General features: G+C 72.7%; 80 protein-coding genes. 18 read left to right on the top strand and 62 right to left on the bottom strand.

Annotated features, from left to right (window positions below; genetic code table 11):
• Window positions 1-146: 146 nt before the first annotated feature.
• Complete coding sequence (locus ACFZB9_RS33105; RefSeq protein ID WP_391453399.1) at window positions 147-1055, bottom strand: sulfurtransferase; 909 nt, start codon at window positions 1053-1055, stop codon at window positions 147-149.
• A 178-nt stretch (window positions 1056-1233) separates the two neighbouring features.
• Between ACFZB9_RS33105 and ACFZB9_RS33100 the strand changes: the two genes are divergently transcribed.
• Window positions 1234-2010, top strand: a complete 777-nt coding sequence (locus ACFZB9_RS33100; protein ID WP_391453397.1) for a VOC family protein — start codon at window positions 1234-1236, stop codon at window positions 2008-2010.
• Window positions 2011-2014: 4 nt separating this feature from the next.
• Here the strand turns inward: ACFZB9_RS33100 and ACFZB9_RS33095 are convergent, their stop codons facing one another.
• The 4 genes from ACFZB9_RS33095 to ACFZB9_RS33080 all read right to left on the bottom strand — a co-directional run bounded on the left by ACFZB9_RS33095 (window position 2015) and on the right by ACFZB9_RS33080 (window position 7518).
• The gene (locus ACFZB9_RS33095) at window positions 2015-2665 is read right to left on the bottom strand and encodes a thymidine kinase (RefSeq protein WP_391453395.1); all 651 of its coding nucleotides are present in this window, start codon (window positions 2663-2665) and stop codon (window positions 2015-2017) included.
• An 82-nt stretch (window positions 2666-2747) separates the two neighbouring features.
• Entirely contained in the window at window positions 2748-3935 is a 1188-nt protein-coding gene (locus ACFZB9_RS33090) for an alkaline phosphatase family protein (protein ID WP_391453393.1), read from the bottom strand.
• 10 nt (window positions 3936-3945) lie between these two features.
• Window positions 3946-4533 (bottom strand): DUF5998 family protein, encoded by a 588-nt coding sequence (locus ACFZB9_RS33085; protein WP_391453391.1) that lies wholly within the window; start codon window positions 4531-4533, stop codon window positions 3946-3948.
• A 105-nt stretch (window positions 4534-4638) separates the two neighbouring features.
• Window positions 4639-7518 carry a GNAT family N-acetyltransferase gene (locus ACFZB9_RS33080; protein ID WP_391453389.1) on the bottom strand — a complete coding sequence of 960 codons (2880 nt, stop codon included), beginning with the start codon at window positions 7516-7518 and terminating at the stop codon, window positions 4639-4641.
• Window positions 7519-7767: 249 nt separating this feature from the next.
• On the opposite strand from ACFZB9_RS33080, the gene ACFZB9_RS33075 reads away from it, so the two are divergent.
• A complete protein-coding gene (locus tag ACFZB9_RS33075) occupies window positions 7768-8049 on the top strand; it encodes an HPr family phosphocarrier protein (protein ID WP_391453388.1) in 282 nt (93 codons plus the stop codon).
• A 178-nt stretch (window positions 8050-8227) separates the two neighbouring features.
• A complete protein-coding gene (locus tag ACFZB9_RS33070) occupies window positions 8228-8980 on the top strand; it encodes an SAM-dependent methyltransferase (RefSeq protein ID WP_391453386.1) in 753 nt (250 codons plus the stop codon).
• 24 nt (window positions 8981-9004) lie between these two features.
• Here the strand turns inward: ACFZB9_RS33070 and ACFZB9_RS33065 are convergent, their stop codons facing one another.
• The 3 genes from ACFZB9_RS33065 to ACFZB9_RS33055 form a co-directional block, all read right to left on the bottom strand.
• Complete coding sequence (locus ACFZB9_RS33065; RefSeq protein WP_391453384.1) at window positions 9005-10198, bottom strand: RtcB family protein; 1194 nt, start codon at window positions 10196-10198, stop codon at window positions 9005-9007.
• 356 nt (window positions 10199-10554) lie between these two features.
• Window positions 10555-11943 carry a M16 family metallopeptidase gene (locus ACFZB9_RS33060; protein ID WP_391453382.1) on the bottom strand — a complete coding sequence of 463 codons (1389 nt, stop codon included), beginning with the start codon at window positions 11941-11943 and terminating at the stop codon, window positions 10555-10557.
• The gene (locus ACFZB9_RS33055; RefSeq protein WP_391453380.1) at window positions 11940-13319 is read right to left on the bottom strand and encodes a M16 family metallopeptidase; all 1380 of its coding nucleotides are present in this window, start codon (window positions 13317-13319) and stop codon (window positions 11940-11942) included. The genes ACFZB9_RS33060 and ACFZB9_RS33055 overlap by 4 nt, the downstream gene beginning before the upstream one ends.
• Window positions 13320-13604: 285 nt before the next feature.
• Here ACFZB9_RS33055 and ACFZB9_RS33050 point away from each other — a divergent pair, with 285 nt between their 5' ends.
• The 3 genes from ACFZB9_RS33050 (at window position 13605) to ACFZB9_RS33040 (ending at window position 18343) form a co-directional block, all read left to right on the top strand.
• A complete protein-coding gene (locus tag ACFZB9_RS33050) occupies window positions 13605-16052 on the top strand; it encodes a DNA topoisomerase (ATP-hydrolyzing) subunit A (protein ID WP_391453379.1) in 2448 nt (815 codons plus the stop codon).
• 53 nt (window positions 16053-16105) lie between these two features.
• Window positions 16106-17029, top strand: coding sequence for a sucrase ferredoxin (locus ACFZB9_RS33045; protein WP_391453377.1), 924 nt, complete (start codon window positions 16106-16108; stop codon window positions 17027-17029).
• A gap of 234 nt (window positions 17030-17263) precedes the next feature.
• Window positions 17264-18343 carry a C40 family peptidase gene (locus ACFZB9_RS33040; RefSeq protein ID WP_391453376.1) on the top strand — a complete coding sequence of 360 codons (1080 nt, stop codon included), beginning with the start codon at window positions 17264-17266 and terminating at the stop codon, window positions 18341-18343.
• A gap of 88 nt (window positions 18344-18431) precedes the next feature.
• Here ACFZB9_RS33040 and ACFZB9_RS33035 read toward each other — a convergent pair whose 3' ends face one another.
• From ACFZB9_RS33035 to ACFZB9_RS33010, 6 genes are all read right to left on the bottom strand, one after another.
• On the bottom strand, window positions 18432-20069 hold the full coding sequence (locus ACFZB9_RS33035) for a cation acetate symporter (protein ID WP_391453374.1): 1638 nt from the start codon (window positions 20067-20069) through the stop codon (window positions 18432-18434).
• Window positions 20066-20572 (bottom strand): DUF485 domain-containing protein, encoded by a 507-nt coding sequence (locus ACFZB9_RS33030; RefSeq protein ID WP_391453373.1) that lies wholly within the window; start codon window positions 20570-20572, stop codon window positions 20066-20068. Before ACFZB9_RS33030 ends, ACFZB9_RS33035 begins: the two co-directional genes overlap by 4 nt.
• A gap of 183 nt (window positions 20573-20755) precedes the next feature.
• Window positions 20756-21415, bottom strand: a complete 660-nt coding sequence (locus ACFZB9_RS33025; RefSeq protein WP_391453407.1) for a response regulator — start codon at window positions 21413-21415, stop codon at window positions 20756-20758.
• A gap of 168 nt (window positions 21416-21583) precedes the next feature.
• Window positions 21584-22750 (bottom strand): sensor histidine kinase, encoded by a 1167-nt coding sequence (locus ACFZB9_RS33020; RefSeq protein WP_391453371.1) that lies wholly within the window; start codon window positions 22748-22750, stop codon window positions 21584-21586.
• A gap of 33 nt (window positions 22751-22783) precedes the next feature.
• The gene (locus ACFZB9_RS33015; protein ID WP_391453369.1) at window positions 22784-23269 is read right to left on the bottom strand and encodes a DUF1453 domain-containing protein; all 486 of its coding nucleotides are present in this window, start codon (window positions 23267-23269) and stop codon (window positions 22784-22786) included.
• Between the two features lie 143 nt (window positions 23270-23412).
• Window positions 23413-25524 carry a type IIA DNA topoisomerase subunit B gene (locus tag ACFZB9_RS33010; RefSeq protein ID WP_391453367.1) on the bottom strand — a complete coding sequence of 704 codons (2112 nt, stop codon included), beginning with the start codon at window positions 25522-25524 and terminating at the stop codon, window positions 23413-23415.
• A gap of 501 nt (window positions 25525-26025) precedes the next feature.
• Here ACFZB9_RS33010 and ACFZB9_RS33005 point away from each other — a divergent pair.
• On the top strand, window positions 26026-26256 hold the full coding sequence (locus ACFZB9_RS33005; RefSeq protein WP_327066977.1) for a hypothetical protein: 231 nt from the start codon (window positions 26026-26028) through the stop codon (window positions 26254-26256).
• A gap of 240 nt (window positions 26257-26496) precedes the next feature.
• Here ACFZB9_RS33005 and ACFZB9_RS33000 read toward each other — a convergent pair whose 3' ends face one another.
• From ACFZB9_RS33000 to ACFZB9_RS32970, 7 genes are all read right to left on the bottom strand, one after another.
• Window positions 26497-27378 (bottom strand): S1 family peptidase, encoded by an 882-nt coding sequence (locus tag ACFZB9_RS33000; RefSeq protein WP_391453365.1) that lies wholly within the window; start codon window positions 27376-27378, stop codon window positions 26497-26499.
• 237 nt (window positions 27379-27615) lie between these two features.
• On the bottom strand, window positions 27616-29238 hold the full coding sequence (locus tag ACFZB9_RS32995; RefSeq protein ID WP_391453363.1) for an RNA polymerase sigma factor: 1623 nt from the start codon (window positions 29236-29238) through the stop codon (window positions 27616-27618).
• A gap of 432 nt (window positions 29239-29670) precedes the next feature.
• Entirely contained in the window at window positions 29671-30603 is a 933-nt protein-coding gene (locus ACFZB9_RS32990) for a FadR/GntR family transcriptional regulator (RefSeq protein WP_391453362.1), read from the bottom strand.
• Between the two features lie 233 nt (window positions 30604-30836).
• Entirely contained in the window at window positions 30837-31574 is a 738-nt protein-coding gene (locus ACFZB9_RS32985; protein ID WP_391453361.1) for a hypothetical protein, read from the bottom strand.
• 4 nt (window positions 31575-31578) lie between these two features.
• Window positions 31579-32913 (bottom strand): ATP-binding cassette domain-containing protein, encoded by a 1335-nt coding sequence (locus ACFZB9_RS32980; protein ID WP_391453359.1) that lies wholly within the window; start codon window positions 32911-32913, stop codon window positions 31579-31581.
• Between the two features lie 224 nt (window positions 32914-33137).
• Window positions 33138-33881 carry an NUDIX domain-containing protein gene (locus ACFZB9_RS32975; protein WP_391453357.1) on the bottom strand — a complete coding sequence of 248 codons (744 nt, stop codon included), beginning with the start codon at window positions 33879-33881 and terminating at the stop codon, window positions 33138-33140.
• Window positions 33882-34025: 144 nt separating this feature from the next.
• On the bottom strand, window positions 34026-35981 hold the full coding sequence (locus ACFZB9_RS32970) for a glycogen debranching N-terminal domain-containing protein (protein WP_391453406.1): 1956 nt from the start codon (window positions 35979-35981) through the stop codon (window positions 34026-34028).
• Window positions 35982-36683: 702 nt separating this feature from the next.
• On the opposite strand from ACFZB9_RS32970, the gene ACFZB9_RS32965 reads away from it, so the two are divergent.
• Complete coding sequence (locus tag ACFZB9_RS32965) at window positions 36684-37997, top strand: alpha/beta fold hydrolase (protein ID WP_391453355.1); 1314 nt, start codon at window positions 36684-36686, stop codon at window positions 37995-37997.
• Window positions 37998-38523: 526 nt separating this feature from the next.
• On the opposite strand, the gene ACFZB9_RS32960 is transcribed toward ACFZB9_RS32965, so the two are convergent.
• Complete coding sequence (locus tag ACFZB9_RS32960; RefSeq protein ID WP_391453354.1) at window positions 38524-40152, bottom strand: DUF4192 family protein; 1629 nt, start codon at window positions 40150-40152, stop codon at window positions 38524-38526.
• A gap of 182 nt (window positions 40153-40334) precedes the next feature.
• Here ACFZB9_RS32960 and ACFZB9_RS32955 point away from each other — a divergent pair, with 182 nt between their 5' ends.
• On the top strand, window positions 40335-42551 hold the full coding sequence (locus ACFZB9_RS32955) for a RecQ family ATP-dependent DNA helicase (protein ID WP_391453352.1): 2217 nt from the start codon (window positions 40335-40337) through the stop codon (window positions 42549-42551).
• 236 nt (window positions 42552-42787) lie between these two features.
• Entirely contained in the window at window positions 42788-43438 is a 651-nt protein-coding gene (locus ACFZB9_RS32950) for a hypothetical protein (RefSeq protein WP_391453351.1), read from the top strand.
• Between the two features lie 34 nt (window positions 43439-43472).
• On the opposite strand, the gene ACFZB9_RS32945 is transcribed toward ACFZB9_RS32950, so the two are convergent.
• From ACFZB9_RS32945 to ACFZB9_RS32935, 3 genes are all read right to left on the bottom strand, one after another.
• The gene (locus ACFZB9_RS32945; RefSeq protein ID WP_391453349.1) at window positions 43473-43988 is read right to left on the bottom strand and encodes a hypothetical protein; all 516 of its coding nucleotides are present in this window, start codon (window positions 43986-43988) and stop codon (window positions 43473-43475) included.
• Window positions 43989-44279: 291 nt separating this feature from the next.
• Window positions 44280-44963: a ribonuclease HII gene (locus ACFZB9_RS32940; protein WP_391453347.1), complete on the bottom strand. Its 684-nt coding sequence runs from the start codon at window positions 44961-44963 to the stop codon at window positions 44280-44282.
• Between the two features lie 96 nt (window positions 44964-45059).
• Window positions 45060-45659 carry a TetR/AcrR family transcriptional regulator gene (locus tag ACFZB9_RS32935; protein ID WP_391453346.1) on the bottom strand — a complete coding sequence of 200 codons (600 nt, stop codon included), beginning with the start codon at window positions 45657-45659 and terminating at the stop codon, window positions 45060-45062.
• A gap of 240 nt (window positions 45660-45899) precedes the next feature.
• Between ACFZB9_RS32935 and ACFZB9_RS32930 the strand changes: the two genes are divergently transcribed.
• Window positions 45900-47444: an MFS transporter gene (locus tag ACFZB9_RS32930; protein ID WP_391453345.1), complete on the top strand. Its 1545-nt coding sequence runs from the start codon at window positions 45900-45902 to the stop codon at window positions 47442-47444.
• A 168-nt stretch (window positions 47445-47612) separates the two neighbouring features.
• On the opposite strand, the gene ACFZB9_RS32925 is transcribed toward ACFZB9_RS32930, so the two are convergent.
• The 11 genes from ACFZB9_RS32925 to nrdR all read right to left on the bottom strand — a co-directional run bounded on the left by ACFZB9_RS32925 (window position 47613) and on the right by nrdR (window position 61195).
• Window positions 47613-48569: a carbohydrate ABC transporter permease gene (locus tag ACFZB9_RS32925; RefSeq protein WP_391453343.1), complete on the bottom strand. Its 957-nt coding sequence runs from the start codon at window positions 48567-48569 to the stop codon at window positions 47613-47615.
• Window positions 48566-49573, bottom strand: a complete 1008-nt coding sequence (locus ACFZB9_RS32920; RefSeq protein WP_391453341.1) for a carbohydrate ABC transporter permease — start codon at window positions 49571-49573, stop codon at window positions 48566-48568. Before ACFZB9_RS32920 ends, ACFZB9_RS32925 begins: the two co-directional genes overlap by 4 nt.
• Before the next feature lie 130 nt (window positions 49574-49703).
• Window positions 49704-51083: an ABC transporter substrate-binding protein gene (locus ACFZB9_RS32915; protein WP_391453340.1), complete on the bottom strand. Its 1380-nt coding sequence runs from the start codon at window positions 51081-51083 to the stop codon at window positions 49704-49706.
• Between the two features lie 361 nt (window positions 51084-51444).
• Entirely contained in the window at window positions 51445-52653 is a 1209-nt protein-coding gene (locus tag ACFZB9_RS32910; protein ID WP_391453338.1) for a cytochrome P450, read from the bottom strand.
• Window positions 52650-53909: a cytochrome P450 gene (locus ACFZB9_RS32905; RefSeq protein ID WP_391453336.1), complete on the bottom strand. Its 1260-nt coding sequence runs from the start codon at window positions 53907-53909 to the stop codon at window positions 52650-52652. Before ACFZB9_RS32905 ends, ACFZB9_RS32910 begins: the two co-directional genes overlap by 4 nt.
• A complete protein-coding gene (locus tag ACFZB9_RS32900) occupies window positions 53906-54565 on the bottom strand; it encodes an ATP/GTP-binding protein (protein WP_391453334.1) in 660 nt (219 codons plus the stop codon). Before ACFZB9_RS32900 ends, ACFZB9_RS32905 begins: the two co-directional genes overlap by 4 nt.
• Window positions 54546-54914, bottom strand: coding sequence for a DUF742 domain-containing protein (locus ACFZB9_RS32895; RefSeq protein ID WP_327066999.1), 369 nt, complete (start codon window positions 54912-54914; stop codon window positions 54546-54548). Before ACFZB9_RS32895 ends, ACFZB9_RS32900 begins: the two co-directional genes overlap by 20 nt.
• Entirely contained in the window at window positions 54911-55330 is a 420-nt protein-coding gene (locus tag ACFZB9_RS32890; RefSeq protein ID WP_391453332.1) for a roadblock/LC7 domain-containing protein, read from the bottom strand. The genes ACFZB9_RS32895 and ACFZB9_RS32890 overlap by 4 nt, the downstream gene beginning before the upstream one ends.
• Entirely contained in the window at window positions 55330-57108 is a 1779-nt protein-coding gene (locus ACFZB9_RS32885) for a sensor histidine kinase (RefSeq protein ID WP_391453330.1), read from the bottom strand. The genes ACFZB9_RS32890 and ACFZB9_RS32885 overlap by 1 nt, the downstream gene beginning before the upstream one ends.
• Before the next feature lie 460 nt (window positions 57109-57568).
• Complete coding sequence (locus tag ACFZB9_RS32880) at window positions 57569-60490, bottom strand: vitamin B12-dependent ribonucleotide reductase (protein ID WP_391453329.1); 2922 nt, start codon at window positions 60488-60490, stop codon at window positions 57569-57571.
• Between the two features lie 204 nt (window positions 60491-60694).
• Entirely contained in the window at window positions 60695-61195 is a 501-nt protein-coding gene (gene nrdR, locus ACFZB9_RS32875; RefSeq protein WP_391453327.1) for a transcriptional regulator NrdR, read from the bottom strand.
• A gap of 742 nt (window positions 61196-61937) precedes the next feature.
• Here nrdR and lexA point away from each other — a divergent pair.
• Window positions 61938-62645 (top strand): transcriptional repressor LexA, encoded by a 708-nt coding sequence (gene lexA / locus ACFZB9_RS32870; RefSeq protein ID WP_391453404.1) that lies wholly within the window; start codon window positions 61938-61940, stop codon window positions 62643-62645.
• 62 nt (window positions 62646-62707) lie between these two features.
• On the opposite strand, the gene ACFZB9_RS32865 is transcribed toward lexA, so the two are convergent.
• Genes ACFZB9_RS32865 through ACFZB9_RS32845 form a run of 5 tightly spaced genes read right to left on the bottom strand, consistent with a single transcriptional unit; the run spans window position 62708 to window position 70474 of the window.
• Complete coding sequence (locus ACFZB9_RS32865; protein WP_391453325.1) at window positions 62708-64795, bottom strand: ATP-dependent DNA helicase; 2088 nt, start codon at window positions 64793-64795, stop codon at window positions 62708-62710.
• Window positions 64796-64808: 13 nt separating this feature from the next.
• Window positions 64809-66638: an IucA/IucC family protein gene (locus ACFZB9_RS32860; protein WP_391453324.1), complete on the bottom strand. Its 1830-nt coding sequence runs from the start codon at window positions 66636-66638 to the stop codon at window positions 64809-64811.
• Window positions 66616-67983 (bottom strand): lysine N(6)-hydroxylase/L-ornithine N(5)-oxygenase family protein, encoded by a 1368-nt coding sequence (locus ACFZB9_RS32855; protein ID WP_391453322.1) that lies wholly within the window; start codon window positions 67981-67983, stop codon window positions 66616-66618. Before ACFZB9_RS32855 ends, ACFZB9_RS32860 begins: the two co-directional genes overlap by 23 nt.
• Complete coding sequence (locus ACFZB9_RS32850) at window positions 67983-68588, bottom strand: GNAT family N-acetyltransferase (protein WP_391453320.1); 606 nt, start codon at window positions 68586-68588, stop codon at window positions 67983-67985. Before ACFZB9_RS32850 ends, ACFZB9_RS32855 begins: the two co-directional genes overlap by 1 nt.
• On the bottom strand, window positions 68585-70474 hold the full coding sequence (locus tag ACFZB9_RS32845) for an IucA/IucC family protein (RefSeq protein ID WP_391453318.1): 1890 nt from the start codon (window positions 70472-70474) through the stop codon (window positions 68585-68587). Before ACFZB9_RS32845 ends, ACFZB9_RS32850 begins: the two co-directional genes overlap by 4 nt.
• A gap of 160 nt (window positions 70475-70634) precedes the next feature.
• On the opposite strand from ACFZB9_RS32845, the gene ACFZB9_RS32840 reads away from it, so the two are divergent.
• Window positions 70635-71804 (top strand): trypsin-like serine peptidase, encoded by a 1170-nt coding sequence (locus ACFZB9_RS32840; RefSeq protein ID WP_391453317.1) that lies wholly within the window; start codon window positions 70635-70637, stop codon window positions 71802-71804.
• The gene (locus ACFZB9_RS32835; protein WP_391453315.1) at window positions 71804-73018 is read left to right on the top strand and encodes a trypsin-like serine peptidase; all 1215 of its coding nucleotides are present in this window, start codon (window positions 71804-71806) and stop codon (window positions 73016-73018) included. Before ACFZB9_RS32840 ends, ACFZB9_RS32835 begins: the two co-directional genes overlap by 1 nt.
• A gap of 62 nt (window positions 73019-73080) precedes the next feature.
• Here ACFZB9_RS32835 and hflX read toward each other — a convergent pair whose 3' ends face one another.
• The 5 genes from hflX to miaA all read right to left on the bottom strand — a co-directional run bounded on the left by hflX (window position 73081) and on the right by miaA (window position 80116).
• Entirely contained in the window at window positions 73081-74598 is a 1518-nt protein-coding gene (hflX, locus tag ACFZB9_RS32830; protein ID WP_391453313.1) for a GTPase HflX, read from the bottom strand.
• 47 nt (window positions 74599-74645) lie between these two features.
• Window positions 74646-77084, bottom strand: coding sequence for a RelA/SpoT family protein (locus ACFZB9_RS32825; RefSeq protein ID WP_391453312.1), 2439 nt, complete (start codon window positions 77082-77084; stop codon window positions 74646-74648).
• 169 nt (window positions 77085-77253) lie between these two features.
• Window positions 77254-78156: a diaminopimelate epimerase gene (dapF, locus tag ACFZB9_RS32820; protein ID WP_391453311.1), complete on the bottom strand. Its 903-nt coding sequence runs from the start codon at window positions 78154-78156 to the stop codon at window positions 77254-77256.
• Window positions 78157-78269: 113 nt separating this feature from the next.
• Entirely contained in the window at window positions 78270-78929 is a 660-nt protein-coding gene (locus tag ACFZB9_RS32815; RefSeq protein ID WP_391453309.1) for a hypothetical protein, read from the bottom strand.
• Window positions 78930-79180: 251 nt separating this feature from the next.
• Window positions 79181-80116 carry a tRNA (adenosine(37)-N6)-dimethylallyltransferase MiaA gene (miaA, locus tag ACFZB9_RS32810; protein WP_391453308.1) on the bottom strand — a complete coding sequence of 312 codons (936 nt, stop codon included), beginning with the start codon at window positions 80114-80116 and terminating at the stop codon, window positions 79181-79183.
• Between the two features lie 169 nt (window positions 80117-80285).
• On the opposite strand from miaA, the gene ACFZB9_RS32805 reads away from it, so the two are divergent.
• The gene (locus ACFZB9_RS32805) at window positions 80286-81068 is read left to right on the top strand and encodes an Rv0909 family putative TA system antitoxin (RefSeq protein ID WP_391453306.1); all 783 of its coding nucleotides are present in this window, start codon (window positions 80286-80288) and stop codon (window positions 81066-81068) included.
• A gap of 89 nt (window positions 81069-81157) precedes the next feature.
• On the opposite strand, the gene ACFZB9_RS32800 is transcribed toward ACFZB9_RS32805, so the two are convergent.
• Window positions 81158-81856, bottom strand: a complete 699-nt coding sequence (locus ACFZB9_RS32800; RefSeq protein ID WP_391453304.1) for a class III extradiol dioxygenase subunit B-like domain-containing protein — start codon at window positions 81854-81856, stop codon at window positions 81158-81160.
• Window positions 81857-81904: 48 nt separating this feature from the next.
• Window positions 81905-83398 carry a tRNA (N6-isopentenyl adenosine(37)-C2)-methylthiotransferase MiaB gene (gene miaB, locus ACFZB9_RS32795; RefSeq protein WP_391453303.1) on the bottom strand — a complete coding sequence of 498 codons (1494 nt, stop codon included), beginning with the start codon at window positions 83396-83398 and terminating at the stop codon, window positions 81905-81907.
• A 103-nt stretch (window positions 83399-83501) separates the two neighbouring features.
• Between miaB and ACFZB9_RS32790 the strand changes: the two genes are divergently transcribed.
• Window positions 83502-84491, top strand: a complete 990-nt coding sequence (locus tag ACFZB9_RS32790) for a TAXI family TRAP transporter solute-binding subunit (RefSeq protein WP_391453402.1) — start codon at window positions 83502-83504, stop codon at window positions 84489-84491.
• Between the two features lie 8 nt (window positions 84492-84499).
• On the opposite strand, the gene ACFZB9_RS32785 is transcribed toward ACFZB9_RS32790, so the two are convergent.
• Window positions 84500-85933, bottom strand: coding sequence for a sensor histidine kinase (locus ACFZB9_RS32785; protein WP_391453301.1), 1434 nt, complete (start codon window positions 85931-85933; stop codon window positions 84500-84502).
• Between the two features lie 2 nt (window positions 85934-85935).
• A complete protein-coding gene (locus ACFZB9_RS32780) occupies window positions 85936-86769 on the bottom strand; it encodes a response regulator transcription factor (RefSeq protein ID WP_391453300.1) in 834 nt (277 codons plus the stop codon).
• A gap of 684 nt (window positions 86770-87453) precedes the next feature.
• Here ACFZB9_RS32780 and ACFZB9_RS32775 point away from each other — a divergent pair.
• Complete coding sequence (locus tag ACFZB9_RS32775) at window positions 87454-89145, top strand: FAD-dependent monooxygenase (RefSeq protein WP_391453298.1); 1692 nt, start codon at window positions 87454-87456, stop codon at window positions 89143-89145.
• 92 nt (window positions 89146-89237) lie between these two features.
• Here the strand turns inward: ACFZB9_RS32775 and recX are convergent, their stop codons facing one another.
• From recX to ACFZB9_RS32755, 4 genes are all read right to left on the bottom strand, one after another.
• Window positions 89238-90188, bottom strand: a complete 951-nt coding sequence (gene recX, locus ACFZB9_RS32770) for a recombination regulator RecX (RefSeq protein ID WP_391453297.1) — start codon at window positions 90186-90188, stop codon at window positions 89238-89240.
• Between the two features lie 7 nt (window positions 90189-90195).
• Complete coding sequence (gene recA, locus ACFZB9_RS32765; RefSeq protein ID WP_391453295.1) at window positions 90196-91320, bottom strand: recombinase RecA; 1125 nt, start codon at window positions 91318-91320, stop codon at window positions 90196-90198.
• A gap of 228 nt (window positions 91321-91548) precedes the next feature.
• Window positions 91549-91743, bottom strand: coding sequence for a DUF3046 domain-containing protein (locus ACFZB9_RS32760; RefSeq protein ID WP_391453293.1), 195 nt, complete (start codon window positions 91741-91743; stop codon window positions 91549-91551).
• 58 nt (window positions 91744-91801) lie between these two features.
• Window positions 91802-93358, bottom strand: a complete 1557-nt coding sequence (locus tag ACFZB9_RS32755) for a S8 family serine peptidase (protein ID WP_391453291.1) — start codon at window positions 93356-93358, stop codon at window positions 91802-91804.
• A gap of 201 nt (window positions 93359-93559) precedes the next feature.
• Here ACFZB9_RS32755 and ACFZB9_RS32750 point away from each other — a divergent pair, with 201 nt between their 5' ends.
• Complete coding sequence (locus ACFZB9_RS32750) at window positions 93560-98296, top strand: DEAD/DEAH box helicase (RefSeq protein ID WP_391453289.1); 4737 nt, start codon at window positions 93560-93562, stop codon at window positions 98294-98296.
• A gap of 306 nt (window positions 98297-98602) precedes the next feature.
• Here the strand turns inward: ACFZB9_RS32750 and ACFZB9_RS32745 are convergent, their stop codons facing one another.
• The 8 genes from ACFZB9_RS32745 to ACFZB9_RS32710 form a co-directional block, all read right to left on the bottom strand.
• Window positions 98603-98971 (bottom strand): helix-turn-helix domain-containing protein, encoded by a 369-nt coding sequence (locus tag ACFZB9_RS32745; protein WP_184937956.1) that lies wholly within the window; start codon window positions 98969-98971, stop codon window positions 98603-98605.
• Window positions 98972-99166: 195 nt separating this feature from the next.
• Window positions 99167-99679, bottom strand: coding sequence for a CinA family protein (locus tag ACFZB9_RS32740; protein ID WP_391453287.1), 513 nt, complete (start codon window positions 99677-99679; stop codon window positions 99167-99169).
• Complete coding sequence (pgsA, locus tag ACFZB9_RS32735; protein WP_391453285.1) at window positions 99676-100314, bottom strand: CDP-diacylglycerol--glycerol-3-phosphate 3-phosphatidyltransferase; 639 nt, start codon at window positions 100312-100314, stop codon at window positions 99676-99678. Before pgsA ends, ACFZB9_RS32740 begins: the two co-directional genes overlap by 4 nt.
• A complete protein-coding gene (gene rimO / locus ACFZB9_RS32730) occupies window positions 100311-101804 on the bottom strand; it encodes a 30S ribosomal protein S12 methylthiotransferase RimO (protein ID WP_391453283.1) in 1494 nt (497 codons plus the stop codon). The genes pgsA and rimO overlap by 4 nt, the downstream gene beginning before the upstream one ends.
• An 86-nt stretch (window positions 101805-101890) precedes the next feature.
• The gene (locus tag ACFZB9_RS32725) at window positions 101891-102781 is read right to left on the bottom strand and encodes a helix-turn-helix domain-containing protein (RefSeq protein ID WP_391453281.1); all 891 of its coding nucleotides are present in this window, start codon (window positions 102779-102781) and stop codon (window positions 101891-101893) included.
• 148 nt (window positions 102782-102929) lie between these two features.
• Window positions 102930-105731 carry a DNA translocase FtsK gene (locus ACFZB9_RS32720; RefSeq protein WP_391453279.1) on the bottom strand — a complete coding sequence of 934 codons (2802 nt, stop codon included), beginning with the start codon at window positions 105729-105731 and terminating at the stop codon, window positions 102930-102932.
• A 140-nt stretch (window positions 105732-105871) separates the two neighbouring features.
• Window positions 105872-106516: a response regulator gene (locus ACFZB9_RS32715; RefSeq protein WP_391453277.1), complete on the bottom strand. Its 645-nt coding sequence runs from the start codon at window positions 106514-106516 to the stop codon at window positions 105872-105874.
• 259 nt (window positions 106517-106775) lie between these two features.
• Window positions 106776-110514, bottom strand: a 3739-nt coding sequence (locus ACFZB9_RS32710) for a HAMP domain-containing protein (RefSeq protein ID WP_391453275.1), incomplete at its 5' end; no start/stop codon positions are given.

The following is a 110514-nucleotide window of genomic DNA, read 5'->3' as shown; positions in this document are numbered from 1 at the left end:
GGGGGGGCGGCGGGGCGGGGGGCACCCGGCGCCGGGGGGTCTCCCTCGGTTTGCGGCCCGGGGGGGGTGGTTGGGGGGGGGGGGGGGGGGGGGCGGGGGGGGGGGCCCCCCCGGGGGGGGGGGCCCCCCCGCCGCCTGACGGCGTCTCAGCCCCGCTCGGCCCCGGTCGCCACCGGGCGCCGCGGGTCGTTGGACCACTCGCTCCACGAGCCCGGGTAGAGCGCCGCCTGGTACCCCGCGACCTCGAGCGCGAGCGCCTGGTGCGCCGCCGTCACCCCCGAACCGCAGTACACCCCGACCTGCTTCCCTGCGGCCCGCTGCCCGTCGGCACCGAGCGCGCGGAAGCGCTCCACCAGCTCGGCGGCGGGCCGGAACCGCCCGTCAGCGGCGTTGTTCTCGAAGGTCGGCGCGCTGACCGCGCCGGGGATGTGCCCGGCCTGTGGGTCCAGCGGCTCCGTCTCGCCGCGGTACCGCTCGCCGGCCCGGGCGTCCAGCAGCAGGCCGGTCCTGGCCAGCTCCGCGGCCCGGTCCGCGTCCAGCGTGGGCAGCCGGCCCGGGTTCGGTGTGAAGTCGCCCGCAGCGGGCTCGGGCACCTCGGTGCTCTCCGGCTGCCCGGCCGCGCGCCAGGCCGCGAAGCCGCCGTCCAGCACCCGGACCTCCGGGTGCCCCGCCCAGCGCAGCACCCACCAGGCACGGGCGGCCGAGGTGGCCGGTCCCCCGTCGTAGACCACCACCGGACGCGCCGCCGACACCCCGGCAGACCGCAGCGCGGCGCCGAGCGCGGCCGGATCGGGCAGCGGGTGGCGCCCGCCGGCCCCGGGCGGCGCGGCCAGCACCTCGTCCAGGTCCACGAAGACGGCGCCGGGCAGGTGTCCGGCCGCGTACTCGGCGGCGCCGACCGAACCGCCCACTCCGGTGGCGCGACCCGCGCCGGCGGTGGGCGCCGTGAGCTGCCAACGGATGTCCAGCAGCACCGGCACTCGCTCGCCGGACAGTTCCTTCGCCAGTTCGTCAACCGTGATCAGCGGGGATTTCACCGCGGAATTCTTCTCCATGGGCGTCATTCTGACGCCTCGTTCACGCCTTTGGCGGTCGCCCGGTGGCGTTCCGTGCTCCTTTGTGCGCTCTTTGCCATGATTTCCGCGCCGTCGCCCGGTCTGTCGCCCGACCAGGTGGGAGCATCTGGCTGGGGCCCGAGCCGCCGGGCCGGGCGCCCCCGCGAGGAGGTCTGGAATGACGGCGCTGAAGGTCAGGATCGCCCACGGCACGCCCTGCTGGGTGAGCCTGTTGGTCCACGATCTGGAGCGGGCCGAGGCGTTCTACGGTCCACTGCTGGGCTGGAGCTTCACTCCGGGCCCCACCGAGCTGGGCGGCTATGTGCGGGCCACTCTGAACGGGGCCAAGGTGGCCGGGATCGGCGTGGCGCCCGCCCACTCGGCCCTGCCCACCGAGTGGACCACGTACTTCGCGGTGGACAACGCCGACCAGGCCGCGGCGCGGGTGCGCGAGTGCGGCGGCACGGTGGCGGTCGGCCCGCTCCGTTCCGGGCAGGCCGGACGCCTGGCCGTGGCCGCCGACCTGTCGGGCGCCTTCTTCGGCCTGTGGGAGGGCCAGGAGCACCTGGGCTGGGAGGTGGTCGGCGAGCCGGGCGCGCCGGTCTGGAACGAGCTGGTCACCAAGGACGAGCCGCTGGCCGCCGCCTTCTACGGCTCGGTCTTCGGCCGCGCGGTGGTCGAGGCGGACCCTTCGGCGGTGGCCCGCGGCGAGGAGGACGCCACCCTGCAGGTGGAGGGCCACCGGGTGGCCGGGATCAAGCAGACCACCGACCTGCGCGACGGTCCGCCGCGCTGGCGGATCTACTTCGCGGTCGAGGACCTCGACCTGACGGTGCGCCGGTGCCTGGAGCTGGGCGGCGCGCTGCTGGTGGCCGCGCACGACACCCCGTACGGGCGGGTGGCCAGGCTGGCCGACCCGGAGGGCGGACGGTTCTCGGTGGTCAGGCTGCCCTGACCGGTCAGCCGCGCTCGAACGGGAGCACGTCCGGCGACAGGGCGGCCGCCCTGGCCGTGGCGGCGGTGAGCCGGCGGCGGTGGTGACGGCGGCAGAGCACCTCGTAGCCGACCTCGTGCTCGCTCACCGTGACATCGCCGACCACCACCTGCGGTCCCTCCACCACCATCACCCCGCCGACCGTGCGCGCGTTGTGGGTGGCCCGGGCCCCGCACCAGCAGAGCGCCTCGACCTGGAGGATCTCCACCCGGTCGGCCAGCTCGATGAGCCGCTGGGAGCCGGGGAAGAGCCGGGTGCGGAAGTCGGTGGTGATGCCGAAGGTGAAGACGTCGATGCCCAACTCGTCCACCACCCGGGCCAACTGGTCGACCTGCTCGGCGGCGTAGAAGTTGGCCTCGTCGCAGATCAGGTAGTCGACCTTGCCGCCGGCCGAGAGCAGTTGCACCACGTAGTGCTGGAAGTCGAAGCCGTCGGTCACCTCGACCGCCTCGGCGCGCAGCCCGAGCCGGCTGGAGATGGTGGAGGCGCCCGCCCGGTCGTGCCGGGCGAAGATGATGCCCTGCCGGCCGCGGGCGGCGTGATTGTGGTTCATCTGCAGCGCCAGGGTGGACTTGCCGCAGTCCATCGTGCCGGAGAAGAACACCAGGTCAGCCATGGGTGGTGCGCGGGCCTTTCATCAGACTGATAGTCGGTCGGTCCACCGGCGGGGCGGTGGACCGGGTCGGGCCGAGGAGCGGTCAGGGGCGGACTTCGAGCAGCGGGACGAGCTGTTCGACCGGGGTCATCGACCCGTGCAGCCCGATCATCGCGGACTCCCCCGGCTCGCGGCGGGAGGCGACCACCGCGACGTCGTCCCGGGCGGCGGCGACCACGTCGCCGATCCGGTGGTACACCCGGTCGTCCACCGCCGGGCCGAACCAGCCGGCCTCGATCGCCTGGTCGCGGGTGGCCACCCACATCCGGTCGCCGAGCACCTCGGACCAGACCGTGTGCACGTCGGCGGCCGCGCCGGGCACCGCGTAGACGTGCCGGGCCCGGCCCTCGCCGCCGAGCAGGGCCACGCCCGCGCTCAGCTCCCAGTCGTCGTCGAAGTCGATCCGGCCCTCGGGGGCGATGTCGATCATGCCGTGGTCCGCCGTGACGTACAGCGCCGAGCGCGGCGGCAGTTGCTCGGCCAGCCGCTGAGCCAGCCGGTCGACGGTGTTGAGCATCATCCGCCACTCGTCCGAGTCCACCCCGTAGCGGTGGCCCATGCCGTCCAGCTCGCTGACGTAGGTATAGACCAACGCACGGTCAGCGGCGGCCAGTTGACGGGCCGACAGGTCCATCCGCTCCTCGCCCGTGGTGCGGCCGAGGAACTCGCCGCCCGAGAGCGCCACCTGGGTCAGCGGGGTCTGCGCGAACAGCGGCGAGGAGACCTGACTGGCCGCCACCCCCGCCTCCTGCACCCGCTGGAAGACCGTCGGGTAGGGCTGCCAGCCGCGCGGATCCACCGGCGGCTGCCAACGCAGCTGGTTCATCAGCTCGTTGCGGCCGGGGACGGCCACCGTGTAACCGGCCAGGCCGTGCAGGCCCGGCGGCAGCCCGGTGCCGACCGAGGCCAGGGAGGTCGCGGTGGTGGACGGGAAACCGGCGGTGAGCGGACGGCCCGAGCCACCCAGCGAACCGCCCAGCAGCGAGTGCAGGAAGGGGGCGTACTCGGGATGGCGGCGGATCAGCTCCCACCCGAGGCCGTCCACCAGGAAGACGCAGACCCGGTCGGCCTGGGCGATCGGCAGCGTGCTGGTGAAGCCGGGCACGCCCATGTTCGCCGCCACCGAGGGCAGCAGGTCGCTGAGCGAACCGCTGCCGTATCCCGGGGCGGGCGCGTCGGCGGGGTCGAGCAGCTGGAAGTCGTCGTGGTCGTGCGCCGCGAGGTAGGACATCACGCGGGCCTCAGGCCCTGCTGATGGTGGCCTCGGACAGCGCCCGGGCGAAGGCCAGCGCCTGGGCCACCGTCTCCGGGCCGTCCCCCGCCTCGCTGACCCGCAGCGACAGGTCGTCCGCGGTGGCCGAGCCGGTGTAGCCGTGGTCCGCCTCGCAGTTCGGATCCGAGCAGCCGGCCGGCTCCAGGTCGATCCGCTGCACCGCACCCCACCCGATGGTCAGCACCACCTCGCGCGGGAGCTGGCCCGGCGTGTACGTCTCGGGGTTGGCCACCATCCGGCTCAGCACCACCGAGCCGATCCGGTCCACCCGCACGCACTCGGTGGAGGTGGTCGCGTACGGCACCGGGCTGGTGGCATCCGCGGCCTGCTCGTCGGTGTGGCTCACCACGAACCTGGTGGCCGTCAGCACCAGCACGGTGACGTGCCGACGGACCTCGTTGGCGTCGAAGGTGGTCTCCTGGTGGACCAGGTAGGAGCTGATCGGCTCGGGGCCCACCGCGGACTCCACGGCCTCGGACACCAGCGCGGGGTAGTAACCGCTGCGCTCGATCGCCGAGCGCAGGTCCTGCGTGGTGGTGGTACCGGTCTTCGCCATAACTCCATCCTGGCATGCCCCGCCGACGCGACGGGCTGGACTGCGCCGTACATCCACGCGAACCGGCCACCCGGCCACCGCGCGCACGGGCGCAACCCAGGAAGGCTACAGGGTGCTCATGGCGCGCGGGCCCAGATCGCTGCGGACCGGCAGCGGCGCGAGCCGGACCTGGGCCGCCAGCACCGCCAGGCCGTGCGGCGCCACCACCACCGGCTCGAAGTCCACCGCAGCCACCTCCGGCAGGTCGTCGACCAGCTGGGAGACCCGCAACAGCAGCTCCTCCAGCGCGCCGGTGTCCACCGGGTCGGCACCACGCCAGCCGAACAGCAGCGGAGCCGCCCGCACCTCGCGCACCAGCGCGGCCACCTCCAGGTCGGTGGCGGGCACGAGCCGGTGCGCCAGGTCACCGAGCAGCTCGGCCGGCGCACCGGCCAGCCCGAAGGAGAGGATCGCGCCCACCGCCGGGTCCACCGTGGCGCCGATCACCGTGTCCACCCCGCGTGCGGCCATCTTCTGCACCACCAGATCGGCCCGCGCCGCACCACCGAGCAGCTCGGTCACCTCGCGGTGCGCGCGGCGCAGCCCCTCCTCGTCCGTCAGGTCGAGCCGCACTCCGCCCAGGTCCGGGCGGTGGCGCAGGTGGGCGGCGGTGGCCTTGAGGGCCACGGGGTACCCGAGTGCGGTGGCCGCCGCCACCGCACTCTGCTCGTCCGGGGCGGGCAGCGCCCGCTGCACCTCGATGCCGTAGTGCCCGAGCAACTCGGCGGCCTGCGGCTCGGACAGGACGAACCTCGCGCCACCGGGCTGGGTGCGGGCGGCCTGCCCGATCGGGGAGTCCAGCGCCCGCTCGACCAGGCTCCGGGCGGCCGCGGCGTCGATCCCCTCCAGCTCGGGCACCCGGGCGGTCTGCTCGGCGGTCTCGGCGGTGCGCCGCCACTCGCCGTAGCGGACGGCGTGAGCCAGCGCCCGCACGGCACGCTCGGGCGCGGGGTAGGCGGGGACGGGGTACTCCCCCGCACTCAGCACGGCCGGCAGGTCGGTCAGCGCGAGGTGGGTGAGCAGCAGCGGCTTGCCCAGCACCCGGGCCATCGCCGCCGCGGCCAGCAGTCCCTCGCCGATCGCCGGGTCGGTGGCGGGCAGCGACGGCTCCTCACCGATCGCGATGCTCGGGCTGACGATCGGCGGGATCGCCACCGCGATCACCGCGTCCACCCCGGGGTCGCGCAACGCGGTCTCCAGCGCCACCCGGAAGTTCTCGCCGGTGGCGCCGGTGGTCAGGTCCACCGGCGCGCGCGGGCGCAGGCCCGCGCTCAGGCAGGCGTCGTGGGTGAGCAGGCCGAGCGAGTCCGAGTTGCCCACCACCGCGACCCGGTCGCCGGCCGGCAGCGGCTGGCGGGCCAACAGCTCACCGGTGTCGAAGAGTTCGGTGATGGTCTCGACCCGGACCACGCCCGCCTGCTGGAACAGCGCGTCCACAGTGGCGTCGCGCAGCGAGGTGGCGACGGTCGGCACCGCGTGCCCGGGCGGCAGGCTGCCGGTGTGCCGGGCGCCTTTGACCACCACGATCGGCTTGGCGCCGGCCAGCCGCCGGGCGATCCGGGTGAACTTGCGCGGGTTGCCGAAGGACTCCAGGTAGAGCAGCACCACGTCGGTGGCCGGGTCCTCCTCCCAGTACTGCAGCAGGTCGTTGCCGGAGACGTCGGCGCGGTTGCCGACCGAGACGAAGGAGGAGACGCCGAGCCCGCGCCGGTGCGCCCCCTCCAGCAGGGCCACTCCGATCGCGCCGGACTGGCAGAAGATCCCGAACCGCCCCGCCGCGGGCAGCGCTGGGGCCAGCGAGGCGTTCAGCGGGTGCTCGGGGTTGGTGCTCAGCAGGCCGAAGGCGTTCGGGCCGATCACCCGCATGCCGGCTGCCCGGGCCTGGCGGACCAGCGCGCGCTGCCGTTCTCGGCCGGCGGGCCCGGTCTCGGCGTAGCCGGCGGTCACCACCACCAGGCCGCGCACACCGTGCGCACCGCACTCGGCGACCACCTCGGGCACCGAGTCGACCGGCACCGCGATCACGGCCAGGTCCACCGGGCCCGGGATCTCCAGCACCGATCGGTACACCGGCACGCCCTCCAGCTCGGTGCCGGGCGGGGCGGCCCGGTTCACCGCGTACAGCGGCCCGTCGAAGCCACCGAGCAGCGCACGCAGCAGGGCCCGCCCGGCCGACTGCTCGGTGCGCGACACCCCGATCACCGCGACCGAGCGCGGCGTCAACAACCGCTGCACCGAGCGGGCCTCGGCGCGGTGCTCGCGCCCGCGCATCACCGCCAGCGAGGCGGCGGTGGGCTCCAGCTCGAACTCCAGGTGGACCACGCCGTCGGCGAAGCTTCGCTTCTGGGTGTAGCCGGCGTCCGTGAAGACCTTGGTCATCTTCCGGTTCTCCGGCAGCACCTCGGCGACGAACCGGCGGATCCCGCGCTCCTGGGCGACCGCCGCGATGTGCTCCAGCAGCGCGGAGGCCACACCGCGGCCCTGGTGCGCGTCCTGCACCAGGAAGGCCACCTCCGCATCGGTGCCCTCCCGGCTGGGACGGCCCACGGCGTCGATCCGGTCGTAACGGACCGTGGCGATGAACCGGTCGCGCACCACCACGGCCAGCGCCACCCGGTCGACGAAGTCGTGGTGGGTGAAACGCCGGACGTCCTTGGCGGAGAGCCGGGGGTAGGGCGCGAAGAACCGGAAGTACTTCGACTGGTCGGAGACCTGGGAGTAGAACTCCACCAGGCGTTCGGCGTCCCCGGGGACGATCGGGCGGATCCGGGCGGTGCCGCCGTCGCGCAGCAGGATGTCGGCCTCCCAGTGCTGCGGGTAGCCGGGCTCGGCCAGCGTAGCCGGAGAGTTCTGCGGCGCAGCCGGGGAGTCATGCCGCGCAGCCGGAGACTTCTGCGGCGCAGCCGGGGAGTCCTGCGGAGCCTTGGGATCCTGAGGGTCGTCCACAGCCGCCAGGCTATCCGGCAGCGAGCCGGATGGCGCCCGGCATGCGCGCCCGTCAGGGTGGGGGCCGTCGGGGCAGGTCCGGGGTGGCGGGCGCGGGACGGTGGGCGGGGGCTGGTGGGCCGGGGGCGGCATGGGAGCACACGCCCCGGTTTGCGAACCCGTCACCGCTCGGAGCCACCTTCGCTTCACCCATGCCAGAATGGTCTAGACAACATGTCTGTAAGCAGCACCATCTGAAAGGCACGTCACATGGCTGAGCGCCGCGTCACCATCGGTTGGCCCGAGGGCCTGCACGCCCGTCCCGCCTCGGCCTTCGTCCGGGCGGCCGCCGCCGTGGGCGTGCCCGTCACCATCGCCAAGGCCGCCGGTGGCAACCCGGTCAACGCCGCCTCCATGCTCGGCCTGCTGGCGCTCGGCGCCGAGGGCGGCGAGGAGGTCGTGCTGGCCTCCGACGCCCCCGACGCGGACGCCGCGCTGGACCGCCTGGCCAAGATGGTCCAGGAGGGCCTGGACGAGCTGCCCGCGGCCTGAGCCGAGAGCGCCTCGCGCACTCCCCACGCTCCGAAGGGGCGCCCCGATCGCCGTGGGGCGCCCCTTCGGCCTGCCCGGCGACCACCGCGGGGCACCTGCCCGGGCGAGCCGGCCGCCCGGAGCCGGCGATCCGGCCGAACCCCGTGCGGATCGGGCCCGCAGCTGCCAGGCTGAACCGGTGGACCGCCAGGAACTCACCCGCCTCGCCCATGCCCATCACCCCATCGCCGCCCCGCTCGCCGACGAGAGCGTGGCCGCACTGCTGCGCCGGGCCCTGCGCCGCGGTGACGAGCGGGTCCTGGAGCTCGGCTGCGGCCAGGGCGCCTGGCTGCTGCGCGCACTGGCCGCCCACCCGGACCTGACCGCCGACGGCGTCGACCCCGACCCCGAGGCCCTGACCCAGGCCCGCACGACCGCGGAGCACCTCGGCGTGATCCGCCGCCTGGGCCTGCACCACCAGCCGCCCGCCGAGTTCAGCGCACCCCGCCCCTACGATCTGGTGCTCTGCCTCGGCACCGGCGAGGCCTTCGGCGGACTGCTGCCCACCCTCGCCGCCGCCGACCGCCACCTCGCCCCCGGCGGCACCCTGCTGCTCGGCGAGGGCTACTGGCAGCGCCCACCCGACCAGGCGGCCCTGACCGGCCTCGGCGCCGCCTCGGCCGACTTCGACTTCGACGACCTGCCCACCCTGGTCGACCGGATCACCACCGCCGGCTGGGCCCCGGTCCACGCCCACACCAGCACCCGCGACGAACTCGACGACTACGAGTGGTCCCGCACCGGCACCCTCACCGAGTGGGCCCTGGACCACCCCACCCACCCCGAGGCCCCCCGCACCCACCACCTCGCCGCCGAACACCGCACCAACTGGCTGACCGGCTACCGCGACGCCATCGGCTTCATCACCCTCCTGCTCCGCCGGGCAGACTGACCAGCCGTCACGACCGGTGCACGGTCAGCCCTTCACGCAGACGACCTGCTTGAGGTGGGCGACCACCTCGACCAGGTCCCGCTGCTGCTCCATCACCTTCTCGATGGACTTGTACGCGCCCGGGATCTCGTCCACCACGCCGCTGTCCTTGCGGCACTCCACGCCCTGGGTCTGCTCGACCAGATCCCGCGTCGTGAACCGCTTCTTGGCAGCCGTCCGGCTCATCTTGCGACCCGCGCCGTGCGAAGCGGAGTTGAACGAGGCGGAGTTGCCCAGACCGCGGACGATGTACGAACCGGTGCCCATCGAGCCCGGGATGATCCCGTAGTCGCCGGAGCCGGCCCGGATCGCGCCCTTCCGGGTGACCAGCAGGTCGACGCCGTCGTAGCGCTCCTCGGCCACGTAGTTGTGATGGCAGCTGATCACCGGCTCGAAGGCGACCTTGGCGCGACGGAACTCCGCCCTGAGCACGTCCTGGAAGAGCGCCATCATCAGCGCCCGGTTGCGCTTGGCGTAGTCCTGCGCCCAGAAGAGGTCCTGCCGGTAGGCGTTCATCTGCGGGGTGTCCGCGATGAAGACCGCCAGGTCCCGGTCGACGATGCCCTGGTTGTGCGGGAGCGACCGGGCCACGGTCATGTGGTGCTCCGCCAGCTCCTTGCCGATGTTGCGGGACCCGGAGTGCAGCATCAGCCAGACCGAACCGGAGGCGTCGACGCACACCTCCACGAAGTGGTTGCCCGCTCCCAGCGTCCCCATCTGCTGCATCGCCCGCTCGCGCCGCCACTTCACCTCCGGCGCCACGCCCTCGAACCGGTCCCAGAAGTCGTCCCAGCCCGCCGTCGGGAAGCCGTGCAGCTTGCCCGGGTCGACCGGCTCGTTGTGCAGGCCCCGCCCGACCGGGATCGCCTGCTCGATCTTCGAGCGCAGCCGGCTGAGGTCGTCGGGCAAGTCGCGGGTGGTGAGCGAGGTCTTGACCGCGCTCATCCCGCAGCCGATGTCCACGCCGACCGCGGCCGGGCAGACCGCGCCGTTCATCGCGATGACGGAGCCGACGGTGGCGCCCTTGCCCAGATGGACGTCCGGCATCACGGCCAGGCCGTGCAGCCAGGGCAGGGTGGAGATGTTGCGCAGCTGCTGCATGGCCGCGCCTTCGACGGTGGCCGGGTCGGCCCACATCCGGATGGGGACCCGCGCGCCGGGTACCTCGGTGTACGACATGGTGAAACTGACCCCCAAAGGTCGACAAGATCAAGGGTAGAACCGCCACGCGAAGCGTCCGGCGTGGCTCGGGAAGACTCGGGAAGGCTCAGCAGAGCCCGGGATGGCGCGGCAGGCGCGGCATCGCGCTCAGGCGGTGCGGCGACGCGAGACGCAGGCAGACGGCCTCGGGGAGCGTCGGGCGTCGTGACGCCTGGCTGGTTGCTCGACCCGCATGGTGACCGCCTCCTCTCCGTCCGCTCAGGTGCCGCGCGGTGCGACGGAGCTATCAACCCACAGTCCGGGAGGCCGGCGCAACGCAATAACGCGAGGGCCTGGCGGGTGCGCCCGCCAGGCCCTCTGATCAGCCGTCAGCCTCAGTTGGCGACCACGGTGACCTCACCGATGCCGAGCTCCTTGACCTGGTCGGCGATCACCGAGGCGTCCCCGACCAGCACGGTGACCAGCCGCTCGGGCGGGAACGCCGCCACCACGGCGGCGGTGGCGGCCGCCGTGTCGAGCTCGGCCAGCTGCCGGTAGATCTCGGCCTGGAAGTCGTCGGCCAGGTACTGCTCGACCTGGTCGGCCAGGGTGGCGGCCACCGATCCGGCCGTCTCGTACTTCAGCGGCGCGACGCCGACCAGGAACTGCACGGCCTCCTCGCGCTCGCCGTCGGTCAGGCCCTCCGAGGCCAGGGTGCGCAGGATGGTCCAGGTGTCGGCCAGCGCGGGGGCGGTGGAGGCGGTGTCCACCGAACCGCTGATCGCCAGCAGCGCGCGCCCGGAGCCCTCGGCGTTGGAGCGCAGCGGCTGGGCGAAGGCCCGCACGCCGTAGGTGTAGCCCTTCTCCTCGCGCAGCACCCGGTCGAGCCGGGAGGTCAGGGTGCCGCCCAGGCAGTAGGCGCCCAGGGTCTGCGCGGCCCAGCTGGGGTCGTGGCGGTCCGGCCCGATCCGGCCGATCAGCACCTGGGTCTGCACCGAGCCCGGCCGGTCGACGACGATCACCCGGCCGGCGTCGTCGGCACTGACGGCGGCGGCCTTGCTGGGGGCGGTCCGCTCGCCGGTCCAGCGGCCCAGGGTGGACTCCAGCAGTGCCGGCAGGTCGACACCGGTGAGGTCGCCGACGATCACCAGGGTGGCGGTGGACGGGCGGATGTGCTCGGCGTAGAAGCCCTGGACGGCCGCGCGGTCGATCTGCTTGACGGTCTCGGCGGTGCCCGAGCGCGGCCGGGAGAGCCGGTCCGCGGCGTCGAACAGCTCGGCGTAGAGCGCCTTGGCGGCGCGCCGGGCCGGGTTGGCCTGCTCGTGGACGATCTCGTCCAGCCGGTTGGCGACCAGGCGCTCGATCTCGTCGGCGGGCAGCGCGGGCGCCCGCAGCGCGTCGGCCAGCAGGGTCAGACCGCGCTCCAGGCGGGAGGCGGGGACCTCCAGGGCGACCCGGATGCACGGGTGGTCGGCGTGCGCGTCCAGGGTCGCGCCGGCCCGCTCCAGTTCGGCGGCGAACTCCTCGGCGGTGAGCGTGTCGGTGCCCTCGCTCAGCGCCCGGGCCAGGATGGTGGCGACGCCGTCCAGGCCGTCCGGTTCGGCGGCGAGGGGGGCGTCGAGCAGCACCTCGACGGCGACCAGCTGCTGACCGGGACGGTCGCAGTGCAGCACCGTCAGGCCGTTGGCCAGCGCGGCGCGCTCGGGCGCGGGGAAGGCCCAGGGGGTGGGCGTGCCCGGCTGCGGCTGTGGGTGGAACGTCATGGTGGGAACGAAGGCGGTCATGCGGCGTCCTCCTCGTCTGCGCCGTCGGCGGCGTCGTCGTCAGCGGTGGCGGGGAGCGGCTCGTAGACCAGGACCGCCCGGTTGTCGGGGCGCAGCCGCGCCGCGGCGACCGCCTGGACCTCCTCGGCGGTGACCTCCAGCACCCGGCCCAGGGCGCCGTTGACCAGGTTGGGGTCGCCGAAGAGCACGGCGTAGCGGCACAGCTCGTCGGCGCGCCCGGCGACGGTGGTGAGCCGGTCCAGCCACTCGCGCTCGATCTGGGCCTGCGCCCGCTCCAGCTCCTCCGCGGTGGGGCCCTCGGCGGCGAACCGGGCCAGCTCCTCGTCCACGGCCAGTTCGATCTGCTCGACCGTCGCCTCGCCGGAGGTCTTCACGTCCAGCCAGCCGAGCGAGGGGGCGCCGGTCAGCCGCAGCAGGCCGAAGCCGGCCGAGACGGCGGTGCGGTCGCGGCGGACCAGCCGGTTGTAGAGGCGGCTGGACTCGCCGGAGCCGAGCACGGTCAGCGCCAGGTCGGCGGCGTCGGCCTCGCGGGTGCCGTCGTGCGGCAGCCGGTAGGCGGCCATCAGCGCGCGGGAGGGGACCTCCTCCTCGACCAGCTCGCGGATCTCCTCGCCGATGGTGTCGGGCAGCGTGCCGTCCCGCGGCGGCTGCTTGCCGTCGTGGGCCGGGATGCTGCCGAAGTACTTCTCCACCCAGGCGATGGTCTGCTCGACGTCGATGTCGCCGACCACCGAGAGCACCGCGTTGTTGGGCGCGTAGTAGGTGCGGAAGAACGTGCGGGCGTCCTCCAGCGTGGCGGCGTCCAGGTCGGCCATCGAGCCGATCGGGGTGTGGTGGTAGGGGTGCCCGTCGGGGAAGGAGAGCGCGGTGAGCTTCTCGAAGGCGGTGCCGTACGGGACGTTGTCGTACCGCTGGCGGCGCTCGTTCTTGACCACGTCGCGCTGGTTCTCCATCGACGCGTCGTCGAGGGCGGCCAGCAGCGAGCCCATCCGGTCGGCCTCCAGCCAGAGGGCGAGCTCCAGCTGGTGGGTGGGCATGGTCTCGAAGTAGTTGGTGCGCTCGAAGCTGGTGGTGCCGTTGAGGGAACCACCGGCGCCCTGGACCAGCTCGAAGTGCCCGTTGTTGGAGACGTTGGCGGAGCCCTGGAACATCAGGTGCTCGAACAGGTGGGCCAGACCGGTGCGGCCCTTCACCTCGTGCCGGGAGCCGACGTCGTACCAGAGGCACACCGCGGCCACCGGGGTCAGGTGGTCCTCGGAGAGCACCACCCGCAGACCGTTGGCCAGCCGGTGCTCCGTGATGGCGAAGCCTTGACTTCCTGAACTGGCTTGACTAGCTGAACTGGCTCCGTGGGAGGCGGGGGCCGGGTTGGCCATGCGCTCGGATCCTTCCCGTCAGGTTGGGGTCGGGGGGAACGTCGGGTCGTGCGGTCCCCATTGTGGTGTAACGCGCAGGGCGCCGGGATGTGTCCGCGCAGGCGGCCCGTTCGCCACCGGCGGAAGCCGCCCGGTTCGCCCCGGGTCCGCGGAAACGACCGCCGAGGCCACCGCCGGGGTGGCCGTTGGCCGGGGCTGTCGGTGCGAGGGTCCACAATGGGGAGCGCCGTACCCTCCGGTGACGACATGTGAAGCAGCTGACAGACGCAAGGGAGCCCCGCCGCGATGGCCCGCCGCAGTTCGCCGACCCCGCCGCCCGGAGACTTCGAGGAGCGGATCCTCGACGTCGATGTCGTGGACGAGATGCAGGGTTCCTTCCTTGAGTACGCCTACTCGGTGATCTACTCGCGCGCCCTTCCGGACGCGCGGGACGGTCTCAAGCCGGTACACCGGCGCATCCTCTACCAGGCCAACGAGATGGGCCTGCGCCCCGAGCGCTCGCACGTGAAGTGCGCCCGCGTGGTCGGCGAGGTGATGGGCCGGCTGCACCCGCACGGGGACGCCTCGATCTATGACTCGATCGTCCGGATGGCCCAGCCGTTCTCGATGCGGGTGCCGCTGATCGACGGGCACGGCAACTTCGGCTCGCTGGGCAACGACGACCCGCCGGCCGCGATGCGCTACACCGAGTCGCGGCTGACCGCGGCCTCGATGGCGCTGGTGGAGTCGATCCACGAGGAGACCGTCGACTTCGGGCCCAACTACGACGGCAGCGAGCAGGAGCCGGTGGTGCTCCCGGCCGCCTTCCCGAACCTGCTGGTCAACGGCACCTCCGGGATCGCGGTCGGGATGGCGACCAACATGCCGCCGCACAATCTCAGCGAGGTGATCGCGGCCGCCCGCCACCTGATCAAGCACCCGAACGCCGACCTCGACACCCTGATGCGCTTCATCCCCGGTCCCGATCTGCCCACCGGCGGACGGATCGTGGGCCTGTCGGGCATCCGGGACGCCTACCAGAGCGGCCGCGGCACCTTCAAGATCCGCGCCACCACGACGGTGGAGAACGTCACCGCCCGCCGCAAGGGCATCGTGGTGACCGAGCTGCCGTTCACGGTCGGCCCGGAGAAGGTGATCGGCAAGATCAAGGACCTGGTCAACGCCAAGAAGCTGCAGGGCATCGCGGACGTCAAGGATCTGACCGACCGTGAGCACGGCCTGCGGCTGGTGATCGAGGTCAAGAACGGCTTCGTGCCCGAGGCGCTGCTGGAGCAGCTCTACAAGCTGACGCCGATGGAGGAGACCTTCGGCATCAACAACGTGGCGCTGGTGGACGGGCAGCCGCTGACGCTGGGCCTCAAGGAGCTGCTGGAGGTCTACGTCGACCACCGCTTCGAGGTGGTCCGCCGGCGCAGCGAGTTCCGGCGCCGCAAGCGCCAGGAGCGGCTGCACCTGGTCGAGGGCCTGCTGGTGGCCCTGGTCGACATCGACGAGGTCATCGCGCTGATCCGGTCCAGCGACAACGCGGCCCAGGCCAAGGAGCGCCTGATGGAGCGCTTCTCGCTCTCCGAGACGCAGACCGCGTACATCCTGGACACCCCGCTGCGCCGCCTGACCCGCTTCGACCGGGTGGAGCTGGAGGCCGAGCAGTCCAAGCTGACCACGGAGATCGCCGAGCTGAGCGAGATCCTGGAGTCGGACACCAAGCTGCGCGCCGTGGTCTCGGGCGAGCTGGGCGCGGTGGCCAAGCAGTTCGGCACCGAGCGGCGCACGGTGCTGCTGGAGGCCGGCGCGGTCTCCTCGGCATCCCTCACGGTGCCGCTGGAGGTGGCGGACGACCCGTGCCGGGTGCTGCTCTCCGCCACCGGCCTGCTGGCCCGCACGGCGGACGGCGAGGCGGGGCAGGGTGCCGACCGTTCGAAGCACGATGTGATCGTCAGCGCGGTGCCGGCCACCGCGCGCGGCGATGTGGGCGCGGTGACCTCCAGCGGCCGGGTGCTGCGCCTACCGGTGATCGACCTGCCCGCACTGCCCCCGCAGCCCGCGCTGTCGTTGGCCGGCGGGGCCCAGGTGAGCGAGTTCCTGCGGCTGGCCGCGGACGAGCGGGTGATCGCGCTGACCACGCTGGACGAGTCCTCGCCGGGCCTGGCGCTGGGCACCGTGCAGGGCGTGGTGAAGCGGGTGGTCCCGGAGTGGCCGGCCAACAAGGACGAGTTCGAGGTGATCGCGCTCAAGGACGGCGACGAGCTGGTCGGCGCGGTGGAGCTGCGCACCGGCGAGGAGGAGCTGGTCTTCATCACCAGTGACGCCCAGCTGCTGCGCTACCCGGCGGGCCAGGTCCGCCCGCAGGGCCGCCCGGCCGGCGGCATGGCCGGGATCAAGCTGGCGGACGGCGCCCGGGTGCTCTCGTTCACGGCGGTCGACCCGGCCGCGGACGCGGTGGTGGTCTCGGTCGCGGGCGCCTCGGGCACCCTGACCGGGGAGGCCCAGAGCAGTTGGAAGGTCACGCCGTTCGAGCTCTACCCGCGCAAGGGCCGGGCCACCGGCGGGGTGCGCTGTCAGCGCTTCCTGCGCGGGGAGGACGCACTGGCCTTCGCCTGGGCCGGGCCTGCTCCGGCCCGCGCCGCGGCGGCCAACGGCGCCCCGGTCACGCTGCCGGAGCGCGACCCGCGCCGCGACGGTTCGGGCATTCCGCTGAGCACACCGGTCTCGGTGGTGGCGGGTCCGGTCTGACCTGCGGAAAAGTCCCTCCCGGGCGCCCGATCGCACAGCGATAGGGTGCCCGGGTGAGCATCTGTACGAGCCTCTCCGATGAACTGGCCGAGCCGCTGGCCGCCACCGCCGCGACCGCGCGGACCTGGCTCCTGATCGAGCAGAGCGGCCCCTGGGGCGCCAAGGCACTCACCGAGAGCCACCTCGACGAGCGGCTCGGCCGGGAGTTGGAGACCGCCGGCGCGGGCACCGGCGTCCGGGTGGCGCTGATCCGGCGTCCCGGACGGCACGCCGACGACCGGCCGGCCGCCCGCCACCAGGTGATCCTCGCGCACACCGTGCCGGGGCAGGGCTGGATCCGGCGGGCCGAGCTGTCCGACCTGGCGGAGCTCCTGACGCTGGATCTGGCCGCCGCGGGAGCGGGCGAGCACGGCGGCTTCGGCACCGCGCACACCGGCGGGCCGCTCGCCCTGGTGTGCACCAACGGCCGGCGCGATCGTTGCTGCGCGCTGCTCGGCCGCCCGCTGGCCGCCGAGTTGGCCACCGCCGGCCACAGCGAGGTCTGGGAGGTCACCCATCTGGGCGGACACCGGTTCTCCCCCACCATGCTGGTCCTGCCCTACGGCTACGCCTACGGGCGGTTGACCGAGGCCTCGGCCAAGGAGGTGCTGGCCGCCACCGCCGCCGGGCAGATGCGGCCGGCCCTCTCCCGTGGCCGCTCCTGCTGGGAGCGTCCGGCCCAGGCGGCCGAGCAGGCGGTGCGCGAGCTGATCGAGGAGCACGCCGCCGAGACGTTGACGGTGACCCAGGAGCCGCTGGCCGCGGGCGAGTGGCGCTGCCTGGTGCGGCACGCCGACGGCCGCGCCTGGCTGGTCGAGGTGGTGCAGGGGCTGAGCGAGCCGCCGCGCCCGGAGAGCTGCGGCAAGGCCCCGGGCACGCCGGTGCGGATGGACGTGCGCTCGGTGCAGGGGCTTGTCCGACAATTCCCAGCGCGCTGAGCCCGGCCCGCCCTGCTCGTACCCCCTGTCACCGAGCGTGCACCCTCTGTCGGCGCAATCCACGGCGCCGGACCGGACTCGGGCGGCCTAGCGTGGCGGCCGTGGGCCTCCGCCCACGCGACGGCTTCCGCTCGCCTCGAACGGAAGCCGTAGTGCCGTGCGGAACCGGTCGCTCTCGGCCCGGTTCCGCCGTCCCGGCCGCCCGGCCGGGCGCACGGAAGGAATGCACCGGATATGAAGCAGGACCTCAGCCCGGACCTGACCTCTGCCGACCAGATACCCGACCGCAGCGCGGCCGAGGCGGGCGCCCTCGCCGCCTGTACCCCACCTCCCGCGGACGGCGTGCACCAGCGGGCCACCCGGCTGCGCCACCGGGTCGGCCTGGCGGCCGCGATCGTCGCCGGCGCCGGATCGATCGGCCTGGGCGCCGATCTCGCGAGCGCGGCACCGGCCCCCGAGCAGCTGAGCAGCAGCCGCGGACCGGTCAGCACCGACGACCCGGCGAACGGTGACGGCGGCTCAGCCGACACCCCGGACCTCGCCGCCCAGGACAGCACGGCCACCGACGACACCGACACCGGTGCGGCCGACGACAGCGGCCTGCCGACGGACGGGGCGACGGACGAGGGCACGAACCAGGACACGGCCCACGCCGACACCGCCCAGGACCAGAGCACCCCCCAGGACCAGAGCACCGCCCAGGGCGACGCCACCGACCAGGCGACGCCGAGCGACAGTTCCGGCGGGGGCGACAGCGCGAGCGGCGGCGACATCCAGCAGGGCTGGGACGGCTCGGTCTACTGGTTCCGCAACAGCAGCGGCGAATGGCGCTACACCAGCGACCGCGACATCTACCTGAGTCGGATCGCCTCGGCCGGCGACGACACCGGCGGCACCGACTCCACTGCGGCCCAGACGCCGGACACCCGCGCCGGCCAGGCCGCGAGCAGCGGCAGCGTCGAGACGGCCGTCGAGTTCGCCACGGCCCAGCTGGGCAAGCCCTTCGTCTGGGGCGGCAACGGCCCGGACGGCTACGACTGCTCCGGCCTCATCCACGCGGCCTTCCGGCACGCCGGCATCTCGCTGCCCCGGATCGCCAACGACCAGTACGCCGCCACCACGCCGGTCAGCGCGAGCCGGATGCGCCGCGGCGACCTGCTGTTCTGGTCGTACGACGGCAGCGTGCGCGGCATCCACCACGGCGCGATCTACCTGGGCAACAACCGCTACATCGAGGCTGCGCACCCGGGCACCTACGTCCGGATCTCCACGCTGAACAGCGGCTACTTCCCGACCTTCATCGGCCGGGTGTGACCTGCCGCGCCCCTGCTGAACGCACCGTGGACCCCGGCCGTGAGCACGGCCGGGGTCCACGCGGGTGCCGGCACCCGCCGATCCGGGGTCAGACGGCTCCGGCCCCGGTGAGCGAACGGACCTCCAGTTCGGCGAACTTGTCCGCGTCCGCCCGCTCCTCACCGCTGACCGTGCCGACCCAGCCGAGCAGGAAGCCCAGCGGGATCGAGATCAGCCCCGGGTTCTCCAGCGGGAACCAGTGGAAGTCCATACCGGGGAACATCGCGGTCTTGCTGCCGGAGACCACGGGCGAGAAGAGCACCAGCACCAGCGCGGGCACCAGCCCGCCGTAGGTGGCCCAGCAGGCGCCGCGGGTGGTGAAGCGGCGCCAGAAGAGGTTGTAGATCAGGGTGGGCAGGTTGGCCGAGGCCGCCACCGCGAAGGCCAGACTGACCAGGAAGGCGACGTTGAGCCGCTGGGCGAACAGGCTCAGCACGATCGCCAGCCCACCGATCAGCACGGCCGCCAGCCGGGCCACCACCACCTCCTGACGTTCCGTGACCACCGGCCGGTCCGAGCGGCGGAAGGCCTGGGCATAGAGATCGTGGGCGAACGAGACCGAGGAGGCCAGGGTCAGGCCCGCGACCACGGCGAGGATGGTGGCGAAGGCGATCGCCGAGGTGAGGGCGAACAGCAGGGTGCCGCCGGTGCTGCCCTCGCCACCGCCGAGGTTGAGCGCGAGCAACGGAACCGCCGTGTTGCCCGCCGAGTTGGCGGCCTTCACCGCCTTGGAACCCACCAGCGCGGTGGCCCCCAGGCCCAGGACGACGGTCATCAGATAGAAGCAGCCGACCAGCCCGATCGCCCAGATGGTGGAGCGGCGGGCGGCCCTGGCAGTGGGCACGGTGTAGAAGCGGGAGAGGATGTGCGGCAGGCCAGCGGTGCCCAGCACCAGGGCCAGGCCGAGGCTGACGAAGTCGAGCCGGCTGGTGGTGGAGCCGCCGTACTTGAGCCCGGGCTCCAGGTACCGGTCACCGGCGCCGCTGCTGCGCGCCGCGGCGTGCATCAGTTCGGCGAGGTCGAACTGGAAGCGCACCAGGACCCAGCAGGTGAGCAGGACGGCGCCGATCATCAGCATCATTGCCTTGACGATCTGGATCCAGGTGGTGGCGCGCATACCGCCGACCGTCACATAAATGATCATCAGGGCACCGACGGCAACGATCGTCCAGGTGTTGGCGGCAGCCCCGGAGGTCCCCAGCAGCAGGCCCACCAGACTGCCCGCGCCGACCATCTGGGCGATCAGGTAGAGCAGGGTCACCACCACGCTGGCGCTGCCGGCGGCCGCCCGCACCGGACGCTGCCGCATTCGGGTGGCCAGCACGTCGGCCAGGGTGTAGCGGCCGGTGTTGCGCACCAGTTCGGCCACCCACATCAGTACGACCAGCCAGGCGACCAGGAAGCCGATGCTGTAGAGCATGCCGTCGTAGCCGTAGAGCGCGATCAGTCCGGTGACGCCGAGGAAGGAGGCCGCGGAGAGGTAGTCGCCGGAGAGCGCGATGCCGTTCTGCAGCGGGCCGAAGTCACGGCCCCCGGTGTAGAAGTCCTCGGCGGCCTGACCGCGCCGTCCCACCCACAGGGTGATGGCCAGGGTCACCACGACCACCAGCGCGAAGAGCACGACGGCCAGGCCGTGGTGGTCTCCGGGGCCGATCGAGGGAACAGCGGCGTGTGGGGTAGGAGTCATCGCAGCTGGTCCTGGGTCTCCCAGCGCAGGCCGAGGGCGGCTCGGTCGCGCTTGGTGCGGGCGTTGCGGGCGTACAGCCAGGTGATCAGGAAGGTCGAGACGAACTGGAGCAGACCCAGCAGCCAGGCGATGCTGAACGGGCCGGCGACCGGGGTGCGCATCAGGTCGGGCGCGGCCGCCTGGGCTGTCACGTAGAAGAGGTACCAGCCGAGGAAGACCGCGGTGGCCGGGAAGACGAAGGTCCGGTAGTTGCGGCGGATCTCCTGGAAGGCGGCGCTCTGCTGGACCTCGCGGTAGACCTCGGCGGCAGCCGGATCCGGCCCGGGTTCGACGGGTTGGAGTGGCCGCTGGGCAGGCAACGCGCTGCGGGTCGCGACCTTGCGGGCGGCGGGCCGGACGGCCGCGCCGGGTGGACCGGACGCACCGGGAGTTGACCACCAGTCAAATCGCTGGCCCTGCCGGGGCGTCCGGCCGGTCGATCCGGTGACTTCGTGCTGTGCCAATGCTGCTCCTGGCCCGGGATGCACCACCGAGTGGTGGGGCGTCGGGTATCGGCACCGGGCACTCCGGACGACCCGCCCCGAAGATCCATGCGGCGTACCGACGGCGCCCTGACGGGAACCATGATGGCAAGTCAGAAACCGAAATGTGGCATTCAGCCGGGATTTTCACCCGATGAGGTGAGTTCAGTCGGTTCGCGAACTACCGGAAATCCCGTGCCTGAAGGCATAGCTGACCGCTTGCGCACGATCCCGGACGGCGGTTTTCGCGAAGAGGTTGTTGATATGCGTCTTGACGGTGGCCGGGCTGACGAAAAGCGCCTCGGCGATCTCGGCGTTGGACAGGCCCTCGGCGATCAGCGCCAGCACCTCGGCCTCACGGGCCGTCAGGCCGTCGGGCAGCTGGCGCTGGCCGGCCGTGCCCTGGGCCGTCGGCTCGCCCTGCTGCGGCTGGACCGGCGGCGAGCCGGCGGCGGGCGCGGCACCGGCGAGCCGCTCCAGCAGCCGCCGCTGCACCTGGGGCGAGAGGCCCGCCGCACCGGCCCGGACGTCGGCGATGGCCCGGGCGATCTCCTCGGCGCCGGCGTCCTTGGTGAGGTAGCCGCGGGCGCCCGCCTGCAGCGCGGGGAAGAGCGAGTCGTCCTCCGCGTACGTGGTGAGCACCACCACCTCGGTGCCCGGGTGGTTCGCCCGGATCAGCCGAGTGGCCTCCACCCCGTCGCAGCGCGGCATCCGGAGGTCCATCAGCACCACGTCCGGGGCGTGCTCGGCGACCATCCGGACCGCCTCGTCGCCGTCCGCGGCCGCCCCGACCACCGTGATCCCGGGCAGCAGGCCCAGCAGCATCACGATGCCCTCGCGCACCACGGTCTGGTCGTCGGCGACCAGCACCCGTGTCGTCGGCGCTGTGTCCCTCGCCCCGCTCCGCTCGTGCACCGGCCACCCCGTTCCACGCTGTACGCGCTCGTTCCGTCCTGCCTACCGGTCCTTCTTACCGTGCCGGGCGCGCCGCGGTCACGCAGGCAGCCGCAGCCGCACCAGCCAGCCGTCCGGCTCGGGGCCGGCTTGCAGGCTGCCGCCGATCAGCTCGGCCCGCTCGCGCATGCCCAGCAGTCCGTATCCGCTGCCGCTGGCGGACAGCTCCGACAGCCCACCCTCGGCCGCTCCGCCACCGTTGCGGACCAGCAGCTCCACCTCCTGGTCGAGGTAGCGCAGCTCCACCGTGCGCCGGGCCCGCGGCGCGTGCTTGCGGATGTTGGTGAGCGCCTCCTGCGCCGTGCGCCGCACCGCGAGGCCGACCTCGGCGTCGAGCGGGCGGGGGGTGCCGGTGACGGTCAGCCGCGCCTGCTCCTGGTGGGCCAGCTCCACCAGGAACTCGCCGACCGGGGTGAACTCGCCGCGCAGCGCGGACAGCGCCTGCTTGGTCTCCTTGAGCCCGTCCTGGGCCATCCTGCGGGCCGCCACCACGCGCTCCCTGATCTGCTCCCGGTCGGCCCCGCTGTCCAGCATCAGCCGGGCGGCCTCCAGGTGGACCAGCTGGGCCGACAGGCTGTGCGCCAGCACGTCGTGGATCTCCCGGGCGATCCTGGCCCGCTCGGCCAGCGCGGCACTCTCCGCCTCGGCCGCCCGGGCCGCGTGTTCCTGCTCCAGCAGCCGCTGCGCGGTGCCACGGGCCTCGGCGTCGAGCCGCAGCAGGTAGCCCAGCAGGCTCAGGCCCGCCACGGTGGCGAGCAGCGCGAGGAAGGTGTTGCCGCTGAGCACCGCGTAGGAGGCGAGGGCGGCGGCGCAGGTGGGCAGCGCGGCCGCGAGCGGCATTCGCTGCAGGGCCAGCACCGCGAGCACGCACCAGATCACGTCACCCAAGGTGTCGGCTCCGATGTGGTGCGCGATCGGGGCCAGGACCAGTAGCTGTCCGGCAACCGCCAGCGACCAGCCGATCCGGTGCCGGCGGGTGGTCCGGAAGAACAGTTGGAGCACCACGACGGCGGCGATCAGCAGGACCGTCGCCCCGACGACGGTCCCGGTCCCCCCGGTCAGCCGGTCGCCGTTGAAGGTCCCCAGGGTCACCCCCGTCAGCATCGCCAGCCTGCCGACGACGGAGAGCATCAGGCCGGGCAGCGCCCGCTTCTCCCGGGCCAGGCCCTCCCGCGAGGGCCAGCGCGTCCAGGTGTCCAGCGGCACGGGCAGCGGTCCTTCCAGGGTGGCGGTGATGATTCAGACCAGCGCGCGCAGGTTCTGCGAGCCATCCAGCGTGTGGGCCCTCCAGTTGACCACGACACCGCGCACCAGCAGCAGCGCGCCGAGCGTGAGCAGCAGCGAGCTGGAGCTCTGGTGCACGTGCATCGCACTGCCGAGCCCGTACAGGCCCACCCGCAGGACGATCAGGCCCGCCCAGGCGGCAACCGTCGCCACGGTGCCCTTGACCCAGATCGCGCCGTCGCTCTCCCGCCAGATCCTGACCGTCCAGCCCCAGGTCGAGCCCATGGCCAGCACGACCACGACCGAGGCGAGCAGCAGGCCGATCGCCGCCCCCCGGTGGGCCGGGTCGATCAGGTGCGGATCGCGCAGCGCCAGCGCGCCGAGGATCAGCGGGAGGACCCAGAAACGGCGCTCGGTGTTGAGCTTGCGCGCCTGGAACTGGCGGCGGGCGATGAAGACGACCACCACGAGAATGATGAGGATGTTGCCCAGCGCGACCATCGGAGCGCTCCATCTCGAACGGAGAGGTTTCTGACACTCCAGACGCTACGGATCGCGCGCCGCCGGCTGATCGGCTCCAGGGTTGATTCAACGCCGAGGGGGGCTCTCCACCCCTGGGTGGAGAGCCCCCCTCTGGATCACCCTCAGGCGTCGATCCGTGAGCGGTCCAGGGTGGCCGCCGAGTCGACGATGAACTCCTTGCGGGGGGCCACGTCATTGCCCATCAGCAGGTCGAAGACCTGCTCGGCGGCGGGCAGGTCGCCGAGGTTGATCCGGCGCAGGGTGCGGTGGCGCGGGTCCATGGTGGTCTCGGCCAGCTGGTCGGCGTCCATCTCGCCCAGGCCCTTGTAGCGCTGCACGGGCTCCTTCCAGCGCAGGCCCTTGGCCTGGAACTCCAGCAGGGTGCGGCGCAGCTCCGCGTCGGAGTAGGTGTAGTGGTACTTCTCCTGGCCGCGCTTGGGGTTGGTGAGCTCGATCCGGTGCAGCGGCGGGACCGCCGCGAAGACCCGGCCCTGCTCGACCATCGGCCGCATGTAGCGCTGAAAGAGCGTCAGCAGCAGGATGCGGATGTGCGATCCGTCGACATCGGCGTCGGCCATGAAGATCACCCGGCCGTAGCGGGCCTGGTCGATGTCGAAGGTGCGGCCCGAGCCCGCTCCTATCACCTGGATGATCGCCGCGCACTCGGCGTTCTTGAGCATGTCCGAGACCGAGGCCTTCTGGACGTTGAGAATCTTGCCGCGGATCGGCAGCAGGGCCTGGAACTCGGAGTTGCGGGCCAGCTTGGCGGTGCCGAGCGCGGAGTCGCCCTCGACGATGAACAGCTCGCTGCGCTCCACGTCGTCGCTGCGGCAGTCGGCCAGCTTGGCGGGCAGCGAGGAGGTCTCCAGCGCGGTCTTGCGGCGCTGGGCCTCCTTGTGCTGGCGCGCTGCCACCCGGGTCCTGGCAGCTGCCACGACCTTGTCCAGCACCGCCCTGGCCTGGACCTTCTCGTCCTTCTTGGACGAGGTCAGGAAGGCCTTGAGCTCCCGGGCGACCACCGCGGCCACGATCCGGTTGGCCGCCGAGGTGCCGAGCACCTCCTTGGTCTGCCCCTCGAACTGCGGCTCGGCCAGCCGGACGGTGACCACGGCCGTCAGGCCCTCGGTGGCGTCGTCCTTGGTGATGTCGTCCTCGGCGACCCGCAGCAGCTTGGCCGCGCGCAGCGCCTCGTTGACCGTCTTGGCCAGCGAGCGCTCGAAACCGGTGACGTGGGTCCCGCCCTTGGGCGTGGCGATGATGTTGACGAAGGAGCGCAGCGTGGTGTCGTAGCCGGCGCCCCAGCGCAGCGCGATGTCCACGCCGAGCTCGCGGGTGACCTCGGTGGGGGTCATGTGGCCGAGCTCGTCCAGGACCGGAACGGTCTCCTTGAAGGTCCCCTCACCGCGCAGCCGCAGCACGTCGCAGACCGGCTTGTCGGGCGCCAGGAACTCGCAGAACTCGCCGATCCCGCCGTCGAAGCGGAAGGTGGACTCCTCGACCTTGTCGCTCTCCGTCAGCCGTTCGTCACGCACGACGATGGTCAGCCCGGGCACCAGGAAGGCGGTCTGTCGGGCGCGGTTGTGCAGGTTCTCCAGGGAGAGCTTGGCCTCCTTGAGGAAGATCTGCCGGTCGGCCCAGTAACGGATCCGGGTGCCGGTGCGGGTCTTGGGCACCTTGCGGGCCTTGGTGATGCCGCTGGCCGGGTCGAACGGGGCGTCCGGGCTGAGTTCGGTGAACACGCCCGGGGTGCCGCGGCGGAAGCTGATGGCGTGGGTGTGACCGCTGCGGTCCACCTCCACGTCCAGTCGCGCGGAGAGCGCGTTGACCACGGAGGCGCCGACGCCGTGCAGGCCGCCGGAGGCCGCGTAGGACCCGCCGCCGAACTTGCCGCCCGCGTGGAGCTTGGTCAGCACGACCTCGACGCCGGACAGCCCGGTCTTCGGCTCCACGTCCACCGGGATGCCGCGGCCGTTGTCCCGTACCTCCACCGAGCCGTCGTCGTGCAGCACGACATCGATCCGGTCGCAGTACCCGCCGAGCGCCTCGTCCACCGCGTTGTCGATGATCTCCCAGAGGCAGTGCATCAGGCCGCGGCTGTCGGTGGAGCCGATGTACATGCCGGGCCGCTTACGGACCGCCTCGAGCCCCTCGAGGACGAGCAGATGCCGAGCGGTGTAGTTGGATCCGTCTTCCGTGGCACGCAGGGCAGGCGGCACGGTCGTTTCGGCGCTCACGCGGTGCACTCCTCCAAAGAGACTTCTGACTCGGTCCGGCGATTCCCGGATCTCCCCCGGCGGCACCCGCTTTCGCGCACAGCCGGCCACTGCATGATCCGCCCCGACTCCGCAGCTTGTACGCGCTGCGCGAACACGGGTCGAGCCCGGTCCGCTCGGCGGGAGCGCCATCTCGCCCGCGCCCGACGGGTCCTGGCGGACCGTCGAGCCGTCCGCGAGCGCTGGAACTGCCGAGATGCAGGCTACCCGGGCTTGGGGCGGGGCTTATGCTCCAACCCAATAGGGGATTATGCTACGCCCACCTTCGGACAACAGTTCGAAGGTGCGTTCGAGTGATGGACAGGTCGCGGATTCCGGCGCGCATGAACCACCGGTGCCCGGGGCACGTCCTCATCAACACAGCAGAATCCTCAGAGAAGAAAAGCCACGAGCGGGAACGTTTTCGGCCTGGTTGGATGTTGACCCTGGTACGACAGCTCGTCGAGCTAGAGAAGAGGCGACGTGACTACTGTTCTGACACCTGCGAGCCCGCTCACCGCGGCTGACCGCTGCGACCGCTGCGGCGCCCAGGCATACCTGCGCGTCGTACTGGCCAGCGGCGGAGAGCTGCTCTTCTGCGCCCATCACGGGCGGAAGTTCGAGCCGGAGCTCAAGAAGATCGCCGTGGAAATACAGGACGAGAGCGGTCGTCTCGCCACCACGGCGGCCTCAGCCGCCAGCGACGAGCGCTGAGCGTTCGGCGCTCCCTTGACGCGCTGAGGTCGGCCCTTGCGGGCCGGCCACTGGGCGGTGGGCCGCAGGGCCTGCCGCCCAGCGTCATACCCGGAACCATCACTGCGTGACCACCTGGTCACTTCAAGCGATGGGTGCCGCGGCAACAAGAGCATCACATCCGGGAGCTGAGCCGCCGTCGGCCCTGACCGAGCCGAGCGGCGACGCTTCCCTTCCCGTCCTGGTCACATGCCGTCCCGATCACAGCTGGGTGCCGACCTCGTCCGCGACCGCGGACAGCCGGGTGTAGACGCCCGGGTGGTTCGCCTCCGCGCAGCCGGTCCCCCACGAGACCAGGCCGACCAGTCGGCCGTTGACCACCAGCGGGCCGCCGCTGTCGCCCTGGCACGCGTCCTTGCCACCCCGGGCCTCGCCGGCGCAGACCATGCCGCGCGCATCGAAGGCGCCGTCCGGTCCGCCCGGGTAGTCGCGCGCACACACCGAGTCGGCCACCATCGGGACGTCGACACTGCGCAGGCTGTCGGCGTACCGCGCGCGGCCGGTGGTGTCGCCCCAGCCGTACACCTGCGCCCGCGTACCGGGGGCATACGGCAGCGTCTCGCCCTGCCCGATCATCGGCAGCACCGCCCGGCCGTTCTGCGGGGTGGCCAGCGTGAGCACGGCGACGTCCTGCATGTTCTGCTGAAACGAGTACTGCGGGTGGACCCAGACGTTGGTCACGGGCACCTCGGCGCCGTCCTGACCGGTCAGATCGGTCCGGCCGACGATCACCCGCAGTTCCGGACGCTCGACGATGCGACCCTCGCGCTCGTCGTAGAAGCAGTGCGCGGCCGTGACCACCTTGGTAGGGGTGACCAGCGTGCCGCCGCAGAACTGGCCCGAGCGGGTGTCGCCGAACTGCGGCCGACTGGCCACCGCGACCATCCACGGCCGCTGGAGGGTACTGTCCGTGCGGCCACCCACGATCCGGCGGTCCGCCTGGGCCGGCGCGGCACTCACCGAGACCAGCGCCACCGGCAGCGCGGTCAGCAGGGCGGCGACCACCACCCGCCGCCGGGGCGCCGACCGCGGGTGCGGCGTGCGGCGGACATCGAGGCCGGTCGAAACGGACGAGATGGACATCACAGTGCACTCCGGGCGATTCGGCAGCAGGCAACCGCCACAGCGTAGTCACAATCTCACCCTGAGTTTCCATCAGTGGGCGTTCAAACACCCGGACGAGGGATATCCATGGCGGCCGGATGACGCCCGTGGCACGGCCGCGTGCCCACCACCCGGGGCCCGGAACGCGGCAAGGCCCGGAGCAGACGAGCTGCTCCGGGCCTTGCCGGTACCGCTGGCCGGATCGACCAGGTGGGGTCAGTCCAGGTAGTCGCGCAGCACCTGGGAGCGCGACGGGTGGCGCAGCTTGGACATGGTCTTCGACTCGATTTGGCGGATGCGCTCACGGGTGACCCCGTAGACCTTGCCGATCTCGTCCAGCGTCTTCGGCTGACCGTCCGTCAGGCCGAAGCGCATCGAGACCACGCCGGCCTCGCGCTCGCTCAGGGTGTCGAGCACCGAGTGCAGCTGCTCCTGGAGCAGGGTGAAGGAGACCGCGTCGGCCGGGACGACCGCCTCGGAGTCCTCGATCAGGTCACCGAACTCGCTGTCGCCGTCCTCGCCGAGCGGGGTGTGCAGCGAGATGGGCTCGCGGCCGTACTTCTGGACCTCGATGACCTTCTCGGGGGTCATGTCGAGTTCCTTGGCCAGCTCCTCCGGGGTGGGCTCGCGGCCCAGGTCCTGGAGCATCTGGCGCTGCACGCGGGCCAGCTTGTTGATGACCTCGACCATGTGCACCGGGATACGGATGGTGCGGGCCTGGTCGGCCATCGCGCGGGTGATCGCCTGACGGATCCACCAGGTCGCGTAGGTCGAGAACTTGTAACCCTTGGTGTAGTCGAACTTCTCGACCGCACGGATCAGACCGAGGTTGCCCTCCTGGATCAGGTCCAGGAAGAGCATGCCGCGACCGGTGTAACGCTTCGCCAGCGAGACCACCAGGCGGAGGTTGGCCTCCAGCAGGTGGTTCTTGGCCCGGCGGCCGTCCTCGGCGATGATCTCCAGCTCGCGCTTGAGCTTGGGGGCGAGCTTGTCGGCCTGGCTGAGCTTGTCCTCGGCGAACAGGCCGGCCTCGATGCGCTTGGCGAGCTCGACCTCCTGCTCGGCGTTGAGCAGCGGAACCTTGCCGATCTGCTTCAGGTAGTCCTTGACCGGGTCGGCGGTGGCACCGGCGACGGCGACCTGCTGAGCGGGCGCGTCGTCCTCGTCATCGTCGGAGAGGACGAAGCCCTCCGACTCCTCCTCCGGCTCCGCCTCGCCGTCGGCCTTGCCGGCCGGCGTCGCGGCCTCCTCGAGCAGCTCATCGTCGCCGAGGAGCTCCTCGTCGCCCTTCTCGCCCTTGGCGGCGGTCTTCTTCGCGGCCGCCTTCTTGGCGGGAGCGGCGGCCTTCTTCGCCACGGCCTTCTTCGCGGGCGCGGCAGCGGCGACCTTCTTGGCGACCGTGGAGGTCGGGTCGAGGTTCGCCTGCGCGCCCAGCGTGGTGTCCACCGTGACCGACACCACGGAGGCGACGGCCGCGGGGGCCACCGTCGCGGCGGGCGCGATCCGAACCGGGGGCTTGGTCTGGGCAACAGGGGTACGCGTGGTGACCGCCTTGGTGGCGGTGCGCTTGGTGGTGCTCTTGGCCGCGACGCTCTTGCGCTTGGCGGCGGACGGCTCGGCCGCGCTGACCATCAGGTCCACCCCTTCCTCAATCAACACCTGGTTGAGGCTGCGCATGACGTTCTTCCACTTGGTGACCGGGATCTGGTCCGCCTCGAAGGCCTGGCGCACGTCGTCACCGGCGATCTGCCCCTGGGCCTTGCCCCGCTCGATGAGCGCAAGCAGGGCCGCGGACTCTGCGATCTCGGGGGGGAGCGAACGGGATGTGCTGGCCGACACGAACAACCTCTCGGACGAAGAGTGGACTCGAACCCATACCGGACCGCCCGAGTGGGCGAGGAGGAAAGACGCGCCACAGGGCACGACAGGTTCCGACCGGCTCGGACTTGAGGACTGGGTTTGCAGGACGCTGGGTATGTGGGACGGCAGCAGCGCCGCAGACCAACACAGCATTCTGACATGGCGCGGGTATTCCGGAGCTGCTTCCGCTCCGTACACATCGCTGCCGCTCCCCAAGTGTTACGCATGCCGCTCGTGGCACAGGTCACACGCCTCCCCGGCTGAGGTCCCCGGACCATCGGCCGCCACAGCGGCGGGCCCTCCGGGTGGGCCCGACGCGTCTCGCGCGGGCTTCCGGAGGGCTCTGTCCAGATCCGATGGCTCCGTGGTCGGCCTCACTCAGTGATCACGACTCGGTGTTCGCGGCCCGGACTAGTGCTCGCGAGGCGCCGGCACCGCGTGCTCGACGTCCGGGTGCACGGTGAGCAGCGCACGCATGGCCGCCTCGGCCGCGGTGCCGTCCCCCGTGCCGAGCGCGTCGACCAGGCGGGCGTGCAGGCTCACCGAGGTGTCCGACGGCCGCTCGCAGGCGATGGCCGGACCACCGCTGACCTGGAGCGCGGCGGCCACGATGCTGGAGAGGTGCTCCAGCATCCGGTTGCCGGCCATCTGCAGGACCAGGACGTGGAGCTCGGCGTCGGCGCGGGAAAAGGTGATCAGATCACCCTGGGCCGCCGCATGGCCCATGATCTCGGTCATCTCGGCCAGCCGCTGCTGGATCTCCTCACGGCCGTGCCCGGCGGCCAGACGGGCGGCCAGCGGCTCGATCGCCCAGCGCATCTCGAACAGCTCGCGGCGCTGCTCGTCGCGCTGCGGACCGAAGGCGCGCCACTCGATGATGTCGGGGTCGAGGAGGTTCCAGTCGGCGACCGGACGCACCCGGGTGCCGACGTTGGGGCGCGCGCTGACCAGGCCCTTGGCCTCCAGGACGCGCAGTGACTCGCGCACCACGGTGCGCGACACCTCGAAACGCTGACCGATCTCCTCGGGCACCAGCGGGCGATCAGCCCCGAGGTCACCGGAGACGATCATCTGACCGAGCTGCTGGACGAGCTGCCCGTGCAGCCCGCGGCCTCGGCTGCTGGCAGTCTTGCGGCCGACCCGGGCGAGGTCACTGTCCGCCCCGTCCCAGCGAGGGACGGGAGGGGTCGGCCGATCGGCGTAGGAGAAACGGTCGAGCTCGCTGGCGCCGGGCGCGGTGGACTCGGCGGTGCGGGCGACGGTCATGGCGGGGTGCGCAAGGGTACTCACACGTCCTTTGTCGGCGATCGGCGGGCACGACTTGAGGATTCTCGTGAAAAGCACACGAAAGGGTGATCGCCCATGGTTGGATAATTGACTTCTTATTAGGAAGAAATGGCCATATCGGGCAGTGAGTTGCGCGTTGATCGCCGACGCCCGCGACCTTGGCTCGCGGCGGCTCCAGGGACAGGCCGAACCACTCTCCCGGACTGGGCCGGACGACTGACGGGGCGTAGGGCCGCAGACCGGTCGGCGGGCAGCGGCAGCCCCGGCCGGCAGGAGCGGCAGCAGGCCGGTCAGTACGAGCGGCGGCGGGCCTGGACCAGCAGACAGGTCACCAGGAGCAGCGCGGTCGGCAGCAGCAGCACGGTGAGCGCCTGGGCCGAAGCGGTCGGCCCCCAGTTCAGCCCTTCATGCTGCAGCAGGTCCAGCATCCGGGGCAGGGCGAATCCGTCGACCAGCATCGGCAGTGCGCAGAACAACAGCACCCCGGCCACCGCGCTACGGGTCAGCGCCGCGGTCAGGATGCCGATCCAGGCGGCCGCGACGACCAGTGCGGTGAAGATCGCGAGTGCCGGCAGCGGGCGGTGGTCGGTGCGGAACAGATGGGGCAGCAGCAGGCGTGCCGGTGGGCTGACGGGCGCGTTCGCCACTCGGACCGTCAGGGCACCGACCAGGAAGGACGCCAGGGCGAGCAGCGCTGCGACGGTCCCGACGACCGCGAGCTTGGCGAGCAGCAGTCGCAGCCGGGACGCGTAGCGGACCTGCGAGGCCGCCAACCCGGGGCAGCGGACCTCGTGGGCCGAGGCCAGTGCGCCCAACACCCCTGCTCCGAGGGCCGCGAGCGGGAGCCCGAGCAGCGGGAGCGCGCCCGTGACCAGTCGCATGCCCTCGGACACGTGCAACGGACCGGGGGCGATCCGCCTGGCGAGCAGGGCGGTCTGGGCGGAGCCGGCGAGCAGCGTGGCGACGAGGATCAGCCAGGTCGACCGAAGACCCAGCAGGCGTCGGACTTCGTAGGCCAGTACGCGCACGGGATCATCCGTTCCAGTGGTCGGGCCCGGTCAGGGGCTGGGGGATCGGTTCGGTGACGGGATCGGCAGCCGCCACCGGGGCCGGGAGCAGCGCGGCGGGCCCGGTCGGGGCGGACGGCGCGGGGCCCGACAGCGCAGCGATGGACTGCTCCGAAGTGGCCTGCACAGGGGGGGCCTGCACAGGGGGGGCCTGCACAGGGGTGGACGGCGCGGGAGTGGACGCTGCGGCGTCGAGCGCGAGGCCGGACGTGGAGCCGGGCGTGGAGGACACCGGAAACGACTGGGTGGCGGCGCGGTCGGCCGGGGCCGAGGCCGGGAGGGCCGTCTGCGCTTCGGCCGCAAGCGCCTGCCCCGGCCGCCCGGCAGCCAGGACCACGGTCCGGTCCCGGGCGGTGAGCGAGGTGACCCGGCGCAGTTTCACGGTGGACACCAGCCCCGACTGGGCCACCGGCGGCAGGACCGCGCGGGGCGCCGGCTGCTCGACCACGCGATCGGCCAGTTCGTGCAGCAGGATGCCGCTGCGGTAGGCGAGCTCGCCGATCTCGGTGCGTCCGAGGCCGCTCACCGCGAGGCCGGCACCGCCGTCCCGGCGGACCTCGGCGCCCTGGGTCACCAGCAGGTCCGCGAGGCGGGCCATCTGGGGGCCACGAACCGACACTTCGGGCTGCAGCCTGGTGCGGCGGAACTCGGCGACCGGCTGGTCCGCGACCATCCGACCGGCGTCCAGTGTCACCACCCGATCGGCCAGCAGAGCCGCCTCCCGAGGCTCGCGAGTCGTGACCACCACCGATCCGCCGCCGGCTGGGAAGGCCCGGATGAAGGCGTGCAGCCACTCGGCGTTACGTGGTGACAGCCCCTCGGACGGCGCGTCCAGCAGCAGCGCCTCGGGGGCGCCCAGCAGGGCGACGGCCAGCGCGAGGCGGCGGTTCATGCCCGGCGAGAAGGAGCGCAGACGGTGCTCGGCGACGCCGGCCAGCCTGGTCTGCTCCAGCAGTTCGTCCGCCCGTCGCGCCGGGACGCCGACCGCGGCGGCCAGCATCCGCAGATGACCGCGGGCGGTACGGCCGGGGCTGCCGGGCAACTGGTGCACCGTCTGCAGGAGCACGCCGACCTCGCGTTCGGGGCGGCGCAGTCGACGGTAGGTGCGCCCGTTGAAGAGCGTCACGCCCTTGCCGCGCTCCAGCTCCAGCATGAGCCGCAGCGTCGTGGTCTTGCCCGCATCCTCGGGGCCCAGCAGCACCACCACCGAGCCGGGGCCCACATCGAAGCTGACGTCGGCCACCGCGGGGTCCTGGCCACGGCGGTAGACCTTGGTGAGTCCATGGACCTGGATCGTCACTGGCTGCTCCCACGTGCTCCGGCTGCCCTGGCGGCGCGTCCGCTCCGGTTTCAGCACCTGCTCCGGATTCAGCACCCTAGGGCGAACATCGGGAGATTTCGGGCATTGCGGAGATGGCGCGGGCCACCCGGCCGTCCAGCTCACTCGATCAGGGGACAGCGGCCGCACCAGCGTTCGCCCCAGGGCGCGATCAGCGGCAGTGGCCGCTCACACGCCGGGCAGGTTCACGACTCCGGGCGCAGCATCGGCGGGTTGAGCACAGTCGCTCCGCCGGCCGTGAACAGCTGAGCCGGACGCCCGCCCTGACGAGTCGTCGTACCGCCCGACGGCACCAGGAAGCCGGGGGTGCCGGTCACCTTGCGGTGGAAGTTGCGCGGGTCCAGCACCACGCCCCAGACCGCTTCGTAGACCCGGCGCAGCTCGCCGACCGTGAATTCCTCGGCGCAGAAGGCGGTGGCCAGCGCGGAGTACTCGATCTTCGACCGGGCACGCTCCACACCGTCGGCGAGGATCAGCGCGTGATCGAAGGCGAGCGGCTCGCGATCAGCCAGGCCGGGGCCGAGCAGCTCGCTGACCGGCGCCCAGCGGGCTCCGCGCGCGTCACCGCCCGGCTTGGGGGTCGGCAGGTCCGGGGCCAGTGCCAGGTGGGCCACGCTCACCACGCGCATCCGCGGGTCGCGCTGTGGGTGCCCATAGGTGGCCAACTGCTCCAGGTGCGCCCCGGCCGCCGCCTGACCGGCCGAGGAGTGGGCACGCAGGCCGGTCTCCTCGGCAAGCTCGCGCGAGGCCGCCTCGCCGAGCCCCTCGCCCGGGCGCACGAAGCCGCCGGGCAGCGCCCAGTAGCCCTGGAAGGGAGGCTCGCCCCGGCGTACCAGCAGCGCGCAGAGTTCGTGCTCCCGGACCGTCAGCACCACCAGGTCGACCGTGACAGCGAACGGGGGAAAGGCCGACGGGTCATAGCGCGACATGGCCTCGATCATAGTCGTCTTTCTGACGATAAACACGGGGTGGCAGTAACCGAACCGAGCGTGAGGCTTCGGGGCGGGCCAGCCGAGCCGCAGAGCCGAGCAGCGCAGGCGTCGGACTCGCTCGCCCGAGCGACTGACGCGAAGTCAGCTCGCGCCCAGTTGCAGCTCCGAGGAGGCCTCCTCGACGACGGCCACACCGATTCGGCTCACCCGGACCGAGAACGGCTCCCCCGCAACCCGAAGGCCGCCCAGTTCGAGTTCGCCGAGGGGCGCGGTGCTGGCCGGACGGACCACCACGCGCCTGGCCGGCACGTCGGGCCGCACTCCGGCCAGCGCGAAGACCGCGTGCGCGGCTCCCGCCGCGGACCCGGCGGCCGGGCGGCAGGCGGCCGGATGCGGCACCGGCGGGCAGTCCGGCAGCCGCTGCTCCCCGGCATACATTTCCGGCAACCGCCCGGCGAAGTGTGCGGAAGCCGCCAGCAGCCCCTCCAGCAGGGCTCCGGCCTCGCGCTCGAAGCCGGCCTCGGCCAGCCCGGCGATGGCGAGTGCCGTCTCCTGGACCCGAACCGCGCCACTGCGGTGCCCCAGCGGATTGAAGCGCGGGGACTTGGCGCTCAGAGTCCGCAGCCCCCAGCCGCAGTCCAACTCAGGAGCGGCCAGCCGCTGGGCCAGCAGCCGGGTCTGCTCACGGTCGAGCAGCCCCGGCAGCGCGGCTCCCTCCGCCGCGAGACCCAGGTCGAGGAGATGGACGAAGGAGGCGGTCACCGCGGACAGCGGGCGCCCATCGACGGTCAGCGCGGCGGCCGGGCGCCCGCCAGAGAGGTCGTCCACCCAGAACCGCTCGCGGAACCGCCCCCGCAGGCCCGCGGCCCACTCCCGCCAGGCCGCGGCTCCCGGCCGCCCGAACGCCTCCAGCAGCTCGGCGCCGTGCAAGGCGGCCCGATGCGCCTGTGCCTGGACCTCGCAGCGGGCAGTCGGTGGCTGCCCCGTGCGGTCGTCCTGATGCCGGCCGAGATCGGTGACGAAACCGTCGATCGTGCTGCTCGCCAGAGTCGACCGCAGCGCACCCAGGGCGCGCTCGACAGCCGGCAGCAGCTCCGCGACCTCCGACCGGGGCAGGCCCCAGCGCCAGGCCTCGGCCAGCACCGTGACGAAGAGCAGGGTCGCCTCGGTGGCCGTGCAGGACGGCGGCAGCTCGGGGCCCGCGTGGCGCAGTGGGCCGGGGATGATCCCCTCCCCTTTGCCACCAGCCGCGCTCGCCGTCTGCTGGCGGCGAGCCAGGGCCCGCAGTGTGCCACCCGCCAGCCGGGCGCCGAGCGGCAGGGTGAAGCGGGCCGCCCAGAGCGCGTCGGCGGGCGCCAGCCCGAACCGCCAGGGCGCGCCTGACGCCGTGTAGAGGTCGGTCGGCCGGTCGGAGTCGGCGAGCAGCAGGCCGCCGAGCGCGTCCAGCGAACGCCTGACGAGGACTTCGGCGCGGGGATCGTCGCAGCGGATCGCGAGCTCGGTCCACGGCGCGGGCACCCCGGCGCCGCGGCCGATCGGAGGGCGGGAGGCGGTCGCAGCGGCGGTCTCGACCTCCACCCGCAGCTCCACCGACCAGCGGGCGCCAGGCTGCACCTCCAGATCCCAGCGGAGCACCCCTGCCCCGGCCAGGACCGCGTGCGGCGAGGGCTTGGCGCTCACGGTCGCACTGTGCCCGCGACCGATCCAGCGCAGCCCGGAGGACTGGACCTGGCCCGCCACGTCCGGCGGCCTGGCGCCGGCGGCGATCTCCGCGAGGCTGCCGAGATCCGTCCCGAGCGCGATCTCCAGCGGCAGTCGGGCGGCTCGGCCACCGGCGTTGCGCACCGTGAGGGTCTCCACCCCGTCGGCATGGCGCAACCGCTCCACGGTGAGTGCCGGATCAGGGTCGAGTTCACCGGGCACCCGCACCGCTCCGAGGAACCTGGCCTGTGCCGCCGAGGTGAGGGCGCCTTGCAGGGCGAGCGGCTCGACGCCACCGACCCGCACCTCCATCCGGCTCAGCGTGCGGATGCCGGACCGGAAGAAGCCGTGCAGCCCGTGACCGCGCAGCTGGCCATCGGTACCGGAGGCGGCCATCGCCGGGGCACTGACGCAGAGGACGTCCGTGTGCGGCAACGCGGGTAGTCGGCGTGCCGGCGCCGCGGGGCGGCCGGGACCGGCGACGAGCGGGTCGGGCCGCCCCGGCGTGGGCCTGGAGCCGCCGACCGTCTCGGCCGGTAGCGCGGTCTGGGCTGGCCTGGGGGCCGTCACCGGACTCTCCTCCTGTCGAGCGGAAGTCCGGGCCCGCAGGCCACGGCTACCGCAGGTGCTCTCATCGACGCGCGGACCCGGCCAAGCGCCTCCCGGCGGATCGCCCGGATCACCGGGAAAACCGGGAAGACCGGCGCCCCGGCCCGGATCCACCGGCCTTGTGTTCCCCCGTCGCTGAGGCCTGCATCCGCGGCGGGGTCGCTGGCGCCCCTCTGACTGAACGCGGCGCACGGTGCACAGGTCACGCCCCACCGCTCGATGGACCTCCTCGGGGGCGCTGCCCGAACAAGCGACCGCGGCCTGTGCGGCGGTCCGAGATCCCGGGAGGGTGCCGCCTGCTTCCGAGGGACGGCACCGGCAGCACTCACTTGGCGTCAGGATACGGTGCCGACGTGGCACCACCCGTACCGGGAAGTCCACAGGTCGGCGCCGATCGGCCCCCGTACGCAACTCGGGTGCCGCCTCCGGCATCGGCACTCGCGGAAACGTGCGAGCACCCGCCGCACCGAGCACTGACCGAGGAGTCTCATGAGCGTCGTGATCCGACAGCCCGGCGTCGTCCTGACCGATCATCTCTTCCAGGTGCCGCTGGATCACGCCGCACCACAGGGGGAGCAGATCGAGGTCTACGCCCGCGAGGTGGTCTCGGCCGGCAAGGAGCGATCCGACCTGCCCTGGCTGCTCTACCTGCAGGGCGGTCCCGGTGGGCGGGCCGCACGGCCACTGGGCCGCGACAGCTGGCTCGACCGGGCCCTGGACGACTACCGGGTCCTGCTGCTGGACCAGCGGGGTACCGGGCGCTCGACGCCGGCCACCCGGCAGACCCTGCCGCTGCGTGGCGGTGCCGCTGAGCAGGCCGAGTACCTCTCGTACTTCCGCGCCGACTCGATCGTCCGCGACGCGGAGCTGATCCGGCGCCAGCTGCTGGGCGAGAAGGGGCAGTGGAGTCTGCTCGGACAGAGCTTCGGCGGCTTCTGCACCCTCACCTACCTGTCGCTGGCGCCGGAGGGACTGCGCGAGGCTCTGGTCACCGGTGGTCTGGCCGGTCTGCGGAGCAGCGCGACGGACGTCTACCGGGCGGCGTACCCGCGGGTGGCCCGCAAGAACGCCGCGCACTACGCGCGCTACCCGCAGGATGTCGAGGCGGTGCGGCGGGTCGTCGAGCACCTGGCCGTGGCGCCCGCCCAACTGCCCGGTGGGGGGCTGCTGACCGTGCCGGCGTTCCAGGCCCTCGGTCTGATGCTCGGCTCCGGCAGTGGTTCCGACTCGCTGCACTACCTGCTGGAGGACGCCTGGGTCCGCGGCAGCGCCGGGCTCGAACTGTCCGACACCTTCCTGACCGGCGCACAGTCGAAGCTCTCCTTCGCGGACGGCCCGCTCTACGCCGTGCTGCACGAGTCCATCTACGGACAGCGGTCGGTGGATCCCGGGCCCACGGGCTGGGCGGCCGAGCAGGTCCGCAAGGAGTTCCCGGAGTTCGACGCGTCCCGAGCACTGGCGGAGGGCACCCCGGTCCGGTTCACCGGGGAGATGATCTACCCCTGGATGTTCGAGACCGACCCGGCTCTGCGCCCGCTTCAGGAGGCCGCGAACCTGCTGGCCCAGCGCACGGACTGGCCCGACCTCTACGCCCCGGCGGTCCTGGCGGCGAACCAGGTCCCGGTGGCCGCGGCCGTCTACCACGACGACATGTACGTGGACACCGCCGACTCGCTGGCGACCGCCGACGCCGTGCGGGGCCTGCGGACCTGGGTGACCAATGAGTGGGAGCACGACGGGCTGCGGGTCAGCGGCGGGCAGGTCCTGGACCGGCTGATCCGGATGGTCCGGGGACAGCTGTAGCGGCCGTCGGCGGTAGCAGCGGTGCGGTGACCGGCGCGGCGAGCTCCGCGCTGGTCGGCGCACGGTCCGCGCGGCGCAGCGGCTGCGCGGGCCGAGTGCCGACCTCGGCCGGCGGCGCGGTCGCGGCGGGGCCGCGGTGGGGCGAGCCGCCGGACCGGGTGCCGGGGTTGCGGGGGCGCGGGTGGTGCCCTGGCGTCCGGCCCCGTGTTCACCGGTGACTGAGGGCGCGCACCCGGGCGGGTTCGGTCCCCGGCCGGCCGGGGCCGGTCGCGCGGAGCGCGGGGCATCCCTGGGCCTGCACAGCGGGCCGACGGGTGGCTGAGGCCTGACGGTACCGGCGGTGGTAACAGGCGGCGTCACCTGCCGACGTGCGCGCCGAAGGCTTGGGCAGACGGCCTTCCGCCGGGCGGGAGCGGCCCCGGGCCAAGGCCCGGGCACGCTCCCGGGCACGGGCGCCGATGCCGTCGCCGCGGGGGTCGGCTCAAGCGGGGGTGTGGTCAAGGGCGTGGCCGGGTGGCTGGTCATGTCAGGCTCCGATCGTGCTGATGGTGGTCTTCCGACGGGCGTGGCCGCCACGACAGGGCTGCCGGGCCGGGCCGCCCGGGAGCGGCTCCACCGGGGTGGCGCGCGCACTTGGCGGCTGGTCGGGTTCGGGCGGGGGAGCCGAGGGCTTCGAGGAGTCGGGGGGAGTCGGCGGCTGCGGTTTCCTTGATCCGTTCCGCGCGCGCTGCGGCGGGATCAGGCCCCGATCTTTCGAGTCGGCGCCGTGCGACGAGCCGATCGATCCGCCGACCGAACCGGTGCCGGCGGCACCCCGGGGACGGCTCGCGCGGCCTCGACGATGCGGCGTTGCGGGGCCGCGCACCGGGCGGGGCGGCGAGGTGCCGGGATCGCCCGGCGGCGTCTCGGAGCTCTCGGCCACCGGTCTCCTGTCAGGCTCCGTGGCAGCCTCAGCAACGGTGGAGGCGTCGTCGGAACGCCGCGGGAACGGCCCACCACCCAGCCCGGTCGCCCAGTCCGGCGTGGCCGCAGCACCCGGGGGTGTGCCCGGGTCGGCTCGCCGGGCACGCTCCGCCCGCACGATGGTGAGCAGTCCCTCGGGCTCAAGCCCGCCGTTCAGTGAGCGGTAGAGCAGATCGGCCAAGGTGTACGAGGGGTCCAGGTCGAGCGCCTTGCCCAGCGCGACCCGGCTGGTGGCGGTGTCGCCGGCCAGCCACGAAGTCCAGGCCAGGAGCGTCAGCGGCGCCTTCGCGAAGCCCTCATAGGGCTGCACGCACCGTCTGCTGAGAAACCGCCACAGGCGCTGGGCCGCGGCCAGCTCGTCCGGCTCGGCGTACTCGGCCGCCCGGTCCCGGTTCGTCCGGTCCTGCAGGGCAATGATCAGCCGGGCGGCACGCTCGTCGTCCAGCGTCGGCGCCCCGGCCTGGGAGTCGGCGATGGCCTCGGCGATCAGCCGGGCCGCCGCTTCATGCGTTCGCTCGTTGCCGCCGGGCTCGCTGAGGTGCCCGATGAGGGAGCTCATCTGCCGCTCCAGGGCCTCGCGCTGCGCCGTACCGGCCGGCGGGCCGATCGGATCCAACGCGGCGCCGATCGCCTTGCGGCTGCCGCGCGGCGCGAGCCCGGCGTACGTGGCGGCGGCCACCACGGCCAGCGGGTCCTGCCCCGCGAAGACCGCGGTGCCGTCCGGATCGCAGCAGGCCGGATCGGCGCAGAGGAAGGACCACCAGCGGCCACCGGAGAGGCAGAGTGACTCCTTCACCGGCACCTCGAACTCGCGGAACACCCGCAGCAGCTGGTCGGCCAGCGGCCGCAGCTGCCTTCGGGCAGGCCGGGCACCTGGCTCAGGATCTCGGCACAGGTAGATCAGGACCGCATCAGGGCGCCGATGGCGCCGCTCCGAGAGGGCGATCAACAACCGGGCGAGCTCGACCGCGATGAGCGGCCACTCGTTCGGGTCCTCGGGGATGTCGAGCCGGATCGCTCCGCCCTGCCGGGCGGCAGGGCCGTGCAGGCCGACCGCGACGATGCTGTCATCCGGGTAGAAGCCCAGCAGATACGGCAGCATGGCGGCCATGTCGGCCGGGCCCCGCATACGCACCAGCTGGTGCCCGGAAAGTTGGTTCTGGGACGTGTTGGTCGAGTCGTCGTGAGTCATGAGGGAAGCGTGCGACGCCCAGCCGTATCCCGGGGAAATCTCTCCACGGCTGTGGAAAACCCCGCCCCTGTGGACAACCGATTGCAGCTATGTGGGTGAATCAAGCTGACTGGCAGGCGAGTTGTCCACAGCCAGCGCCGCCGGTTCGCCTCTCGTCCGCCCGGCAGGGTTACATAGGGGCCATGGACCAGTCGGTGCCCGCTCCCAGTCAGCACAGCCCCGCCCAAGAGGCCTCCGCTCCGGTCGGCGGCGATCGCGCAGCCGTTCGCGCGCGCGCCGAGGCCGTACTGCGCGAACTCGCGGGGCCCCAGGCCCGGCTGCGCGAGGACCAGTGGCTGGCCATCGAGGCCCTGGTGGTCGACCACCGCCGTGCCCTGGTCGTCCAGCGCACCGGCTGGGGCAAATCAGCCGTCTACTTCATCGCCACCGCCCTGTTGCGATCCAGCGGCGCGGGTCCGACGGTGATCGTCTCCCCACTGCTCGCGCTGATGCGCAACCAGGTGGACTCGGCGGCCCGGGCCGGGATCCAGGCCCGCACGATCAACTCCGCCAATCCGCAGGAGTGGGAGGAGATCCAGGCCGAGGTGGCGGCCGGCACCGTGGACATCCTGCTGGTCAGCCCGGAGCGGCTGAACAACCCCGACTTCCGCGACCAGGTCCTGCCCAAGCTCGCGGCCTCCACCGGCCTGCTGGTTGTCGACGAGGCGCACTGCATCTCGGACTGGGGCCATGACTTCCGCCCCGACTACCGCCGGCTACGGACCATGCTCGCGGACCTCTCCCCCGGCGTCCCGGTGCTGGCGACGACCGCCACCGCCAACGCGCGGGTCACCGAGGACGTCGCCGAGCAGCTCGGCACCGCCGGCTCCGACGGTCGCGCGCTGGTGCTGCGCGGCCCACTCGACCGGGAGAGCCTGAGCCTGGCGGTGCTCTCGCTGCCCGACCCGGCCCACCGCCTGGGCTGGCTCGCCGACCACCTGGCCGAGCTGCCCGGCTCCGGCATCATCTACACCCTGACGGTGGCCGCCGCCGAAGAAGTGACCGACTTCCTGCGCGGCCGCGGGTTCGCCGTGGCCTCCTACTCCGGCCGCACCGAGGACGCCGAGCGGCGCACCGCCGAGTCCGATCTGCTGGCCAACCGTGTCAAGGCGCTGGTGGCCACCTCGGCGCTGGGCATGGGCTTCGACAAGCCCGACCTCGGCTTCGTGGTGCACCTGGGGTCGCCGGGCTCGCCGATCGCCTACTACCAGCAGGTCGGCCGCGCCGGCCGTGGCGTGGACCGCGCCGAGGTCCTGCTGCTGCCAGGGCGCGAGGACGAGGCGATCTGGCGGTACTTCGCCTCACTCGGCTTCCCTGCCGAGGACCAGGTCCGACGCACGCTCGACGCACTGGCCGAAGCCGGCCGGCCCCTCTCCACGGCAGCCCTGGAGACTCGGGTCGATCTGCGCCGCGCCCGCCTGGAGACCATGCTCAAGGTTCTGGACGTGGACGGCGCCGTCCAGCGGGTGCGCGGCGGCTGGCAGGCCACCGGAGCGCCGTGGGCCTACGACGGCGAGCGCTACGCCAAGGTCGCCCGGGCCCGGACGGACGAGCAACAGGCCATGCGCGAGTACGCGGGCAGTCGGCACTGCCGGATGGAGTTCCTGCGCCGCCAGCTGGACGACGAGCAGGCCGTGCCGTGCGGGCGCTGCGACGTCTGCGCCGGGTCTCGGCACAGCGAGTCCGTCTCGACCGAGGCCCTTGAGGCCGCCCGGGCCGCCCTGGGACGCCCCGGGGTCAGCTTCGAGGCGCGGCGGCTCTGGCCCACCGGCATGGAGGCGCTCGGTGTGCCGCTCAAGGGGCGGATCCCGGCCGAGGAGCAGGCCCAGGTCGGCCGGGCCCTCGGCCGGCTCTCCGACATCGGCTGGGGTGGCCGGCTGCGGACCCTGCTCGCCGAGGGCGCGCCGGACTGCGCCGTACCCAAGGACGTACTGGACGCCCTGGTCAGTGTCCTGGCCGACTGGGCCCGTGGCCCCGGTGGTTGGGCAAGCAGCACTCCGGAGACCGGACGCCCGGTGGGCGTGGTCACGATGGCGTCCGCCTCCCGTCCAGAGCTGGTGGGCACCCTGGGGGCACGAATCGCGGAGATCGGCCGCCTGCCGCTGCTCGGCCGGATCGAGTACGCGGACGGGCGACCGCCCTACGGCGCGCGCAGCAACAGCGCCCAGCGGCTGAACTCCCTCGCGAGCGCACTGGTACTGCCCGCCGAGCTGGCCGATTCACTTCTCGCCGCGCCGGGACCGGTACTGCTGGTGGACGACTTGGTCGACAGCGGATGGACGGTGACCGTGGCCGCGCGGCTGCTGCGCCGGGCCGGAGCGCAGGCCGTGTTGCCGCTGGTTCTGGCAGTGCAGGGGTGATTCAGCCGCCCGCATGGGGTGGCTGAGCTGTACTGATGCCCGAGTGATCGGGCAGAGCTTGAGCCATCTGGGGAATATATCCGGCAGATCCGCGGCTTTCGGGCGGTATTGGTCACCTCGTCGTTGCCGCCCCGGCCATCTGACGTGAGAATTGCCGCGTACCCCGCTGCTGGCCTCAGGGCCGGAATTCGGCGTACACACGTGCCTGCGCGTTCACAGGCCGGGGAAGGATGACAATGATCCACGGGGTCGACCGAGGTCAGCTTCCCTCCGCCACAGGTCGGTGCCTGGACCTGGAGAGCTGGTCGAGCACGGAGGTGCCGCCGCTGCGTGATCCGCGGGATCTGGTGGTCGGTCTCCACCAGCGCCATCTGCCCCCACCGGGGACGAGCGTGATCGCCGTGCTGGACATCGACCACCGGGTGGTCGCATCCGCCGCCGTCACACCCCGACCGCACGCCACCGACGGCTGGCTCTATCGCAACGCGCTGCTCACCCAGTTGCGACGAGTGATCCCGCATGACCTCCGGCTGGCTCTCCCGCGCCGGACAGCCGTGCTGCTGCGCTGCCGTGACGGTGTGTCCGGCTGGACGGAGCAGGATGGCGCCTGGATGTGGGCGCTGCGCGACGCCGCCCCACTGCACGGTCTGCGCTGTGGCGCCTATCTGACGCTGACTCCGAGCGGCTGGCTGGTCCTCGGTGACGGCCGCGCCGGGCGCACCCCGCATGCGGGTTCCTGGTCCGAGCGGCCGGTGCACACCGTCTCCGAGTTGCCGAGTCGGGCAGCTCCGGACGCCCGTCCGGCGGTGGGGTACGCCAGACCCACCCCACCGTGGCCGGCCGGCCAGGAGGTGACCCCCGGGCCGGTCCGGCGCGCCGCCCGCTGAGCGCGGGCGGCCCGGCCACGGCGACCCGTTGCACTCAGGCCGGGACCGGCTGGGCTGCGGCCACCGACCCTTCGGCCAGCTGTGTCGTAGTGCCGCAGACCACCAGGAGCGAGACCGCGTGAGTGCGCGCCTTCTCCATCGCCAGCGCCGCGCGGCCGGGCTCCGTCGTCTCGAGGACGAGGACCACCACCTCGCGTCGGGCGGGCCGGGTCAGCGCGAGGTCCGCATAGAAGACGTCGCCGCCCTCGGCGAGCTGGGCCCAGTAACGGTCCTCGCCGAAGGACATCTCGTGCTGCTGCCAGGGGTGTGGGCTACCCGAGGTGAGGACCAGGATGTCGCCAGGGTCGCGCCCTGACTCCAGCAGCAGGTCGACCGTCTCATCGGCCCGCTCCAGAGCCGCATCGACGGCGCTGGGGACGAGCTGGAGGGTCGGTCCGACCAGAGTCGACCGCGAGGCCGGCTTCGGGACCTGCGCCGCTCGCGGGGTGGGACGGGCCGGACCGGGGCGCGGCGCGGCCGGACGGGACGGGCCCGGACGGGGGCCGGGCACCTGGCCGAACGCCGGGTTCGGCCGAGCCGCGACGGGCGCTTCGACAGTGGAACTGACAGGGGACGCGCTGCCGGCGGCAGGCGTGCTGGGGGCTTGTGCGTCCGACTCGCGGGGGAAGGGAACGCCGGGGCCCGGGATGCTCTCGTGAATCTCCGGCTCCTCGGGGAAGACAGGCATACCCGGATATCTATCAAATGCCGGTCGGATGCGCACGGGCGCCCCACCTATTGGGCGCTGCGGGCTCGACCCGATCAGCGGAACGTGCCGCCTTCGAACGCTCCTGATGATCAGTCAGAAGCCGAGAGTGAGCTGTTCGTCGCTGTCCGCCGCCAGGCGCGAACGCTTGAGGTGACTCCACTGCGGCAGTGCGTCCAGATAGGACCAGGAGAGCCGGTGGTGCTCCGTGGGGCCGAACTCCTCCAGTGCCGCGCGGTGCACCGGGGAGGGGTATCCGGCGTTGTCCTCGAAGCCGAACTGTGGGCACTCCGGCGCCAACTCGGCCATCAGACCATCCCGGTGCACCTTGGCGAGTACCGAGGCGGCAGAGACACAGACACAGCTCTGGTCTCCCTTGATCACCGTCCGCACCCGCCAGGGGCCGCCCAGGTAGTCATGCTTACCGTCCAGGATCACGGCATCCGGACGCACCGGAAGCGCCTCCAGGGCTCGAACCGCGGCGAGCCGCAGCGCGGCGGTCATGCCGAGCTCGTCGCACTCCAGGGCGGAGGCATGCCCCAGCGCGTGCGCCGTGACCCAGTCCGCCAGCACCGGGGCCAACTGCTCACGGCGGCGGGGAGTCAGCAGCTTGGAGTCGGTCAGCCCCTCGGGCGGACGCCGCAGGCCGGTCACCGCCGCACCAACCGTGACCGGACCGGCCCAGGCGCCACGGCCCACCTCGTCCAGGCCGGCCACGATCGTCGCTCCGGCCCGACGCAGGGAACGCTCCACGCTGTGAGTTGGCGGCTGGTACGGCATGGCGGGCGGTCCATTTCAGGTCAGGCGGTCACAACGGCGGCGATGCGCGGGGCCGAGCCCCGCGCTCTCCAACCCTACGGCGGTCGGGCGGCGGTTTCAGCCCGCCTGCGGGCGGATCAACGGCAGCAGGACGTCCTCGAGCAGTTGGTCACAGAACTCGGCGTCGACCGACTCCGCACCGAACTTCGTCCGATACAGGAGCATCGCCGGCCAGACATCCGCGACCAGCTCGCTCACCGCGGCGGGCCGCACCTCGCCCCGTCGCTCACCACGCCGCAACACCTCCAGCCCGGCCTGCCTGGCCGGCCCCATGACCCGGGACATCACGAAGTCCTTGAGGAGATCGCTGCGATCATGGTCCAACTCGGCCATCAGCGCGCGCATCGCGGAGCCCGCCGGCGAGTCCATCGCCACCCGGAAGGCGTCGATGAGCTGCCTCAACTCGGCACGGACGGACCCGAGATCGGGAACATCGGTGAGGGGTGGCAGAGTAGAGCCCAGCGCATCGAGAGCAAGCTCCAACTTCGATGGCCAGCGCCGGTAGAGCGCCGCCTTGCCGGTCTGCGCCGCGCCGGCGACGCCCTCCATCGTCAGCCGGGCGTATCCGCCGGAGGTCAACTGCTCCAGGGCGGCCTCGAAGATCGCCTGCTCGAGCGCCCTCCCGCGGCGGCGGGCCGTCGCGACAGGGGGTGCCATGGGCTCACCGGGCCCCGGATGAGCCGTCGTCTGCTTCATTGTCGCCAATCGTAGAGAACGCTTGCGTTCACAATACTCGACAGGCTATGGTTCCACCGTAGTGAACGGTTGCGTTCCTTAACTTGGCGCTGCCGGCCCGACAGCTCCGTTTGACCCGGCTACGCCGGTCCAGCCAGCACTGATCCAGCACGTCCGCGACGCCCTAGCGAGCATGACACCACCGCCAGCAGGGGGAACCACATGGCTATCTCCGACACGCTCAGCAAGGTCTCACCTCCCACAGCCAGCCGCGGCCAGCACAAGGGCATCGCCCTGACAGTCATCGCGGCCACCCAGCTCATGGTCGTCCTCGACGCGACGATCGTGAACATCGCCCTTCCGCACATCCAGGACGCCCTGAAGTTCTCCACCACCAACCTGTCCTGGGTCATCAACGCCTACACCCTGACCTTTGGCGGCCTCCTGCTGCTCGGCGGCCGGGCCGGCGACATCCTGGGCCGCCGACGGGTCTTCATCACCGGCGTACTGCTCTTCGGCTTCGCCTCGCTGCTCGGCGGTTTCGCGCAGAACGGCGACATGCTGCTCGCCTCGCGCGCGCTGCAGGGCATCGGCGGCGCGATCTGCTCGCCCACCGCCTTCGCCCTGATCGCGACCAATTTCAAGGAAGGCCCCGAGCGCGATCGCGCCTTCGGCGTCTTCTCGGCGGTGGCCGGTTCCGGCGCCGCCATCGGCCTGCTCGCCGGCGGGCTGCTGACCCAGTACCTCAACTGGCGCTGGGTGCTCTTCGTCAACGTGCCGATCGCGATCGCCATCGCGCTGGCCGCTCCGCTGTACATCAACGAGTCCGAGCGCCGGAGCGGCCGGTTCGACCTGCCGGGCGCCCTCGCCTCCACGCTCGGTCTGGTCGGCCTGGTCTACGGCTTCATCCGGGCCGCCTCCGACGGATGGAGCGACACCGGCACCCTGGTCTCGTTCATCGTCGGAGCGGTCCTGCTGGCCGGCTTCCTGATCATCGAACAGCGTACGGACCAGCCGATCACCCCGCTCCACCTGTTCGCCGATCGCAACCGCACCGGTGGCCTGGTGATGATGCTCTGCCTGGCCGCGGCGATGTTCGGGATCTTCTTCTACATCACGATCTTCGTCCAACGTGTGCTCGGTTACGGCCCCTTGAAGGCCGGCGTGGCCTTCCTGCCGATCAGCGTGGCGATCATCATCTCCGCCCAGCTGGCCTCCCGCTTTCAGGCCCGGCTCGGCCCCAAACCGTTCATGCTCGGCGGATCACTGCTGGTCACCAGCGGCCTGACCTGGCTCACCCAGACCAGCGCGACCAGCGGCTACGTCGACGGAGTGCTCGGCCCCACGGTGCTGTTCGGCCTTGGCATGGGGCTGATCTTCGTCCCGGTGATGCTGCTCTCGGTCGCCGGCATCGCGGCGCATGAGACCGGAGCCGCCTCCGGGCTGCTCAACTCGATGCAGCAGATCGGTGGGTCGCTCGGCCTGTCGATCCTGACCACCGTCTTCGCCCGGGCATCGACCAGTAAGGGCACCACGCTCTTCCCGGACTTCCGGGCACACGCGACCGCCCCGCAACTGGCCGAGTTCGGCAAGACCAAACAGTTCCCAGTCGGCACCAGCTGGGCCAACGAAGTCCTGGCGTACGGCATTTCACACGCCTTTGTGGTCGGCGCCGCGATGGCCGGCGTGGCCCTGCTGATATCCATCGTGGTCATCAAGGCCAAGCCCGGTGGCCTCCCCGCCGAGGCGGTGGGGATGGGCCTCTGAGGAGGCAAGCGAGGGCTGAGCTCCCGAGCGACCGGGAGCTCAGCCGGCAACCCGGCCCCGAGCGCACCCGGCTCGCCTGACCCGACCGCGCCGGACGGGCTGGACACGGCGGCACACGGCTGGACACGGCTGGACACAGCTCCCGAGCCGGCCGGACCTCTCACCGGCTCAGCCCTTGACCGACCCTGCCAGCAGCCCGCGGACGAAGTAACGCTGCAGCCCGAAGAAGACCAGCAGCGGAATGATGATCGACAGGAACGCCCCGGCTGTCAGCAACTCCCAGCGGCCCCCGAAGGAGCCGGCGAGCTGGGCCAGCCGGACTGTCATCGGTGCCACGTCGGGGGTGCCACCGGCGAAGGTCAGCGCCACCAGCAGGTCGTTCCAGACCCAGAGGAACTGGAAGATCGCGAAGGAGGCCAGGGCCGGCGCGCAGAGCGGCAGCACGATGGACCGGAAGATCTTGAAATGCGAGGCGCCGTCGACCACTGCGGCCTCCATCAGATCCCGGGGTAGCTGCGAGATGAAGTTGTGCAGCAGGAAGGTCGCGAGCGGCAGCGCGAACATGGTGTGCGCCAGCCAGACCGGAGCGTACGTACCGCTCAGGTTGAGCTGCGGGATGATCGTCACCCCGCCCAGATGGGCACCGCCCGAGAAGAGTTGGAGCAGCGGGATCAAGGCCATCTGCAGCGGCACCACCTGCAGGGCGAAGATCAGGAAGAACAGCGTGTCGCTTCCCCGGAACCGCACCCAGGCCAGCGCGTAGGCGGCCATGGAGGCCAGCACCAGGGGGAAGATCGTCGCCGGAACGCTGATCGCCAGCGAGTTGACCATATAGGGCATCAGGCCGCCGCTGACGCCGAACCCTCCGTCGAAGAGGACGGTGTGGTAGTTGGAGAGAATCAGGTTCGGATGGGCGAAGACGGACCACCAACCACTGTCGGCGACATCCTGCTTGGGGCGCAGTGAGGTGGCCAGGAGCCCGACGGTGGGGATCGTCCACAGGATCGTGACGACAATGACGAACAGGGAGCCGAGCGGGCTGCTGAAGGACTTCCGGATGGCCTTGGCCGCGGGCAGTGGAACGGCACCGGAAGCCGCCGGCTGGTCGGACGTCTGACTGCTCATCGGGTGGCCCGCTCCTTGCGCAGCTGGACGATGTTGTAGCCGACCAGCGGAAGCACCGCGAGGAAGAGGATCACCGCGAGCGCGCTCCCCCGGCCGACGTTGAACTGCACAAAGGACTGCGAGTACATCTCGTTGGCCAGGACCTGGGTGCCGAAGTTGCCGCCGGTCATGGTGCGGACGATGTCGAAGGCCTTCAGCGTGACGATCATGACGGTGGTCAGGACAACGACCAGGGTGGTGCGGATCATCGGCACCGTGACGTACCAGAAGAGCCGCAGGCCGCTGGCACCGTCGAGCCGGGCGGCCTCGGTGACCTCATCCGGGATCGCCTTGATCGCCGCAGAGAGGACCACCATCGCGAAGCCGGTCTGCACCCAGACCATGACCACCATGAGCAGGAAGTTGTTCAGCGGATGCGACAGGATCCAGTTCGGCGGACTCTTCCACCCGAGCCAGACGGCCAGTTGGCTGAGCAGACCGGTCTGACGCTGCGAGGAGTCCCGGGTGTCGTAGACGAATTTCCAGATGATGCTCGCGCCGACCAGTGAGATCGCCATCGGCATGAAGATCAGCGATTTGTAGAGCGCCTGCCAGCGCATCCGGTCCACCAGCAGGGCCAGTGCCAGCCCCAGCCCGGTGGCCGCCAGTGGGGCGACGATCAGCCAGAGCAGAGTATTGAGCAGCACCTGGTGGATCGACTGGTCGGTCAGCGCCCAGCTGTAGTTCTTGACGCCGAGGAACCTGCTGCTGTCGTCATTGCGGAAGCTCAGATAGATCGTTCGGATCAGCGGCACCACCAGCCCAACCAGGAGCAGCAGGACCGCTGGTCCCAGAAAGATCAGGATGGCCAGCGGGCGGCCGAACCGCCCGGTCGCCCGCCCGGCCGCGAAGAAGATCACCAGCAGGATGCCCAGGAAACCGGCTATCGCTCCGAAGCTGTTCCCCAGCTTGATCGCGGCATCGTTCCACGCCGAGTCGGCGAGTTGAGCACTGGTCACAGGCATGCGAGCGGTGTCCTTCCGACGAGCGGTGTCCTCCCGGCGAGCAGGGGTCTCCCAACGAACCAGGGGCCTCCCGTTACCGGTCGGCCAACAGGTCGATCGGCCGGTCGACCCACCGGCCGACCGGCAGCGCCTACTGCGGCCAGGCGGCGTCGATGTCCGAGGCCACCTGCTTGATCGGCTTGCCTTCCGCGAACCAGGCCGTGAACGCCGTCCACTCCGCCCCGGAGCCCACCGCCGCGGGCATCATGTCCGAGGCATCGAAGCGGAAGGTGGCCGTCGGGTCGGTCAGCGCATCAGCCGACAGCTTGTCGATCGGGTCGGTGTAGAGGCTCTTGTCCACGCCCCGGTTCGCCGAGACCCAACCGGGTGCGACCTTCACGCGACTGGTGGCCCAGTCCGCCGTGGAGAGGTAGTTCTGCACCGCCTGTACCTCGGGTCGGCTGGAGAAGGCGGTCACGAACTCGCCGCCGCCCTCAACCGGCCTGGGAATCGAGGGGCTCGTCTGCGGCAGCTCGAAGGCGTAGACGTCGCCGTCCGGGGCGACCTTGGTGCCCTGCGGCCACTGTGCCTCGTAGAACGAGGCCTGCTGGAGCATCCAGCACTTGCCGGTAAGGATCGGCGCGCCCGCGTCCTGGAAGGTGGTGGTGGCGATCGACTTCACGTCCCCGATCCCACCGTTGACCCAGGCCGGGTTCTGCATCCAGTTCGCCACCGTCTGCATGGAGTTGATGATCGGCGCGTCGCTGAACTTGACCTTGTGGCTCACCCACTGGTCGTAGACGTCACCACCCTGGCTGCCGAGCACGACCTCCTCCAGCCAGTCGGTGGCCGGCCAGCCGGTCGCGGTACCGGAGCCGATACCGCCGCACCAGGGCTTGCTTCCGTTGGTGCCCGCCTTGGCGATCTTGTCGCTGAGCGACATCAGCTCGTCCCAGGACTTCGGCACGGTGTAGCCCGCCTGCTGGAACGCCTTGGGCGAGTACCAGACCAGCGACTTCATGTTGGAACTCATCGGCGCCGCGTAGAAGGTCCCGTTGACCGAACCGTAGGTCTTCCAGACCGGGTTCCACTGGTTCTCGTTCGTCACCGTCTGGGCCGGCGGCTTGACGACCTTTCCGGTCTTGACCATCTGGGCGAGCAGTCCGGGCTGCGGGATGATCGCGAGATCCGGCGCATTGCCGCCGCTGACCCGGACCGGCAGCTGCGACTCGAAGTCGTTGGAGCCTTCGTAGGAGATCTTGATCCCGGTACAAGAACTGAACTCGGCCCAGGACTTCTCCAGCGAGTCCGACTCCGGGCTCAGGATCGAGGCGAACATCGTCACCTTGGTCCCCGAGTGTCCGGCGTAGGGCTGGTACTTGGCGCAGGCTCCCGACAGCGCCGGCGCCGAACTGGCGTTGTTGCCACCGCCCCCGGAACTGTTGGAGCAGGCAGCGGTCAGAGCGAGTCCCAACAGCGCCGGAGCCACCAGGAGTCGATGTCGAAGCCGGGCACTCATCGTGATGTTCAAAGTGTTCTCCTGCGGCCTGAGACGAACCACATGACACTGCGCTGAACCGAAGGTCGAGGAAGGCCGCGGCGGTACTGGCCCCGGCCGAGTCGACGGTGACTGGCTTGAAGACGTTAACCCACCTATCACTCGGCGCCAAGGGAGCGTTCAGCTTTCACCGGCGCGACTTCACCTTCTGACGCCGACCGGCACACCGACCCGCACACCGACCCGCGCATCGACCCGGCCGGCGCACCGCCGACCGGTCCGTGTCCGCGCATATCTACCCGTCCTAGACCTGAAAACGCCAAAGGTGTGAGAAGTCCAGGAGATCGACTTCTCACACCCAAGTAGTGCTGACAGAGCGAGGCCTGATGTTGGATCAGCCCCGCAGCAGCACCGGCAGCTCGCGCAGACTGTTGACCACGATCGAGGCGTTGGACCGCAGTTCGGCGTCCGGCACCGCCAACACCAGGTCGGGGAAGCGCTCGAAGAGCGCGGGCAGCGCCACCTGCGCCTCCAGGCGGGCCAGCGGCGAGCCGGGGCAGACGTGCGGCCCGTGCCCGAAGGACAGGTGCCGGATCGGGTCCCGGGTGATGTCGAACAGCTCGGCGCTGCCCCCGTGCTGCCGCGGATCGCGCCCGATCGCGTTGTACGAGATCAGCACCGGATCCCCGGCCGGCACGACGACCCCGTCCACCGTCACGTCCCGCATCGCGTACCGGAACAGGAAGTTGCTGGTCGGCGGCGTCCAGCGGAGCGACTCCTCCACCACCGCATCCCAGCCCACCACCCCCGAGCGGACCAGCGCCAACTGCTCCGGATGCCCCAGCAGGGCACGCACCGCGTTGGTGATCAGATTGACCGTGGTCTCGTGCCCGGCGGCGATGATCACCCGCAGCGTCGCGGCCGCCTCGGCGTCCGTCAGCTCGCTGCCCCCGACGTCGGCGGCCAGCAGCGCACTGGTCAGATCGTCCCCGGGCGCCGCCCGCCGCTGCCGCACCAGGTCGTTGACGAAGGCGTTCAGCGCCGCGATCACCGCCTGGATCCCCTCCGGGTCCGGCACGCTGCTGAAGAACCGCTCATAGAGCTCGCGCAGGTAGCCGTGGTCGGCCGGGTCGACGCCCAGCAGCGTGCCGATCACCGTCATCGGCAGCGGAAAGGCGAAGGCCGACTTCAGGTCGACCGCCGGCTCCCCCGCCGCCAGGCCGTCCAGCAACCCGGCCGTCAGCCGCTCCACCTGAGGTCGCATCAGCTCGACCCGCCGCGGCGTGAAGGCCTGCGCCACCAACGCACGCAGCCGCCGGTGCTCCTCGCCGTCCGCGGTCACCATGCTCGGTCCGGGTATCGCCAGGCCGATCAGCGGCCAGTCGCTCGGGATCTCCCCGCGCTGGTAGGCGGCCCAGTGCCGGGCGTCCTTGACCAGCCGGGAGTCCGTCAGCAGCGCCCGGGCCGCCGCGTGCCGCGCCACCGCCCAGGCCCGCACGCCCCCCGGCAGCTCCACCGGCACCACCGCCCCGGCGGCACGCAGCACCGCCCCCTCCCCCGCGTTGTCACGCGCCAGCGGGTCAAGAGCCACCAGGCCGGTCATCCGAATGCTCCTCCGGTCGTCGTCGACGGCGTGAACCCGACGGGCAGCGCCACCAGGGCCCGAACCCAGGCCGAGGGACGCCACACCAGGGCGTGCTCGGCGACCGCGAGCCGCAGGTCCGGCAGCCGGTCCAGCAGCACCTCGACGGCCGTGGCCGCGATCACCTCGGCCGCCTCCTGCGCCGGGAACGGGCAGCGGTGCTCGCCGTGCGAAAAGCTCAGGTGCGCCCGGTTGCCCTCGGCCGCCTCACCGGTGGGCTGGCGCACCGCCGGGTCCGCGTTGGCCCCCGCGAGCCCGAGCAGCACCAGGTCACCGGCGGCGATCCGCTGCCCGCCCAGCTGGGTGTCCCGCACGGCCCAGCGGCCCGCGAAGATCTGGGTGGGCGTGTCCTCCCACAGCGCCTCGCCGAGCGCCTGCCCCACGCTGCGCCGGCCCCCCACGAGCGAGGCCGCGAAGCGGTCGTCGGTCAGCATCAGCCGCAGCGTGTTGGCGATCCAGTACGCGGTGGGCTGGTGGCCGGCGGCCAGCAGCACCCGCAGGTCGCGCACCACTTCGTCGTCGCCCAGCCCGGCCGGGTGGACCAGCAGCCGGGAGGTGAGGTCCGCCCCGGGCTCGGCCCGCTTGGCCTCCACCAGCTCCAGCATCACCTCCAGCAGCCGCTGCGAGGCCTGCTGGGCGTCCGGTCCGCCGTCCAGCATCGCCAGCAGGTTGTCGATCAGCACCGGTACCTGGGCGTCGTCCAGGCCGAGCAGCCAGCAGAGCACCAGCAGCGGCATCCGGTGCGCGTACTCGGCGACCAGGTCCGCCTCCCCGCGCCCGGCGAAGGAGTCGATCAGCCGGTCGGCGATCCGCTCGCAGTACTTCTTCAGCTCGTACGGGTCGACCGCGCCCAGGGTGTCGGTGATCGCCGATGACCGGCGCTGGTGCTCGGTGCCCTCGGTGTACAGGATCGACGGCACTGGGGTCATCATCGGGCGCAGCGGCCAGTCGGCCGGGACGGTGGGCCAGGCGTTCCAGCGGCTGGAGTCGCGGCCGAACAGCTTGGGCTGGCTGGTCACCAGCTGGAGTTCGCGGTAGCCGATCACCAGCCAGGCCGGTACCCCGCCGGCCAGCTCGACCGGCGCGACCGGGCCGTGCGCGGCCCGCAGCTCGCGGTAGACCTGGGTCGGGTCGGTCTGGAACCGCGGCCCGTACAGCGGCGCGGCGGCGCGGTGCGCGGGGCAGCCGGGCGGTGGGGTGGGCACCGACTCGGTCACGAGTGGCTCTCCTCTTCTGCGGGCTCGCGGAGCGCTGCCGCCCGCTCGTGGATTCCGGCTTCGGTACGCGCGTAGAGATGGCTCACCAGCTCGATCAGCACCCGCTTGCCGGACTCGCGCTCACGCGCGTCGCAGTCCAGCAACGGCACCTGCGGCGACAGGTCCAGCGCCGCGCGGACCTGCTCCAGCGAGTGGGTGGGCGGCTCGAAGAGGTTGCGGGCCACCACGAACGGCATCCCGTGGTGCTCCAGCCGGTCGATCGCGTACCAGGAGTCGGCCAGCCGGCGTTCGTCGACCAGCACCACCGCACCGAGCGCGCCGCTGAACAGCCGGTCCCACAGGAACCAGAAGCGTTCCTGCCCGGGCGCGCCGAACAGGTAGAGCACGCTCTGGGGCGACAGGGTGATCCGGCCGAAGTCGAAGGCGACCGTGGTGGCGCGCTTGTCCCGCACCGCGGAGGGGTCGTCGATGCCGATCCCGGCCTGGGTCATCAGCTCCTCGGTGGCCAGCGGCCGGATCTCGCTCACCGACCCCACCAGGGTGGTCTTGCCCACGCCGAAACCACCGACCACCACGATCTTCCAGGCGTTGTCGGTGGTGCTCCGCAACGGGGTGCGCGGCGCGCGGGCCCCGGCCTCAGAGCCGTTGGAGTCCATGCAGCACCTGCTTCAACGTGTCGAGATCGGGCAGCTGGGCCTGGGCGGGGCTGAACCGCGGGTGCCGGGCGGTGATCCGCCCGGCCTCCAGCAGATCGCCGAGCAGGATCTTCACCACGCTGATCGGCAGCTTCAGCTCGGCCGCCACCTCCACCACCGCGGTCGGCCGCTCGCACAGACGCAGGATCCGGGCGTGCTCGGACTGCATGCCGGGGGTCGGCGCCCGCTCGGTGACGATCAGCGTCACCACGTCGAACGCGTGCGAGCCGGGCCGGCTGCGCCCCTGGGTGACCGTGTACAGCCGGTCCGGGCCGTCGTCGAGGCCACCCGGCCGAAGCGGCGGCCTCACGCGTCCGCGGTGGTGTCGTTCCCGCGCGGCGGCGCGCTCAGGAATTCGCCGATCTGCTCGACCAGGCCGTGCATGTTGTGGCCGACCACGCCGACGTCCGCGCTCTCCTCGGTGACCACCGCGAGGTGCGCCCCGTGGCCGGTCTCCACGATGCACAGGATGCCGCCGTGGAACTCGGTCATCGACTGCCGCACCCCGCCGCTGCCGTCGCCGAACTCGATCGAGGCGCCGTGCGCCAGGCTCTGGATGCCGGAGGCTATCGCGGCGAGCTGGTCGGCCTGATCGGCACTCAGGCCGGGGCTGTGGCAGAGCTTCAGGCCGTCCGCCGAGAGCACCAGGGCGTACCGGGAGCCGGGCGTGTTGGCCAGCAGGTTCTCCAACAGCCAGTCGAGGTCGCGGTCGGTGGAGCTGGTCATCAGGTGTTGTCCTCCAACGTGTTCGGAATGGGCGCGGCCGGGCTGGGCGACGCGGCCGGGCTGGGCGACGCGGCCGGGCTCTGGGCGGACCGCGCCCCCTGGACGGCCTGGCGGAACGCGCCGAACCGACCGGTGATGTCCAACGCCCCCGCCTTGTCCGCCGCGCCGTCGGCCCGGCCGTCCACCCCGCCGTCCGCCTTCTGGTCCGCCGGCCCCGCGGCCGCGGTCCGGACGGGCAGCCGGGCGGACCCACGGACCACCGTGGAAGCCGCGCCCCCGGCCGCCGCCAGCGTCTGCCCGCGGCGCCGCCGGGGCAGACCGTCCGCCCCGCTGAGGGCGGCCGGTGCCTTCGGTGCTGTGGTGGGGGACGAGACGGACGGGGACGGTGGTTCCACCGCCACGCCCGCCACCCCCGAGGAGCGCGGCAGTGCCGGCACCGCCGAGACGGCGGGCGCGGACGGCCGGGCCTCGGCCGGCGGCGTCGGCTCCTCGCCCTGGTCCGGCTCGGGATGGGCGATCAGCTGCTCGGGCAGCAGCACCACCACCCCCGTGCCACCGCGCGAGGACGGCCGGAAGGAGATCGCCAGCCCGTGCTTGCGCGCCAGCGCGCCCACCACCGCGAAGCCGAGCCGGGTTCCCGCCGAGAGCGTGGTCAGGTCCAGCGGCTCCCCCGAGACGGCCTGCTCGGCCCGCCGCAGCCAGACCTCGGAGAGCCCGAGCCCGCCGTCCTCCACGGTGACCGCGAGCCCCGCGTGCAGCTCCTCGACATAGACGTGCACCTCGGCCGGCGGCGCCGAGAAGTTGGCGGCGTTGTCCATCAGCTCGGCCAGCACGTGCATCACGCCCTCGGCCGCGTACCCGGCCACGGCCGCACCGCTCGCCGAGTGCAGCCGCACCCGCTGGTAGCCGTTGATCCGGCCGAGTGCCCCGCGCAGCACGCTCTCCACCGGGATCGGCCGGCTCCACCGGCGGCCGCTGCGGGCACCGGTCAGCACCGCGATGCTGTCGGCCATCCGGCCCGCCTGAGCGGTGCTGTGGTCGAGTCGGAGCAGGTCGCCGAGTACCTCCTCGCCGTGCCGGTGCTCCATCTCGCGCAGTTCCGCGTGCATGCTGGTGGCCAGCGCCTGGACCCGGCCGGCCGCCGTCGCGCAGACCGCCAGGGCCGCCGCGCGCTGGCGCTCCCCGTACGCGACCTCCTTGGCGAGCAGCGCGAGCAGGCCTTCGTGCGCGGTGTGCCGGTGCGCCACCAGGACGGTCTCCACCGAGGCCCCGGCGCGCAGTCGCCGCACCACCTCCGGGATGCTCTGCTCGGCCAGCCGCGCGAGCTCGTCCCGCTCGTCGTCGGCCGCGGCCCGGGCGGCGGCCGCCTCGCTGCGCGCCTCGATGGTCTCCGCACGGGCGGCGAGCATCTCGGCCCTGGCCGCCTGCGCCTCGCGCTGCGCCGCGACGGCGTGCGCCCGGGCGGCCCGCGCCTCGGCCATCGCCACGGTGGTGGCGGCCTCCGCCCGCAGCACCGCGGCCAGCGCGGCCTCGCCCTTGGTGCGGAAGGTGGCCAGCCCGACCGCCAGTCGCCGGGCCCTGCGCCACTGCAACAGGACCGCGCCCACGGTCAGGCACCACACCGCGGCCGCGAGCGAGGACCAGACGCCGATCGCCAGGCCGTCCCCGGCCTGCGCGCTGCTGACGGCCGCGACCACCGCGGCGCCGGCCACGATCACCGCCACCAGGGCGGTGGCCAGCGCGGCCGGTTTGCCGGACTGGCGGGAGCGTGCGGTCATGGCGCGGTTCCTCGGCGGGCATCGGAGGCAGGGCAGGCGAGCGCGCACCAGCCTCCCGCAGCAGCTGGAGACCCATGATCAGTTCACGCGGTCAACAAATCATAACGACTCAGATAAGCCGATCGTCCGGCTAGTTGACATGATGTCTATGTATCGACACGACCACTGAACGCAGTCGGCCCCCACCACCGTGCCGACCAGCGGTCGGACCGCAGAAAGCCGGGGTGGGGGAGCCGGGTGGCCCCCCCATCCCCCCCCCCGCCCCCGCGGCGCCCCGCGGCGCCCCCGGTGCGCGGGACCCGCCGGGGGGGGCCCACCCCCCCCCGCGGTTGCCCCAGGCCCCCCGGCGCCCCCCCCCGGGGGCCCCCCCCCCGGGGGGCCCCCCCCCGGGGGGGGGGGGCCCGGGGGGCCCCCCCCCCCCCCCCCCCCCGGCCCGCTCGGCGCCGATCGGCGCCCGCTGTCAGCTGCAGCCGCTGGTCGAGCCGCAGCCCTCGCAGAGGTAGCAGCTGCCCGCGCGGCGCATCTTGGTACCGCAGGAGAAGCAGAGCGGGGCGTCCGCGTTCAGGCCGAGCTGGATCTCCAGCAGTTCGGTCGAGTTGTGCGGAGCCTTCGCGGCCGCCGCGGGTGCGGCGGCGGGCGCCGACGCCTCGGGCTTCGCGACGGCGCGCTCGACGGCCCGCGGGGCGGACTGGGCCAGGCCCGTGACGTCCAGGTCCTCCTCCTCGAGCGGCTCGTAGGAGCCGGTCTCCAGGTGGCGCTGGCGCTCCTCGACGGAGTGGATGCCGAGCGCGGAGCGGGTCTCGAAGGGCAGGAAGTCCAGCGCCAGGCGACGGAAGATGTAGTCGACGATCGACTGCGCCATCCGCACGTCCGGGTCGTCGGTCAGACCGGCCGGCTCGAAGCGCATGTTGGTGAACTTCGAGACGTAGGTCTCCAGCGGCACCCCGTACTGCATGCCGACCGAGACGGCGATCGAGAAGGCGTCCATCATGCCCGCGAGGGTCGAGCCCTGCTTGGACATCTTCAGGAAGACCTCGCCCAGGCCGTCGTCCGGGTAGGAGTTGGCGGTCATGTAGCCCTCGGCGCCACCCACGGTGAAGGAGGTGGTGATGCCGGGACGGCCCTTGGGCAGGCGCTTGCGGACCGGGCGGTACTCGATGACCTTCTCGACGGCCTGCTCCGCCGGCTTCTGGGCCGCGGCCGGCTCGACCGCGGCCGGGGCCTTGGTCTTGGCCGAGAGCGGCTGGCCGACCTTGCAGTTGTCGCGGTAGATGGCCAGCGCCTTGACGCCGAGCTTCCACGCCTCGAAGTAGATCTCCTCGACCTCTTCGACGGTGGCGTCCTGCGGCATGTTGACCGTCTTGGAGATCGCGCCGGAGATCCACGGCTGGATCGCGGACATCATCCGCACGTGGCCCATCGGCGAGATGGAGCGCTCGCCCATCGCGCAGTCGAAGACCTCGTAGTGCTCGGACTTCAGGCCGGGGGCGTCGATCACATTGCCGTGCTCGGCGATGTGATCGACGATCGCCTCCACCGACTCACCGTGGTAGCCCAGGCGCGTCAGCGCCCGCGGCACGGTGTTGTTGACGATCTGCATCGAGCCGCCGCCGACCAGCTTCTTGAACTTGACCAGCGCCAGGTCCGGCTCCACACCCGTGGTGTCGCAGTCCATCATCAGGCCGATGGTGCCGGTGGGGGCGAGCACCGAGGCCTGGGCGTTGCGGAAGCCGTTGCGCGCACCCAGGCGCAGCACGTCCTGCCAGGTCTCGGTGGCCGCGGCCCAGACCGGGGCGTCCAGCTCGTCCACCGCGACGGCGGCGCTGCTGGCGTCCGCGTGCTGCTTCATGACCTGCTGGTGCGGGGCCGCGTTGCGGGCGTAGCCGTCGTACGGGCCGACCACGGCGGCGAGTTCGGCGCCGCGGCGGTAGGCGGTGCCGGTCATCAGCGAGGTGATCGCACCGGCCAGCGCGCGGCCGCCGGTCGAGTCGTAGGCGTGGCCGGTGGCCATCAGCAGCGCGCCGAGGTTGGCGTAGCCGATGCCCAGCTGCCGGAAGGCGCGGGTGGTCTCGCCGATCTTCTCGGTGGGGAAGTCGGCGAAGCAGATCGAGATGTCCATCGCGGTGATGACCAGCTCGACCACCTTGGCGAAGTTCTCCGCGTCGAAGCCCTGTCCGCCGTTCGGTCCGGTGTCGTCGCGCAGGAACTTCATCAGGTTCAGCGAGGCGAGGTTGCAGCTGGAGTTGTCCAGGTGCATGTACTCGGAGCACGGGTTGGAGGCGTTGATCCGGCCCGACTCCGGGCAGGTGTGCCAGTGGTTGATGGTCGAGTCGTACTGGATGCCCGGGTCGGCGCAGGCCCAGGCGGCCTCGGCCATCTTGCGGAACAGCTTCTTGGCGTCGACGGTCTCGATGACCTCGCCGGTCATCCGGGCCCGCAGGCCGAACTCGTCGCCGTTCTCGACCGCCTTCATGAACTCGTCGGAGACCCGGACCGAGTTGTTGGCGTTCTGGTACTGCACGGAGGTGATGTCGTCACCGCCGAGGTCCATGTCGAACCCGGCGTCGCGCAGCGCGCGGATCTTCTCCTCCTCCTTCACCTTGGTCTCGATGAAGGCCTCGACGTCGGGGTGGTCGACGTCCAGCACGACCATCTTGGCCGCGCGGCGGGTGGCGCCACCGGACTTGATGGTGCCGGCCGACGCGTCGGCGCCGCGCATGAAGGAGACCGGGCCGGAGGCGTTGCCGCCCGAGGAGAGCAGCTCCTTGGAGGAGCGGATCCGGGAGAGGTTCAGGCCGGCGCCGGAGCCGCCCTTGAAGATCATCCCCTCTTCCTTGTACCAGTCGAGGATCGAGTCCATCGAGTCGTCGACGGCCAGGATGAAGCAGGCGCTGACCTGCTGCGGCTGCTTGGTGCCGACGTTGAACCAGACCGGCGAGTTGAAGCTGAAGACCTGGTGGAGGAGGGCGTGGGTCAGCTCGTGCTCGAAGACCTCGGCGTCGGTGGGCGAGGCGAAGTAGCCGTTCTTCTCACCGGCGGCGCGGTAGGTGAGCACCACGCGGTCGATGATCTGCTTGAGGCTCCACTCGCGCTGCTCGGTGCCGACCGCGCCGCGGAAGTACTTGCTGGTGACGATGTTGACGGCGTTGACCGACCAGAAGTCGGGGAACTCGACGCCACGCTGCTCGAAGTTGATCGAGCCGTCCCGCCAGTTGGTCATGACGACGTCGCGCCGCTCCCAGTTGACCTGGTCATAGGGGTGGACCCCGGGGGTGGTGTAGATGCGCTCGATCCGCAGACCGCCCTTGGACGCCTTGCCGGCACCCTTCGCGGCCTTGTCGGACTTCGACCCGCGTGCGGAACCGCTCGTCGTGTCTGTCACTTCGTACTCCTCCTCCTGGGCAAAACGCCCCGAACACCCCAATTGTCGCCTCTGGGGTATCGCTGCTTCGCTTCTCCTGGTGTGCGGGCAGGCAGACGGGAACGTCGGCCGCTTCGCACGGTTTGTATGGGTTTGCACCCTGTTTTCAGGCATGCCTCGGCCAAGAAGGCTGAGGCTGCATGGCGCCCTAGTACTGCAACGGTGCTAGGACGCGGCGACGGACACGACGACGCAGTCGTCGTCCGGCGCGGTGGGAGGCTGCTCAGCGCCACGCAACTCGGCGATGGCGGCCTCGAAGTCTGCGAGTCCGTCGTAGGCCTGGTAGACCGACGCGAATCGAAGGTACGCGACGACGTCCAGATCCTTGAGCGGACCGAGTATGGCCAAGCCCACATCGTGGGTGGAGAGCTCCGCGCTGCCACTGGCCCGCACGCACTCCTCGACCCGCTGGCCGAGCAGCGCGAGGGCGTCCTCGGTGACCGGCCGGCCCTGACAGGCCTTACGGACTCCGGAGATCACCTTCTCCCGGCTGAACGGCTCGGTCACCCCGCTGCGCTTGATCACCATCAGCGTGGCGGTCTCCACCGTGGTGAAGCGCCGGCCACAGTCCGGGCACTGACGGCGGCGGCGGATCGAGCAGCCGTCCTCGGTGGTCCGACTGTCGACCACACGGCTGTCGGAGTGCCGGCAGAAGGGGCAGTGCACGGGTTGACTCCCTTCCTGGCTGGACTGGCGGGCGAGCAGCCTTCAGTCTAGGCGACGCCCACCATGATCGAGTACCGGGGGACCACAACCTGTGGGCCGCGAGCACCTATGTAACCACTAGATCTAGGTGAACGCGCCGATCAGACACGCCGGATTTCGGTAGCTCCGGGCTCACCCCGCGCAATCGGTGCTGGTCAGTCGCCGGGCCTCACCCGAGCGGCCGAACGGCCGTTTTCAGCCGATTGCCGCGGTTCTCGCCCCGACCCCCGGCCCACCCGGAACCGCCCTCTAGAATTGGCATCGATCGAACATTTACTCGACATACACCGAATGCCTTGATCAAGTCAGCCAACTCCCCGATAATTCACTCGAACGTGTGTTTGGCGCAACCTTTCGATAGGTGCTGCCGTTGGGCTGGGCAGGCAAGGGAGTACGCCCGACGAGAGGGGCCGCCGTGAGCACCGTACAGACCAGCAGCACCAGTTCCAGCGCCGTTTCCGGCGCCTTCCAGACGCCCGTGAACACCGTCGCCGACAGCCGCGGCATCCCGGTGCAGGACCGCGCCCAGCACCTCCCGGGTCGCACCCTCGCGGACCAGCAGAGCTTGGACCAGAGCATGGATCGCAGCGACATCCCCCAGACTCCGTCCGGAGGAGCCCCCGGCCAGACTCGGTCCGCGGGGTCCGCCGGCCTCGGCCCCGCCCCGGGCTACCTCCCCGACCAGGGCGTCGAGCACGCCTCCGTGCAGGACGTCCCGCTGGCCCTGCCGAACGGCCAGCTGCGCTCCCTGCCCGGCCGTCCGCCCGGCATCCGCACCGACGAAGCCGGTCTCACCGAGCGCCAGCGCCGGGTGATCGACGTCATCCGGGACTCCGTGCAGCGCCGCGGCTACCCGCCGAGCATGCGCGAGATCGGCCAGGCCGTCGGCCTCTCCTCGACCTCCTCGGTCGCCCATCAGCTGATGGCGCTGGAGCGCAAGGGCTTCCTGCGGCGCGACCCGCACCGCCCGCGGGCCTACGAGGTGCGCGGCGTCGAGGTGACCCGGCCGAACACCGCCGAGGCCGCCGGCCGCCCCTCCACCTCCTACGTCCCGCTGGTCGGCCGGATCGCCGCCGGCGGCCCGATCCTGGCCGAGCAGACGGTCGAGGACGTCTTCCCGCTGCCCCGCCAACTGGTCGGCGAGGGCGAGCTGTTCGCACTGACCGTACGCGGCGACTCGATGATCGAGGCAGCCATCTGCGACGGCGACTGGGTCACCGTACGCCGCCAGCCGGTGGCCGAGAACGGCGACATCGTGGCCGCGATGATCGACGGCGAGGCCACCGTCAAGCGGCTCAAGCGGGAGGACGGCCGGATCTGGCTGCTGCCGCACAACCCCGCCTACGAGCCCATCCCGGGCGACAACGCGACCATCCTGGGCAAGGTCGTCGCGGTACTGCGCAGGCTCTGACCCGCCGCCGGACGTGCTGGGGCCCCGCACTTCAGATGAAGTGTGGGGCCCCAGGACGTCCGTCAGCCGCGCGGGGTGACCGGCCGCACCGGCGGCGCACTCTCCGCGATCGCCGCCAGCGAGCGGCGCACCTGGTTGCGGTCGGTGGTGTACCAGAAGTCCGGCATCGAGGACCGGAAGAAGCCGCCGTACCGCGCCGTGGCCAGCCGCGGATCCAGCACCGCCACCACGCCCCGGTCGTCGGCCGCCCGCACCAGCCGGCCCGCACCCTGCGCCATCAGCAGCGCGGCGTGCGTGGCGGCCACCGCCATGAAGCCGTTCCCGCCGGCCTCCTCGACCGCCTTCTGCCGCGCACTCATCAGCGGGTCGTCCGGGCGCGGGAACGGGATCCGGTCCATCACCACCAACTGGCAGGCGGAGCCGGGCACGTCCACCCCCTGCCAGAGCGACAGCGTGCCGAACAGGCAGGTCTGCGGATCGCTCGCGAACGCCCTGATGAGCTCGCCCAGCGTGTCCTCGCCCTGCAGCAGGATCGGCACGTCCAGCCGCTCGCGCAGCTGCTCGGCAGCCGTCTGGGCGGCCCGCATCGAGGAGAACAGACCCAGCGTGCGTCCGCCGGCCGCGCCGATCAGGTCGGCCAGCTCGTCCAGCATCTGCGGCCGCTCCGGCTCCCGGCCCGGCGGCGGCAGGTGCTTGGCGACGTAGAGGATGCCCTGCTTGGGGTAGGAGAACGGCGAACCGACGTCCAGCCCGCGCCAGTACGGCGGCGCGTCCTCGCCCTGCTCGCGCTCCGGCTCCCCGGCCGTGCGCTCCTGCGCCAGCCGGCCCTCCACCGGCAGGCCCACCGAGGCGGCCACGCCGTTGAAGTCGCCGCCCAGCTTGAGGGTGGCCGAGGTGAGCACCACCGACCGCTCCTTGTAGAGGTTCTCCCGCAGCAGCCCGGAGACGCTCATCGGCGCCACCCGCAGCGAGGCGGGGACCAGGCCGTAGCGGTCGTTGCGCTCGATCCAGACCACGTCGTAGGGCGACTCGGAGAGCAGCCGCTCGGTGGTGTCGTGCAGCGTCTCGGCGGCGGCCATCGCCTGCTTGCGCACCGCGTCCTCGTCGGACAGGCCCTTGTCGCGGGTCTCACCGAGCGAGGTGATCACCTGGCGGCTGGCGTCGCGGATCGCGGCCACCGCGTAGCCGAGGTACTCGGGCAGCTCGTCGACCTTGCCCGGCTGGGCGGTCTCCATCAGGCCGTGGTAGCTCTCGGCGGCGGCCTGCAGCGCGTCCACCGCCTTCTCGTTGGCCAGCCGGGCGGCCCGCTTGACCGCCCGGTTGACCGCGCCGACGGTCAGCTCGGCGGTGGCCGCACCGGTCACCCGGTTCACCAGCTCGTGCGCCTCGTCGATGATCAGCAGCTCGTGCTCGGGCAGCACCGGGGCGCCCTCGATCGCGTCGATGGCCAGCAGCGCGTGGTTGGTGACCACCACGTCGGCCAGCTTGGCGCGCTCGCGGGCCTTCTCGGCGAAGCACTCCTGGCCGTAGGCACAGCGGCTGGCACCCAGGCACTCCCGGGAGTTGACGGAGAGTTGGGCCCACGCCTTGTCGGAGACGCCCGGGGTCATGTCGTCCCGGTCGCCGGTCTCGGTCTCGTCCGCCCAGTCGCGCAGCCGCAGGATGTCCTTGCCGAGCTTGCTGCTCGCGCCGCCGAGCGCCTCGGCCGGGTCGAACAGCCCCTCGCCCTCGTCGCTCGGGGTGCCCTCGTTGGCCCGGTGCAGGCAGAGATAGTTGGAGCGGCCCTTGAGCATCGCGAACAGCGGACGGCGCCGCAGGATCGGGTGCAGCGCCTCCACCGTGCGCGGCAAGTCGCGCTCCACCAGCTGGCGTTGCAGGGCGAGCGTGGCGGTGGCGACCACCACCCGGTCGCCGTGTGCGAGGGCGGGGACCAGATAGGCGAGGGACTTGCCGGTACCGGTGCCGGCCTGCACCAACAGGTGCTCGGCGCTGTCGACCGCTTCGGCGACGGCCTCGGCCATCTTGATCTGCCCGGGTCGCTCGACGCCGCCGACCGCGGTCACGGCGGCGTGCAGCAGCTCGGGAATGCGGCCGGTCGCCGCGGGAGCGCCGGAGTCCGGCAGCAGCTGGGGTGCGGAGTCGTTCGTCATGACGCTCCCCAGCCTACGGGGCGGGACTGACAACGCGGTCCCGCGGAGCGGGCAGACCGACCGCCTGGGCCGCCAGCGGGTTCGCCACCTGCCCGTACACCGCCGCGTGCGGGCGCTCGGGCCGGTCCCGGTAGCCGTCCAGCAGCAACCGGTTGCGGTTCAGGCAGAGCCGGTCGATCGACCCGGTCAGCAGGTCGAAGAGCGCGAACCGCTCGGCCAGCTCGGGGAACCGCGCCTGGTAGGCCAGGATCTCGGCCCGCAGCAGCCCCCAGAACTCCGGCTCGGGCAGGTGCAGCCACTCCTCCAGCAGCGGGGCGAGGTAGCGGTAGACCCCGATGAACAGGCCCGCGTGCAGGAACTGGCACAGCTTCGCCGGCGGCTCGCGCAGCAGCACCCCGGCGACCTCGGGCGGCAGCGCGCGCAGCTCGGGCAGGTCCTGGTCGCTGAGGTTGACGTCGTCCACGAAGTCCTTGATCGCCAACCGGACCGGGATGTCACGGCCGTCGAAGATCAGGATCGCGTTCTCGCCGTGCGGCGAGAAGACGGTGCCGTAGCGGTACAGGAAGTGCAGCAGCGGCGGCAGCATCACGCCGAACAGCCGGGCCGTCCAGTCCCGGGCCGACAGCCCCGAGCGGGCGATCAGCTCGGCCACCAGCGCCCGTCCGTCCGCCCCGGTCTGGAGCAGGGCGGCCAGGGTGCGCCCGCGCTCCCTGGGCCGCAGCTGGGCACCGAGCGGCTCGCGCCAGATCGCGCCCAGCAGCTCCTTGTACTGGTAGGGCGCCTCGGGCAGCCGCGCGTAGTACGGGTGCTCGACGGTCACCGAGGCGACCTCGCCGAGCAGCACCACCGCGCACTCCTCGTGCAGGAACGCGTCCTGCTCGCGCACCGCGTGGATCCAGGCGGTGACGGCGGGCGCGGCCAGCGTCCGCTCGGTGGGCAGCCCGCGCCAGACCAGCGTGTTGAGCACCGAGAGCGGCAGCTTGACGGTGTGCCGCTGCGGGCTGGTGACGTTGAAGAAGGAGCGGATGGACTGCTGGGGCAGCCGCAGGTCCCGGTCGGCGGGCAGCGGCACGATCCGCCCGTCCGCCACCCAGGGCGCGAAGAGCGGCAGCACCGTCTCGTCCCACTGCCAGGGGTGCACCGGCAGCAGCAGGTAGGCGGCGGGGTCCAGGCCGCGCCCGGCCAGCTGGCGCCGGTAGTCGGCCAGCACCTCGGGGTCCAGCTCGGCGCGGTAGAGCGCCTCGGCCTCGGCCAGCGCTCCGGTGCCCCGGTACTCGGCCAGGTCGCGGTGGACGGCCAGCCAGCCCAGCGGCTGCAGCGTCCGGGCCTCGGGCGTCCAGGCCGCGCTGTCGGAGGCGGCGAAGCCGAGCCGGCCCTTGTTCAGCACCAGCCACGGGTGCCCGCTCTGGTAGCCCTCCAGCGCGGTGTGGTCCAGCTCGGCCAGCTCGGCCGCGCTCAGCGCACCGGCCGCCAGCCGGACGTCCGCGAGCAGCGTGGCGGTCAGCTCGCGGACCAGGTGGCCGGTGGTGTCCCCGGAGAGCCCGAGTAAGTGGCGGGCCGCCAGCAGGAACTCGAACGGGTCGTCGGCGGGTGCCCCGTCGGCGCTGACCGACTCCGGGTCGACCCGCCAGCTGCCGTACGCCCCGCGCCGGGCGGTGAAGCGGTACTCGGGACCCTCGGGCAGCGGGAGCCGGTAGCCGCCGGGGACCGGCTCGGGACGCAGCAGCTCCTCGTAGGCGAACTCCCCGAGCAGCTTGGCCAGCAGCGCGCGGCAGGCCTGCCGCCAGCGCGGGCGGGTCAGCGGGTCGACGGCGGACGGGTCAACGACGGGCGGACGGGGCACGGTTCCACTCCTCGGGGAAGGCGGCCCCCTGGGCGGGCAGGGCGGCCGGGGCGAAGCTGGTCCAAGCGGTCCGGGCGGGCAGCCGGTGCACCTGGCGCCCGGCGAGCGCGTTGAGGATCACGGCCGCGCGGTGGGCGCCGAGGCCGAGGTCGGGGGTACCGACGCCGTGAGTGTGCAGCTCGGCGTTCTGCACGTACAGGCCTGCGGTCAACTCCGGCACGGTGGCCACCCGGTGATCCAGGTCGACCCGGAACCGGCCCTGCTCGTCCCAGTCGATCAGCTCGGCCAGCGGCTCCAGCGCGGCCGGACGAGCCGCCCGGTAGCCGGTGGCCAGCACCACCGCATCGGTGCGCACCACCCGGGCGACCCCCGAGTCGCGGTGCAGGCAGCGCAGTTCCAGGCCGCCGCAGGGGCCCGGCAGCGCCTCGGTCACCGCGGTGCCGGGGATGATCTCGGCCGCCGCGGCCCCGAGCGGCAGGCCGATGGTCCGCTCGTAGAGCAGGTCGTGGATCTCGGCCAGGGTCTCGGCGCTGGCCGCCTTGTGCAGTTGCCACTGCTCGGCCACCAGTCGGTCGCGGACCGGCTCGGGCAGCGCGTGGAAGTAGCGGGTGTAGTCGGGGGTGAAGTGCTCCAGGCCGAGCTTGGAGTACTCCATCGGCGCCAGCGCCCGGGTCCGGGTCAGCCAGCGCAGCCGGGTGCCGTCACCCTCCCTGGCGCGCAGCAGGTCCAGGAAGACCTCGGCGCCGGACTGCCCCGAGCCCACCACGGTGATGTCCCGGGCGCCGGCCAGCGCGCCGCGGCGCTCCAGGTACTCCCCGGAGTGGAAGACCGTCGCCCGCCCCGCCAGCGCGTCGAAGGCGGCCGGGCGCACCGGCTCGGTCCCCACCCCGAGCACCAGGTTGCGGGCGAGCACGCTCCAGTCGCCCGCGGGGGAGCGCAGCGTGGCGCGGAACCCCTGCCCCGTCCAGTGCACCTGGGTGACCTCGGTGCCGAACTGGCAGGCGGCCAGGTGCTCGGCGGCCCAGCGGCAGTAGTGGTCGTACTCGCGCCGCGGCAGCTGGAAGCGCTCGGCGAAGTAGAACGGGAAGAGCCGCTCGTGCACCCGCAGGTAGTTGAGGAAGGACCACGGGTTGGTCGGGTCCACCAGCGAGACCAGGTCGGCCAGGAACGGCACCTGCATCCTGGCCCCCGGCACCAGCATCCCCGGGTGCCAGCGGAACTCCGGCTTCCGGTCGCAGAAGAGCGCGCGCATCCCCGGCACCTGGTCGGCCAACGCGGCCAGCGCCAGGTTGAACGGGCCGATGCCGACGCCGAGCAGGTCGTAGCCGCTGTCCTGGCGGTCCATCAGGTCTTCCTCGCACTCGGGTCGCTGGGGGCACTCGGGTCGCTGGGGGCACTCGGGGCACTGGGGACGCTCGGGGCACTCGGGACCCCCGGGCGCTCACGCATCATCAGCGCCGCCCGCTTCTCGGGCAGGTCGATCTCGCCGGCACGCTGGAAGCCGGCCCGGCTGAAGGCCCGCACCGACGGCGTGTTGCGCACGTCCGGTTCGGCCACCACCCGCGGGCTGGTGCGCAGCAGGTGTTCGGCCATCGCGCTGAGCAGGATGGTCCCCAGTCCCCGACCGCGGCTCTCGCGCGGCCCCAGCAACAGGTGCAGGCCGATGTCCCCGGGGTCCGCCGGGTAGTAACCGGCCAGCCGGTCCTGCTCGACCCGGTAGACCTCCCAGTAGCTCACCGGCACGCCGTTCAGCAGGCCGAGCTGCGGCACGCTGTGGCTGTCCTGCAGCAGTTGGGCGCTGACGTGCCGTTCGGTGACCTCCGGCGGTCCGGCCAGCTCCCAGAAGGCGTCCACCGCGGGGTCGTTCATCCAGGCGGTGATCAGCGGCAGGTCCCCGGGCCGCACGATGCGCAGCCGGAACTCCCCGGCCCGGGTGGTCAGCGCGGTCATCCGGCCGCCACCGGATTGGGGACGGTGACGTAGACGGACTGCGTCTCGACCGGCCCGACCAGCTCGTCCAGGCCGTGCAGCCGGGTGAGCAGGTTGGCCTTGCAGCGCAGGCTCGGCGAGTGCAGCAGGTGGGCCGGCAGGGTGGAGCCGGTGGCGCGGGCGGCGGGGCCGGCCAGGAACCGGCGCAGTGCCGCGATCAGCACCCGTTCGTCGGCCAGCCGCTGCGAGCCGAACGCCCCGATCAGACCGAGGACGTGATTGATCCCCAGGTAGTAGGCGAACCGCTCGTCGGCGACCGCGTCCTCGACGAAGGTCTCGCTGTCCTGGCCCAGGCCCGGCAGCCGGCGCTCCAGCCGGGCGGCGTGCGAGACGCGGAAGTAGTAGCCCTGGTTGTCGCGGAACCGGCCGCCGGTGGGCCAGCCGTCGGCGTCCAGCAGGACCAGGCTGTTCTGCTGGTGGGCCTCCAGCGCGACCCCGGCCTGCCCGTCCAGCCAGAGCACCGGCAGCACCACCGCGTCCAGGTAGCGCAGGAACCACTCGGCGGCCACCGTCGGCAGCGGCCGCCCGCACCGGCGGGCCAGCGCGCGCAGCAGGTCGCCCAGTTCGGAGGGCACGCTGCGGGCGGGTTCGCCGAGCGGCCGCTCGGCGACCAGACCGGCCACGCACAGCGCCCGGTCGCCGGTGGCGAACGGCTGGCAGCGCAGCACCGTGTCCAGCCCGCTGGGCTCGCCGGGGGCGGCGCCGGGCAGGTCCACCCCGATCCAGGCCGGATCGCGCACGATGTCGAAGCCGGGGTGCGCCGCCCGCCACTCGGCGCCCAGGCCGGCCTCCAGCAGCCGATGCGCCTCCAGCCCCCGGCGCAGCTCCTTGCGCAGGTTCTCCCGCCGCGAGTTGGTGATCCGCAGGCCGAGCGAGAGCTTGAGCATCCACGGCGTGCCGGGCCGGCAGACGGTGCGCACCGAGGAGGTCGGGTACCAGGGGTCGCCGTGCCGGCCGAGGTCGTGCAGGGCGCCCTCGGCCAGCAGTCGGGCGATCGCCGGCCGGCGCTCCAACTCCTGGGCCTGCCAGGGGTGCAGCGGCAGCGCGACGGTGTTCGGCGGCAGCAGCCGCGGGGCGTCGAGCAGTTCGGCCGTCAGCTGCTCGGCGCTGACCGGCAGCGCCGAGTCGGCGGCCAGCAGCTCACGGTCGACGGCGTACCAGTGCAGCGCGAACGAGCCGCGCAGCTCGGGCGAGTAGGCGGCGCTCTGGGCCGGTCCGAGACCGTCGCGGCTCTTGGGCGTGGGGTGCAGCGGGTGGCCGAGCAGCAGGGCCTGCTCGCCACGCAGGAAGACGCTCTCCGGCTCGGGGCCGGGGTGGCTGCGGCGGTGCAGCAGCAGGTCCGCGGTGCGCCGCACCGAGTCGGCGACCCGGCCCGCCAGGTCGGCGATCTGCTCGGGGTCGGGGTGGCCGGCGGCCGAACGGGCCAGCAGCGCGGCGGCGGTGACCGCGTCCAGCGGGGTGCCGTTCTCCGGCCCGGCCTGCGGCCGCGCACTGCCGTCGGGCCCCGGCACCAGCACCGCCGGGCCGAACCGGTGCCACCCGCACGGCGACCAGTGGCGCACCGGCGCCAGCAGCTGGGCCGCCCCGCCCAGCACCGGAATCCGCAGCAGGCCGTCCTGGTCGAGGCCGGCTCCGGTCTCCCGGCACCAGCAGCGCAGCAGTGCCTCCAGCGCGGCCTGCTCGGCCGCGACCGCGGGATCCTGGTGCAGCAGCGGGTCGGACTCGGCGGACTGGTCCAGCTGGCGGGGGACGGTGGCCGGGGCTCCGGTCAGGGCGGTGCTCAAGGCAACTCCTCGGTGCGCATGGGGAGGGCACCGCCGACGTGTGGCCACCCCGGCGGGGGGCATCCGATTGGTCCAACGAGCGGGTCGCCCGCCAATCACGGCCTGGCCGCCACAAGTCGGGGCCGCGCCACCGCCGTCCCCGCCGCATGGCAGACTCCTCTGATGCCCGATGGCGGCCCGCTGAACGCCGTCGCGAGATATTCCGCATGGGGGAACCGAACCGATGTCACTGATAGAGCGCCACCACCCGAGCGCCGGAACGCGGTTGAGGCGTGGCGGCACCGCCGCGGCAGCCGCCGCGCTGACCCTCTTCGCCGCCACCGCCTGCGGATCGAGCGGCGGTTCACCGAAGGCGGCGCCGAGCGCGCCCGCCCCGGTCACGGCCGCGCCCACCACACCGAGCGCGCTCCCGAGCGGCCTGTTGAGCGGACTGCCCAGCCTGTCCGACCTGAAGAAGTGGAACGCCCACGACTGGGACACCTGGGCCAAGCAGCAGCCTGCGTTCACCCAGGCGGTCAAGGGCTTCTGGGACCTGCAGAAGATGCTCCAGGCCAAGCCCGCCGACCCCGTCGCCCCGCCGCAGCAGCCCACCGACGGCGGCAACGACCCGCTGCCCAGCGCGATCCAGGCCCAGGCGATAGCCCACCCGTACAGCCAGAACCCGGTGGACGGCAAGGTCTTCTTCGATGTGGGCCCCGACAAGCACGCCGTCTGCTCGGCCACCGTCATCTCCGACCCGCAGCACCCGGGCAAGAGCAACCTGATCTGGACCGCCGGACACTGCCTGACCAGCGGCAAGACCGCCCAGCGGTACCAGAACATCGCCTTCGTGCCGGCCTTCAACAGCTCCGGCGAGGTCAGCCACGGCAAACAGCCCACCAGCAAGAGCCAGTTCGCGCCGTTCGGCGTCTGGGACGTCAGCGACGCGGTCACCTCGCCGCAGTGGACGGCCGAGGGCGGCGAGACCGGCAGCGCGGCCAGCCAGTACGACTTCTCCATCATGAAGGTGGTCAACCCGGACGCCAACGGCAAGTCGCTGGAGGAGACGGTCGGCGGTTCGGTGCCGGTCTGGTTCAACGCCCCGCGCGACCAACTGAAGATCACCGCGATCGGCTACCCGTCGGCCCCGCCCTTCGACGGCATGGAGATGGAGCGCTGCAACGGCGGCCAGCCCTCCCGGCTCTCCTTCGACGCCTCCCGCCCGGCGATGGAGGTGATCGGCTGCACCATGACGGCCGGCTCCAGCGGCGGCGGCTGGTTCGCGGTCAAGGACGGCAGGCCCGCGCTGGTCAGCAACACCTCGATCGGCCCGCAGGAGAGCGGCTGGCTGGCCGGCCCCTACCTGGACGACGTGGCGAAGAGCGCGCTGGACTACCTCAGCAAGAAGAACTGATGGCGCGGCGCACCGACTCCCGGGCTCCGCTCGGCGCGGCGCTGGCCGCCGCACTGGCCCTGGTCGCCGGTTGCGGCGGGAGCCCCGAGCACGGGGCCGACCTGCGCAACCTGCGCAGCTGGAGCTCCGCCGACTGGTCGCGGTGGGCCCACCAGCACCTGCTGAAGAACGAGATCGCCGAGGATCTCTGGTCCCCGGCCGCGATGAAGGCGGCCGGCCCGGCGCCCCAGGCGGCCCCGACCCCGCCGGCGCTCCCCAGCCCGCAGCCGTCCGGTCCGCAGTCGTCCGCGCCGTCGCCGTCCGGTTCGCAGACCCCGGGTTCGCAGTCACCGGGGTCGCAGCAGCCGGGTTCGCACCCGCCGGGCTCCGGGTCGCCGGGGTCGCCGTCCGCCGCCACACCGAGCGGCCCGGACGCCCAGAACGACCCACTGCCCGCCCCCGTCCAGGCGCGGGGCGAGCAGCACCCCTACCCGGGGGACCTGGCGGTCTTCGGCAAGCTCTTCGCCAAGAGCCCGCAGGGCACCTACGTCTGCTCCGGCACCGTGGTGAGCGACCCGCAGCACCCGGGCAAGAGCAATCTGGTGTGGACCGCCGGGCACTGCCTGCACGGCGGCAAGGGCGCCGACTGGCTGAAGAACATCGCCTTCGTCCCGGACTACAACAGCTCGGGCGCCGCCAGCGACGGCCGAGCGGCCACCCTGGCGCAGGTCGCGCCGTTCGGCCGCTGGTGGGCGAACTACGCCATGGTCTCGCCGCAGTGGATGGCGGAGGGTGGCGACTCGGGCGGCTCGGTCAACCAGTACGACTCGGGGATCATCCGGGTGACCGACCCGGACCTGCCGGGCAAGTCGCTGGAGGAGATGGTCGGCGGCTCGGTGCCGATCTGGTTCGACGCCCCGCGCGAGCGGCTGGACGCGGTGACCGCCTACGGGTTCCCGGCCGGCAAGCCGTTCGACGGCCAGGAGCTGGACTCCTGCGCCGGCGGCCGCCCGGGCCGGCTCTCCTACGATCCGGCCCGGCCCACCATGCTGACCATCGGCTGCACCATGACCGGCGGTGCCAGCGGCGGCGGCTGGCTGGCGACCGGCCCAGACGGGCGACCCGCCCTGGTCAGCAACACCTCGATCGGGCCCAGCCCGGCCGCCTGGGTGGCCGGGCCGGAGCTGGACGACGAGGCGCAGCAGATGTTCACCACCATGACCGAGCTCAACTGAGACCGTCCGGACAGCACGAAGGGCCCCGGCGAACCGGGGCCCTTCGCTGTCAGTGCCTGTGCTCAGTGCTGGACGGCCACCGCGTAGCGCTCCAGCTCGGCGGCCAGCTCGGCCGCCACCAGGGCGCGCAGCAGCGTGCCCTCGCCGGTGTGCTCGGTCTCCAGCAGCTCGCCCTCGGCGTGCACCCGGGAGACCAGGTCACCCCTGGTGTACGGGACCAGCGCCTGGACCTCGACCGCAGGACGCGGCAGCTCCTGGTCGATCAGCGCCAGCAGCTCCTCGATCCCCGCCCCGGTACGGGCCGAGACCACGATCGCGTGCGGCTCGCGGCGCAGCAGCCGCTGCAGCACGTGCGGGTCGGCGGCGTCGGCCTTGTTGATCACCACCAGCTCCGGCACGCTCTGCGCGTCGACCGAGACGATCACCTCGCGGACCGCCGCCAGCTGGGTCTCCGGCTCGGGGTGCGAGCCGTCCACCACGTGCAGGATCAGGTCGGCGTCGGCGACCTCCTCCATGGTCGAGCGGAAGGCCTCGACCAGGTGGTGCGGCAGGTGCCGGACGAACCCGACGGTGTCGGCCAGCGTGTAGAGCCGGCCGCTCGGGGTCTGGGCCCGGCGCACGGTCGGGTCCAGGGTGGCGAACAGCGAGTTCTCCACCAGGACGCCGGCGCCGGTGAGCCGGTTGAGCAGCGAGGACTTGCCGGCGTTGGTGTAGCCCGCGATCGCCACCGACGGGACCTGGTGGCGCTTGCGCTCCTGGCGCTTGGTGTCCCGGCCCTTCTTCATGTCGGCGATCTCCCGGCGGAGCTTGGCCATCTTCTCGCGGATCCGGCGCCGGTCGGTCTCGATCTTGGTCTCACCGGGACCACGGGTGGCCATACCGCCGCCGGACGAGCCGGCGCCGCCACCACCCATCTGCCGGGACAGCGACTGACCCCACCCGCGCAGGCGCGGCAGCATGTACTGCATCTGCGCCAGCGAGACCTGGGCCTTACCCTCCCGGGACTTGGCGTGCTGGGCGAAGATATCGAGGATCAGCGCGGTCCGGTCGACCACCTTGACCTTCACCACGTCCTCGAGGTGGATCAGCTGTCCGGGGGTCAGCTCACCGTCGCAGACCACGGTGTCGGCGCCGGTGGCGGCGACGATGTCGCGCAGCTCCTTGGCCTTGCCGGACCCGATGTAGGTGGCGGCGTCGGGCTTGTCGCGGCGCTGGATCACCCCGTCGAGCACCTCGGAGCCGGCGGTCTCGGCCAGGGCGGCGAGCTCGGCGAGCGAGTTCTCGGCCTCCTCGACGGTGCCGTCGGTCCAGACGCCCACGAGCACCACACGCTCCAGACGCAGCTGGCGGTACTCGACCTCGGTGACGTCCTCGAGCTCGGTGGAGAGTCCGGCCACGCGGCGCAGCGCGGCGCGCTCGCTGCGGTCGTACTGGTCACCGTCGTAGTTGTGCTGGCCGAGGTCCTCGTCGATGGCCGCGAGGTCCTCGTCCATCAGGGCTTCGGCCCGGAGGTCAGCGGGACGCCGGGCACCGCGGCCAGGGGTCGCACTGGAATCGCGGTCTTCGAACGTGGAGGTCATCGTGTCCTTAATGTTTCGACGGGGCCGAACTTCTCCGGCAAGCGGGACTACTCGGGGAGCCCCTCCACAGCCCGTAACGCGGCGGAGCGGTCCCGAATTCCCTTCGATGGTCGCACGGGCGCGGGGGCCGGGTCACCAGCATTTCCGGTGGACCGGCCGTGCGGACGCAGCCGGGGCGGGCGCGGGGCCTCCAGGCCCGGGCGGCGGACGTCGTAGACCCCGGAGACCCGAAGCATCGCGCGCATCACCACCGGCAGCGTCGCGGCACCCGGCAGCTCCACGGTGTAGGTGTGCCGGACCCGCAGCTGCTGGGGCGGTTCGACCACGGCCGAGACGATGTCCAGGCCGGTGGCCGACATCGCCGCCGTGAGGTCGGCCAGCAGTCCGGGGCGGTTCAGCGCCTCGGCCTGCAGGGTGACCCGGAACGGTGCCGTCGGGCCGCCCGCCGGCACCGCGCCGGCCCCGGGTGCCCAGTCCAGCTGCACCGGCCCGCGCCCGGCGCCACGCATCCGCTCGCCGGTGGGGCAGTCGGTGCGGTGCACGGCGATCGAACCGCCGCGGATCTGGAACCCCGTCACCCGGTCCGGTGGCACCGGCGTGCAGCAGCGGGCCAGCCGCACCGCCGCCCCTGGATGGCCGGGGGCGATCACCAGCCGGCCGTGCCCGCTGTGCGCCCTGGCGGAGGGCAGCCGCTCGGCCGGGGCGTGCACCGCGGGCGCGGCGGCCTGGGCCGCGCCGGCCGTGACCTCGGGCAGCGCCGCCGCTGGATGGCCGGCCAGCCAGCGCTCGATGGCGAGCCGGGCCACCGGCGTGTGCGCGAACTCCAGCCACTGCGGGCTGGGCCCGGAGGGCTCCGGCGCTCCGGGGCCACCGCCCGGCTCGGTCAGCACCCCCAGCACGTCCCCGTCCACCAGCAGGGTGGCCAGCGCCACCAGCCGCCCGTTCACCCGGGCGCCGATGCACCGGTGGCCGATCTCCTCCCCCATTTGATAGGCCGCGTCCACGCAGCTGGCACCGGCCGGCAGCACCAGGGTGGCGCCCTCCTCGGTGACGGCGGTGATCTCCCGGTCGTCGGAGAGGTCGGCGGTCAGCGTGGACCAGAAGGCGTCCGGGTCCGGTGTCTCCTGCTGCCACTCCAGCAGCCGGCGCAGCCAGCCGGGCCGGGCCGGGTCGGTGCCGTCCAGCTCGTCCCGGCCGGCCTGCTCGCCGGCCGGCTGCTGGGTCCCCCCGGCGTGCGGGCTGCCCAGCGCGACCACACCGAACTCGGCGACCTGGTGCATCCGGGGTGTGCGGACCAGTACCTCGACCACCTCGCCGTCCACCGACACCGCGGTGTGCAGCGACTGGTAGAGGTTGAACTTGGGGGCGGCCACGAAGTCCTTGAACTCACCGGGCAGCGGGGTCCAGCAGGTGTGCAGCTCACCGAGGACGGCGTAGCAGTCGGCCTGCTCCTCCACCACCACCAGCAGTCGGGCCAGGTCCGCCGGGCAGGGGCGGTCGGCCGGGGGCTGGCCGCGGCGCAGCAGCGCCCGGTGCACCGAGACGCAGTGCCGGGGCCGGGCGGTGACCTCCGCCGTCACCCCGGACTCGGCCAGCTGTCGGCGCAGCGCGTCGGCGAACGGGGTGAGCAGCGCGTCCTGCGCGGCCTCCTGGGCGGCGATCTGCACCCTGGTCCTGGCGTACTCCTCGGGGTGCAGGGTGGCGAAGACGATGTCCTCCAGCTCCGTCTTGACCACCTGGATGCCCAGCCGCTCGGCCAGCGGGATCAGCACGTCCCTGGTGACCTTGGCGATCCGCGCCTGACTGGCCGGCTTCATGTGACGGATCGTCCGCATGTTGTGCAGCCGGTCGGCCAGCTTGATCACCATCACCCGCACGTCGTCCCCGGTGGCGACGAGCATCTTGCGGAACGTTTCCGCCTCTGCCGCCGCGCCGAAGTCCACCTTCTCCAGCTTGGTCACCCCGTCCACCAGATAGGCGACCTCGGGGCCGAACGCGGCCGAGACCTGATCGAGCGTCACCTCGGTGTCCTCGACGGTGTCGTGCAGCAGCGAGGCGACCAGGGTGGTGGTCTCGGCGCCGAGTTGGGCCAGGATCATCGTCACGGCCAGCGGGTGGGTGATGAACGGCTCGCCGCTCTTGCGCTTCTGGCCGCGGTGGCTGGCCTCGGCCGTCCGGTAGGCGCGGCTGAGCAGCGCGAGGTCGGCCTGCGGATGGTGGCGGCGGTGCGCCTGGACGATCGGCTCGATGGCGTCCGGCACCGGGGGGCGGCCGGTGGCCAGCAGCGCGGCCCGGCCGGCGCGGCCCAGGGCGGTCCGGCCGAGCAGCCGAAGGCCCTGGGGCGACGACTCGACCGCCTCGGCGGGCGGCGGCTCGGGCGCCCGGGGTTCGGGCCGGGACTCCGACTGGGGTTGGGGCTGGGACTGGGGTGACTGCGACTCTGCGGACGAGGCCGGGCTGGTGGGCCGGCCGGTCTCAACGGTCATGGCAACCTCCGGCAGCGAGCACCGGAGCGCTCGCTGCCCCGGTGGTCCATGCTACCGAGCACAACACGTTCCGCGAGGCCCTGCTTCCGCTCTGTTAGCGGGATCACTCGAACGGGCGGATTCGCGCCCATGCGGAACGGGGAAAGCGGGCAGTCCCGCTAACGAGGCCTCAGCTGACCCGGCCCCAGAGCCAGCCCGGCTCGGTCACGCCTTCGGCCACCAGCACGGCGGGCCCGGTCATCTGGACGTGTCCGTCCGGCCGCTCGGTGATCACCAGCCGCCCGCCGGGAACGTCCACGGTGTAGCTGACCGCTTCCCCGGTGACCGCGGGGTCGAGCCCGTCCCGGCGGGCCGTGGCCACCGCCACCGCGCAGGCGCCGGTGCCGCAGGAGCGGGTCTCGCCCGAGCCGCGCTCGTGCACCCGCATCGCGACATGGCGCTCGCCCCGGTCGATCACGAACTCGACGTTGACGCCCTCCGGGTAGACCCCCGCAGGGCTGACCTCCGGCGCGCCGTACAGGTTGCCGGCCTGCGCGAGGTCGGCGACGAAGGCCACCGCGTGCGGATTGCCCATGTTGACGTTGCGGGCCGGCCAGCGCCGCTCCCCCACCGCCACCTCGATGTCGTCCGGACCGGGCAGCAGCGCGCGGCCCATCTCCACGGTGACCTCACCGGGCGTGCCGTCCGGGCCGTCCTCGGCGACCACCACCTGCCGCACCCCGGCCCGGGTGGCCACCGCGAGCGGTCCGGGCTCGGCCAGCCCGGCGTGCACCAGGTAGCGGGCGAAGACCCGCACGCCGTTGCCGCACATCTCGGCGATGCTGCCGTCGGAGTTGCGGTAGTCCATGAACCACTCGGCCTGATCGGCCAGCGCGGCCGCGGCCTCGTCCCTGGCCGAGCGGACCACGCGCAGCAGGCCGTCGCCGCCGATGCCGGCCCGGCGGTCGCAGAGCCGGGCCACCTCGGCCGGGCCCAGCCGCAGCAGGCCGTCGGGGTCGGGGACGATCACGAAGTCGTTCTCGGTGCCGTGACCCTTGAGGTAGGGCAGGCCCTGCGGGGTGGATGCGCTCACCCCGCGATGGTACTCACCAGGGGCGTCGCGAAGTCGGCCCGGTCCACGGCATCAGGGCCGCGGGACGAGGAGCGCGGGACGAGGCGCGCAGGACGAGGAGCGTGGCGCCGCGCTCAGGAACGGAGCTGGACGACCCGCCAGACCGCGAGCCCGAAGGCGGTGCAGGCGATCAGCGTGTAGACGGCGATGGCCTGCCAGGCCGCACGCCGCCCCGAGCCGCGCCGGGGCAGACCGGGCCAGGCGTAGCCCGCCCGGCGGGCCGCCATCCCGCCCCAGCCCACCGAAGCGGAGGTGAGCAGCAGACCGAGCATGCCGACCATGGCGCCGCCGTCACCCGAGCCGAAGGCCAGCGGGAAGGCGAACATCAGCGAACCGGCCACGCCGATCAGCACGATCGGCAGCAGCTGCCACCAGCGCAGCCGCCGGCGCGGTCTGATCTCGCGCTCCAGCACCACCGGGTCGCCCGGCGGGCCGAGCGGGGCGTCCGGGTCGGCGTCGATCGACGCGTCACCGAGCAGTGCGTCGCCGAGCAGCGGGTCGCCGAGCAGCGGACCGGCCTCGACCGGCAGCGGACGCCCGGGCAGCAGGCCGACGGGCGGCAGGAGCTCAGCGGGGGGCAGCAGGTCGGTGGGCGGCAGGGCGAAGGCCTCCTCGGCCAGGTCGGTGGTGATGCCGTGGCCGGCCTCCGGTGCGTCGAGGCCGTGCGCCACCCCTGGCATGCCCAGGGCATGGTGCGGGAACTGTTCGGTTTCGGGGCCGGGACCCGTGGACACGCGGCCTCCCCTGACAGTTCGACACGAGCCGGAACTCGCGAACGGACGGGACCAGCCCGCGCGACCGGCCCCTCTTGTCTCGATAATGGCATGTCCCAACGCGCTCACAGCGCGTAACCCGGGTCACCGGGTGATCCGTGGCCATGACGTGATCCGGCCGTGATCCCGGCTTCTTTCTGCACTTGCACGTGCGAGCGCAGCTGCACCGGCGGATGGCCGGATCCGGTGCTCCGCCCGGCCGGAACCCACCGTCAGAAGGACTCGTCGATCAGCTTCAGCGAGTGTTCCAGCAGGTCGGCCGGGTCCGCCCCGGCGGGCCGGGAGAGCCAGTGGATCCGCTCGTCCCGGCGGAACCAGGACTCCTGACGGCGCGCGAACCGCTTGGTGGCGCGCACCGTCTCGGCCCGCGCTTCCTCTTCCGTGCACTCACCGGAGAAGTGCGCCAGCACCTGTTGGTAACCGAGGGCCCGACTGGCCGTCAGCCCCTCGCGCAACCCCCGCTCCTCCAGCGCTCGCACCTCGTCCAGCAGACCGGCCTGCCACATCCGGTCCACCCGCAGGGTGATCCGCTCGTCGAGCTCCGGGCGCGGGACGGCCACGCCGAGCTGGACCGCCGGGTAGACCGCGCGGTTGCTCGGCAGGTTGGCGGTGAACGGGCGTCCGGTCAGCTCGATGACCTCCAGCGCCCGCACGATCCGCCGGCCGTTGCCGGCCAGGATCGCGGCCGCGGCGGCCGGGTCGAGCAGGGCCAGCCGGGCGTGCAGCTCGGCGGGTCCGTGCTCGGCCAGTTCCGCCTCCAGCCGGGCCCGCACCGCCGGATCGGTCCCCGGGAACTCCATCTCGTCGATGGCCGCGCGCACGTACAGGCCCGAGCCGCCGACCAGCACCGGCGGGCGCCCCGCGGCCAGCAGCCGGTCGATCTCGGCCCTGGCCAGCCGCTGGTACTCGGCCACGCTGGCGGTCTCGGTGACCTCCCAGACGTCCAGCAGGTGGTGTGGGACGCCCTCGCGCTCGGCGGTGGTGAGCTTGGCGGTGCCGATGTCCATGCCCCGGTAGAGCTGCATCGAGTCGGTGTTGATCACCTCGCCGCCCAGCGCGCGGGCCAGCGCGACGGCCAGATCGGACTTGCCGGCCGCGGTGGCACCGACCACGGAGACCACCGGGATGCGGGGAAGAGAGCTGCTCACAGGGTCAAGTCTCGCAAACCGTCAAGCCCCACCCGGGGCGACCCCTCATCCGAACGGGGGACGTGACCGGCCACCGGCCCGCTCGTTCCCCGGATGGGCGGCACTCTGCACCGGCTCGCCGCAGAACCGGCCCCGGGTCCGCCGCAGACCGCGTAGGTTGGGAGAAGATATGGGTGTTTTCAGCTGGTTCCGTCGTCGTGCCACCGAGGCGCCGCCGAGCGGGGCGGCGGACGGCGGTTCGGTCGCCGTGCTCGCGGCGCCGGAACGGTCGACGCCGGAGTCGACCGAGGGCGTGGAGCAGGAGTCGCCGCCCGGTGTCCCGGCCGCGCGCACGGCTCCGGAGGACGAGACCGACCCGATCGGGTCCGGCCTCGCCGAGTCCGTCATGGCCGCGGCCCTCGCCGTGGTCACCTCCGGCTCGGCCGAATCGGGCAGCGCCGACTCGGGCACGGCCGAGCCCGGCGAAACCGCGCCGGCGCAGGTGCAGGCCGCGCCGGCACTCGCGCCGGACGTGGCCGAGCTGCTGGCCGCGGCCCTGGCGGCGGCCGCGCAGGGCGTGGAGCCGGCCGAGGACGCCCAACCGCAGAGCCGACCCGAGCGGCCTGACACAGGAGACGAAGCCATGGGCCTGATGGACAACCTCAAGGGCAAGGCCGAGGAGCTCGCGGGGGAGCTCAAGGAGAAGGCGAGCCACCTGGCGGGCCAGCACAACGAGAAGATCGACGAGTTCGTCGACAAGGCCGGTGACGCGCTCGACAAGGCCACCAAGGGCAAGTACAGCGAGAAGATCGCCACCGGTACCGAGAAGACCAAGGGGGCGGTGGACGGCTTCGCCGAGAAGCCGGACGCCCCGCAGCCGGGCGACTCGGCCGACGGCAGCGCGGGCGGCGGGGCCGGCAGCCCGGACGGCAGCGGTCCGGACACCCCCGGCAGCGGCGGCCCACAGGCCTGAGCGAGCGGGGCCCGGGCGAACACACCGGGACGACGAGCGGGGCCGGACGGATTCCTCCGTCCGGCCCCGCTCCGCATGCCCGCCGTCCGCTAACTCCAGGACGCCACGAAGTACCCGACCCCGTACGGCGCCTCGTCGTAGCGCAGTCGCCCGCTGAGCCCGGCCTGCCGACCGGCGCCGGCCAGCACCTGCCACGGCGCCCGGCCGGCCACCAGCAGTTCGGCGCTCAGCTGCGGGTCGAGCCCGGCCAGCGCCGCCGTGTCCGCCGCGCCCAGGGCGCGGGCCACCTGCGCGTCGTACGCCTCGGCCCGGTCGTCCAGGTAGCCGGGTGCCTTCAGCGAGCGGCAGGCGCTGCCATCGCCGAGGACCAGCAGGCCGACCCGGTCGGCGAGGCCGGCGAGCCCCTCGCCCAGCCCCAGCATCCGCTCCGCCGGCGCGTCGGCCGGCACGGCACAGGCGTGCGTCGGCAGCTCCGCGCCGGCCCGCGTCAGCAGCCAGGCGCCGACGGTCAGCGCCGGGCTCAGCTCCGGGTCGCTCGCCCGGCCGGTGGGCAGCCGCACGCCGACCGGCACGCCGTAGCGCTGGAAGGTCCCGGCACCGCCCTCGGTCCACACCTCGGCCCGCGCACCCTCGCCGACCAGCACCAGCAGTTCGGGCCCGGTGGCCAGCAGCTCCTCGACCGCCTCGGCGCAGGCCGCTCGCAGCCCGTCGAGTTCGGCGGCGGCCCCGGCGGCGACCTCGGGCACCAGCAGGGGCGGGCAGGGGCAGACGGCGGCGGCAACCAGCATGGCGATCACCCTACCCGGGCCGGCGGCCCGGGCAGGGCTGAGCGGACGTCAGTCGGTGGGGCAGCAGCCGCCGACCGGCTCGGCGGCCACCGGGGCCGGGGCACCGATGGTGGGCAGCCCGAGCATCACCCCGGCCGGCTTGGCGGCGGGTGCGGCGGTGCGCTTCTCCCAGGCGTCGCCCGCGCGGGTGCGCCGCACGCCGAGCGCCGGGCCCTCGGCGAGCAGGTGGTGCGGGGCGGCGTAGGTGATCTCGACGGTCACCACGTCACCCGGGCGCACCGGCTCGGTGGGCCGGGTGAAGTGCACCAGCCGGTTGTCCGGCGCCCGGCCGGAGAGCCGGTCGGTCTTGTCGTCCTTCTTGCCCTCGCCCTCGGCGACCAGGATCTCCAGGGTGCGGCCGACCTGCTTCTTGTTCTCCTCCCAGGAGATCTCCTCCTGGAGGGCGATCAGCCGCTCGTAGCGCTGCTGCACCACGGCCTTCGGCACCTGGTCCGCCATCTCGGCGGCCGGGGTGCCGGGCCGCTTGGAGTACTGGAAGGTGAAGGCGTTGGTGAACCGGGCCTCGCGGACCACGTGCATGGTCTGCTCGAAGTCCTCCTCGGTCTCGCCGGGGAAGCCCACGATGATGTCGGTGGAGATGGCGGCGTCCGGCATCGCCTCGCGCACCTTCTCGATGATCCCCAGGAACCGCTCCTGGCGGTAGGAACGCTTCATCGCCCGCAGCACGGTGTCCGAACCGGACTGCAGCGGCATGTGCAGCTGGTGCATCACGTTGGGGGTCTGGGCCATCGCGGCGATCACGTCGTCGGTGAAGTCGCGCGGGTGCGGAGAGGTGAAGCGCACCCGCTCCAGGCCCTCGACCTGGCCGCAGGCGCGCAGCAGCTTGGAGAAGGCCTCGCGGTCGCCCAGGTCGGACCCGTAGGCGTTGACGTTCTGGCCGAGCAGGGTCACCTCGATGACGCCCTCGCCGACCAGCGCCTCGACCTCGGCGAGCACGTCGCCGGGGCGGCGGTCCTCCTCCTTGCCGCGCAGCGCCGGAACGATGCAGAAGGTGCAGGTGTTGTTGCAGCCGACCGAGATCGCCACCCAGGCCGCGTAGGCCGACTCGCGCCGGGTGGGCAGCGTGGAGGGGAAGGTCTCCAGCGACTCCAGGATCTCCACCTGGGCGGTGCGCTCCACCCGGGCCCGCTCCAACAGGGCCGGCAGGTGGCCGATGTTGTGGGTACCGAAGACCACGTCGACCCACGGCGCCTTGCGCACGATGGTCTCGCGGTCCTTCTGCGCCAGGCAGCCGCCGACGGCGATCTGCATGTCCCGCTGCCGGGTCTTGGCCGGCGCCAGCTGACCGAGGTTGCCGTACAGCTTGTTGTCGGCGTTCTCGCGCACCGCGCAGGTGTTGAAGACCACCAGGTCGGGGTCCCCGCCCTGGTCGGCCTTCACGTATCCGGCGTCCTCCAGCAGCCCGGCCAGCCGCTCCGAGTCGTGGACGTTCATCTGACAGCCGTGCGTGACGACCTTGTAAGTTCGCAAGCTCTCTCCCATACCCACAGCAGCAAGGGTAAGGGCAGCCGGGCGGCAGCCGGGCGGAGCTGTCCTGACCGCCCCCTCCCGATCATCAGCATCACCTGGCAGGATCCCCCGCATGATGTCGACCACCGATCGCCTGCGCGCGGCCCCGCGGCCACGGTTGTGGCCGATGCTGGCCGCGCTGTTGCTCGTGGTGGGCTCGGTCGGTGGCTGGTGGCTGAGCAGCCGCGGCCCCTCCGGCTACCCCAAGGGCGTCAGCGGCTTCGCGACCGGCGTCAAGGAGGGCGTCTACGACCGGTACGGACAGCTGCTGCAGTCCTATCTGCATACCGCGATGCCCGGCGTCGAGCTGCGCCTGGACAGCAGCGAGGGGTCGGTGGACAACCTGGAGCGGGTCGCCTCCGGCCAGGACTCCTTCGCGATCGCCACCGCCGACGCCGTGGCCGACTACACCGGCCCCGGCAAGACCGGGCTGCGGGCCATCGCCCGGCTCTACGACGACTACATGCAGCTGGTGGTGCCCGCCGACTCCTCGATCCAGCAGGTCGGCGACCTCCGGGGGAAGCGGGTCGGGATCGGCGAGCCCAAGTCCGGGGTGACCCTGGTGACCCGCCAGCTGCTCAACGTGGCCGGGATCAACCCCGACACCGGGATAACGCCCTACACCCTCGGGGTCAGCGACGCGGCCGCGCAGCTGGCCGACGGAAAACTGGACGCCTTCTTCTGGTCCGGCGGACTGCCCACCGCCGCGCTGACCGACCTGGCCACCAAGTTCCCGGTCCGGATCGTGCCGCTGGGCAGCCTGACCGACAAGCTGCACCAGGAGAACGGCGACACCGACGCCTACCGGACCGCCGTGCTGCCGGCCGGCGTCTACCCCAACACCCAGGCGGTGCTCACCATGGCGGTGCCGAACCTGCTGATCACCCGGGCCGACGTGAACTCCAGCCTGGTCGAGGGGCTCACCCGGGCCGTGATCGACAGCCGGGACCCGATCGGCACCCAGGTGCACTCGGCGCAGCTAGTGGACCTGCGCACCGCCGTCTACACCGACCCGCTGCCGCTCTCCGACGGCGCCGAGCGCTACTACCGCTCCATCAAGCCGTAGCCGGCCGGTCAGTCGCCGCGCTGGCGCGGCACGCTCAGCGTCACGGCCAGGCCCCCCGGCTCGGCCGGCGCGAAGTCCAGCGAACCGCCGCCGGCCAGCAGCAGGGTGCGGGCGATCGACAGGCCCAGGCCCGAACCGTCCGCGTTCTGGTGCCGGGCGCTGCGCCAGAACCGGTCGCCGACCCGGGCCAGCTCCTCCTCGGTGAGCCCCGGGCCGCTGTCCGTCACCGTCACCGCCACCTCGTGCTTGCCCACCCGCACCGTGACCGCCACCGTGCTGTCCGACGGACTGAACTTGACCGCGTTGTCGAGCACCGCGTCCAGCGCGCTGCCGAAGCCGATCGGATCCGCCCAGGCCTTGGCCAGCGGCGGAGTGCCGCAGGCCAGCAGGACCCCGCGCTGGGCCGCCAGCGGCTGCCAGGCGTCCGTCCTGGCCAGCACCAGCGCGGTCAGGTCCACCGGCTCCGGCTGCGGCCGGCTGCCCTCAGCGGTGGCCAGGCCCAGCAGATCGTCCAGCACCCGGGCCAGCCGGGCGCCCTCCTCGCGGACCTGCCCCAGCTCGGCCTCGTGCTGCTCGGGCAGCTCCAGGCCCAGCAGCTCGACCCGCAGCAGCAGCGCGGCCAGCGGGTTGCGCAGCTGGTGGGAGGCGTCGGCGACGAACGCCCGCTGCTGGTCCAGCGCGAGCACCACGTGGTCGGCCATGTCGTTGAACGAGCCGACCAGCCGCCGCAGTTCCGGTGGACCGCTGACGGAGGCGACCCGGGCGTTCATCCGCCCGGTGGCGATGTCATGGGTGACCCGGTCCAGGGTGCGCACCGGGCGCAGCACCCACCCGGTCAACCGGACCGCGAGCAGCGAGGCGGCGATCATCGCGACCGCCTCGCCACCGCCCAGCACCAGCCAGCGGTGCAGGATCCGGGCCCGCAGCGGCCCGGTCGGCGACTGGGTGACCACCAGCGCCACCACGTCGCCGTCGCGCACCACCGGCGAGGCGATGGTCAGGGTGCGATCCGGGGTCCAGGGCCAGACCTGCGGCGGATTGTGGCTGCGCCGGCCGTCCCGGGCCTCCTGGACGGCCTCGCCGCCCGATCCGGTGGTCGGCAGGCGCCAGTCGGAGGGTGCCACGGCGAGCTGACGGCCGTCGGCCAGGGTCAGCGCGATGCTTATCCCGTAGAGCTCCTGGTAGCGGCCCACCTCCAGCTGCAGCTGGTGCAGCTGGATCGCGTCCATGGCGGTCGGCACGGCGGGGTCGGAGCCGACCGCGCCGCGCGAGGGCAGCCCCTGGGTCGGCAGTTCCTGCGCGAAGCGGGCCACGTCGTCCATCCGGTCCACCACGGTCCGGCTCTGCTCGGCGGCGGCCATCGCGGCGGCCAGCGGGACACCCAGCGCCGCCAGCACGCAGGCCATCAGGGCCAGCAGGATGCCGAGCAGGCGGTTGCGCATGCCTAGGACGTCCCCGCCGCCGCGCCGCCCTCACCACGCGCGGCCGGCTCCCCACCACCGGACCCCGCCCCGGGTCTGCGGGCGGTCCCGGTCGCCGGCCCCGCGGCGCCGCCCTGCGCCGGGTCCGGCGACTGGGGGATCAGCCGGTAGCCGACCCCGCGCACCGCCTCGACCAGGCCGGGCAGCGCGAGCTTGGTGCGCAACGAGCCGATGTGCACCTCCAGGGTCCGCCCGTTGCCCTCCCAGCCGCTGCGCCACACCTCGCTGAAGATCTGCTCGCGCCGGTAGACCACCCCGGGGCTCTGGGCGAGCAGCGCCAGCAGATCGAACTCCTTGCGGGTGAGCGGTACCTCCCGGCCCTCCACGCTGACCCGGCGGCGCTCGCGGTCGATGCTGATCCCCCAGGACTCCAACGAGCCCGGACCGGCGGGCGCCGCCGGACCGTCCGACGCGGGCGTACCGGCGCCGGGCTGGAAACGCCGGGCCACCGCGTGGATCCGGGCCAGCAGCTCGCCCATGTCATAGGGCTTGGTGATGTAGTCGTCGGCCCCGAGGTTGAGACCGTGGATCCGCGAGCGGATGTCCGCCCGCGCGGTCACCATGATCACCGGCACGCCGCTGCCGGCCCTGATCCGGCTGCACACCTCGAACCCGTCGCGGTCGGGCAGCCCGAGGTCGAGCAGCACCACCCGGTAGGGGTCGCTGCCGTCCGGCACCAGGGCGTCGAGCGCCTCGTGCCCGCTGCGCGCGTGCCGCACCTGGAAGCCGTGCCGGCTGAGGACGGCGACCAGCGCCGCCGCGACCCGGTCGTCGTCTTCGACAAGTAGCAGCCGCATGCCCACACCTTTCCCGCTCTGGTTTTCCCGCTCCGGCTTCCCCGCTCGGGGGAGTCCCCGCTCAGGGGTCCCCGCTCCGCGGGGGTTCCGCCCTGCAAGCACCGGCCGGCAGCCCTGGTGTGCCGGCGAAGCGGCCATCCTCTCCCACCGCGCACCGCCGCGGCCAGCCCTTCGGGGGCCGCCCGGGACGCACGTAGCCCTTTCGTGATGCTCAAGTTCCGCTCAGATCGCCTGACGCCGGTCGATACTCCCACTTAGGGTCGGCTCATCGGGGGCTGCGTGCTCCGCCGGCCACAGCCCCCGATGCCGTGTCCACCCCGAGGGGTGACCGGGTTGGTGGTCACCCAGGAGATGGTTTTCGCCCGCCGTGCCACCCGCCGTCCACGCCGCACCGCCGGTGGCCGGATCACCGGGCAGAGCGCGCCCCGACCGTCCGTTTGCGATCCGCACGGCCGACACACCAGGGATTTCCCGGTCACGCTCCCCGGCCACCGATGGCCGAAAGCCGCCCCGCCGCCCCGCCTGCGGGCGCCGCGGCACGAACCGGCGCACACCGACCGCTGCTTGACGGACTCCCAGGCACTCTGTTGCATTGCTCTTCGTGACACCACCCGGGACCTGCGCCGCTCCCCCCGCCACCGGAGCGCCCTCGCGCTGCCCAGAGCCAGGGCACGGAGGCCGTCCGTGGACCCGGTGATCGTGGTCGGGGCCGGCCCGGTGGGTCTGGCGATGGCGCTCGCACTGGCCCGGCACGACGTCCCGAGCATCGTCCTCGACCAGGGCAGCGGCCTCTGCCCCGAGGGGCCGCGCAGCGCCGTGCTCGGCACCGAGAGCACCGCCTTCCTTGAGCGGCTCGGCTATCTGCGCGCCACCTCGGACGCCGCGCGCTGGGACCGGCTGACCGTCTGGCGGCGGCGCCAGGAGGTGCTGGGCCTGGATCTGACGGACCATCCGGTCCTGCACCTGCCCCAGCACCGGCTGCAGCGAGGGCTGCGCGACGCGGCCAGCGCCACCGGACTGATCCAGCTGGTGCCGCACTCCCGGGTGGAGGAGATCGACCAGGACCAGGACGGGGTCAGCGTGCGCGGCCGGCACCCGCAGAACGGCACCGACACCTGGTGGCGGGCCAGCCACCTGGTCGGCTGCGACGGGGCCCGCTCGGCGGTGCGCAAACTGCTGGGCATCCGGTTCCCCGGCCGCCCGGCGGTGGACCGCCACGCCATCGCCACCGTCCGGGTCGACCTGCCCTTCGCCGGTGAGGCCCGGCTGCACCGCGAGCCGCCCTGGCGCGGCGACCGCGAGGCCTCGGCCCGACCGCTGCCGGACGGCCTGTGGCGCCTGGACTGGCGCCTGCCGATCGGGCGCCCCGCGCCCAGCGAGCCGGTGGACCCGCACGCCACCTGGCCCGGACTGGTCACCGGCGACACCCTGCTGACCCGGGTCAAGGCCACCCTGACCGGCTGGTGCGGCCAGCTGCCGCGCTACGAACTGCTCGCGGCCGCCGACCACACCGCCCAGCAGCGGCTGGCCGCCCGGTTCCGCAGCGGCCGCTGCTTCCTGGCCGGCGACGCGGCCCACCTGCACGGCGCGCTCGGCATGCAGAACCTGGCCGACGGGCTGCGCGACGTGGACAACCTGGCCTGGCGGCTCGCGGTCGCCTGGCACCTCCACGCCGGCGGACCACAGCCCGGCGGCTCGCTGCTGGACGGGTACGAGGCGGAGCGGCGCGGGGCGGTCGGGGCCCGGCTGCGCGCGGTGGACCAGGCGATGCCGCTGCTGCGTCCGCTGCGCGGCTGGCAGCAGACCCGGCGCTCGCTGCTCACCGGTTCGTTCCGCAAGCACGCGCCGCTGCTCACCGACGGGCTGCTCGGCACCGGGCGGTTCGGTGGGGCACCGGCCTATCCGGCGGCACCCTCCGGAGTGCCGGGGCGGGCCGGCGGGGTACCGGTGCAGCGCGGGGGCGGGCGGGGCACCGCGCTGAGCGAGCAACTGCCGTCCACCGCGCCCGGGGTGCTGGTGCCGAACCTTCCGGTGGTCACCACCGAGGGCGTGCCGGACCAGCTGTACGCGCGGTTGGGCGCGACCTTCCTGCTGCTGCTGGTCGCACCGGGCACGGCGGTCTGGTCGGCCGACCACTGGATGGGCGCGGGGCTGATGCCCCGGCTGGCCGAGGTGGCGACCGCACTGCCGGTGCCGACCGAGGTCCTGGTCGCCGAGGAGTACCCGGGGGCCGGCGCGCACACCGTGCTGCTGATCCGTCCGGACGGGCACCTGGTCGGGGTCACCCAGGGCTGCAAGGCCGAGGACCTGCAGGAGCTGGCCGACCGGGCACGCGGCGGCCCCACACCGCTGGCAGGTGCCGAGCAGTCGGTCTGACACCCTCCGGGGGCGGCACGTCACCGATTCGGCTTCACCCGGGGCAGGCTGACGCGGCGTCACTCGATGAGCTGACAGCCGGCCGGTCCGGATCAGTCCGAACCGAGCGACCATTCCTCCAGCTCCTCGGTGCTCTCGCCCTCCGCGTCCAGCGCCTCGCGCACCACCCGGAAGGCGAGACCCTCGGAGTAGCCGCGGCGGGCCAGCATGCCGACCAGCCGGCGCAGCCGGGCCTGGCGCTCCAGGCCGGTGGTGGCCCGCAGCTTGCGCTCCACCAGGGCGCGGGCCGTGGCCGCCTCCTCGTCCGGGTCGAGCTGGGCCACTGCCTCCTCGACCAGCGCGCCGGCCACGCCGCGGGTGCGCAGCTCCTGGGCCAGCGCACGGCGGGCCAGCCCTCGGCCGTGGTGCCGGGATTCGACCCAGGCGGCGGCGAAGGCGGCGTCGTCGATCAGGCCGACCTCCTCGAAGCGGGAGAGCACCTCCTCGGCGACCTCGTCCGGGATCTCCCGTTTGCGCAGGGCGGTGGCCAGTTGGCGGCGGGTCCTCGGGGTGCCGGTGAGCAAGCGCAGGCAGATGTCCCGGGCCCGGGCGGCGGGATCGGCCTCGGCGGCCGAGGGGGCGGTCGCCCTGGGCTCGCGGGCCGGGCGCCCGGCCCGTCGACCGCGCCCTCGCGCGGTCGAGGCGGCCAGCTCGGCCTCGGCCTCGGCCACCCAGTCCGACTGCCCCGGTGGGCTCGCCTTCTCTGACGGGCTCCCCTGCTCCGACGGGCTCGACCGGCCTGACAGGCTGGGCTGTTCGTACCGACTCGACTGGTCCGGGCGGCTCGACCGCGCCTCACGCGCGGCCCGGCGGGCGCCCGGGTGCGAGCTCCGCAGGCGCGCCGGCCCAGCGGACGGCTCGGTGGACGGCTCGGTCTCGGCGACGGGCCTCGGCCCGCGGGCGCCCACCACCCAGTCGGGGCGCTCCCCCTCCTCCTCGCCCTTGGCCTCCACCACCAACCAGTCCGGGCGCTCCCCTTCGCCCGGACTCCGCGCGTTCCTCATCTGCTGATCAGGCCTTCGCGGCCGCCGTCTTCTTGGCCGCCGCCGTCTTCGCCGCCGTGGCCGTGATCGGCTTGACCGCGCCGTCGGCCTCGGCCGGGGCCGGGGCCGGGGCCTCGCCCTCGGTGGCGGCGTTGGGGTCGACGCCGATGCCGAGCTTGACCTTGATCTTCTTCTCGATCTCCTCGGCCAGCGCCGGGTTGTCGCGCAGGAAGTTGCGGGCGTTCTCCTTGCCCTGGCCCAGCTGGTCGCCCTCGTAGGTGTACCAGGCGCCGGCCTTGCGGATGAAGCCGTTCTCGACACCCATGTCGATCAGGCCACCCTCCCAGCTGATGCCGTGGCCGTAGAGGATGTCGAACTCGGCCTGCTTGAAGGGGGCGGCGACCTTGTTCTTGACCACCTTCACGCGGGTGCGGTTGCCGACCGCCTCGGTGCCGTCCTTCAGGGTCTCGATCCGGCGGATGTCCAGACGCACCGAGGCGTAGAACTTCAGCGCCCGGCCACCCGTGGTGGTCTCCGGCGAACCGAACATCACACCGATCTTCTCGCGCAGCTGGTTGATGAAGATCGCGGTGGTGTTCGACTGGTTCAGCGCACCGGCGATCTTCCGCAGCGCCTGACTCATGAGCCGGGCCTGCAGACCGACGTGCGAGTCGCCCATCTCGCCCTCGATCTCGGCGCGCGGCACGAGCGCGGCCACCGAGTCGATGATGATCAGGTCGATCGCGCCGGAGCGGATCAGCATGTCGGTGATCTCCAGCGCCTGCTCACCGGTGTCCGGCTGGGAGACCAGCAGGGCATCGGTGTCGACGCCGAGCTTGCGGGCGTACTCCGGGTCCAGGGCGTGCTCGGCGTCGACGAAGGCGACGGTGCCGCCGAGCTTCTGCGCGCTGGCCGCGGCGTGCAGGGTCAGCGTGGTCTTACCGGAGGACTCGGGGCCGTAGATCTCGATCACCCGGCCGCGGGGCAGCCCGCCGACGCCGAGCGCGACGTCCAGCGCGGTGGAGCCGGTGGGGATCACGTCGATCGGGGCACGGGACTGGTCGCCCAGACGCATCACCGAGCCCTTGCCGAACTGCCGCTCAATCTGGGCGAGTGCGGTCTCAAGAGCCTTCTCGCGGTCCGTGCCTGCCATGGCTTCCACCCTCGGGTTCTGTGCTGTGCGCTTCATCGTCCTCGACGCTAGCGCGTCCCACCGACAATCGGCTCCGGACGGGCTCGGCCTGTGGAAAACTCGCCGGGAAACCCAGTATAGGGAACACTTGTTCGATACCATGCGCGCGCCCGCCCCCCACCGGCCCGGTCCTCGAGCCCGCTCGGCGCACTCCGGCACGGCCCGCTCGGCGCAGTCGCGCCACGCCGATCAGCGCAGCTGTGCGGGCACCCCCATCACCTGGCAGACCACCCGCCAGACGTCCCTGGCCTCCCACCCCGCGTCCAGCGCCTGCTGCACCGTGCGGCCGCCGAGCTCGCTCATCACGTGGTCATGGGCGAACGACTGCGCGTACCCCACGCCGAAGTGCTCGTCCATCCGTCGCCAGAACTCGGTCAGCCTCATGCCGCCCAGTATCCCCGAGCCACACCCACCCCCCGGGGCCCACCGGAGCGGCCACCGGCTAGTGCGGCAGTGCGACGATCCCCGCGCCGTACGTCGCGCGGTCCCGGCAGACACCCGGGCCGACCGGGCAGTTCGCCTGGGCCTGGGACAGCAGCAGCTCGTGCAGGCGCTCCGGCCCCCAGCCGGGGTGCTGCGCCGCGGCCACCGCGATCGCGCCGGTGACCTCGGCGGCACTCATCGAGGTGCCGGCCAGCGCCGCGTACCGCCCGCCCGGCCAGTCCGAGACGATCGCCTCGTCCGGCCCGCCGTCCGGATCACCACCCGGCGCGGCCAGCGCGATCCGCCCCTCGCCGTAGTTCGAGTAGGCCGCGATGGCACCGCTGCGGGTCACCGCGCTGACCGAGAGCACCCCCGGCAGCTCGCCGGGCAGCCGGACGCACTCGGTGCCGAGCCGGCGGTCCTGGGCCGGGCCGCTGACGCGGTCGTTCGGGCTGCGCTGGTCGACCCGCACGGCGCCCAGGTCCTGGGCGTCGTTCCCGGCCGAGGCGACCACCAGCGCCCGGCGCTGGGCGTAGGCGACCGCACGGCCCACCGCCTGGATCATCGCGCCCTGGTCCGGATCCTCGGGGCAGTTGTACTTCCACGGGTCGGCGAAGTAGCTGTCGTTGACCGCCACCGCCCCGTGGTCGGCGGCCCAGAGCAGCCCGCAGACGATGTTCTCCGGGTAGTACTGCCCGAGCGGGCCGAGCAGCCGCACGGCCGCGATGCGCACCCCGGGCGCCACCCCGACCACCCCGCGCCCGTCCCGCGCGGCGCCGATCAGACCGGCCACATGGGTGCCGTGGCCGCTCTCGGCGACCCCGCTGTCGGGACGCCAGGCGCCGAACCGGGCGTCGGGACGGCCGTCGGCGCAGGAGGCGGAGTCGGCCGGGCTGACCGCGTCGCGCAGGTCCGGATGGGTGTCGTCGACCCCGGAGTCGAGCACCGCCACCAGGACCTGGCGCAGCGCCGGCTCGCGCGGCACACCGGCGCTCGGCAGCCCGGCGCTCGGCGCGGCGTGGGTCGGGGCGGGGGTGCTCGGCGCGGCGGTGGCGAACAGCGCGGCCGAGGGCTGGGTGTTCTGTCCGCCGCCCATCATGGCGAGGTTCCAGGCGCCGCGTTCCCCGGGGTCGGGCACGGTCGCGGTGGTGTCCCCTTCGACCGTCCCGGCCGCATCGGCGCCCGGGCGGCGGAAGTCGCCGGAGCCGGCCAGTGCGCCGGGCGGCCCGGGCACCGGCGCGGTCCGGGTGGCTCCGACGGCGGCGATGCCGGTCCGCCCGCGCAGCCTGGTCGCGAAGGCGGCCTCGTTGGCATAGGCCAGCACGACGCCGATCTGCGGGTAGTCCTGCAGTACCTGTCCGCCCGCCGCGCGCACCGCGCTCTGCGCGGCCGCCGAGCCCTGGGCGTCCGGCCGGTCGGCCAGCACCAGGTAACTGAGGTAGCCCTGGTCGGCCCCGGAGAGATAGGGGACGGCACCGCCCAGCAGCAGGGCGGCCGCGAGCATGGCCGGCGCGCTGCGCAGCAGCAGCCACCGGCGGCGCAGCGGACGACGGGAGACCAGCCGAACCTCGGCCATCGGGTGTCCTCCGCTCCTTGCCGGCCTGCCCTCACACGGCACAGCCGTGCCTCACGAAGCATCACCATATGAGCGAAATATCGCTTATGACCATTTTTCAGAGCGCCTGCCGCCGCCATCCGGCCGCACCGGCCCCACCCTCCCATGCCGCCGCCTCGGCGCCTGTCCCTGCTTGTCAGTGGCACGCGGCACCATGGGGGCATGGCGGAACAGCACTCCCACCCCGACCCGCTGGCCGGTTTCGCCCCGGCCACCCGGGCCTGGTTCGAGGCCGCGTTCGACGGCCCGACCAGCGCCCAGGCCGGCGCCTGGGCGGCCATCCGCGAGCAGAACGACGTCCTGGTGGTCGCCCCCACCGGCTCCGGCAAGACCCTCGCCGCCTTCCTCTCCGCGCTGGACCACCTCAGCAGCACCCCGCCGCCGGCCGACCCCCGCAAACGGCTGCGCGTCCTCTACATCTCGCCGCTGAAGGCGCTCGCGGTCGACGTCGAGCGCAACCTGCGCGCACCGCTGGCCGGTCTGCGGCAGGCCTCGATCCGCCTCGGACTGCCCGAGCCGCAGGTCCAGGTGGGTATCCGCTCGGGAGACACCCCGGCGCCCGAGCGGCGCAAGTTCCAGAGCCACCCGCCCGACATCCTGATCACCACCCCGGAGTCGCTCTTCCTGCTCCTCACCTCCGCCTCCCGGGAGGCGCTGCGCGGCATCGACACGGTGATCCTGGACGAGGTGCACGCGGTGGCCGGCACCAAGCGCGGCGCCCACCTCGCGCTGAGCCTGGAGCGGCTGGACCAGCTGCTGGAGCGCCCGGCCCGCCGGATCGGCCTGTCCGCCACCGTCCGCCCGGTGGCGGAGGTGGCCCGCTTCCTGAGCCCGCAGCGCGAGGCGGCCATCGTCCAGCCGCCGTCCGCCAAGCGCTTCGACCTCTCCGTGGTGGTCCCCGTCGCCGATCTGGGCGAGCTCTCCCCGAGCCCGGCGCAGGGACCGTCCGGCGGCCCGCGCGGCCCGGGTGGCGAGGAGGATCCGGCGCGGGCCGCTTCGATCTGGCCGCACGTCGAGGAGCGGATCGTCGATCTGGTGCAGGCGCACCGCTCGACCATCGTCTTCGCCAACTCGCGCCGCCTGGCCGAGCGCCTGTGCAACCGGCTGAACGAGATCGCCCACGAGCGGGCCACCGGCCGGCCGCTGCCCGAGTCGCACGCCCCCGCCCAGCTGATGGCCGAGGCCGGCGCCGCCAGAGGCGCGCCTCCGGTGCTGGCCCGGGCCCACCACGGCTCGGTCTCCAAGGAGCAGCGCGCCCAGGTGGAGGAGGACCTCAAGGCCGGCCGGCTGCCCGCCGTGGTGGCCACCTCCAGCCTGGAGCTGGGGATCGACATGGGCGCCGTCGACCTGGTGGTCCAGGTCGAGTCGCCGCCCTCGGTGGCCTCGGGGCTCCAGCGGGTCGGCCGGGCCGGGCACCAGGTGGGCGCCGTCTCCACCGGCGTGGTCTTCCCCAAGTACCGGGGCGACCTGGTGCAGTCCGCGGTGGTCACCGAGCGGATGCGGTCCGGGCAGATCGAGGCGCTGCGGGTGCCGCGCAATCCGCTGGACGTGCTCGCCCAGCAGTTGGTGGCGATCACCGCGCTCGACACCTGGGACGTGGCCGAGCTGCTCGCCCTGGTCCGCCGCGCCGCGCCGTTCAGCGCGCTGCCGCAGTCCGCCTTCGACTCGGTGCTCGACATGCTGGCCGGCCGCTACCCCTCGGACGCCTTCGCCGAGCTGCGCCCCCGCCTGGTCTGGGACCGGGTCGCGGGCACCGTCACCGGCCGCCCCGGCGCCCAGCGCCTGGCCGTCACCTCCGGCGGCACCATCCCCGACCGGGGGCTGTTCGGCGTCTTCATCGCCGGCGCAGACCCCAAGAAGGGGGGTGGACGGGTCGGGGAGCTCGACGAGGAGATGGTCTACGAGTCCCGGGTCGGCGATGTCTTCACCCTGGGCACCAGCTCCTGGCGGATCCAGGAGATCACCCATGACAAGGTGCTGGTCACCCCGGCCCCCGGAGTGCCCGGGCGGCTGCCCTTCTGGAAGGGCGACTCGCTGGGCCGCCCGCTGGAGCTGGGCCGGGCGCTGGGCGCCTTCGTCCGTGAGCTGGGCGCGCTGCCCGAGCCGCGGGCGAAGGAGCGCCTGCTCGGTGCCGGGCTGGACGACTGGGCGGCCGGCAACCTGCTCAGCTACCTTGCCGAGCAGCGCGAGGCGGCCGGCCACCTGCCCGACGACCGCACCATCGTGGTCGAGCGCTTCCGCGACGAGCTGGGCGACTGGCGGATCGTCATCCACTCCCCGTTCGGCGCCCAGGTGCACGCGCCCTGGGCGCTGGCGCTGGGCGCTCGGCTGCGCGAGCGGCACGGCCTCGACCCGCAGGTGATGCACGGCGACGACGGCATCGTGCTCCGGCTGCCGGACGTCGACCTGTTCGACTTCGCGTCACCCGACGCGCCCGCGGCCGGCGGCGAGCCGACCGCCTCGCCCGTGTCCTGCGCCCTGTCGGGCGATGAAGCCCCGGTGGGCGCCGATGCCGCGCTGTTCGACCCCGCCGAGATCGAGCAGCTGGTCACCGACCAGATCGGCGGCTCGGCACTGTTCGCCTCCCGGTTCCGCGAGTGCGCCGGGCGGGCCCTGCTGCTGCCCCGCCGCAGCCCCGGCAAGCGCACCCCGCTCTGGCAGCAGCGCCAGCGCGCCGCCCAGCTGCTGGAGGTGGCCGGCGAGTTCGGGTCCTTCCCGATCGTGCTGGAGGCGGTCCGCGAGTGCCTCCAGGACGTCTTCGACCTCCCCGGGCTGGTCGAGTTGATGCGCGACCTGGAGTCGCGCGCCGTCCGGCTGGTCGAGGTCACCACTCCCGAGCCCTCCCCCTTCGCCCGCTCACTGCTCTTCGGCTATGTCGCCCAGTACCTCTACGAGGGCGATTCCCCGCTCGCCGAGCGCCGGGCCGCCGCGCTCGCGCTGGACTCCCGGCTGCTCGCCGAGCTGCTCGGGCAGGCCGAGCTGCGCGAGCTGATCGATCCGGCGGTGCTGGCCGAGCTGGAGGCCGAGCTGCAGCGGCTCACCCCCGAGCGCCGGATCAAGGACGTCGAGGGCGTCGCCGACGCCTTGCGCCTGCTCGGCCCGCTCAGCACCGCCGAACTGGTCGCCCGCGGCGCCGAGCCGGCCTGGTCCGCCGAACTCCAGGCCGCCCGCCGGGCCATCCAGGTCAGGATCGCGGGCGAGCAGCGCTGGGCCGCCATCGAGGACGCCGGGCGGCTCAGCGACGCGCTCGGCACCCCACTGCCGGTGGGCATCCCGGAGGCCTTCACCGAACCGGTCAAGGATCCGCTCGGTGACCTGCTGGCCCGCCACGCCCGCACCAACGGACCGTTCACCGCCCAGCAGGCCGCCACCCGGTTCGGGCTCGGCACCGCCGTGGTCACCGGCGCGCTGCAGCGGCTCACCGCCGCCGGACGCCTGGTGGCGGGCGAGTTCCGCCCGGTGGAGGCCGGCGGCACCGGTGAGGCCGAGTGGTGCGATGCCGAGGCGCTGCGCCGGCTGCGGCGCCGCTCGCTGGCCGCGCTGCGCCAGGAGGTGGAGGCGGTGCCGGCGCGTGCGCTGGCCGCCTTCCTGCCCCAGTGGCAGCACCTGAGCGGCCATCAGCTGCGCGGCGAGGACGGTCTGTTCCGGGTGGTCGAGCAGCTCCAGGGCGCAGCCGTGCCGGCCTCGGCGCTGGAGCGCCTGGTGCTCCCGAGCCGGCTGAACGACTACCAGCCCGCCCTGCTGGACAAGCTGATGGCCGACGGCGAGATCGGCTGGACCGGCGCGGGGGCGCTGCCCGGCAAGGACGGCTGGATCAGCCTGCACCTGGGCGAGAGCGCCGATCTGGTGCGCCCCGAGCCCCTCCCGCTCACCCGCACGCCCCTGCACGAGGCCCTGCTGGCCGCGCTGGCCAGCGGCTACGGGCTGAACTTCCGCCAGCTGCGCGAACAGGTGCCGGACACCTCCGATCCGGAGCTGACCGCCGCCCTGTGGGACCTGGTCTGGGCCGGCCAGGTCACCAACGACACCCTCGGCCCGGTGCGGGCCCTGCTGGGCTCGGCCCGCACCGCGGGTGCCACCGCACACCGGGCGCCGCGCAGCGTCCCGCGCGGCCGCTACGGCGCGCTGGGCCGCACCCCGGCCCGGCTCGCCGACCCCACGGTGGGCGGCCGCTGGTCGCTGCTGCCCGAGCCCGCCGAGCCGACCGCCCGGGCCGCCGCCCAGGCACAGGTGCTGCTGGACCGGTACGGCGTGCTCACCCGGGGCGCCGTGCAGGCCGAGCGGATCCAGGGCGGCTTCGCCGCGGTCTACCGGGTGCTCGCGGCCTTCGAGGAGCGCGGTCGGGCCCGCCGCGGCTATCTGGTCGAGGGGCTGGGCGGCGCACAGTTCGCGCTGGACGGCGCGGTGGACCGGCTCCGGTCGGTCAACGGCCGGCTGGAGCGCCTCGACGCCACGGGCTGGCCCGCCGTCACCGGGGCGACGCCCGCCAGTGCTGCCGAGCAGTCGGCCCGGTCCCAGTCCCAGCCCCAGGCGCAGTTGCTGGCCGCGGCCGACCCGGCCAACGCGTACGGGGCGGCGCTGCCCTGGCCCGAGCCACCGGGCGAGCGGGCCGGCGCCCACCGTCCCGGACGCAAGGCCGGTGCGCTGGTGGTCCTGGTCGACGGCGAACTCGCGCTCTACCTGGAGCGCGGTGGCAAGTCCCTGCTCTGCTGGGCCGAGCGCGAAGCGGTGCTGACGGCGGCGGTGCAGGCGCTGGCCGACGCGGTGCGGCGCGGCCTGCTGAGCGGGCTGACCGTGGAGCGGACGAACGGCGAGGGCGCGCTGGACTCAGCGCTCGGCGCCGCTCTGGAGGCCGGCGGCTTCCACCCCACCCCGCGCGGGCTGCGGCTGCGCGGCTAGCCCGCGGGCCGGTCCCTGGTTGCGCCGGTCGCTGTGCACCGGGAGCAGCCCAAGACCCCAACCGCCCAGTGTGAGCAGCGCGAGCAGGGTGCCGGACCCGCCGGGTCGAGCGGCCGCCGGCAGCAGGAACCAGCAGAGCGCGCCAAGGGCCACGGTGCCGAACAGCACAGCCGGCGCCCAGCGGCGCAGACCGTGTGAAGGCGAAGGCCCGCGTCGACCGGCTCGGCCTATTCGAGCTGCGGAACGGCCTTCGGTCGACCGGTGCATGTCCGACTCCTTCGCTCAGCCCCCTCTTGCAGGCTGAGGTCAGGCAGCGACGACGTCCACCGCAGCGGCCTTAGGAGTGATCGAGCTCATCCGCTCACCCGGGGCCGGCAGCTGCACGGGCTCCAGCACCGGACGCAGCAGGCCGTCCTCGGAGAGCGCGGTCATCGCTGCGAGCTCGGCCAGCGACAGCTCGTCGCTCACCTCACGCATGACCTCGGACATCCGGACGTCGAGCGCATCGCAGATCGCGGAGAGCAGCTCGGAGGAGGCCTCCTTCTGCCCGCGCTCGACCTCGGAGAGGTATCCGAGCGAGACTCGTGCGGCAGCCGACACCTCGCGAAGTGTGCGGCCCTGGCGCTGGCGCTGCCGACGCAGCACGTCACCCAAGAGGCGACGGAGCAGGATCATCGGTGGCTCCCTCCTCGGACTGCGGATCGAGATGTCACGTCCCCACCGTACCGCCTTGCCCGCTTCGTGTGCGGGGACCGTGGTCGTGTTCACTCTGGGCTGCAAGCCTCTGCCCTCCCCTGTTGTTCCCGCCCCTGGCGCCAGCACGCCCCTTGTATGAAAAGGCTTCCCGGATTCTGCCTGTTCAGCCGTTGTTCAGTTGACGCTTGTGGTGCCGGTTGCGTCCGCCCCGGCGGCAATCCGGTCCAGCAGCAGCTCCAGCGCACCGGCCACCGCCTTGCGTCGGATTGTGGCACGGTCCCCCGACAGCTGGGGCGATCTCACGGCAGTTCCCCCCGGACCGGCGAATCCCAGATGTACTGTGCCGACCGCGTGACCGTCCTGTTCGGTCGGCCCGGCCACACCGGTGGTGCCCAGCCCGTAGGTGGCGCCCAGCAGTCGGCGCACCCCCTCGGCCATCTGGCGCGCCACCACCGGGTGGACGGGTCCGTGGACCGCGAGCAGCCCCTCGTCCACCCCCAGCACCGCCGCCTTGAGCTCGGTGGCGTAGGCGGTGACCGAGCCGCGGAAGGTCTGCGAGGCACCGGGGACCTCGACCAGCTGCGCGGAGAGCAGGCCGCCGGTCAGCGACTCGGCCACCGCCACCGTGGCGCCCAGCGTGCGCAGCTCGGTGTGCACCCGCTCGGCGAGCGGAACGTACTCGGTCATCGAGCCTGCCTCTCCCGGGCCATGCCCTCGCGCCGCAGCCGGACGGCCTGGCGCACGTAGTCCGCCCCGGTGGCCACCGTCAGCACCACCGCGAGCGCGATCAGCACCGCGCGCCCGGTGGCCAGCCAGCCGGTCAGCGGCAGCACATACATACCCACCGCGATGCCCTGGGTGAGCGTCTTGAGCTTGCCGCCCCGGCTGGCCGGGATCACGCTGTAGCGGATCACCCAGAACCGCAGCAGCGTGATGCCGAGCTCGCGGGCCAGGATCACCGCGGTGATCCACCACGGCAGATCGCCCAGCACCGAGAGGCCGATCAGTGCGGCACCCATGATCGCCTTGTCGGCGATCGGGTCCGCGATCTTGCCGAAGTCGGTGACCAGGCCCTTGCGCCGGGCGATCTCCCCGTCGAACAGGTCGGTGATCATCGCGATCGCGAACGAGGCCCAGGCCACCGCCCGCCACTTGGGGTCGTGCCCGCCGTCCACGAACAGCAGGAACACGAAGACCGGCACCAGCGCGAGCCGGAGCATGGTCAGCAGGTTCGCGAGGTTCCACAGCGGCGGCACCGCAGCTCGCGCCGTCCCCTGCTGGGCCGGGCGGGCCGCTGCCGGGCTGCCCGGCCCGCCGGTCATGCCGCGGCCGCCTTGCGGACGAGCTCGATCGCCTCGGCGACCAGGTCGACGCCTTCGCTGGCCACCACGCGGGCCCGGTAGTACTGGCCGGCCTCGGCCTCGGGCGCACCGATCAGCGTGGTCAGGCCGTCGGTCTCCGGCGCCTGGTGCGCCGAGCGGCCCTCGACCAGCTGCTCGCCGTCGTCCTCCGCCACCAGGACGGCCTCCACCAGCACCTCCACCTCGGTGCCGATCCGCTGCTCGGCGCGCTGCGCGGTCAGCTCCTCGGCGAGCCGGGAGAGCTTGGCCAGCCGCTCGGCCACCACGTCCTCGGGGAGTTTGCCCTCGAAGGTGGCGGCCTCGGTGCCGTCCTCGTCCGAGTAGCCGAAGACGCCGATCGCGTCCAGCCCGGCCTCGTTGACGAACCGTTCCAGCTCGGCGAAGTCCTGCTCGCTCTCGCCCGGGAACCCGACGATGAAGTTGGACCGGGCACCGGCCTGCGGGGCCTTGTCCCGGATGGTCTTCAGCAGGTCGAGGAACTGGTCGGTGTTGCCGAACCGGCGCATCCGCCGCAGCACGGCGGGGGCCGAGTGCTGGAAGGACAGGTCGAAGTAGGGCACCACGCCGGCCGTCGAGGTCATCGCCTCGATCAGGCCCGGACGCATCTCGGCGGGCTGCAGGTAGCTGACCCGCACCCGCTCGATGCCCGGGACGGCGGCGATCTCGCTCAGCAGCGTCTCCAGCAGGCGGATGTCGCCCAGGTCCTTGCCGTACGAGGTGTTGTTCTCGCTGACCAGGACCACCTCGCTGACGCCCTGCTCGGCCAGCCAGACGGCCTCGTTCAGCACGTCCGAGGGACGCCGGGAGATGAACGAGCCGCGGAAGGCCGGGATGGCGCAGAACGAGCAGCGCCGGTCGCAGCCGGAGGCCAGCTTGATCGAGGCCACCGGGCTGTCGTCCAGCCGCTTGCGCAGGGTGCGCGGCCCGGAGGCCGGGGCCACGCCGTCCGGCAGGTCGGTGATCTTCTCGGTGGGGGATGCACCGTGACCCGGCAGCGCGACCTCGGCCGCCGCGGCCTGCCGCTCGACGGGGGTCAGCGGGAGCAGCTTGCGGCGGTCGCGCGGCAGGTGCGGCGCGTGGTGGCCGCCGGACAGGATGGTCTGCAGGCGGTCGCTGATGTCGGTGTAGTCGTCGAAGCCGAGCACGCCGTCGGCCTCCGGCAGCGCGTCGGCCAGCTCCTTGCCGTAGCGCTCGGCCATGCAGCCGACCGCCACCACGGCCTGGGTGCGGCCGTGACCCTTGAGGTCGTTGGCCTCCAGCAGGGCGTCGACGGAGTCCTTCTTGGCGGCTTCGACGAAGCCGCAGGTGTTGACGACGGCGACGTCCGCCTCGCTCGCGTCGTCGACCAGTTGCCAGCCATCGGCTTCCAGTCGCCCGGCGAGTTCCTCGGAGTCGACCTCGTTGCGGGCGCATCCGAGCGTGACCAGTGCGACAGTACGGCGTTCAGGCATAGGGCCAAGATTAACGCGCGGCCCCCGGTGTCGTTTCCCCCGGAGGCCGCGCGGCGATGATCAGGTGGTCCGGGCCGCCGCTGTGGCTAGCCGGCCTGGGGGTCGCCGGGCGTGTAGGTGAGGTGCACCACCTGGCCGTCCTTGCCCGCCGGACCCAGATCCTTGCCGTTGACGTACAGGTGCACGGCGGCCGCGTTGCCGATCACCAGCTTGATCTGCTTGGGGTCGGTGAACGTCTGGTTCGAGCCGTCGTCCATGTCGTTCTGGAAGAGCGAGTTGCCGTCGCCGTCCAGCGCCGATACCCAGCTGGCGCCGCCCTCGGCGACCAGTTTCACGGTCACCTTGTCCGCCGGGGCGGCGGCGATCGGGGCGATGCTGGGCGCGGGGGCGGGCGGCTGGGCGGGCGAGGCGCTGGGCGAGGGCGAGGCGGACGCCGAGGCCGCGACGCTGGGCAGCGGCGAGGAGGCGGCGCCGGCGGCGGCCTTGCCCGGCTTGCTGCTGAACAGGTTGAAAACGATCAGCAGCACCACCGCGGCGATCGCCACCAGCATCGCGCCGGTCCAGGTCGGTCGGCCGCGGTCGGCCCGGATCCGCTTGGCGTCCAGCCTGGCCACCGGGGCCAGCACCACCGGGGCGGTGCCGTGGAGGTCGTCGTAGCGGGCCACCAGGGCGTCGCCGTCGGCGCCGACCGCGCGGGCCAGCGAGCGCAGATGCCCCCGGGCGTAGAAGTCGCCGCCGCAGCGGCTGAAATCGTCCTCCTCGATCGCGTGCACGATCGGCACCCGCACCCGGGTACTGGCGCTCACCTCGTCCACCGTCAGCCCGGCGGCGAGGCGGGCATCGGCCAGCACCCGGCCGATGGTCGGGCGGGTGTCCGATACGGCGCCGGCCTGCGGGCCGGTCGCGCTGTCGGTCTCGGCCGAGCGGGCGTCGGAGGATCGGCCGTGGTCGCGGTGGGAAGACTTGCCGATGGTCACTGGGCGCGCCTTTCGAGCGGAGCCACCTGCTGAGGACACAGTCTAGGGGCGGGGGCGAATCGTTTCTCAACCGGAGTTCGACCGAACGCGCGCCCTCTGCCCAGGCGCACCAACGGTCCCGCAAGGCCGCTGACGTCCCTTCAGAGCACTACCCGCGGATGATGGCCAGCACCCCGTCCAGTTCGTCCGGTTTGACCAGCACATCGCGGGCCTTGGACCCCTCGCTCGGCCCCACGATGCCGCGCGACTCCATCAGGTCCATCAGCCGGCCGGCCTTGGCGAAGCCGACCCGCAGCTTGCGCTGGAGCATCGAGGTCGAGCCGAACTGGGTGGAGACCACCAGCTCGGCAGCCTGGATCAGCAGGTCCAGGTCGTCGCCGATCTCCTCGTCGATCTCCTTCTTGGGGCCGCCGCCGACCGTGACGTCGTCGCGGTAGACCGCGGTCAGCTGGTCCTTGCAGTGCTGCACGATCGCCGCGATCTCGGCCTCGGTGACGAAGGCGCCCTGCATCCGGACCGGCTTGCTCGCACCCATCGGCAGGAAGAGCGCGTCACCCTTGCCGATCAGCTTCTCGGCGCCCGGCTGGTCCAGGATGACCCGGGAGTCGGCCATCGCCGAGGTGGCGAAGGCCAGCCGGGAGGGCACGTTGGCCTTGATCAGGCCGGTCACCACGTCCACCGAGGGCCGCTGGGTGGCGAGCACCAGGTGGATGCCGGCGGCCCGGGCCAGCTGGGTGATCCGGACCACCGAGTCCTCGACGTCGCGCGGGGCGACCATCATCAGGTCCGCCAGCTCGTCGACGATCACCAGCAGGTAGGGGTACGGCGTCAGCTCCCGCTCGCTGCCCAGCGGCGGGGTCACCTTGCCGGCCTTGACCGCGGCGTTGAAGTCGTCCACGTGGCGGAAACCGTAGGCCGCGAGGTCGTCGTAGCGCAGGTCCATCTCGCGGACCACCCACTGCAGCGCCTCGGCGGCCTTCTTCGGGTTGGTGATGATCGGAGTGATCAGGTGCGGGATCCCCTCGTAGGCGGTCAGCTCGACCCGCTTGGGGTCGACCAGCACCATCCGGACCTCGTCCGGGGTGGCCCGGGCCAGCACCGAGGTGATCAGGCAGTTGATGCACGAGGACTTGCCCGCGCCGGTGGCGCCGGCGACCAGGATGTGCGGCATCTTGGCCAGGTTGGCGAGCACCGTGTGGCCCTCGACGTCCTTGCCCATGCCGACCACCATCGGGTGGGTGTCCTCGGCGGCGCTGCGCGAGCGCAGCAGGTCGCCGAGGTTGACCATCTCGCGGTCCCCGTTGGGGATCTCGATGCCCACCGCAGACTTGCCCGGGATCGGGCTGATGATCCGCACGTCCGCACTGGCCACCGCGTAGGCGATGTTCTTGGCCAGCGCGGTGATCCGCTCGACCTTGACGGCCGGGCCCAGCTCCACCTCGTAACGGGTGACCGTCGGCCCCCGGGTGAAACCGGTGACCTTCGCGTCCACCTTGAACTCGGCGAAGGTGGAGGTGAGCTGGGCGACCACCTGGTCGTTCAGCTCGCTGCGGGTCTTGCCCGGGCCGCCGCGCTCCAGCAGGTCCAGCGAGGGCAGCGCGTAGCCGCCACCGCTGTGCAGCTGGAGCTGCTCCATCCGGCTCGGCGCCTGGCCGTGCTCGGCGGCCGGCTGGTCTCCGGGCGGGCCGGACGCCGATGTGCGCGCCGGCGGGACGGCCGGCTCCTCCGGCGGGGCGGTGCGGTCCTGCACCTGGTGCATGATGCTGGCCACCGCGGGCGAGGCCGGCACGCCGTGCAGCAGCGCGCCGTCCAGGTCGGCGGCCACCCCGGCGGCCAGGTCGCGGGTCTGGAACGGGTCCTTGAGGAACATGTCGGGCACGGCGGGCGCGAGCTCCGGCTCGTCCACCTGCTTGCGGCGCCCGCGCCGGCGCCGGCGGGCGGCCACCTCGTCGGAGGGGTCCTCCTCCACCGTGTAGGGCAGCGCATCGGGGTCGGCGTCCTCCGGCGGGTCGGTGGACAGCTCGCGATCGCCGGTGGCGTACTCACCGAACTCGTCGTACTCGCCGTAGCCGTCCAGCTCGTCCACCGGTGCGGCCTCCACCACACCCAGCCGCTCGCCGAGCAGCCGCAGCCGCTCGGGGATCTTGTTGACCGGGGTGGCGGTGACCACCAGCAGGCCGAAGAAGGTCAGCAGCAGCAAGAGCGGCACCGCCAGCGGCGGCCCCGCGGCGGCCATCATCGGCGTGGAGGCGGCCCAGCCGAGGATGCCGCCGGCCTGCCGGATCCGGGTCGCACCGCTCTGCATCCCCGGTGCGCCGGAACCGATGTGGATCAGGCCGAGCACGCCGATCACCAGCGTGCTCAGGCCGATGACGACCCGTCCGTTGGCCTCCGGCAGCTCCGGGTGGCGCATCAGCCGGATCGCGATCGCCGCCAGCATCAGCGGGATCAGCACGTCGAGGCGCCCGAACAGGCCACTGACCACGCTGGTGGCCACACCGCCGAGCCAGCCCTGCGGGCTGAACCAGGTGCCGGCCGCGGTGACCAGGGCCAGCGCCAGCAGCAGCAGCGCCTGGCCGTCCTTGCGGTGAACCGGGTGCAACCCCTTGGCGCCGTCGCCGAAACCGCGGAAGACCGCGCCGATGCTGTGGGCCAGGCCCAGCCAGCAGGCTCGGACGGCGCGGAAGAGTATCGGCTGCTGCGACCTGGCGGGACGGGCGGGGGCCGGGGTGGGGGCGGGCGGCTTCGCGGCCGCCTTGCGCGCAGCGGGCCTTCCGGCCGGCCTGGCGGCGCCCTTGACCGGACCGGGCTTGGCGGACGCCTTGCCAACCGGTTTCGCCGCGGGCTTGGCCGCCGGCTTGCGGGTTGCGGACTTCTTCGCCGGGGCGGCCTTCTTCGCCGGTCCCGGACTCGTGGTGCGTGCGGTGCTGCCGGGCGTCCGTGAGGCCATGGCACCAGAGCCTACCGGCGGCCCTGAGCCGTGGACACATGACCGACCGTCATGACCCTGGCGTGTCGCGGAAGCACTGCGACACACCGTCAGCGGGATCCGAAGTCACCCGGCCGGCGCAGCGGCGGGCTGATTCTCCCTCAGGCCGACTGCGTGCCGGGGCGCAGTGCCTCCAGCGCCGCCCGCAGACCGGCCAGCTTGCGCTCCAGGTGGGCCGCGGTGGCCGCCGCCCCGGCGTCGGGCGAGTCGCCCAGCTGCTTGGTCAGCGCCTCGGCCTGCTCCTCGACCGAGGCCAGCCGCGCGGAGAGCTCGGTCAGCAGCGGCTCCGAGCGGTCCCGGCCCTGCCGGTCGTCCTCCAACTGCAGCCGCAGCAGCGCGGCCTGCTCCTTGAGCTGGCAGTTCTTCACATAGAGGTCGACGAAGACGGAGACCTTGGCGCGCAGCACCCAGGGGTCGAACGGCTTGGAGATGTAGTCCACCGCGCCGGCCGCGTAACCCCGGAAGGTGTGGTGCGGGCCGTGGTTGATCGCGGTCAGGAAGATGATCGGGATGTCTCTGGTCCGCTCGCGGCGCTTGATGTGCGCGGCGGTCTCGAAGCCGTCCATGCCCGGCATCTGGACGTCCAGCAGGATCACCGCGAAGTCGTCGGTGAGCAGCGCCTTGAGCGCCTCCTCACCGGAGACCGCGCGCACCAGCGTCTGGTCCAGCGCGGAGAGGATGGCCTCCAGCGCGAGGAGGTTCTCCGGTCGGTCGTCGACCAGGAGGATCTTCGCTTTCTGCACCACGACCCGCCCTCCTGCCGGATAGCCCACCTGTTTTCCGCGCGACGGCACCCGTGTACCGCCTGCTACCGACCCGGTCATGCTAGCCGCACCCCCAAGCCCTGCCCTATCGGATGGTCCCAACAGGCCCTCGAAGCGCCTGCCGCCCCGAAGGGCCCGGGTGCGGTCCTGCACACCGTCGCCATTCGGTTACTGTTCGCAACGATGAGTGACCCTAGCGGGTTCCCGGTCCGGCCCGCCAGTAAACGCCGATGCCCGCGAGCTAACCACGCGCCCCCAGCCACTGGCGCATCACGTTCAACAGGTGGTCGGTGTCCACCGGCTTGGTGACGTGATCGGAGGCGCCCGCCTCGATGCTCTTCTCCCGGTCGCCCTTCATCGCCTTGGCGGTCAGCGCGATGATCGGCAGGCCGGCGAACTGGGGCATCCGGCGGATCGCCTCGGTGGTCGCGTAACCGTCCATCTCCGGCATCATGATGTCCATCAGGACCAGCGCCACGTTCTCATGCTGTTCCAGGACCTCGATACCCTCGCGGCCGTTCTCCGCGTACAGCACGGTCAGCCCGTACTGCTCCAGCACGCTGGTGAGGGCGAAGACGTTGCGCACGTCGTCGTCGACGATCAGCACCTCCTCGCCGCCGAACCGGCCCTCGAACTGCGGTCCGGCCCCGGCCCGGGGTGCGGGCAGCTCGTCCTCGGCGCGTCCGGCGGGCACCGAACCGGCCTCACCGGCCGTGCGGCGCCGCTCGGCAGCGTCCCGGCGGCGCTCCATCGCCAGCTCCCGCACCTCCTGCGCCCAGTGCTCGGCCGGACTCTCGCCGACCGGCACCGGCAGGCCGGTGGGGGTGATGCCGACGCTGGCCCGCAGCGGGCCGCCCAACGCAGCGGCGCCGCCGAGCCGCTCGCGGTCCGCCGAGCCCTGCGGTGCGTCGCTGCGCAGCGGCAGATAGAGGGTGAAGGTGCTGCCCTCGCCCAGCTCGCTCTCGGCGTGGATCTCGCCGCCGAGCAGCCGGGCGATCTCCCGGCTGATCGACAGGCCCAGGCCCGTACCGCCGTACTTGCGGCTGGTGCCGCCGTCGGCCTGCTTGAACGCCTCGAAGATCTCGCGCAGCTTGTTGCCGGGGATGCCGATGCCGGTGTCGGTCACCGCGAAGGCCACCAACGTGGCGTCGGGGTCGTCGATCTGACCCGACTCCAGCAGTTGCTCGCGCACGTGCTGCGGCACCACCGACCCGGCCGGCTCGATGTCCAGGTGCACCGCGCCGCTGTCGGTGAACTTCACGGCGTTGGAGAGCAGATTGCGCAGCACCTGCTGGAGCCGCTGCTCGTCGGTGTGCAGGGTGGGCGGCAGCTCGGGCGAGACGGTGACCGTGAAGTCCAGGCCCTTGTCCGCGGTCAGCGGCCGGAACGCCGCCTCGACATAGTCGGTCAGCTGGACCAGGGCGATCTTCGCCGGGCGGACGTCCATCTTGCCGGCCTCGACCTTGGACAGGTCCAGGATGTCGTTGATCAGCTGGAGCAGGTCGGAGCCGGCGCCGTGGATGGTGTCGGCGAACTCGACCTGCTTGGGCGAGAGGTTGCCCTCGTTGTTGTCGGAGAGCAGCTTGGCCAGGATCAGCAGCGAGTTGAGCGGGGTGCGCAGCTCGTGCGACATGTTGGCCAGGAACTCGCTCTTGTAGCGCGAGGCGAGGGCGAGCTGCTCGGCGCGCTCCTCCAGGACCTTGCGGGCCTCCTCGATCTCGCTGTTCTTGATCTCGATGTCGCGGTTCTGCTGGGCCAGTTGCTCGGCCTTCTCCTGGAGCTCCTCGTTGGTGCGCTCCAGCTCCTCCTGGCGGGCCTCCAACTCGGCCGACCGCATGGAGAGTTCGGCGGTCAGTCGCTGGGACTCCAGGAGCAGGCCCTCGGTCTTGGTGTTGACGCTGATGGTGTTGACGGTGACGCCGATCAGGTCGGCGATCTGGTTCAGGAAGTCCATCACCACGGTGGTGAAGGAGGCGAAGGTGGCCAGCTCGATCACCCCGAGCAGCCGGCCCTCGAAGAGCACCGGCAGCACCACCACGTGCGCGGGCGAGGCCTCGCCGAGGCCGGAGGAGATCCGCAGGTAGCCGGGAGGCGCCTCGGTGAGGCTGATCGGGCGCTTCTCCACCGCCGCCTGGCCGACCAGGGACTCGCCGGGGCGGAAGGTGGTGGGCATCGAGCGGCGCTGGTAGCCGTAGGAGCCGATCAGCCGCAGCACGGTGTCGGACTCGTCGTCGTCCTCGGTGATCATCTCGGCGGTGCGGCCGGCCGGCTGGGCCAGGAAGAAGGCGCCGTGCTGGGCGGAGACCACCGGGGTCAGCTCGGACATGATCAGCGAGGCGACCGCCTCCAGGTCGCGGCGGCCCTGCAACAGGCCCGAGAACCGGGCCATGTTGGTCTTCAGCCAGTCCTGCTCCTGGTTGGTGCGGGTGGTCTCGCGCAGGTTGGCGATCATCTGGTTGATGTTGTCCTTGAGCTCGTCGATCTCGCCCGAGGCGTCGACGTCGATCCGCAAGGACAGGTCGCCGCGGGTCACCGCGGTGGCCACCTGGGCGATGGCCCGCACCTGCCTGGTCAGGTTGTTGGCCAGCTCGTTCACCGACTCGGTCAGGTCCTGCCAGGTGCCGTCCGCGCCGGGCACCCGGGCCTGGCCGCCGAGCCGACCGTCGGTGCCCACCTCGCGGGCCACCCGGGTCACCTCGTCGGCGAACGCGCTCAGCTGGTCGACCATCGTGTTGATGCTGGTCTTCAGCTCCAGGATCTCGCCGGCCGCGTCGACATCGATCTTCTGCGACAGGTCGCCGCGGGCCACCGCCGTGATCACCAGGGCGATGTTGCGGACCTGGCTGGTCAGGTTGGACGCCATGAAGTTGACGTTGTCGGTCAGGTCCTTCCAGATCCCGGCCACGCCCGGAACGTCCGCCTGACCGCCCAGGATGCCGTCGGTGCCCACCTCGCGGGCCACCCGGGTCACCTGGACGGCGAACGCGCTCAGCTGGTCGACCATCGTGTTCAGGGTGCCGGCCAGCGCCGCGACCTCGCCCTGGGCCTCGATGGTGATCTTCTTGGACAGGTCGCCGCGGGCCACCGCGGTGGCCACCTCGGCGATGTTGCGGACCTGGCTGGTCAGGTTGGACGCCATGAAGTTGACGTTGTCGGTCAGGTCCTTCCAGATGCCCGAGACCCCGCGGACCCGCGCCTGGCCGCCCAGGATCCCGTCGGTGCCCACCTCGCGGGCCACCCGGGTCACCTCGTCGGCGAACGCGCTCAGTTGGTCGACCATCGTGTTGACGGTGGTGACCAGTTCGAGGATCTCGCCGCGGGCGTCCACGGTGATCTTCTTCGAGACGTCGCCGCGGGCCACCGCCGTGGTCACCTCAGCGATGTTGCGCACCTGACTGGTCAGGTTGTTGGCCATCAGGTTGACGCTGTTGGTCAGGTCCTTCCAGGTCCCGGAGACGCCGGGCACGCTGGCCTGACCGCCCAGGATGCCCTCGGTACCGACGTCCCTGGCCACCCTGGTGACCTCGTCCGCGAAGGCGGAGAGCTGATCGACCATGGTGTTGATGGTGTTCTTGAGCTCCAGGATCTCGCCCCGGGCATCGACTTGGATCTTCTGCGACAGATCACCACGCGCCACCGCCGTGGTCACCTGCGCGATATTTCGCACCTGATCCGTGAGGTTGTTGGCCATGAAGTTGACCGAGTCGGTCAGATCACGCCACACCCCCGCCACCCCGGGCACCTGCGCCTGACCCCCCAGACGCCCCTCGGTCCCCACATCCCGCGCCACCCGGGTCACCTGCGCGGCGAAGGCGGAGAGCTGATCCACCATGGTGTTGATGGTGTTCTTGAGCTCCAGGATCTCGCCCCGGGCATCGACCTCGATCTTCTGCGACAGATCACCACGCGCCACCGCCGTGGTCACCTGCGCGATATTTCGCACCTGATCCGTGAGGTTGTTGGCCATGAAGTTGACCGAG

The organism is Kitasatospora sp. NPDC008050 (genome assembly GCF_042957465.1).
In the GTDB taxonomy this organism is placed as follows: Bacteria; Actinomycetota; Actinomycetes; order Streptomycetales; family Streptomycetaceae; genus Kitasatospora.
This window is presented reverse-complemented; position numbering and strand designations above follow the sequence as displayed.

Excerpts from the sequence above, each read along its gene's own strand:
- ACFZB9_RS33105 (WP_391453399.1), bottom strand. The coding sequence starts at position 1,055 with ATGGAGAAGAATTCCGCGGTGAAATCCCCGCTGATCACGGTTGACGAA.
- ACFZB9_RS33100 (WP_391453397.1), top strand. The coding sequence starts at position 1,234 with ATGACGGCGCTGAAGGTCAGGATCGCCCACGGCACGCCCTGCTGGGTG.
- ACFZB9_RS33095 (WP_391453395.1), bottom strand. The coding sequence starts at position 2,665 with ATGGCTGACCTGGTGTTCTTCTCCGGCACGATGGACTGCGGCAAGTCC.
- ACFZB9_RS33090 (WP_391453393.1), bottom strand. The coding sequence starts at position 3,935 with ATGTCCTACCTCGCGGCGCACGACCACGACGACTTCCAGCTGCTCGAC.
- ACFZB9_RS33085 (WP_391453391.1), bottom strand. The coding sequence starts at position 4,533 with ATGGCGAAGACCGGTACCACCACCACGCAGGACCTGCGCTCGGCGATC.
- ACFZB9_RS33075 (WP_391453388.1), top strand. The coding sequence starts at position 7,768 with ATGGCTGAGCGCCGCGTCACCATCGGTTGGCCCGAGGGCCTGCACGCC.
- ACFZB9_RS33065 (WP_391453384.1), bottom strand. The coding sequence starts at position 10,198 with ATGTCGTACACCGAGGTACCCGGCGCGCGGGTCCCCATCCGGATGTGG.
- ACFZB9_RS33060 (WP_391453382.1), bottom strand. The coding sequence starts at position 11,943 with ATGACCGCCTTCGTTCCCACCATGACGTTCCACCCACAGCCGCAGCCG.
- ACFZB9_RS33055 (WP_391453380.1), bottom strand. The coding sequence starts at position 13,319 with ATGGCCAACCCGGCCCCCGCCTCCCACGGAGCCAGTTCAGCTAGTCAA.
- ACFZB9_RS33050 (WP_391453379.1), top strand. The coding sequence starts at position 13,605 with ATGGCCCGCCGCAGTTCGCCGACCCCGCCGCCCGGAGACTTCGAGGAG.
- ACFZB9_RS33040 (WP_391453376.1), top strand. The coding sequence starts at position 17,264 with ATGAAGCAGGACCTCAGCCCGGACCTGACCTCTGCCGACCAGATACCC.
- ACFZB9_RS33035 (WP_391453374.1), bottom strand. The coding sequence starts at position 20,069 with ATGACTCCTACCCCACACGCCGCTGTTCCCTCGATCGGCCCCGGAGAC.
- ACFZB9_RS33025 (WP_391453407.1), bottom strand. The coding sequence starts at position 21,415 with ATGCTGCTGGGCCTGCTGCCCGGGATCACGGTGGTCGGGGCGGCCGCG.
- ACFZB9_RS33015 (WP_391453369.1), bottom strand. The coding sequence starts at position 23,269 with ATGGTCGCGCTGGGCAACATCCTCATCATTCTCGTGGTGGTCGTCTTC.
- ACFZB9_RS33000 (WP_391453365.1), bottom strand. The coding sequence starts at position 27,378 with ATGTCCATCTCGTCCGTTTCGACCGGCCTCGATGTCCGCCGCACGCCG.
- ACFZB9_RS32975 (WP_391453357.1), bottom strand. The coding sequence starts at position 33,881 with ATGTCGCGCTATGACCCGTCGGCCTTTCCCCCGTTCGCTGTCACGGTC.
- ACFZB9_RS32970 (WP_391453406.1), bottom strand. The coding sequence starts at position 35,981 with ATGGCCGCCTCCGGTACCGATGGCCAGCTGCGCGGTCACGGGCTGCAC.
- ACFZB9_RS32965 (WP_391453355.1), top strand. The coding sequence starts at position 36,684 with ATGAGCGTCGTGATCCGACAGCCCGGCGTCGTCCTGACCGATCATCTC.
- ACFZB9_RS32960 (WP_391453354.1), bottom strand. The coding sequence starts at position 40,152 with ATGACTCACGACGACTCGACCAACACGTCCCAGAACCAACTTTCCGGG.
- ACFZB9_RS32955 (WP_391453352.1), top strand. The coding sequence starts at position 40,335 with ATGGACCAGTCGGTGCCCGCTCCCAGTCAGCACAGCCCCGCCCAAGAG.
- ACFZB9_RS32950 (WP_391453351.1), top strand. The coding sequence starts at position 42,788 with ATGATCCACGGGGTCGACCGAGGTCAGCTTCCCTCCGCCACAGGTCGG.
- ACFZB9_RS32940 (WP_391453347.1), bottom strand. The coding sequence starts at position 44,963 with ATGCCGTACCAGCCGCCAACTCACAGCGTGGAGCGTTCCCTGCGTCGG.
- ACFZB9_RS32935 (WP_391453346.1), bottom strand. The coding sequence starts at position 45,659 with ATGGCACCCCCTGTCGCGACGGCCCGCCGCCGCGGGAGGGCGCTCGAG.
- ACFZB9_RS32930 (WP_391453345.1), top strand. The coding sequence starts at position 45,900 with ATGGCTATCTCCGACACGCTCAGCAAGGTCTCACCTCCCACAGCCAGC.
- ACFZB9_RS32925 (WP_391453343.1), bottom strand. The coding sequence starts at position 48,569 with ATGAGCAGTCAGACGTCCGACCAGCCGGCGGCTTCCGGTGCCGTTCCA.
- ACFZB9_RS32920 (WP_391453341.1), bottom strand. The coding sequence starts at position 49,573 with ATGCCTGTGACCAGTGCTCAACTCGCCGACTCGGCGTGGAACGATGCC.
- ACFZB9_RS32910 (WP_391453338.1), bottom strand. The coding sequence starts at position 52,653 with ATGACCGGCCTGGTGGCTCTTGACCCGCTGGCGCGTGACAACGCGGGG.
- ACFZB9_RS32900 (WP_391453334.1), bottom strand. The coding sequence starts at position 54,565 with ATGGACTCCAACGGCTCTGAGGCCGGGGCCCGCGCGCCGCGCACCCCG.
- ACFZB9_RS32890 (WP_391453332.1), bottom strand. The coding sequence starts at position 55,330 with ATGACCAGCTCCACCGACCGCGACCTCGACTGGCTGTTGGAGAACCTG.
- ACFZB9_RS32885 (WP_391453330.1), bottom strand. The coding sequence starts at position 57,108 with ATGACCGCACGCTCCCGCCAGTCCGGCAAACCGGCCGCGCTGGCCACC.
- ACFZB9_RS32865 (WP_391453325.1), bottom strand. The coding sequence starts at position 64,795 with ATGACGAACGACTCCGCACCCCAGCTGCTGCCGGACTCCGGCGCTCCC.
- ACFZB9_RS32855 (WP_391453322.1), bottom strand. The coding sequence starts at position 67,983 with ATGGACCGCCAGGACAGCGGCTACGACCTGCTCGGCGTCGGCATCGGC.
- ACFZB9_RS32850 (WP_391453320.1), bottom strand. The coding sequence starts at position 68,588 with ATGACCGCGCTGACCACCCGGGCCGGGGAGTTCCGGCTGCGCATCGTG.
- ACFZB9_RS32845 (WP_391453318.1), bottom strand. The coding sequence starts at position 70,474 with ATGCCCCCCGCCGGGGTGGCCACACGTCGGCGGTGCCCTCCCCATGCG.
- ACFZB9_RS32840 (WP_391453317.1), top strand. The coding sequence starts at position 70,635 with ATGTCACTGATAGAGCGCCACCACCCGAGCGCCGGAACGCGGTTGAGG.
- ACFZB9_RS32835 (WP_391453315.1), top strand. The coding sequence starts at position 71,804 with ATGGCGCGGCGCACCGACTCCCGGGCTCCGCTCGGCGCGGCGCTGGCC.
- hflX (WP_391453313.1), bottom strand. The coding sequence starts at position 74,598 with ATGACCTCCACGTTCGAAGACCGCGATTCCAGTGCGACCCCTGGCCGC.
- ACFZB9_RS32825 (WP_391453312.1), bottom strand. The coding sequence starts at position 77,084 with ATGACCGTTGAGACCGGCCGGCCCACCAGCCCGGCCTCGTCCGCAGAG.
- ACFZB9_RS32805 (WP_391453306.1), top strand. The coding sequence starts at position 80,286 with ATGGGTGTTTTCAGCTGGTTCCGTCGTCGTGCCACCGAGGCGCCGCCG.
- ACFZB9_RS32800 (WP_391453304.1), bottom strand. The coding sequence starts at position 81,856 with ATGCTGGTTGCCGCCGCCGTCTGCCCCTGCCCGCCCCTGCTGGTGCCC.
- miaB (WP_391453303.1), bottom strand. The coding sequence starts at position 83,398 with ATGGGAGAGAGCTTGCGAACTTACAAGGTCGTCACGCACGGCTGTCAG.
- ACFZB9_RS32790 (WP_391453402.1), top strand. The coding sequence starts at position 83,502 with ATGTCGACCACCGATCGCCTGCGCGCGGCCCCGCGGCCACGGTTGTGG.
- ACFZB9_RS32785 (WP_391453301.1), bottom strand. The coding sequence starts at position 85,933 with ATGCGCAACCGCCTGCTCGGCATCCTGCTGGCCCTGATGGCCTGCGTG.
- ACFZB9_RS32780 (WP_391453300.1), bottom strand. The coding sequence starts at position 86,769 with ATGCGGCTGCTACTTGTCGAAGACGACGACCGGGTCGCGGCGGCGCTG.
- recX (WP_391453297.1), bottom strand. The coding sequence starts at position 90,188 with ATGAGGAACGCGCGGAGTCCGGGCGAAGGGGAGCGCCCGGACTGGTTG.
- recA (WP_391453295.1), bottom strand. The coding sequence starts at position 91,320 with ATGGCAGGCACGGACCGCGAGAAGGCTCTTGAGACCGCACTCGCCCAG.
- ACFZB9_RS32760 (WP_391453293.1), bottom strand. The coding sequence starts at position 91,743 with ATGAGGCTGACCGAGTTCTGGCGACGGATGGACGAGCACTTCGGCGTG.
- ACFZB9_RS32755 (WP_391453291.1), bottom strand. The coding sequence starts at position 93,358 with ATGGCCGAGGTTCGGCTGGTCTCCCGTCGTCCGCTGCGCCGCCGGTGG.
- ACFZB9_RS32750 (WP_391453289.1), top strand. The coding sequence starts at position 93,560 with ATGGCGGAACAGCACTCCCACCCCGACCCGCTGGCCGGTTTCGCCCCG.
- ACFZB9_RS32745 (WP_184937956.1), bottom strand. The coding sequence starts at position 98,971 with ATGATCCTGCTCCGTCGCCTCTTGGGTGACGTGCTGCGTCGGCAGCGC.
- ACFZB9_RS32740 (WP_391453287.1), bottom strand. The coding sequence starts at position 99,679 with ATGACCGAGTACGTTCCGCTCGCCGAGCGGGTGCACACCGAGCTGCGC.
- pgsA (WP_391453285.1), bottom strand. The coding sequence starts at position 100,314 with ATGACCGGCGGGCCGGGCAGCCCGGCAGCGGCCCGCCCGGCCCAGCAG.
- rimO (WP_391453283.1), bottom strand. The coding sequence starts at position 101,804 with ATGCCTGAACGCCGTACTGTCGCACTGGTCACGCTCGGATGCGCCCGC.
- ACFZB9_RS32720 (WP_391453279.1), bottom strand. The coding sequence starts at position 105,731 with ATGGCCTCACGGACGCCCGGCAGCACCGCACGCACCACGAGTCCGGGA.